This window comes from Leptospiraceae bacterium (assembly GCA_015075105.1).
In the GTDB taxonomy this organism is placed as follows: domain Bacteria; phylum Spirochaetota; class Leptospiria; order Leptospirales; family Leptospiraceae; genus JABWCC01.
The window spans coordinates 1,040,001-1,155,343 of sequence record JABTUZ010000002.1; the positions used below are offsets into that span (position 1 = coordinate 1,040,001).

The following is a 115,343-nucleotide window of genomic DNA, read 5'->3' on the forward strand; positions in this document are numbered from 1 at the left end:
CATTGTAGGGAACGGTGACATTGTAGGGAACGGCGACATTGTAGGGAACGGCGACATTGTAGGGAACGGCGACATTGTAAGGAATGGTGACATTGTAAGGAATGGTGACATTGTAGGGAACGGTGATGTTGTAGGGAACGGTGATGTTGTAAGGAACGATGATATTGTAAGGAACGGTGATGTTGTAGGGAACGGTGATGTTGTAGGGAATGGTGATGTTGTAAGGAACGGTGATGTTGTAAGGAACGGTGATGTTGTAAGGAACGGTGATGTTGTAAGGAACGGTTTGAAACCGTTCCCTACGGGTACGGGTCATAGTTTGTCGGAAATCATTCGCGGATTCAAAACATTTTCATCCAAACGAATAAATGGAACAAAACCGATAGAACAATTCAAATGGCAAAAATCCTATTATGACCGGATCGTACGAAATGAAGTTGAATTGAACCGGATTCGCGAATATATAAAAAACAATACGATGAATTGGGGATTGGACAATGTTATTGTAGGGAACAGTTTTATGGGGGACATATAAATGGAGAAAATTAAATTTGAGAAGATCAATTTTAGAGTTCAGGATTTAATTGAAATTTTGAAAAAATTTCCACAAGACCTACCTGTCTTGACAAGTGGATATGAAACAGGGTTTGAGAATTTTTATAGTCCTAAAATTATCAAAGTTATGCATTTCCCTGAAAATAAATACTGGGATGGAGAATTTCAACCTACAGAAAATGAAGACTCCGAAGGAATAGATGTTGTTGTAATTGAAAGATTGGTAAGGGATAATGTCTGAACCGGTATTTGTGGGTTAATCGGATTTACAGGATTAAATTTTTTCAAAATGAAAAACGAAATTGAAGAGATAATATTGTGCAAAACAAGATTGAAATACCGAAAGTTATTATATGTGAAATTATACTTTAAAAATTCAAAGAGTTATCGATATAAATGAAAGTCCTACTTGATACAAAGGCTACTCGAGTTAGGAATCATTTCTGGTGCGGAAAACGAATTGCGTGGATTGAAGCAAATTACAAAAGAACAGTTTAAATTAATTTTAAAGGAAACGGAAACAAATGAAAGTCTTGTTGTCGATTAAGCCAGAGTTTGCGAGGGTGTAGGAAATTTTGTGTAAAATCCTTTTCCGTTTAAATTTCCATTCTCCCTTCAAAATTTATTGCAAACTGATTAATCGCAGCACCCCAATCCCGGATAGGCATGGTCCATTTTTTTGATGCATTCTGCAGAGCCAGATACAACAGTTTTTTTGCCGCATCATCATTGGGAAATGAAGCCCGGTTTTTGATCACTTTTCGAAGCGTCATATTCAAAGACTCGATTGCATTGGTTGTGTAAATTACTTTTCTGATTTCTGCCGGATAGGCAAGAAAAGGAATTATCTCATTCCATCTGTTTTCCCAGGATTTTGAAATCATCGGATATTTTGAATCCCATTTTTTAGAAAATTCCTGAAGTTTTAATTTTGCTTCCTCAACGTTCACTGCACGATAGATTTTTTTCAAGTCAGATGAAAGCTCTTTTCGATTTTTAAAGGAAACATACTTCAGAGAATTTCTGACCATATGAACGATACAAAGCTGAACTTCGGCATTTGGATAAATAGTTTTAATCGCTTCCGGAAAACCGGTAAGTCCATCAACACAGGCAATCAATATATCCTGCAACCCACGGTTTTTTAGTTCAGTCAGGATTTGGAGCCAGAACTTGGATCCTTCATTTTCTTCAATCCAGAAGCCCAAAACCTCTTTTAAACCGTTCATATTGACGCCGATAGCCATATGAACAGCCTTGTTTTTGACCTGACCATCGTCTCTAATTTTGACCCTCAATGCATCAAGATAAATAATCGGATAGATTGAATCAATAGGTCTGGTCTGCCATTTTACTACTTCTTCGATTACACCATCTGTTACTGTGGAGATCAGATCAGGAGAAACTTCAACCTGATAGATTTCCTGAAGATGAGCCTGGATGTCGCGTGTCGTCATTCCTCGCGCATACATAGAAATTATTTTATCATCAAATCCATTCCAATGGGTCTGGTTTTTCTTGATTATCTTCGGTTCAAATTCGGAATTCCGGTCTCTGGGAACGTCGATTTCCAGGTTTCCAAAATCGCCCTTGATAGTCTTTTTCGAAAAACCATTGCGGGAATTGCCGGCACCATTTTGCCGAGAATGTTTTTCATAACCCAATTCATGGGTCAGTTCCTGCCGCATAGCCTTCTCGACTATAGCTTTGGTTAATTCTTTCAGAAGACCATTTTCACCGATCAATTCTTCAGGATTTTTGTATTCCTTGATCAACTCTTCAAGGAGCTCGTCTTTTCTGGATTTTGTTTTTGCCATATTCTTTACCCTCTTTTATTTTCGGAGTAAAAGATATTTACACAAAATTAATTACACCTTCTTAAAGTCAAGATATGAACGAAACGATGTTATCATTCTTCTATAAGTATATAATCCTTATTGGTTTCGTAGTCTACTCGATAACTCATGGAACTTATTTTTTATTCTTTAAAAATCAGGTTATCTCTGATAAAACTGCTGATTGGGGAAACTTCGGTGACTTCATTGATTGCAGTTGAATATCATTTGCAGGTTAACAATACTATGTATAAAGCTGATGCTGAATGGATACAAATTTTGACTACAATTTGTTCACTCTTCAATCATTTAAATCAGAATTTAATTGAACTAAAAAACTTCGTTCCTGATTCAAAAATACCAGACTACTACAGGTTGAAATATGAAACGATAAATACCCTTCTGAACAAGTTTGGATATGTCCACGAATGGAAATCAGATTGAACATGAAACCCAAATCCTACCAAATCCGAAACAGCACTGCTGAATTTTTAATTTTCACTTCTCAAGCTGGGGAGAGCACAATTGAGGTCATGGTTAAAGATGAAACTGTCTGGCTAACACAGAAAATGATTGCTGCACTTTTTGAAGTAGAGGTGAACACAATCAATTATCATCTTAAAGAAATTTATAAAAGTGGTGAATTGCTCTAAACCGGAACTATTCGAAATTTTCGAATAGTTCAAACTGAAGGCAAAAGAGAGGGAATCGTGACGACTGTGCAAAAACGTTGGGAAATAGTTTTCAGGAAGTTATATACCAGAGAGCATTGGAAATAGAAATGAAATTAGCCGGGATTTCATTCAGAAGAGAATTTGAAATGCCGATTTTTTAACTTGACTTTTGGGGTCAAAAGTGGCTTAATTGAAATGTGGAAGAAATAGAAATAGATTTGGTGGGAGAACTCGGGGCTTCGGAAGCTGGTTCTCCACAAATTCTGACATTGTACATTCCAAGTGTTGATAAATACGGTGCTGATATAGCGAATCAGGATAAATGGGTAGAAGAAGCCGGAATTTTACTTTCCAATATAGGTGGTGGAGTGACTATAAACCCGCCATCAAGAGGTGGATGGAAGTCAAATACCGGTGAAATTATTTGGGATAACACGATTATCCTCTATTCATATATTAAGGCAGAGGATCTGATTCAGAATATAACAAATCTTAAAAAATTTTTGCTCAGACTGGAAAGAGAAACAAACCAAGGTGAGGTTGCCTGTCAATTTGATGGGGTGTTTTATAAAATCATAGATTATGACCAAGAGGTATAGAGTATGAGAATTAAAGTGAATGATTCGAAAAAAGCAACCAAGATTAAGCAAACTACTGTAGAAAAGAAATATTCTCACGAAGAATTTTCCAAGGGAATTGGCGCGAGTGAATTCAGAGAATTAAAAATAGAACATTTAGAACCTCTTACACTTTCAGGAATTTTTCATTCGGCAATAAAAAATCTTAAATCAACTGGAGGCAGACCCGGAAGAATCGGTGATACATATAGAAAGAAGATCCCAATTTCAGATGGCGAGTGGAAAGAGCTTGAGTCCCTTTCGGTTGTGTTGCATAATTTAGGAGTGAATGTTTCTACTGGCCAAGTTGCGGGACTACTCATCGAAAAATCTTTAGAGCAAATCAAGCCTTCTGTTGACGCGATAAATGCAGAGTATAGCCAGTTAGTCCAAGCAGCGGCAAATGCAAAAACCGGAATGGAAGGTTTAGAACCAATAGCCAATATACTCAAAAACGAGTTATTGTATAAAAGATTAGCTGAACTCATTCCGGGTTTAAGTTTATTCAAGGTTGAGAAGCATGTCGCGAAATGAAACCCGATTAAAAAAATTAGAAGATATAGCTAAATCGGAGTGTATTCTTATTAGATATCTGGATCGGATCATAGAAAAAGAATGGAACGGTTTATATTTACGTTTACCTGCTTCAGGAGCTGCAATAGCGATTCGATCTGACCTTACATTACCCCATAAAGTTTGGATTTTAAACGGTTTACCAATAAGAAGTTTAAAGGAGTTATTCAATGAGTATAATCAACCGAGATGTATTTTTGTTATCGCCTAAAAAACCGCTTTTTGACTGGTCAAATAAAATTTTCCCTGATGATCCGATAAAGTTCGACAGGAAACCGTTTGATCACGATGAAGCACATGCCTATTTGATTCCGGAATTGGATAGTCCTAAAGATTTCAAAAAATGGATACAGAAGAATTATCGTCAATTTTTTGAAGAGCAGTTGTTCGGATGGTGTACTGATGAAACTCTCTGGCCAAGGAAACTGACTTTTAAAATGTTTCAGGATTGGTTTGATATTTCTTATCAGTCGATGGTATTTGATACCATCCCTGATGAACCGGTTGAATATGACTGATAATAAACTCGCCGAATCTGAAATCGAAAGCTTTGCAATTGAAACTCTTCAGGGATTGGGCTGGAAGTATGTTCATGGTCTTTCGATTGCACCCGGGGCAGAGGAAGCTCTGAGAGAAAGTTTTTCCGATGTAATTCTTGTTTCACGGCTACGAAAAATTGTATCAAAATTGAATCCTTCTATTCCGCATGACGCACAGGAACAGGCGATTCAAAAAGTGCTACGGATCAATTCTCCGGATATGCTGCACAACAATGAGGAATTTCACAGGCAATTGATTGAGAAGGTGAAGATTCCTTATCAGGAGAACGGATACGAAAGAAGTCATGAAGTGGCTCTGGTTGATTTTGAAAATCCAGAGAATAATGATTTTCTCGTAGTGAATCAATTTACTGTCACCCAGAATAACCAGACAAAGCGTCCGGATGTTTTGCTTTACCGGAAAGATCGTTCTTTCACTCAATAATCCAACGGTTGTAGTGATCACAGACCGCAATGACCTGGACGATCAATTGTTTGAAACATTTGCTTCCTCAAAGCAGTTACTCAGGCAGGAACCTGTTCAGGCAAATGACAGGGATCATCTAAAGGATCTTTTGAAAGTTACGTCAGGCGGAATTGTATTTACAACGATTCAGAAGTTTATGCCGGAAACCGGAAGATCCGAATACGACAAACTTTCAGATAGAACAAATATTGTAGTGATCGCTGATGAAGCACACAGAACCCAATATGGATTTGAAGCAAAGTTCATAGACGAGAAAGATTCAGATACCAAGGAAGTTATCGGAAAGCGTATTGCTTACGGTTTTGCGAAGTATATGAGGGATGCCCTGCCAAACGCGACCTATATCGGATTTACAGGAACTCCGATTGAAAACACTGATGTAAACACTCCGCAGGTTTTTGGAAATTATGTAGATATATATGATATAGCACAATCTGTAAATGATGGTGCAACGGTTAAGATTTATTATGAAAGCCGTCTTGCAAAAGTGAACATTGATCCTGAAGGGAAAAAATTAATCGAAGAGTTTGATAAAGAACTTGAAGAGGAAGAGGATGTAAGGGCGTATCGCGATACGCCCCAACAGGCAAAAGCAAAGTGGACTAAACTTGAAGCAATTATCGGAAGTGAAAACAGGATTAGAAATATTGCAAAAGATATAGTGGCTCATTTTGAATCCAGGCAGGAAGTGTTTTCCGGGAAAGGAATGATTGTAGCCATGAGCCGAAGGATTGCCGTTTTACTTTATCAGGAGATTACAGGGCTTCGACCGGATTGGCACAGTGATGATTTAAAAAAAGGCGTGATCAAAGTAGTTATGACATCAAGCAGTTCTGATGCTTTGGAAATACAGAAATATTATACAACTAAAGGTGATAGAAAAGATTTATCGGAAAGAATGAAAGATCCTTCTGATCCTTTGAAACTTGTGATAGTAAGGGATATGTGGCTTACTGGTTTCGATATTCCGTCACTCCATACTATGTATATTGATAAACCGATGAAAGGGCACAATCTTATGCAGGCTATCGCAAGGGTGAATCGTGTTTTTCAGGATAAACCCGGAGGACTGATTGTCGATTATCTTGGAATCGGGACAGATTTAAAAAAGGCATTGTCTTTTTATTCAGAATCGGGCGGAAAGGGCGACCCTACAAATAATTTAGAAAAAGCAATTGAGCTGATGCTTGAAAAACTGGAAATAGTGAAACAGATGTTTTCAGAACGTGCGTCACGCGATACTAGTCCTGTTCTTAAAGCAGCTTCTTCAGCTAAAATTGTAAAATTTCCTAATTCCCCAAAAGCATACTCCTATTTTGATTACTCACATTTTTTTACTGGAACTACAAGAGAAAAATTGTCCATTATCCTGATGGCAGAAGAGCATATACTCGGGCTGAATGACGGGAAGAACCGTTTTTCCAAAGAAGTGAATTATTTGAGTCAGGCATTTGCTTTGTCTATACCTCATGAAAAAGCAATGGAAATCAAAGAAGAAGTTGCGTTCTTTCAGGCTGTAAGAGCCCGTCTTATTAAATTTGAAAGAACAGGGAATGGTAACGGTAAGTCCGGAATTGAAATTGAAACCACTATTAAACAGATAATTGACAAATCACTGAGTTCAGATAAAGTAATTGATATATTTGATGCTGCTGGAATCAAAAAACCGGAGATTTCGATTTTCTCAGAAGAATTTCTATTAGAGATTAAGGGGATGGAGCATAAGAATCTGGCCCTGGAGCTTTTTAGAAAATTATTGAATGAAGAAATTAAAACTATCACAAGGACAAATCTGGTTCATAGCAGAAAATTACTGGAGATGCTTGAGTCTTCCATTAAGAAGTATCAGAACAATTTACTTACAACAGCAGAAATCATTGAAGAGCTTATTGAGTTGGCAAAGAAAATCAAGGAATCTGATAAAAGAGGCAAAGAACTGAATTTATCGGTTGATGAGCTGGCTTTTTATGATGCACTTGAAGTGAATGACAGTGCTGTTCAGATTTTAGGAAATGATCAGCTTCGAATGATTGCACAGGAAATTGCTGAAAAAGTTAAAGCAAATGCAACAATAGACTGGACGATACGCGAAAGCGCAAGAGCAAAGCTGATGGTTCTTGTGAAAAGAACTCTAAGTAAATATGGTTATCCACCCGATAAACAACAGAAAGCGATTGAGACTGTACTAAAGCAGGCAGAATTGTTGGCAAATAATATTGTAGGAATGTAAGGAACAATTATAATGTAAGGAACGGTTATAATGCAAGGAACGGTTATAATGCAAGGAACAATTATAATGTAAGGAACGGTTATAATGTAAGGAACGGTTATAATGTAAGGAACAATTATAATGTAAGGAACGGTTATAATGCAAGGAACGGTTTGAAACCGTTCCCTACGGCGGGATCTCCACAACCACATACCACTCTCTTCTCAAAGACATATCACAAATCTACAAAGTCGCATTATCTGACGGTAACGAAAACTGGTGAGGGATAAAGATCGAGCAGGGAAATAAGGAGAGGGCTTCGTTTAGAGACAGGATTTTAAAAGAGCTGTCTCGTGATTTGAATAAAAAATTCGGGAAAGGATTTTCTGACCGGAATCTTCGTCACATGCGTAAATTTTATCAAATGTATGATGCACGGGAGATTCATCCGGAACTGAATTGGACTCATTATATACTATTGATGCTGGTTGAGGATTTCGGAGTGCGTTTATCTCTGGAAAAGAAGGCTATCGAGGAATGCTTGACACCAGGTGAATTACGGAAATATATTGATAAAGCAATTTCGCGTCAAACCGGAAAAACAGGTGGTGAAAGTGCAGATGAGTCCCCTCACCTGCCCAACCGCCCAAGTGAGGGACAGGCAATAAAATCAGGGCTAAAACGCCCATTTCTGGGTCTTTACACCTACCGTGTTCTGCAAAATTTTTCTCAAGATTTTGCACACAGTATGCAAAATCTTGATCTCCGATTCAACGTTAAAATGGAGACGTTAGACGACACTGTAAAGCACAAGGTTGGAGCTATTGTTAGAGTCTTGAGGAAGGGCAAAACTTATTCGTTTGAGTCAGGGGCTAATCTAAAGGAGCTTTACACTTACAAAGCTTATCTTGAGAAGGTCGTTGATGGGGATACGTTAGTCGTCAATATCGACTTAGGTTTTCGCATGTTTATTAAGCAGAGGTTGCGGTTGAGAGGATTGGATGCTCCTGAGCTGGGGACGAAACAAGGAGCTACAGCGAAAAAGTTTGTTGAGTCACGACTCAAGGATTTAAAGTTTTTGATTATTAAGACTCACGGGTCGGACAAGTACGACAGGGATCTTGTGGATGTGTTTTATCTGAAAGGTGAGGCTGATGAAGAGGCTGTGATGAAAGGAGGAATTTTTTTGAATAACGAGATGATTGATGAAGGACTGGCTGGGGTTGTTGTCTGAACTGTGATTTTTAGGATTAAAATAATGTTCCCGCAAGGACGCAATTAATTGCGTCCTTACGAAACGTTAGGTGCAGAGCTTTGATGGACTAGCGTTAGGGATGTGTAGGGCTTGGTCGTCCAGCAACACTTTTGCTATTCTACAAAATATTTCTTTACAGGAAAATTTAAAGTGGTGCTGGAGGACGGTAGCGACAGCGAACCCCGTCCCTCACCAGTTTTTCTCGGTAGAATCGTTAACCAAATTGGTAAATCCTAAATCGTCCTTAACGATTTAGTGCAACAGGTATCGTCTAACTCATCTGAAAAATAAAAAGTGGTGAGGAAAAAAATAGAGCAGGGGAATAAGAAGATTTTGAAAAATTTACAAAATCTGTTTTAGAATGCGTTCTTAGTTTGTTAGTCGTTAAGCATCATGTCTTGAGGCTCACTACAAAAAATATCTGTTTTATCATTTGTAAAAGGGTGGATGAACTCTAATCTATGTGAGTGGAGAAATTGTCTATGCCCTCCAGTTTTTTGAATATGCTCTTTTTTTAATCCAGACTCAATAAATTCTAAAAACACAGTTTCGTCTCGTCCATAAATTTTATCTCCTACTACTGGATACCCAAGAGAATGAAGAGTTGCACGAATTTGATGAATCCTGCCGGTTCTCGGGTAGGCAAGCAATTTTGAGATTGTACCTTTTTCTTCAATTTTTTCAAAATGAGTTTCACATCTTTTTGCTTTATCCTCGGTTGCAGTATTCAAAAATATTTTTTTCTTGATAACTTTTGAATTTATATCTTTGGATAAAAAACCAATAGCGGATAAGGCTTCGGGAAATTTTCCATAGACATAGACTATGTAAGTTTTTTTGATTTCTCTGTTTTGAAATAATTTTTGAAGAGCACTCGCAGCCTTAACTGTTTTTCCAAACATTACTATTCCTGAAGTTTCACGATCTATTCGATTAACTAAATATAAATATTTATTATAGTGGCTATTGAGTATTGAAGCAAGATTATTGTTTTTATAACGCCCTGATGGATGTACAGGTAAATTTCCGCTTTTATTAATACCGAGAAAAAATTCATCTTCAAAAACTATTTGATATTTTCCATCTACCTCTCGTTCAATAATTTCAGTAGGAGTAAAAATAATCGTATCGGTTTCATTCAATAGATAAGAGACTTCTCTTGGAATGCCGGACACAGCTATATTTTGATTTTTAATTTCTCTTTGCCATTGCTCATAAGATAGGTAATTGAACTTCTGAGAAAGAAATACATCGAGTCGCTTTCCTGAGTCATTTGGGCCAATCTGATAAGAAAATTGCTCAATCTTGTTCATTTTCTTCAGCAGGTTCTGTTTCTGTTTGAGGAGATTTAGAAGCAAGGTAGCTTTCAAGCGATTTCATTTCATCTACCCTTGAAGGGTAAAACTCACACCCTAAACGGAATAACTTTTCTGTTGACTTTATATTTTTAATTACAGCTCGGTAAGAATTCCTCATATTTTGTGAAAACTGTAAATCAAATATAACAGTAGCCCCATTTGTAAAACTTCGATTCATCATTCTGGTAGGGGAATGCAAAAAACTTATACCATGTGAATTAAGATCAGATACTTCACAGATTTCTTTTGATTCTTGAAATATTCCGGTTTGTATAATTTCTTTTTTAACGGATGTAGCTAAAATATTTATTTCATTGAATGATTTTGTATCTAAACAATTTTCCCCAAAAACCTGAATATACCCCAGTGGAACGTAACCTTTATATTTCATGGGAATGGTGATTTCAGAAATAAATTTATCTTGTAGTTTTGCAATTTTTAGTATTTGTAGATATTCTTCATACGGAAACATATCATTTGGAATAGAATCTTTATCATTTCTGTCTGGAATAAAAATTGGCCTGTCAAAACTCATCATCAATCGAAGACGATTGTCCATTTTGTCGGATAAATAAATATATCCATTCCCAAAAGTTTTTTTTAATTTCACTAAATTAGTCTGCAAGATAGATTCCATATTTTTATCATCAAATTTAAGTGCTTTTAATACATCTGACTGATTTATAATGTTCGTAACAAACACAGAATCAATACTTCCGTCTGGAAGTGAAATTCTTTCATTTCTTCTGACTGCCGGACCAATGATCATCCTATAAGGTTTTAATACTTCAACTCCAGAAACCTCATCTCCACCTACAAATAAAAATTCACCGATAATTAGATGGTTGTTGTGGACAATTGATAATTTTCTTTCTCTTGTGTTGAATGCAATTTTGGGTGAGCGAACAACAAGCCCTTGGGGGCGAAGAGCAATGATTTTAATTGGAAATTCACCGTGGTCAGTTAATATGCTAACGGGAACAATTCCAAATAAAGAATTCACTACTTTATTTATACTTTCCGGGTCTGTCAGCTCTTTTTCCATAAACTAAATGTATATTATAATTTTAATTTTTAAAAATTAAAGTCTTTTTTGTGCGAATTTTATGAAATTTTTGTGACGAGTTGTATGTTGTATTTTCTCAGTAATTTTATTTTACTTTGGCTTTTGTCGTTTTAGTCTATCGTAGCGGATTGTTTTTCTCTTGGAAAGGTAAGCTCCCCCCGCAATCGTGGTTACCGGGGTGGGAACTCCATTCTCGAAGAATCTGCTGGGGAGAATTATGTCCCATTCGGCAAGGTCAAGCACCAACAGAAGAGTAAAAAGAGCGGTCTTTGTGGTACCAAGCCAGTCTGCAAGAATCCCCAATTCAATCCAGTCCTCGTTATTTGGGGTAAAATTCTTCTTCTGCAAATTTTGCCCGACCTCTTGATACGCTTTCTTTACCCTCTCCATCTTCTCAAAAGTCCCCCAAAGAATCACATTTCTGTATCTGTTCAGCAATGCGTGCAAATATTTTCGTCTCGAAAACCCCGTCGTTCTTCTATTGAACTCGTCCATATATTTTGCTGGAACAAGCAAGCTCGATTGGGTTTCTGTAAATTTTTGTGGGTTCATAAATTTCTCCTTAAAGTAAAATTTTCTGCTCTCCTTTATAAGGTAAAAAAAGTTTGCTTTAGAAAAAAAATTTTATCGTTTTTTTAGAAATTTTTTTAACTTTTACAGAAAAAGTCCCAATTCTGTACAAAAGGCGTAATCTCTTGAAATCCCCTAAAACGATGGAGTTCCCATATTTTTGCATAAAAGGTTCACAATTGGTATAAAACATGCACTTTACTTAAAAGAGTGGAGATCCCATATTTTCACACGAAAAGTGCAAAAACTACACTAAACGCGAAATTTCAAAAACTCTACTAAAGCTCAAAACCTCATCCTAAAAGATAAACGTATTTGCAAAGATTCTACCTCCACTATTTCCGACCTCAGACTTCCGTTATCAGTCCTCTGAATTGGAGATCCCATATTTTTGCATAAAAGGTGAACAATTGGTATAAAGCATGCACTTTACTGAAAAAGATGGAGTTCCCACATTTTTGCGTGAAAAGTGAACAATTGGTATAAAACATGCACTTTACTGAAAAGAGTGGAGATCCCACATTTTTGCACGAAAAGTCCCAAAACTGCACCAGAAGTGTAGTTTCCAAATATACAGCAAAAGCAATCAAAATAAACAATTGACTACAAATATATAAGGCTAAAAAAATTACATTTATGAAAAGAATAGTAATACTGAATCCTAAAAGTAAACATGGTCATGCTCAGAAAGTTTTTGAATCTAAGAAAAAAGAGTTAATAAATGATTTGGGTGAGTTTACAATATACTATACTACAGGTCCTAAAGATTGTACTGAAAAAGTCAGAAATGTTTTATTGAAGAAAGAATTCGATCAAATACTCATTGCTGGTGGGGACGGGTCTGTAAATGAAGCTGTAAACGGATATTTTCAAGACGGGAAAGCTATTAAAACTAAAATTCCAATAGGGATCATAAATTTAGGTACAGGTGGGGATTTTATAAAATCTGTTGAAAAAAAATCGAAGGGTTATAAAGAAGCACTTATAAAAAATACCTATAGGATGATCGATTGTGGTGTGACAACCCTCGACAAAACTAAGGATCCAATTTATTTTATAAATATTTCTTCTATAGGGATGGGTGGAGAAGTAAATCGTCAACTGAAAGAATCTTCCTTTCAGATGGGTATAGCCGCTTACTTTTACCACACTTTAAGCGTATTGTATAAGTATGATCCACCAAATTGTAAAATTAAATATAGGTCTCCCGATGGTAAGTGGAATGAATTTGAGTTCGGCTTGACAAATTTATTCGTTTGTAACTCGGAATACAATGGTGGTGGTATGTGGTGGGCTCCAAAAGCAAACTTTGAAGACGGGGTCTTCGATATTGTGCTTGTATCAAAAGTTCCTAAATTAAAACTAGTTGCTACCTCTCACAAGGTATATACAGGCAAGGTAAGCTCTATGCCCGGGGTAAAAGAGTTTCAAGCAACTGAAGTCTTGGTTATACCCGAAAGAACTGTATCTCAAGAGATTGACGGAGAAGTGAGAGAAATTGATTTTCTAAAAAAGCACGATTTTTATTTTAAAATTCTACCAAAATCAATTCCAGTTATAATGTAAATTGGCTGTAACTAAAATTTTACTTTTAAGAAAATAGTCAAAAAATATCAAGGTAGGCGTAATTTGTAAATGAGGGGAATATGAGTAAAAGAATAGAAACAGACTCAATGGGAGAAATCGAAGTTGACTCTTCTAAATATTGGGGAGCACAAACCGAAAGGTCATTACACCATTTTCATATAGGTACAGATAAGTTTCCAAGAGAGATGATAAGGGCCTTGGGTATTTTAAAAAAATCGGCAGCGATCGTAAATTCGGAGCTTGGAATTTTACCCAAAGAGAAATGTGAATTAATTGTGAAAGCTTCTGACGAAGTGATTTCTGGGAAGTTAGACGAGCATTTTCCTTTATCGATTTGGCAGACAGGTTCTGGCACTCAAACCAATATGAACGCGAATGAGGTGATTTCCAATAGAGCAATAGAGATTTCTGGTGGTGTGATGGGAACTAAAAAGCCAATTCATCCAAACGACGATGTAAACAAAGCCCAAAGTTCAAACGATACATTCCCAACAGCAATGCACATTGCAACTGCCGAGCAATTGATGAAGAAACTGATTCCCGCAGTAAAAATTTTAAGAGATACCCTTAAAACTAAATCAGAAAAATTTAAAGATATAATTAAAATTGGAAGAACCCATTTACAAGATGCGACCCCTCTTACCTTAGGTCAGGAATTTTCCGGTTATGTTCAACAACTTACTTATGGAATAAAGAGGATAGAAAAAGTACTTCCTTCTGTTTACAGACTTGCGTTAGGCGGAACTGCTGTCGGTACTGGTTTAAACACCCATCCTGATTTTGCTGTAAAAGCTGCGAAGCAGATCGCAAAAGAAACCGGTCTTGACTTTATAACTGCCGAGAATAAATTTGAAAGTTTAGCTGCACACGATTCTTTAGTGGAGGTTAGTGGAGTACTAAAGACCTTGGCAAGCTCACTTATGAAGATTGCAAACGACATTCGTTGGTTGGCATCTGGGCCTAGATGTGGGATTGGTGAGATTATAATTCCTGAAAACGAGCCCGGCTCATCTATTATGCCTGGCAAGGTAAATCCTACTCAGTCTGAGGCAATGACAATGGTTGCAAGCCAAGTAATAGCCAATGATGTTGCGGTAAACATTGGAGGTGCATCGGGGAATTTTGAATTGAATGTTTTTAAGCCTTTGATAATTTTTAATGTGTTAAATTCTATTCGATTGCTATCAGACTCTTGCGTGTGTTTTGAAGAATTTTGTGCAAGGGGGATAGAGCCTGCTAAAGAAAAAATTGACTACAATTTACACAATTCTTTGATGCTTGTAACTGCGCTAAACCCACATATTGGTTACGACAATGCAGCTAAAATCGCAAAGACTGCTCACAAAGATAATTCTACTCTTTTAGAAGCCGGTAAAAAACTTGGCTTACTCGATGAGAAAAAATTTAATGAGTGGGTTCGTCCCGAAAAAATGATTCAGCCCGGTTTATAAAATTAGGCTTGAGGGAAAACCTTTTTAGGTACTTTTTGTTCTGGAGATTCCCCTTTCCCATTTTTTTAGCTCTTTTTCTCTATCTTCAATTTTCATTTTAGGCTTGAAAATTGTGGACTTAGTTTCATTTTTCTTAAGCGAACTCACTGAAGTATAAAACCCTGTCTCTATCCCTGCGAGGTAGGCTGCACCGAGCACAGTAGTATCTACATTAGCAGGGCGAATCACTTCTTTTCCGAGAATATCAGATTGAAATTGCATGAGGTATGAGTTAGAAGTTGCTCCACCATCTACCCTGAGCATTTTTAGGGGTTTTCCTATATCGTTTTCCATTGCTTTTACAAGGTCATAAGATTGAAGTGCAATAGATTTTAGTGCAGCTCTTGTGATTTGAGCAGGCGTAGTGTCTCTGGATAAACCAAAAATTGCACCTCTAGCATCCATATCCCAGTGTGGAGCACCAAGGCCTGCAAAAGCCGGAACGAACACTAAGTCGTCTTCTGTTTTTAGGGATTGAATAATCTTTTCGGTGTCTTTGGAGTTTTTGAAAAATTTTAAATTATCTCTTAAAAATTGTACTACAGCCCCTCCTATAAATACAGAGCCTTCCAATGCGTAAACAGTGCTTCCATCCGGGCCACAAGCGAGAGTAGTCAAAAGTCCAGATTTAGAAATTTTAAATTCATTTCCGGTATTGAATAATAAAAAACACCCTGTCCCATAAGTATTTTTTGCCTCTCCTACCTCAGTACACAATTGACCAAAAAGTGCACCTTGTTGATCGCCTACAAGTGAAGAAATCGGAATTCCATCAGGGAGGTTTTTCACCCCTTTAGTTTTACCGAATAAAAACTTAGAGTTGTGAGCTTCTGGTAAGATTGTAGATGGGAGATTTAGAATTTTCAGCAAGTCCTTGTCCCATTCTTTTTTTTCAATATTAAAAATTAGAGTTCGGGATGCGTTAGTGTGGTCTGTTTTGTGAGATGTGCATTTCGTCAGTCTGTACAGTAAGTAAGTGTCAATTGTACCAAATAAAATTTCTCCTCTATCTGCTTTTTCTCTTGCGCCTTTTACGTTGTCTAAAATCCACTTGATCTTTGTGCCGCTAAAGTATGCGTCCAAAACAAGCCCTGTTTTATTTCTGAAAGTCTCTTCAAATCCTTGTTTTTTTAATTCCTGACAATAGGAAGAAGTCCTTCTGCACTGCCAAACAATTGCTTTGTGAATTGGTTTTCCTGATTTTTTATCGAATAGTACTGTAGTCTCTCTTTGGTTTGTAATTCCGATTGCGACTGCATTTTGAGGTTTAAGTTTCCCTTTTTTAATTGCAGCCGAGATGAGCTTTTCGGTTTTAGACCAAATTTCTTCTGCGTCGTGCTCTACCCAACTTGGCTTTGGAAAATATTGTTTAAACTCTTCGTAAGCACTTGATATTACTTTCCCTTTTTTATCAAAGCAAAAAGTTCTAATCCCTGTAGTACCTGCATCTATTCCTAAAATATATTCACTCATGTTGTACTCCTATATTAAATAACAATTTCTAATCCTTCATAAGCCATGATAATTTCTAAAGCATTATTTTTGTCGAGCATCTCTTTGTATTTTAAAGCCCTTAAATACACAGCGTCTAACTTATCGTCGTTGTATGAGGGGTCGTGGTGAAACATAACCAATTTTTTTACATTGGCTTTGAGTGCAATATCTGTAGCGATAGATGCCGAGCTATGCCCCCAGTCTATTTTTTGGAGAGATTCTTCAAAAGTATATTGTGTGTCAAAGACTAAAACATCTGCATCTTTAAAAAATTCTAAATAGTCTTCAATGTTTTCCATTTCGTCGATATTGAATTCCGAGTCTGAGGCAAAAATCAACATCTTACCATCTTCTTTGAATTTGTATGCAAAGTTTCCACCGGGATGGCGAACTGCTTTTGTAACACTGGTGATATTTTTACCTATTTCAAAATTTTGACCTTCTTCAATAAAATGAAAAGATTTTGTAGCGCGAAGCCCTTCAAAAGGAACAGGGAAATGGGTAGCCGGGTGTTGGTATTTTAATCTTTCTTCTAAGTTTTGCATCGAGGTATAAATTTCAAACTGATTTCCAGGAATATATAGTGGCACAAAAAAAGGAATTCCTTGGATATGATCCCAATGGGTATGGGTAAATACCCAGTAGGCTCTACCTTGGCCTACAAGAAAACCTTGGGATAGCAATGAGTTTCCGAGTTCTCTAAGTCCAGTGCCACCGTCGATGATGATCAGGTTATCGTCCTTGTCTCGTATCTCAAGACAAGTAGTATTCCCACCATAGGTGTTGATTTGAGAAAATGAGAGTGAATCTAAAAATTTCTGGATATTTCCTTTGCTTTGAATATCTACGGGAGTTGCAATGGATAGAATATTTTCAATTTTTTCTCTAATTAGACTCCCTTTGATAGGAGAAGCAATAGAACCTCTTACACCCCAGAATTTTATACGCATAGTGATAATGAAAAGAAAGTGTTTGCAAGTTTGCAAGCATTTCTATCAATATAATAAAAAAATCTAAAAAAAATGAAATATTTTGTTGAAATAAATAGAATCCGAATTAATATTTAAGAAAGGTGAAAATGTTAAGTACTGATATTAAAATAGAAAACGGGGTTTGTGTGATTTCGGTCAACGGAAATATCAGCATGAAGCATGCAATTCTTTTAAAAGAGTTAATTATTAAACAAGCAGATATCGGATATTTAGACATAATTCTGGACTTTGGAAAAGAAGTGTATTTGGATTCATCTGGAATAGGTGCTATATTTAATTCTCAGAAGTACTTGGCAGAAAGGAATGGAAGCCTGAAAATAAAGAATGTAAGTCAAGACGTTATGACAATTTTACGCATTGCAAACTTAGATAAACATTTAAACATAATCAAATAAAGAAAAAACTCCGATATATTTAAAAATCGGTTTGACAGAAAGTGGCAAAACCTTCTTTTAAACGATTACAGGTATTTTTTTATTGCAGGGGGCTAGATGCAGAAGCAGACCAGATGGAAATATTATATTGACAAAGAATTCCAGAATCATTTTATTTTTGGTTTTTCGGGAATATTGATTATTAACGCACTATTAACTATAGGCATTGTTTGGCTTGTGAAAAGCAATCCATACAGCCTATTGCCTGAGGGTGCTTCGGTTTTGGTTCAGGTTGACGCAGAAAAGGCAGTTGGACTTTCAAAGCAGCCGGACGGGAAGTACGCAATTGATGATGCGGGAACACCATTTTTTCCATTGAAAAGTGGGGCAGACGGAAGACCCTTGCATCAGTACAATGCTTTTGATATTTACCTTACACCGGTAATCTTGATTAGCTTATTGAATATTCTGGTAATAATCGCATACAGCTTATTCTTCTCGCACAGAATGGCAGGTCCTGTTCATAGGATTAAAATGTCTCTCGAGGACTATGTTGCAGGAAAGCAGGTTGGATATATCAAACTTCGTAAAAATGACCATTTTAGTGAATTGGCTGACCTACTGAATAAGGCGTTAAAATTGGAGGAAAAGAAGAAAAATGGGTAAGAAATTATTAAGCCTTTTATTTGGAGTTGTTCTTTTCAGCTTCACTGCATCTGTTTTTTCTCAGGATGCTTTATACGACGTATATGAAAAAATTGAAAAGCTGACTATGAAAGATGTAGATCAATTAGTTCAATTGATGCAAGATAAAGAAATTGTTCCTTCGGCAAAAGCTAGGGCAATCAATAGAGTTGCGGTAATTTATCAACACCAAACCCAAGAAATCGAAAAACAACAAAATCTAATTACTGTTTTGTCAGGGGTGATTGATCAAAACAAAGCAGATAGCCCTACAAGTCCGCAGTACAAGGTTAGAAGCGCGGCATGTCTTGCACTTAGAATTTTTGACCCTTCTACTCACGCAAATGCGGCTATAGAGGCAGCAAAAAAACCTTTATTGGAAGACAATCATTTGGATGTTTTGACTGCTTGTGCACATGCACTTGGCGACTTTAACAGAAACAGCATCCCGGCTACTAAGGCTTTGTTAGAAAGGTTGAGCAAGGATTATACAAAAGAGAACAGAACATCAGAGGATGTAAGGACTGTATCAGTGGTTGTGAACGCCCTTGGCAAGTTAGGCTCCAAGCAATCATTTATCCCTCTTATGAAAGTACTTCAATCGGGGTATCCGGTTTCTGTAAAAAAAGAGGCTCAGATTGCGATAGATCGACTTCGTTGGTGAGATAGGTTTTTAGCGTGAAATATTTTTTAGAGAATCTTTTCTTTTATTTTACGCATTCTTTTCTTTATCGTCTAAGTTTTTCTTTTTATTTTCCGATAATAAATAATAGAAAACTCAGAAATTTCAATAGGCTTTGGTTTTTTTGAGAAGATTGGAGAGTCTTGTTAGGTAGAAATGATTGATCCTGAAATAAAGACAGAAAAAATAGTAACCCAGAATAAAACTTTTTTGATTGACTTAAAAAAAAATCAAGCGGGTTATTATCTAAAAGTTTCAGAATGGTCAAATAGTAAAAAATCATCTATTTTTATTCCTGCGGAGGGAATAGATCGGATGGTGGAGATATTAGAAAGTTATAAAGCACTTATTTTATCGGAAGGTTGAAAGGTGCTTTTTGTGAAAAATAATTATATATAAAGGGTTTATCCAAGGAGTGTTTATGAGTAAAAAAGTATTGTGTTTCTTGTTTTTGATTGCGGTCACTAGTTCTGTTTTTGGACAGCAACCGGCAAATCAACCACCGGCGAATCAGCCGGCAGGGGATAAGCCAAAAGACCCCTTAGATAAAATTGCCCTTGAAGATTTTGAAGAATCAGAAGATTGGAGAGCTAAGTCAACTACTCCACTCGGCGAGACCAAAACTTTAAAAATGATTCAACGTGGTACAATGAAGGATGTTTTTGATGAAAAAACTGTTCCAGATGCACTTGCCAATGAGTCAGAGCAGGAAAAACAAGAGCAAAGAACAAGGATCAATAAGAATCACATATTGGGAATAAAGACCTTTTTTGTAAACAGGGGATTTGACCGGGTAGAAGTTGCTCCTCCACATGAATATATTATAAAAGGGAAGGCTCGTCAGGTTTCTGTATGGGTTCTTGGTAGAAAATATCGCCATACTCTGTACGCAAAATTCAGGGACTACAGAGGAGTTACTCATAACGTAAGGCTTGGTCGATTGGATTTTTTCGGATGGAGAAAATTGACTGCAACGATTCCGGGTTATCTTCCTCAAAGTACTCGATTCGCACTATTGGATAAGAATCTTCATTTTGTATCTCTTTTTGTTACAAGTGATGTTCACGAAATTGGTGGAAATTTTTACTTTTATTTAGATGATCTTGAGGTCCGAGCAGACAAATCCGATGCAAGGTATCCCGGATATGAGATTAAGGACAACTGGTAGAATCCGGTTCAATGAAGAGAAGAGGGTTTCGTATGATAAAACATAAAATTATAAAAAGTATTCTAATGGTTACTGGGTCTCTGCTTATATTGGTAGGATTTGGGTTCGCACAGACAAAGAGAAGTATTCAAACAGCAATCGGAAATGACATTGCAGGAGCAGAATTAAAGGCAGTTACTTTGGAGTCATGGGACAACCCGGCTCCAAGTGCTCCTTATGGTTGGGAAGTATTTACAGACAAGGACGATCCGGCATCTCATGATAAGCCTTACAATCCAAATTTACCTCCTTCACCACAGGCAGCAAGAGAAGTAAAGGTGTTACCGGGTAAGCCTGGAGACGTAAAACAAGCAGACCCTTCTACTTCCAAGGTATTAGGGGTTAAATTTCAATTTACTTACCCTGGCCACAATGAAGTAACTATTCGTCCTCCAAGAGTAGATGAGTACAAGGTGCTTCGTCAGAGAAGCTATCTAGATGAGAACAACAAGCAAAAAATATACCAAATCTATGGGCTTGAACTTCCAGGAATGGCAAAAGCAGTTTCTGTGTGGGTTTGTGGAAGAGGTAATGAATACAATTTAGAGGGTTGGTTTGAAGATTGGAAAGGTGACTCCCATATCTATAAATTCGGCTCTTTAGATTTTATTGGTTGGAGACCTTTATCTATCCATATCCCTGCGGGAGTTCCTCAAGAGGTAAATTCTTATCCACAGGTAAAAACTTTAGTATTCAAACAATTTAAAGTTCGCTCTACACCATTTACAAGTGGTGAGGTTGTGTATCTATTTTTTGATGAGTTGAGAGTTCTTACTGACGTATTTGAAGTTCACTTTGATGGAGCGTCTCTTGATTTTGATGAGGGAGATTGTCAACAAAAGCAAAAACTCGATAAGATGTTAAAAGTAAAAACTGAGAAGAATTGTGGTGAAAATAAAGAAAAGCCGGCTCCTCAGAATAAGCCTTAAAGGTTTAGATTAAAATTAAAATAAAAACCCTCATCTATCCTGAAGTTTGATGGGAAGGCGAGGGTTTTTTCGTTTTCTAATAAGATTTTCTTGTTTACGAAATTGGCAAAAGAAATTATTTTGACCTTAAATCAAATTATTGCTAAATTCTATAGCAATCTCAAAAAATGCAAGATCGTCAAAACCGATTAGCGGACATGAGCTAAGGAGAAACACCCGTGTCAGAAACTGTGGTTACAACCGAGAAACCAGCTAGCGATCTCGATAGACTAACATCTCTATTCAATGAAGAAATTTACCTGAGGGTGGACGCAAGCTCCGGCTCTGTAAGTCCTTCTAAGTTTAAAATTATCGACGATTTGATTGAATTCTTGAAATCAAAATCTAAATTAGAAGAAGCCAAGATAAAAATTGAAGAGCATTTAAAGGATCACCCGGAGAGTATTTTTGCAAAATATTTAACCGGGATGCTTGCACTTCACCAAAATAAAATCGAAGAATCCAACCACCTAAAGAATTTATTGGATCAATTCCGTAATTATAAAAAATGGCCAATCATCGAATACATTGCTGATAATATTTTGCAATTCGGAGACCAGAGAATAGCTCTGAAATTTAAAGCAGAGGCTTTAGAAAATCTAAAGAAAAATAAAGAGCTAAAAGTTGTTCTGGAGAAGTTAGCAAAAACTGACAGGAAAAATCCTGAAATCGCCAAAAAATACGCTCTCTCTATTTTGGAAGAAGATAGAGAAAAGGCAATATTGTATTTGAAGCAGGCAGCAGAGTCATTTGCAAAAGTAAAGGATTTTGACCAAATTGACGAAATTTGGCCGATTCTGATTGAGCATAATTTTACAGACATACCATTTTTTGAGAAGATTGAAAGAATACTCGTAGGTCACAGAGAAAAGACAAGACTTGTAGTGTTGTTGTACCCTTTGGTGGAGCCGTACAAAAAGTTAGAAGACTGGGACAAGACTATCTATCTATTAAAAAAGATCTTAGATTATGAGCCTCAATCTCCTAAGGCAAGAAATGATTTGATTCGTGCGTACAAGACTAAGTATGCCGACCATTCTCTTTTAGAAGATTTCTTGAAGATGAGTGAAATCGGAAATAACAGAAAACCGATTAGTGTTTGTATAACAAATTTTGAGAGAAATATCGTATTCGATACGAATAACTATGTATTGCATAGGAGTTGGGGAGTAGGGAAAATTACTTCTATTAGCAGTACAGGTGATTCTATATTTGTGGATTTCAAAGATAAGAAAGAGCATAAGCTGTCTATTCAAATGGCGATCACAAGTTTGAAACCTCTAAAATCGGATCATATTTTAGTGAAATACTACGAAAATTCAGAAGCTGTAATCAATCTTTTTAATAACGATATTTCTGCGTTCTTTTTGGAACTTCTTACTTCAAACGATAACTCTATGAGTATGGCTGAAGTAAAATCAGAGATCATCGGAAAGTTTCTTAAAAAAACTGAAGATTGGTCGAAATGGTGGAGTAAGGCAAAGTCAACTCTAAAGAAAGAGCCAAAGATAGGTTTTAATCCAAACAAGAAAGATGAAATTTTTTATCGAGACAAACCTATTACACTATCTGAGCAGCTTTCAGAGAGATTCAATAGCCAGACAGAGCCGAATAAGAAGTTGGAAATTGCAATGGAGGCGCTCAAAGATTCGACTGAAGCAGAAGGGGCTCTTGAGTTAATAAACCACTTTTACTACGAAGAAGAAAGTTCTAAAGATACTATGAGAAAAATTGTAGCTTATCTGTTTTTGGAAGAATCTGTGAAAGAATTGGGTGAGGATATTACTCGACTTCAAAAAGAATCTGATATAGCGAGTCTAATTCGAGCCTTGAGTAAGACTGAATTATTGACCTATTCAAAGCAAATTACCAATAGCGAAATTAAAAAAAGTTTTGTGAATCTTATTCATAAATTTCACCCAGAGAATGCAGAAATTTTAATTCGTACTTTGTATGAAGTTCCTGTCAAAATTCACAAGCACGTATTTGGCGTATTGGTCAACGATGGAAAATTTTCAGAGCTTAACAAATTCATAGAAAATATTTTAGATAAATCCAAAGAAAACCCAGAAGTCTTTCTGTGGGTAGCCAAGTCGATATTAACCGACCTTTGGACATACAAAGAAATTCAGGTGAAGTTTTCCGATTTAGTTCTTAGGGTGTTTAGGCTGCTCAAGCCACTTGTTAAGAAAGAAGAAAAAGGCATGAAGTTGAAAAACCTAACAAATGAAATTTTGTTTGGAGACGAGGGAGCAATTGTAAAAAAAGCAATAGAGTCTGGAGATACCGAATATATTAGAAAGCTCTACGCATTGTACAAGGAAGTTCCTTATATAACAGATTCCGAAAAGAAAAAATTTCATGATTTAATCAATGAAATGAAGCCTGATTTTCAATGGGATGAATCCAATTATGATGAAGATGAATTAGACGATGATATTTGGAACACAATTCCGACTAATGGAATTTTAGTTACAAGATTTGCGTTCAACGCCAAGAAAGCAGAGTTCGATCACTTGGTCAATGTAGAAATGGCAGAGAATTCCAGAGATATTGGAGAAGCGCAAGAGAAGGGAGATTTACGGGAAAACGCCGAATACAAGGCTGCAATGGAAAGACAAGTACAACTTCAAGCTGAGATTAAGAAAATTGAGTCTGATCTGAAAAGTGCGATTATTTTAGATATTGCTGGGGTTAGTACGGATAGAATCAATGTGGGTTGCACTGTAAAATTGAAAAATTCCAGTACAGGGGAAGTCCAAGAATACTCTATATTGGGGCCTTGGGATGCAGACACAAATAAAAATATAATTAGTTATTTGTCTCCATTGGGAAAAAGCCTTCTTGGAAAAAGAGTTGGAGACGAGGCAGTTGTAAGTTTTGAAAATCACCAGACAAATTTTTCTGTCTTAGATATAGTTCGCTACTCGACTTAAATTTTACAATAGAGTACTCTAACTATTTGGAAGGAATTCTTACAAGGTCTGTAAACCAATCAGAAAGATTTCCGACTTTATCTGCGACTTGAATTTGAATAAGATAGTGTTTTTTAAATTGTCGCAAGCTTTTTGGAATTTGTATTTTTATAAATTGCCTGTCTAAGTCAAATTCAAACGGGTAGGATTGTCCTTCAAATAGCACAGTCATTTTTCCTATTCCTGAGCCTTTGTCTGAAATAGAATAAAACCTTTCGATAAAATTTTCACCGATTGAATCCTGTGGATTAAAATATCGATGAATCAAATAAGGGTAGTATATTTTGGGTGGAACAATATCTTTCATAACTACAAGAATCCCTGTCCTACTCAATTCAAAAGAAAGCCCGTTTTTTGATGATTTTGTTTTTAACAGATTCAAGATTTTTGTTTCTTTGTCATACAAATAGAGTGATTGCCCTTGGGAGAGGTTTCCTATTTTGAGGGTTGCTTCTGCTTTTCCAAGCCAACTATAATCATAAGCTGTTATTTCATAGCTCTGTCCTTCTGGTAGCAGTCCATCGGTTTGTAAACTTTCTGGAAGAGAATTTAGCTTTTGGATTTTGATTTCTCCTTTTCCGATAATTTTATTTTTTTTGAGGTTTATGATGACATTAGAATCGTCAGACAAAAAAATCTTTGTATCTACTTTTTTGTTTTGAATTGGAGAAGATTCTTTTACAATAACAGAAAATTCTATAGTGCTGGTATTCTTGTTTGAGTCAAAAACAGAAATGTTTAGAAGGATTTTCTCGTTCAAGGGAAAGTCATTTGTGTTGAAGGAGTAATTTTTTTCTTCCCGACCATCGAATAAATTGTAAACGTAGTTAGGTGGGCTAAGAGAAGACCTATTGATGTCGTATAACGCATGCTTTTCTGAAAGCTCTTTATAGGACAGGAAATCTAAATTTTTCGTATAGAGTTCTTTTTCGTTTGCTTTAAGAGTGAATCCAAAAATTCCATTTCGATTGATCGATGAAATTAAATCATAAGCTGTTACCTTGACTTTTACTTTTCCTGAAACAGTTATGGGTGTTTCTGTTTCTTCGATTTCAAATAAATTGTCTTTCTTTTGTGTCGCTTTCAAATAATGCATTTCTCCGTTGTCTGTTTCTATAGATACGAGATTCACAATAGGGTATTGTTTATCTATTTGTGAATAGTTTTTAAAAATCATTGGATTATAGAATCCTTTGGAATCAAAAATTTCAAGATGAAGATGGGCTATGCCTACACCGGTTTCCCCTGTTCTTGCGATCCAATCTTTTTTTTTAAATTGAAATTCATTCGCATTGAGTCTGACAGAAAACTTTTCTTCATTGAGTAATAGCAGTGATTGTCGCAAAAGCTCAAAACCCGATATACTTCCTTTAAAATCATTTAGATGAGCATACCTTGTTTTTAATCTTGTATTGGGAGAATAGGTAATTATCGAAAGACCATAACCGCTTGGCGAATAACTGATAGATTCAACGTATCCTTTAGTAGCAGATAAGAGTTTCAACCCGTTGATTCCATAAGTTTTAAAATCCAAGCCCAGATGAACAGAGGAATTTCTATATTCTGTAAATGTCCCAGAAATTGGAGTTAAATATTCCAAGGGCCATTCAACTTCTTCTAATTGAAATGTATCTAAAGAGTATAGTCGAGTAGCAGAAAAAAAGAGCAATAGAAAAGATAAGAGTAGTCGATGTTTCGATTTTTTATTTTTTAACGTAAAAGAATATTTTAAACAATAGTTGTACATACGCTTCCCTTGTGTTTTTAAATTGGAGATTTTTTTATTATCGGTCTTAAGATTTTATTTCAAAAGTTCTGAATGTATTTCTTGGCTCTTCCCAACGAATACTTGAGTTAGTCACTTTTGATCCGGAGGGGCCTCTTTGCAAAATTTTAAAAAAATCTTCTATAAAGATTTTCTCCCCTTCTACTACAGTTTCTACCTCGCCGCTTGGGAGATTTTGTGTAAAACCTTTCAATCTCGATTCTTGTGCTTTTTGAAGAACAAAGTATCTGAATCCAACTCCCTGAACCTTACCTTCTACAATAATTTTTGCTCTTGCGATTTCTTTTGGCATTGCTTTTGATGTCTCTTAAATGGGAAAGTATCTTCTAAATTCTATAACTTATGTTTTTTTGTCATTCTTCTTTTCTTGTGCGTACTTTACAAGAGAGCCCGGCCGTCCTCCAAAAATCAATGGTATCCCGATTTCTGATGAAAAAAGATTGGTTTATGTGCAAAATTTCAGAAACAATTCTTACGGTCCTACTCTTCATACTATGCTTACAAGACTCGTGAAAGAAGAAATTAATGCAAGAGGCAGGTTTATTCAGACTAGAGATAAGTCTAATGCTCAGTATAGAATTTATGGAGAGATCGCTCACTACCAATTGGTTGGAAATATCGTAGATCAAGCAGGGCAACATATTAGTAGAGAGATGCTTGTGGTTGTTAGACTTGAAATCCAAAAAGCAGGCGGGGAAAAATTGGTCTTGGAGAGAAATGAGATTCCCGGAAGAGTGTATTATTCCGAGCAAATCGGTTTTATGGAAACTGAAGAGCAGGCTCAGACCAGACTTCTAAGAAATCTTGCTATTCGGATTGCAGAGGAAGCTGAGAACGCTTGGTATTTTTCTTTGACTGGAGTCGATGAGGGAGAAAACGAAAAGGAGTCTGGCACAGATACCAAAAAACCCAAATCTCGCTCTAAGAATTCTGAAAGTGAACCAAAACCAGATAAGCTAAAAAATGATAAAAAACCATAATTTGTGAAGAGATGAATATGAAAAAAAATGAAGATACAAAAGAAATTGGTAATTCCAAGCAAGAATTGGCTGATACTTCTATATCGGAAGAGATGAGAATCTTTGAGGATGTACTCAAGAAAAAAGGTTTAAAAATTACTACACAAAGAATGTTGGTTGCAGAGAAAATTTTTTCGGTTCATAGTCATTTCACTGCGGATAGTTTGTTGGATTTATTGAAAGACCGTAGAAGTGAAATTTCTAAGGCTACCATTTATAGAATTATTTCTATAATGGTTGAAGCAAACCTTTTGAGTGAGCACGATTTTGGCAAAGAGTTCAAATTTTACGAGCATATCATAGGTCACGAACACCACGATCATATAATTTGTCTTGAATGCGGAAGGATTGAAGAATTTGTAAGTGAAAAAATAGAAGAGTTGCAGGCTTTGGCGGCAAAAGAGAAAGGGTTTATTATAAAAGGACATCACCTGAATATTTTTGGAGTATGTGCCAATCCAAAAACTTGCTCTCAAAGTAAAAAGTGAACAAGGTTGGAAATAGTTTCGTTTAGATCGAGAAAGTTCTTCTGCTCTTTCTCTAAAGTTGGGTATATTGCTGTTTGAAATAAAAAAAACCGATCCGAATAGTTTTGCAAGAGTCGGCGTATTGAATCTACAGGGAATACAAATTCCTACTCCTATATTTATGCCGGTTGGAACTCGCGGCTCGATTAAAACATTATCTTCGGAAGATATTGAGTCCTTGAATTTGCGTCTAATTCTGGGAAATACTTACCATCTGTATTTGAGACCCGGTACTGAAGTTTTAGAAAAATTCGGTGGATTGAAAAATTTTATGTCCTATAAAAATGCGCTATTGACCGATAGTGGCGGGTTTCAGGTATTTAGCCTACAGGGTCTTGTAAAATTTAAAAATGACGGGGTAGAGTTTCAGTCTCATATTGACGGCTCAAGGCATATTTTCACCCCGGAAAAAGTTATAGATATTCAAAAAATTATCGGATCGGACATAATGATGGTGTTGGATGACTGTCCGGCTTACGGAACTGACACAAAAAGAATTTCTGAATCTTTGGAAAGGACTCATTCTTGGGCAAAAAAATCCATAGAGCACTGGGAAAAGACGAATTCTAACCAGAATTTATTTGGAATTTGCCAAGGTGGAACAATTTCAGAATTTAGGCAAAATTCGCTAAAAAAAATTCAGGATTTGCCGTTTAGCGGCATAGCTTTGGGAGGCTTGTCTGTGGGGGAGCCTCGTGAGGAATTTGTGAGAATTTTATCTGAAATAGCCCCATTTTTGGATAGAAACCGCCCAAGATATTTGATGGGAGTTGGAACTGTGCCGGATATTTTGGATGGAGTAAAAAATGGGATAGACATGTTCGATTGCGTTTTGCCTACCAGAAATGCAAGAAATGCACAAGTTTTTACTTCTACAGGTAAGATTAACCTGAGAAATGAAAAGTATAAATTTTCAGAAAAACCATTGGATTCAAAATGTAATTGCAGAGTTTGTAAAAATTATAGTCTTGGTTATTTGAGGCACCTTCATACTGTAAAAGAAATGCTTGCGTTTTCCCTATCAACTTACCATAATTTATTTTTTATGGAAAATTTTATGGAAAAAGTCCGAATTTCAATAAAAGATGGATATTTTTCAGAAGAATATGCCTATTGGAAAAATTTATATAAAAACTAAAAAATTTGTCGTTGACTTATTCGTCTGGAATAGATGAACATGTATTGGAATAGGGGCACGGCCATTTTTGACTAAGGAGTTATAAAGAAGGTATGGAAATAGCGAGGAGAGAAAATAAAACTATAATCATCTTAGATATCAATGGCGAGATAGATTTGTATAACGCTCCAGAGATAAAAGACGTTATCGCAAAATTGATTGAAGAGCAAAAATACCAAATAATTATTAATTTGGAAAAGGTTTCTTATATCGACTCGTCAGGGATTGGAGCATTGATTTCTAGTCTTTCTAACTTGAAGAAATATCAAGGTGGATTAAAGATTATCAATGTAGCAGGATCTGTTAGGAAAGTTTTCGAATTAACAAAATTGACTTCATTTTTTGAAATATTTGATAATGAAGGTGATGCGGTCGCCGCATTCAAATAAATTCAGTAGAATTTTAGAGGTTATCATGCTCAGACGAATTTTATTTATTCAGGTTTATTTTGTAATCATACCTGTAATATTATTTTTTATTGGTTGCGGTACTCCGCTTCCAATAGCAGAAATGGCAAAGGCAAAACAAGAAATCGCTAGAGCATCTGTTCTTAAAGCAGATGAGTTCGCAAAGACCGAATATGATGAAGCCAGAAAAGGCTTATTCAACGCCCATAATTTTGCAGCGGATGAAAAACCGGATCCGGCAGAAGCAAAAAGTGCAGCAGAATACGCTGTAGCTCGTGCTTATGATGCGATTGAAAAAACTCTACCGAAACTTAGTTCCAAGACAAGAGACGAGGCTTCTCGAGCAATTGATGCTGCCGATGTAGCTTTTGCTGTTCAATTAGCGGCTGATGATTTTAATAAATCGGTAGATTTGCGTAAAGAGGGGGACGGACTTTCACAGGACGGAGAAAAGCAGCTTTTCGACTATCCGAAAGAATCTGACGACGATAAGAAGTTAAACCTTCGACTTAGAGGGTTTGACACTTACGAAAAAGCCTACCGAAAGTATGAAGAGTCAAGAGAATTAGCCGAAAGAGCAAAAAATTTAGCACTTTCTCAAAAACAACAAATGCTTGATTCGATTTCAGATATCGAAGACAATCTTGCCACTGCAGAAAAATATTCTGAAGGAAATGATCCAAGAATTGCCAGAACAAGAGCTTTACTGGATGACGCAAAATCAAATATCAATGACGGAAAGATTAAAGACGGTTACAATAAATTAGAAACTGCAAGAAAAGAATCTCAAGAAATAGTTGCCGCATCGGTTAAATCTTATGCAGCCAAGAAAAAAGAAGAAGCCAAGAATAAAATCGCAGACACAGAAGAAGCTATATCTTCTTTGCCTCAAGATAAGATTTCTGCAAACCCCCAAGCTAAGTCTTCTTTTCAAACTGCAACCGAAAATGTGGAAGCTGCCAAAGAAGCCTTAAAATCTGCGGAAGAATTATATGATCAAGAAAAATATCAAGACTCCATAAAACAAAGCGAAGAGGCTATTCGATTAGCTGATATTGTAGTTGAGCAGAAAGATTCTTTGATGGCTATGTTGAATAAAGCCCCTGCAAATACAAGGTCTGCTGATATTGATGGCGATGATTCGGATAGTTCTGAAAATTCTAAAGCACCAGGCGAGGGTTGGAAAACCTACATAGTCAGGAAAAAGGTTCCTTCTGATTGTTTGTGGAGAATTGCTGGTTACAAAGAGCATTATGGTAATCCAAGACTTTGGACAAGGATATACAAAGCAAACAAAGCTAAGATTAAAAACCCGGATTTGATCTACCCCAAACAGAAATTTGATATTCCTCCAAAAAAGGGATCTTTAAAAAAACCAAAGAAAAGTGTAAATAAACCTGAAGAAAAAAGAGACAAAGATTTAGCGGACACTCCTAAAAATTCTAACGGGGAAGAGTCTGATGATTCTTTAGATTCTTCTTCGGGAGATGAAGAATCTCCTAAAAACAATTAGAGAAATTTTCACTGGATTTTAAAAAAGGGTAATAAGTAGTTTTAATTACCCTTTTTTTTAAAAAAGCAATTGTTCAAAAATCCAATAAAAGTGCCATTTTCTAGCGTTGTAAAAAGCCCTGAAAGGGGTTTTTGCAGTAGCGTCATGAATATATTCCATTCGCTTCAAAAAAAGAAGTTAGGCGACATTAAAATTTTTGCATTTAAATTAATGAGACTTGAAAGACTCGAGTTTTTATATTGATAGTAAATGGCAATTTCTCTGATTTTTTGAATATTTTTATTTCCATGATAGACTTGTTACAGGTGTGCCTTTTTTAAAAAATTCTTAAAAAATTAAATAATATATTGACAAAAATCTGCCATCATTTAATATGCGTTTACGTCCATGACTAACCCAATTTCTTTTGTCCGGAAGAAATTCCAAAATCCGTATAACCTCCCCGGAAGACCGGTAATCACAGGAATAGGCATAGTTTCTCCGATTGGAATTGGCAAAGATATATTCTGGAAAAACCTATTAGCCGGGGAAACTGGATTAGACAAGATCACGCTTTTCGATGTATCGTCATTCTCCCTCAGCAATGCAGCCGAAGTAAAAAATTTTCAACCAGAAAAATATTTCAATGAGCGTCAGTTGAAACACTTTCCCAGAGCAGCACAATTTGCGAGTGTTGCATTCCAATTAGCAAAAGAAGATGCCTCTCTAAATTATTTCGACCCTTACAGAACTGATGTAGTAATCGGGGCATCGCAGATTTCTTTTTTTAACACAAAAGAAGAATCTTATGATGAGATTTTCCAACTCGATGAAGATGCAAGTAGTACAACTTTAAAGACTACAATCCTCACTCCTGCCGGTGTAATTGCAAATTCTATTCAATCCGAGGGCTATGTTTCAACCATAGCATCGGCTTGTTCCGGTGGAATTGACGCTATCGGAATTGCAGCAAAGAGAATTAGAGATAACGAATCTGATTATGTAATTTGTGGTGGGGTAAATACACCCATCACTGAGAATTTTATAAACGCTTTCTTGAAAGCAAAAATGCTCACAAGTAATGAAGAATCTCCAGATACCCATTCCCCCATCCATAAAAAACAAACTAAGCCTTATCTTGGAGAAGGAAGTGTTGTATTTATTGTAGAAGACAGAAAAAAAGCAATAGCAAGAAATGCAAAAATTTACGCTGAGATTGCGAGTTTTTCTAAAGCCATAGAAAATACTAACAGGGCTTTTCAATCTAAGAGTTCTACAAACAAATGGAAAACAAACATACCAAAAACCATTAGAGACAAAATCCCAACGCCCTCAGTAAAAGAAATTGTAGGCAGAGAAATTGAATCCTCTAGCGCATTTCAAATAGCAATAGGAGCAATTTCAATCTACACCGGAATAACCCCACCCACTTGTAATTATTTTTCTGACTCAAAAACAAACCAACACCATTCATACAAAATTAAAAATTTTTTCAAATCCAGAAACTTCGTAGTTCATGGGCACGACTTGTCTGGTGTAAGTACATCTATTTTGCTAAAGGATTTTTAAATGGAAAATTTTGAACTTTATATTATCTGGCTTGTTGTTTTAAACAGCTTTGCGATCCTACTTATACTGCATGCAATTTTTAAAATGCAAAAAAGTATGACTAAATATTCTTATTTAGCATTTTTAGTGTTTAGCATAATCTATATAAATTTGATCTATATAATTCGATTCTTTGTCACAGATTTAGAAATAGCACACACTATTTCAAAATTTATATTTTTCTCTTTTAGTTTGAATTTTATTCTATTCGGAGTTTTTATTTTTCTAATTTTTGGAAAATCCGTAGAACTAAAAAATTTGCGATTCTGGATATTTTGCAGTTTGAATTTTGTTTTTGGAATTGCTGCATTTATTCCCGGCGCTATCATCAGTGGAGTAGTTCAAAATGAAAAAAGCATAAATCCAGTTTATGGAGTCTTATACCCATTTTATATAGTTGGGAATTTTATTTTGGCAACTTATATTTTTACGATAGCGTATATCGCATACAGAAAAGAACAAAATGAAGTCTTGAAATACCAGCTAACAATACTTTTTTTTACAGGGATTGTGGTTTTCTTTTTTGTTGGAGTGATGAACGGAATGGCTCCTGCGATTGAAGAGAATTCGATCTCTTCTTTTATTGACCCTCTTGGATTTTTACTATTTTATATGGGGATGGTGAACATCATTTCAAACGAAAACAATCTTTTTATCAAGAAAGAATTTAATAAATTCATAAAACTTCCTCCTTTCAAGAAATCAGAAAATGTATTTGCTCTTAAACAACTTTTGGTAGAGTTGAACAATATTTTTATAAAAAATCCTGAAATGGTGAAAGCCCATCTAAATTTTATAGGACAAAACTCTGAAGACCTAAATATTTTCTTAGAAAAAAAAGACCCAAAGTTAAAACTTGAAGGAAAGTCAAAAAGTACTATTCCTCCCGGTTGGTATCAGGGAATGCTCGATTCATTTTCAAAACTATATAATGAGAATAGGAGATTGGCATTTTTTTTAATTCGTGCAGAAAACCTTTTAGGAGAAGGATGGATTTCAAAAAAGATTGAGAAATTAAAACTTGCAACCGGACTACCGGAAAAAGACTTTTATATATTTTCAAATTATTCATCTGAAATTCAAAATAATCTAAAGGAAAATAATGAAGCTTTCGGAAGTGAAATACTTTGCTTTTCTGTTTCTCTAAAAAAAATTCTACTCCAAATTCAAAGCTATTCACTCTCCAATCAAATTGTAACTTTTTTAGGTGAATCAGGTACAGGGAAAAGCCTCTTTGCGAAAGCACTGCATTTTTCAAGGAATGGGGGAGAGCTAAAAGAAATTTCTTGTCAGTCGATAACTCGTGAAAAACTCATCAATACTATAAATGAATTTTTGGCTGCAAAGAAAGGAGAAACTCGCACAGGGCTTCTCATCAAACATTTAGATTATTTGGAGCAAGAAAAATTTTTACTACTCGAGCCTATCATAAAAGATTTAGCAGGAAAGAAATTTATATATTTTACCTGCTCCAATGAATTTATCAATAGTATGCACAATATTCCTACAAATATTTTTACAAGAATAAAGGGGCTCACCGTATCCATTCCTCCTATCAGAGAAAGGGCAGAAGATATATTTTTTCAAGTAATTTATTTCTTAAAAAAATATTCTGACAAGTTTGATAAAAAATTTGAAGCTATATCTGTGGAAATGATGCACGCACTTCGAAAGCAAACATGGACAGGAAATTCAGAAGAACTAATTCAAACTATCCAAAGTTTGATTTTGAACGGGCAATCCCCTGTACTTTCCATCACTCCCAAATTTTCAGAAATCACAGAAAATCCTACAGTTGCGGATTTATCTGATCTCACTCCTTTGGAGTTGTCTGAAAGAGAAACTATTTTAAGATACCTTCAATCCAATAAGTACAATAAAAACAGAACAAGGATTGATCTTGGGATCACTATCAACACTTTAAACACTAAGATAGAAAAATATAAAATACATTTTCCTGATTCAAAAATCTAAAGAGAAAATTCATGCTAGTTTAAATAAAAATTATGCTTAATCCTAAAGACTATTTGCAAGCCTCAGTCTTCTCTCCAGAAAATCTTCTTAGAGAAGCAAGAAGACAAAAAAATTTACCTCTTGCCTCTGTGCCTTCTACCTGCCTTCTCGATCCGGATGGAGATATTGTTCAATTTGTATTAAAAACAAATAAAGCAAAATTAGACAAATATTGGGCGTGCTATCATACAAATCTTTATAGAGTCCATTTCGAAGACGAAGTTTTTGGGATTATCGGAAATGCAGTTGGGGCACCTTTTGCAGTTTTACTTGCAGAGCAATGTTTTGCATCCGGATGCAACACATTGATTAGCATAACTTCTGCCGGCATTATCAACCCTACAAAAAATAATTCTAAGTTTATTTTGATTGAATCTTCTTTAAGAGATGAAGGCACCAGCTTTCATTATTTACCTCCTGATAAAGAATCGAAAATACAAGATCATTTGTTAAAAAATTTATTACCTTTAATCGAGAACCAAGAGTTGTCTTTAGAATTAGGAAAAAGCTGGACTACAGATGCACCTTACAGAGAAACAAAATCTGCCATCGACTACGCAAAATCAAAAGGAGTTCATTCTGTGGAAATGGAGTCTTCTGCCTTATACGCTTTTGCTCTAGCCAAGAAAAAGGACGTTATTTGTTTTGCTCACCTTACCAACTCGATGGCACAAAGTGAAATCGACTTTGAAAAAGGTATAGAAAACGGAAGCATTGATTCATTAAATTTAGTCTATCGTACAATTCAAGCACTGAAATAAATCTCTTCATAACAAGGGAAATTTGAAGGTAATAAAAATATACAAAACTTTTGAAACTAAAAAATTTAGACTACCAAAAAAATTTTTAGAAAAAGATATTTGTAACAAGTACTATGAAAAGAGAGAAAAAAAAGTGGATCTAAGTGAGTTTGATTTTGAATTAGACGAGTCTCTAATCGCAAAATATCCAGTAAAAAATAGGGATGAAAGTAGGTTGATGGTTGTCGAAAAAAAAACCGGGAAGATTTCTATTGAGCCGTTTTTTAAAAATATAAAAAATTATTTGAAACCGAATGATCTTTTAGTTTTCAATAATACTAAGGTTAGCAAAAGAAGAGCATTTCTATTAGATGAAAAAAATAAAAAATACGAAGTTTTATTTTTAGAGAAGTTGAAAGATTCAAAGTCTTGGCTTTGCCTGATTAAAAATTTAAAAAAACTACCCCCTCACCTCATTCTAAAATCTATTTCTGGTGATTATAAATTCCAATTTGTTGGCAGAAAAGAAATATACGGAATACTTGAACCTCAGGATTTCATAAATGAGTTTGACTTTGAAAATTTTGGAGAAATTCCTATTCCCCCTTATTTCAAAAGAAATTCCGAAAAATCAGACGAAAAAAGATACCAGACAGTCTTTAGTGAAAACCTTGGGTCGGTTGCAGCGCCCACTGCAGGATTACATTTTTCTAAAGAGCTTTTAGAAGACCTTAAAAAAAAAGGGGTACTTCATACCTCTGTAGAGTTAAAAATCGGTTACGGTACATTTAGCCCGATAATCACAGAACAAATTTTAAATAAAAAACTCCACAAAGAAACTTACTCAATTTCAAAAGAATCTGCCAAAGTTTTCCATTCGATTGATAGAACTAAGCAAAAAATCTGTGCAGTTGGAACTACAACACTTCGAGTTTTAGAAACAGAATTTTTAAAAAATAAAGGCAAATTTACTAATGGAGAAGGAGAGACTGATTTATTTATATTCCCAGAGGACTCTATTCAGTCTATTGATTCACTTGTAACAAATTTTCACTTACCTAAAAGTAGTCTACTACTATTAGTGAGTGCATTTGCCGGAAAAGAATTAATCCTCGAAGCATATAAAAAGGCAATTTCAGAAAAAATGAGGTTTTTTTCTTATGGCGACTCCATGTTGATTTTATAATCTATGATATTTAAATAATCTTTTACAAAATTATTCCTTCACTCCAAGATTCATTTTTTTAATTTCACCTGACTTGAGCGCATCGGCAAATTTTATAAATACTTCAAAATGGGTTTTTTTTTCAATATTTAACAGTATGGATTTATTTTTCCATTCTCCAGACAAAATCTTTTTTTCAACTAAGCTCCATTCTATTTTGTCTTTATCTAAAAAAAATTCCCCTAAGGAATTGATGTTTACAATTATATCACCATTTGTATTCCCGGATACATTTTTTGCATTCGGAATATCTAACTCCATAGACTGGAAATTTTTCGTAAAACTAACGCTTAGCATTACAAAAATCAAAAGTATAAAAATAATATCCATAAAGCTCGTCATGTCTAAAAGACTGATTCCCTGGGACTTTTTAGCTCTTCTTCTCACGAGAAACCCTATACACTATTCCAAAAGACTCAGTCTCTATCTCATCTAACTCACCTTTTAAATATTGATGAAATACCAATGAAGGCACAGCAATCAACAAACCAAAAATTGTAGTAAGGAGAGCCTCGCTAATCCCACCTGCAAAAATTTCAGGACTAGCTTGACCTGTAGCCCTCATTTTTTGAAAAGCAGAATAAATACCAAGAACAGTACCTAGTAGCCCAAGTAGTGTGGCAATCCCGCCGAGGCTTCCCACCCAGTTTATCTTTTTTTCATACGAAAAAATCAAATGCTCAAACTTTTCTTCCCATCTTTTTTCAATGTCTCTTGTATCTTCCAAAATCTTAAAAAATGACCTACCGAATGGTGTTCGTAATTGATCAGTGTTCTCTAGAAATAAATCCTTTTGAATACTGCGAAATTCAAAAAAAAGATGAATCACCAAAGAAAGATTTAAAATAGATACGCATAAAAGTGGGAACATAATACACCCCCCACTCAAAAAAAGTCTAACTATTTCCATATATTTTATCACCATAAAATTTAGATTTTCTTTTTAATACCAAATTTTCATTTTCAACGAATACGAAAAATAAAATCTAGTATTTTCATGCTGAATATTTTACGACTGGGAAAACAATTATTTTCTGAATTAAATAAAAAAGATAAATTTTTTCTTTCGTTTAGCTTTTTGATTCTTATCACCACATTTATTTTAGGAGCACAAAAGATCGGCTTAAAATCAGACTTTCAAGATTATTACAAGGCTTCGGAATTATTTAGAAATTCAAAAGATATTTATCAACTCGAATTATTAAAATCTTTGAAAGAATCCATTAAACCAGAAGATGCTTTTAAAACAGAAAACCTGATTAAACTAGAAAGCCTGAAAAATAGCGTAGGAACGTATATCTATCCCCCAACTTTTGCTTTCTTACTTCTTTCTATATCATGGTTGCCATACACTTTCAGTTCTGCAATTTTTTATATTCTGAATTTTTCCTTTTTACTAATCTCGATGTATTGGATTTTGCAAATCACAAACACCAAAAAGAAATATCTAATTCTTTTTCTTTCTATAATTTTGAGTTTCAGGTATTTAGAAAATCATTTTTATAACAATCAAGTTGCTTTTATTTTACTTGGATTGATATTATATTCTATTCGCACTAAAAACCCATACTCCTCCGGGGCAGCGCTTTCTCTTGCAATTGTAATCAAACTTACGCCAGGAATATTTCTATTATATTTTTTATTTCAAAAAGATTGGAAAAAAATTAGTCTGACAATTTTTTTCTTGGTGCTTTGGGTGCTACTTCCTTTTTTATCAGGGCTTCAATACAATTGGAGCTTACTTACTGATTGGATAGACATGGTGTTGAAAAATTTTCTACAAAACCCAGAGTTTAGAGCTTGGAAAAATAACCAATCTCTCATAGCTACCTTAGCAAAATATTTTCTGCCAAACGGAGACTTGCAAAATCAAACTGAATTTGGAATGCCTTTTATAACTTTATCTCCTAAATTTGTAAAAATTATATTCTACTTTTTCGCATTACTCTTTTTTGGATCGGGGCTGTTAAAATACTATAAATCTAAAGTAAATCTCTCAAACTCTCAAGTTATATCTTTGCTGTTTATACTTTCTGTAATATTTAGTGGAATCAGTTGGATTCATTCATTTGTATTTTTACTATTTCCAATAACGTATGGTTTAGTTAATATTTTAGAAAATACTGTCTCCTTATTTTCTAAAATTCTTTTTTGGATTTCTGTAACCCTACCAATCCTAAGCGGTAGAGTGTTTGTCGGAAATTTCTTGGAAGACCTTTTACTGATGATTTCTGTTTTACTTTATACTTCTACACTTTTGTATATCTCTATCTTGAGTTTTAAAAAAAATGGAAACTAATCTAAAATTCAAACCAAGAGTAGGAATAGATGCAAGACCTTTCGCTTACGGAATGACAGGAAACTCCAGATACTTGCACGAAGTATTAAAAAAATTAATCCATTTTAATTCTCCTTTTGAATACTACCTTTACTCACACAAAGAATTTCATCCGGTATTTGAAGATGTTTATGAAAGTCCACTAATAAAAGTATCTGTTTATGATAAATTCCAGATCCCGGGTTTTCTATGGCTAAATTATATTCTACCCAAGGAATTAAAAGAAGATAGAGTAGATATTTTTTGGGGAACTCTGCAAATGCTCCCTTTCTTCAAAATGAATATACCGGAAGTTGTAAACTACCACGACTTGAATTTTATTTCTGCACCAAATACCATGACGAAAGCAAATTATTTTCAACACAAAATTTTTTCACCAATCACTTTACGTCATGCGGACAAAATTTTTTGCCTTTCTAAAAATACAAAAAATGATATACATCAAAATTTCCCAAGATTCAAAGAGAAGCTGACCGTTATTTATCCGGGGGTCAATCAAAAAACAGAAGGATTGCATGTAAATCCGCCTTACGATAATTTTTTATTTACAATTGGAACTTTAGAGCCAAGAAAAAATCTAAAGACTCTAATTCTTGCTTACATTCAATTAAAAACCGAAAACCCTAACTTCCCTCTAAAACTAATTGTGGCTGGTAGAGTAGGCTGGAAAGAAAAAGAACTGTCCGATAGTTTACTAAAAGGTGAATATGAAAAATTTGGTTTATACTTTTTGCAAAACCCTGATGACGATGTATTGACCTTTTTATACAAAAACTGTTATGCTTTTTTATTTCCTTCTATCCACGAAGGATTTGGTCTTCCACTACTCGAGGCTTTAATAGAAAATAAAATCTGTGTCGCCTCGGACATACCTGTATTCAGAGAAGTGCTAACTGATGAAGATATTTTTGTTGAGCCGCTAAATATCATTAATTGGAAAGAAGCTCTATTGAAAATTGAAAAAGAAAATTTGAACAAAAGGAAAAAAGTCTGGAATAGGGAAGATTGGAGCTGGGATAAATCGGCTAACTCAATTGAGAAAGAATTAAACTCAATCTGGAAAAAGAAAATAGATAGGCTTTCTTTTTAAATCTATATGTGGTTTTTGCTATGAAAATCTCTTTTCAACGAGGTGTTTTCCTCTTTTCGTCGGGTTTGTGTCGTTTTAGTCTGTTGTAGCGGGTTGTTTTTCTCTTGGAAAGGTAAGCTCCCCCCGCAATCGTGGTCACCGGGGTGGGAACTCCATTCTCGAAGAATCGACTGGGGAGAATTATGTCCCATTCGGCAAGGTCAAGCACTAACAGAAGAGTAAAAAGAGCGGTCTTTGTGGTACCAAGCCAGTCTGCAAGAATCCCCAATTCAATCCAGTCATCGTTATTCGGGGTAAAATTCTTCTTCTGCAAATTTTGCCCGACTTCTTGATACGCTTTCTTTACTCTATCCATTTTCTCAAAAGTCCCCCAAAGAATCACATTTCTGTATCTGTTCAGCAATGCGTGCAAATATTTTCGTCTCGAAAAACCCGTCGTTCTTCTATTGAACTCGTCCATATATTTTGCTGGAACAAGCAAGCTCGATTGGGTTTCTGTAAATTTTTGTGGGTTCATAAATTTCTCCTTAAAGTAAAATTTTCTGCTCTCCTTTATAAGGTAAAAAAAGTTTGCTTTAGAAAAAAAATTTTTGCATTTTTTAGAAAATTTTTTTAGCTTTTACAGAAAAAGTCCCAAATCTGCACTAAAGGCGTAATTTCTTGAAATCCCCATAAAAAATGGAGATCCCACATTTTTGCATAAAAGGTTCACAATTGGTATAAAACATGCACTTTACAGAAAAGAGTGGAGATCCCACATTTGTGCACGAAAAGTGCAAAATCTGCACTAAACGCGAAAGCTCAAAACCTCTAACGAAAAAAAATCTACTTGTAAGAAATAGCTGAATTATTTTTACTGATATTGATTCTCAATTTCTTTTTAGGGGCCAAATATGCTTTCTTCCATTCTATCTAAAAAACCATACACTGGGATAATTTCTTTTATTTTAGTTTTATTTACCATGCCTTTGGGTCACTCTGCTATGATTTTAATGGAGAAGGGGTTTGGTCACGAGTACGTCTTTCATGCAGCTATAGCATTAGGACTATTTGGTTTAACATTACTCGTAATCGGGGTGGTGGCAAAAAACAAAACTTTTTCTACCTTTATGGGGCTTTTTTCCGGGTTGTTTGTATGGACTGGTTGGGTTGAGTTTTCTTTTGTTTACTACGCAAAAAGATTCGAGGTAAAAGGACTAATCGAAAACGGAGAAATGGTAACTAAACCGGAATATTTAATTATGCCATCTTCTATTGGATTTCTAGGAGTACTATTTCTAATTTACGTATTAGGAAATAATTCTAACTGTCCATTTTTTATCTGGTTTCAAAAAAGGCTTAGAATTTTTTCAAAGATCAAAGAAATTCCTACAGAAAAAAATCCTGCTGTTGTAACCTTCGCAGAATTTATTGCAATACTTTGGACATTTTATTTACTACTACTTTTTGCTTATGACAAAAACTTTTTTGGTGATAGACATCCTGTCACTTATATAATCGCATTCGGCTCTTTATTCTGGTCATTGTATTTATTCATGCGTCTTATGACATTCAACCAATTTGCATACTCTCTTCGTTATTCAATTCCCACTGTAATTATTTTCTGGAATTTTGTAGAGATATTGGGAAGATGGAATCTGATGAAAGAAATTTGGTTAGAACCAAAGCAATACTCTCTTGAAATGGGTCTATTGCTTTTAATATTTACTTTAGTTACAAGCTATTCTATATTTCTAGGATTCAAACCAAAAAAAAATTTGCAGTGAGTTTTATGTTTTATTCAAAATTTAAAAAACCCTATATCACCTTTTCTCTATTCATTTTATTATTCGGATACCAATCCATAAATAGTCAAAGTGAAACCTTGAAAACCAGTACTACTGAAATTGAAGACAGTAAAAAGAAAATGTATGACCCTGATAAAGCATTGATCATGGCTACACCAGTCTATGGGGGGCTTATAAGCGGAATAGAATTTCCTTATAGATTTCCCTATTTTCAAAACGGAAACTTTACCTCTAAAGATTTCCAATTATTACGAGGAGAAAAAGATCTTCATGGATCAGGAAATGGTGGTGGAGTAGAGCTTGGAATCGTAAAAGGAAACTGGAGTTATGTAACAGTCAATTTTCAATTTGAGAACACACCTTACGAAACAGTAGGAAGTGCTACGAATCATATTGAAAAGACTCGTTCTAGCTTTGTGGGAACTTTAAATTATTTACAATACTCTTGGGAAAACAAGTCCCAGTTTGTACCTACTTTTGGAATAGGCTTCTTTAATGGATTTGTAAATACTACGGTAAAAGATTTTGTAGCTTTTGATCCTTCTCAGAAATCTGTAATCTATTCGAGTTATGTCAATGCATCAAGCCATGTTGTGAATCCTTTTCCAAAATTAGGAATGAAAATAAAGATCCCTGTTCAACATTGGTATGTAGCTCCATTCTATTCTTATTTTTACGAAGAAGTGACAGCTAACGTATCTTACGGTACAGGGAAGGTGCTTTCTCCTGATCCTGCTTTATTCAATCCATTTACCTTTGCAGAAACAATTGGAAATTCATCAAACAATTCTCTTCTATATCCGGGGGAGGCACGCAGTCTAAAAAAATACTATCAAAACGTTGTAGGTGCAAATATATTTTTGGACTTTCACTATTTTATTCAGCTAAGAGCGAATATTTACAGAAATCTAACTAGAAATTTATGGACTGCAAGAGTATTCCTTACATTTTTTTTCCACAAAAATATAGGAATTTCTGCCTATTATGAATACGCAGAGAGAATCACAGGTCACTACAACTACTGGCTTATAGGCCCAACCTTCGCAACCCAGTTTTAATATTTCATATAGTCAAAATATTCTTTTTGACATTTTTTTCTGAAAAATTTGTTATTATTCCGGTGTCTTTTTCTAAACTTTTATTAACAATATCTATAATTTTCTTTTTCTCATGTACGAAAGAAAAAAAGATTTTTCCGGTAGCTATAAAAGGTATTTTAGATATTAGCCAAAAAAGTGAAAAGAAATGGGAGTTTGATCTTGATGGAAACTTGAAGTTAGACGGAGAATGGGAATTTTATTGGAAAGAATTTTTAGAGCCTGTTACACTCTCTAACCCTGACTCAATCACTTCTAATACTAACACACAAAAATTTTCTCCAGATTGGATAAATATTCCATCCGCATGGAATAACCTGCCTGTTCCAAATAGCAACAAAGAAAAAGTTGCTGGCGCTTTCGGTTTTGCAACATACAGACTCAGAATTCTCACTGACTCAGCCCAAGAACTTTCTATAAAGTTTCCTTACATAAACACGTCTTACAGACTTTTCATAAACGGTAAATTTATATCTGAAGTAGGAACTCCATCCGACTCAAAAAATTCTTCCAGTCCAAGTGTTCATTCTGATGTATTTGAAATTCCAATTTCTGAAACAAAGAAAAATGAAATAGAAATACTCATCCATGTTTCAAACTATTTCCACTCAAAAGGCGGGATTCGTAACTCCATACTACTCGGTAAAAATCAAAAAATAAAAAATCTTCATGATAGAAATTTATTTTTTGATTCATTCCTTGCAGGTAGTATATTTATCACAGGTCTTTACCATTTAGGACTGTATTTACTCAGAAGAAAAGAGTCATCCCCGTTGTACTTAGGGATTTTTTGTATCCTGATGAGCTTTCGTACTTTATTAATAAGCGAAAACTACTGGTATGAAATTTTCCCGAATTTTCCTTATGAAGTGGGCATAAAGTTAGAGTACTTAGTTTTTTATTTTGGTCCTGCGATTTTCTTACTTTATATCAATCAAGTTTTTCCTAAAGATGAAATAAAGATTCTATCTAAAATATTAAGAATTTTTTCTTATTCACTCACTATTGTAATGTTAATTACCCCTGTTAGGATTGCCTCCAATACTTTAATTTTTATGGAATCAATGACGTTAGTTGGAATGCTATACGTTATTTATATTATGATTCAAGCAATACGAAATAGACGTGAAGGAGCCAAATCTTTTGCTTTTGGGATTTGTATTATTTTTATTGCTATAATAAATGATATGCTCTATGTAAACCAAATTCTTTCTACGGGTTATTTTGCTCCTTTTGGGGTATTTTTATTTTTTCTTTCACAAGCCTATTTGCTTTCTATTCGTTCATCAAAGGCATTTGACCAAGTGGAAGAACTCACAAACTCATTAGAAAAAAAAGTACTAACTCGAACAAATGAATTACTTCAATCCAAAAAAATTATTGAAACTGAAAAACTCATATCCGAAGAATATCTTAAAAAACTGAAGAAAGACCTCCATGTTGCCAGGAGTATCCAAAGAGCAATTCTCCCGACGAAACCTAAAAACGAAAAATTAAAATTCTATTCAAAATATCTACCTATGTCTGAAGTAGGTGGAGATATTTATCATATAGAAGAAATTCATCCAAATTATATTAGAATATTTATTGCAGATGTCACAGGACATGGAATGCAGGCTGCCTTAATAACGATGTGCGTTCTTGCGGATTATCAACATTTAAAAAATTCACACTTAAGTCCTTCCGAAATCCTTCGTAAAATAAATATCCAATTTTGTGAGAGGTATTCATTCTTATCTACATTTTTTACTTGTATGGCAATGGATATAGACTTAAACTCCAATATCTTGTCTTTCTCTTCAGCGGGACATCCTGCACAATTCAAGTTCTCTTCAGGGAAAATCGAATTATTTGAAAGAACAGGAAGACTAATCGGCTTAGCTAAAGATTCAAATTATACTTTAGTGGAGACCGCATTTCAACCGAATGATAAGCTCTTTTTATTTACTGATGGTTTGTATGAAGAAATTAATTCAGAGCATATAGAATATGGTGAAGATCGACTCATAAAAATTATAGAAGAAAATATTACAAAAGATTTAGATATTATTATAGAAACCACACTTGCAGATTTAGACGACTTTTTGGGTGGTTCCGAAAAAAGAGACGATATTACTTTTATCGGGATCGAATTTTTATAGCACAATATCTGCCTTTTTTGGAGTACAAGTCAATTTCTGCTTCTTAGCAATAAAAATATTTTAAGATTGCATTATTTATAAAAGGCGTACCTGCAAAAAGTCGTTTTTTGAAAAAGCAATTGTTCAAAAAGCCAATAAAAGTGCCATTTTCTAGCGTTGTAAAAAGCCCTGAAAGGGGTTTTTGCAGTAGCGTCATAAAAAATATAAAATAAAGACTTGCATATATCAAGTTATCTTTATATATGGCTATAAGGAAATATTAAAAAATCTTACTCTTTCGATGAAAAGAAGCCTAATCCATGAACTAAAAGCGATTTCTGATGAAACAAGGATCAGAATCCTGCATATCTTGTCTTTTGCCTCTTTTAGTGTAAACGAAATCACTGAAATATTGAGTATGGGTCAATCCAGAGTTTCCAGACACCTGAAGATTATGAATGATGCCGGGATATTAGAATCTATTCGAGAGGGAACTTGGGTGTATTATAAAATCAACGAAAATGTACCTGAAAATAATTTTATTAAAGACCTCTCGAGTTTGATTTTATCGCACAAAGAAGAAATCCCAAAAAGAGAAATTGATGAAAAAAACACGGAAAGGTTGCTAAAAAAAAGAGAAGACAGAAAAACCGGCTATTTCAATAAAATTGGAAAAGATTTAGATAGAGTACAAAGCAAGGTTTTAAATCCAAAAATCTATCGCGAAAAAATACTATCCTTTCTTCCCTCGAAAAATAGAATGATAATAGACCTTGGATGTGGGCCCGGAGGACTATTTCCATATCTTCTAAAAAAAAGCGATCGCGTAACCGGAATTGATTCTTCGGTAAAGATGGTCGATGATGCAAATTCTATTTTCGGAGAAAACAAAAATATCAAAGTAATACACAGCTATTTAGAGAAGCTGCCTATTTCGTCTAACTTCTCGGATGCAGTGGTTGCCTCTATGGTTTTGCACCATGTTTCAAATCCGAAGTTCATCATGGATGAGGCCAACAGAATTTTGAAAACGGGTGGGGTATTTTGTATCATTGACTTAAAAAAACACAATTCAGAGTTTATGAGGGATAGTTTTGCCGATCTCTGGCTTGGATTTGAAGAAAATCTTCTTAGCGAATGGTTGAAGATTTCTGGATTCGATATTAAGAAAATCGAAGAAATTCCAACTCAATCTGAATTTAAAATATTAGCAATCAAAGCAATAAAAAAAGGAGGGCGTAATGTCCACAGCAACAAAAGAACAAACACAAAAGTATAAGGTAAAAGATATCGGTCTTGCAGACTGGGGAAGAGAGGAGATCATCCTAGCAGAAAAGGAAATGCCGGGGCTGATGGCAATTCGAAAAGAATTCAAAGGTAAAAAACCTTTGGCGGGTGCAAGAATCGCAGGATCTCTTCACATGACAATTCAGACAGCAGTTCTAATTGAGACGTTAGTTGAGCTTGGTGCAGAAATCAGATGGGCTTCTTGCAATATTTTTTCAACCCAAGACCATGCAGCGGCAGCCATTGCAAAAGCAGGAATTCCTGTATTTGCATGGAAAGGAGAAACAGAAGAAGAATATTGGTGGTGCACAGAGCAAACGCTTTACTTCGATGGCGGCAAAGGCCCAAATATGATTCTCGACGACGGGGGAGACCTAACGTATCATATTCACACTAAACACCCTGACTTATTAAAAGATATAAGAGGGGTTTCCGAAGAAACTACCACAGGTGTAAACCAACTGATGAAAATGATGGCAAAGGGAGAATTAAAAATCCCTGCAATCAATGTGAACGATTCTGTTACAAAATCAAAATTTGACAACCTCTACGGTTGTAGAGAATCTCTTGCAGACGGAATCAAGCGTGCAACGGACGTTATGCTCGCAGGGAAGCTCTGTATTGTTGCGGGATATGGCGATGTAGGGAAAGGATCGGCAGCCTCCCTAAGAAATTTTGGCGCAAGAGTTATCATAACCGAAATCGATCCGATCTGTGCCCTTCAAGCTGCTATGGAAGGCTATCAAGTCCTTCGCATGGAAGATATTGTTGACAAGGCAGATATAGTTGTGACTGCAACCGGAAACAACGACATAGTAACCCTTGAACACATGAAGGCGATGAAAGATGGAGCAATTCTTTGTAACATTGGTCACTTCGATACAGAAATTCAAATGGCAAGACTAAACTCAATGCCGGGAATTCAAAAGAAAGAAATCAAACCTCAAGTGGATAAATATACTTTTCCTGACGGGAAGTCTATCATTGTACTTGCAGAAGGTCGCTTAGTCAATCTCGGATGCGCTACAGGGCATCCTTCTTTTGTGATGAGTAATTCTTTTTCCAACCAAGTTCTCGCTCAAATTGAGCTGTACAACAATACCGATAAATATCCTGTTGGTGTATATAGACTTCCAAAGCACCTTGATGAAAAAGTGGCTGCATTCCATTTAGAACAAATTGGAGTGAGGCTAACTACACTCACTAAAGAACAAGCAGAATATCTTGGTGTTTCGCTTAACGGCCCTTTTAAACCGGAGCATTATAGATACTAAGTTAAAAGTAGTGACTAATTTTTAGCTAAACAAAGTCACTTCCTATTTTAATTAATCTATATGAAGGTGATGCGTTTTCTCTCACTACTTTTTCTTGCCAATGAATTAGTGAGAGAAACAAATCTTTTCGTGTATATTTTATTATTAAATATTTAGAAAATTTTATAACCGGATTAGATAAGAAAATTAATGCAAATTTTTAATTTGAATAAAGAGAAGTTGAAAATTCCTTCGTTGTTAAATTATAAACACACTCTTAAAGTTGGTTTAAAACAATATGCCACACATCGTTACTGAATACTGTTTTCAATGCGAAGCTACAGTTTGTGCTGCTATCTGTCCGATGGCAGCATTTCGAGAAGGTGAAGATATGCTCTATATTTCTCCTGACGATTGTATAGACTGCGGAAACTGTGTATCCGAATGCCCGACTGGAGCTATCTTCCCTGATTACGACTTGCCTAAAAAATTTCATAGCTATATAGAAATAAACGAAGCAGAGTCTAAAAAATATCCAGTAATAAGTTCTGTAAAAAATAAATACAAAAAGGAAAAAACGGAAGCAAAGCATTCCGCATAACGTACAAAATGAAATATTCTAACCCTAATTCAAAAGAACTGATCACATTACTTACAAAACAGATATTAATTTTAGACGGGGCTATGGGAACCATGATTCAAAGGCATAAGCCCACAGAAGAAGATTTTCGCGGGGATTTACTAAAAAACCATCCCTCGCCTTTAAAAGGGAATAACGACCTATTATCTATCACCCGGCCTAATATTATAGAGTCTATCCACTTAGAGTATCTTCGTGCAGGGGCAAATATAATCGAAACAAATACTTTTAGTGCAAACTCAGTTTCTCAAGCCGATTATAAATTAGAGCATTTAGTAGAAAAAATAAATCGAGATTCCGTAAAGTGTGCTAAAAAGGCAATCGAAAATTTTCGGAATGAAAATTCAACCCAACCTTGTTTTATTGCCGGAGCTATCGGACCGACAAACAGAACTGCGTCGATGTCGCCTGACGTAAACAACCCGGCATTTCGCGCAGTTAGCTTTGATGATCTTGTCGAAGCCTACTATGAACAAGTAAAGCCATTAGTAGAAGAGGGGGTTGATCTGCTTTTACCGGAAACAACTTTTGACACTCTAAACTTGAAAGCCGCAATTTATGCGATAGAAAAATATTTTGAAGAAACAAATACCAGAATTCCTGTGAGTCTATCTGTAACGATAACAGACGCTTCCGGTAGAACTCTTTCCGGTCAAACTTTAGAAGCATTTTATAACTCGATACGTCATGCGAAACCGATAAGTATCGGAATCAACTGTGCACTCGGTGCATCCGAAATGAGACCCTATCTACAAGAGCTTTCCGATAAATGTGAATTCTATGTAAGCTGCTACCCAAACGCAGGGTTGCCTAACGCATTTGGGGGATACGACCAAGGCGCAGAAGAATTCGCAAACTATCTAACTGATTTTGCAAAGCATAGCTGGTTAAATATTGCAGGCGGTTGTTGTGGAACAACTCCAGAACACATTCAAGCGGCTGCCAATGCACTAAAAAATTATTCCCCAAGAGTTCCACCGACTATTTTGCATGAAACAAGGCTATCCGGTCTCGAAGCCTTAAACTTAACTGAAGACAAGGGCTTTATATTGGTTGGAGAGAGAACAAACGTTACCGGATCTCCTAAATTCAAAAAACTCATTTTGGAAGAAAATTTTAATGAAGCCCTATCTGTTGCTGCACAGCAGGTAGAAGCAGGAGCCAATATAATTGATATAAATTTTGATGAGGCGCTTTTGGATGGTGAAGCCTCAATGACTAAATTTTTAAACTTAGTAGCCAGCGAGCCTGAAATTTCCAAAGTACCGATAATGATAGACAGTTCCAAGCCAAGCGTGATATACGCCGGACTAAAATGCTTACAAGGAAAAGGAATAGTTAACTCAATCAGCTTAAAAGAAGGAGAAGAAAAATTTTTAGAAGAAGCAAGAGAAATTAAAAAATTTGGAGCAGCTGTAGTTGTCATGGCTTTTGATGAAAAAGGGCAGGCAGCAACCAAAGAAGAGAAAATTAGAATTTGCACAAGGGCGTATAGACTACTCACCGAAAAATGTGGGTATGAGTCTTGTGATATAATTTTTGACCCAAATATTTTAACCGTAGGAACTGGAATAGAAGAGCATAACAATTATGCAAAAGATTTTATAGAAGCCATCCCTGAAATTAAAAAACTTTGCCCTAATGCAAAAATTAGTGGAGGAGTGAGTAATATTTCTTTTTCTTTCAGAGGGAATAATCCGGTTAGAGAAGCTATGCACACTGCATTTTTGTACCATGCTATAAAATCCGGAATGGATATGGCGATAGTTAACGCCGGGATGCTTGGTGTATATGAAGAAATACCAAAAGACCTACTCGAAAAAGTGGAAGATGTACTACTGAATAGAAAATCTGACTCTACAGAAAAGTTAATCGACTTTGCATCCGGTTTTAAAGGAGAAGAAAAATCCAAAGAAAAAGAAATTCTTTGGAGAAAAGAAAGCGTTGAATCCCGCCTAACGCATTCTCTTGTAAAAGGAATTACTGATTTTATCGACCTAGACACTGAAGAAGCAAGAGCAAAATACAATCGACCGCTTGACGTAATCGAAGGGCCTCTAATGGACGGGATGAAGGTAGTGGGGGAGTTGTTTGGAGCAGGAAAAATGTTTTTGCCTCAAGTAGTAAAAAGTGCAAGAGTAATGAAAAAAGCAGTAGCTTACCTTCTTCCTTTTATGGAAAAAGAAAAATCGGAAGGTGTCGGACGGCCAAAATTTTTAATCGCAACGGTAAAAGGAGACGTGCACGATATTGGAAAAAATATTGTTGGGGTAGTTCTTGCCTGTAATAATTATGAAGTGATTGACTTAGGTGTAATGGTTCCTTCTGAAAAAATTTTAGAAGAAGCAAGAAAGCAAAATGTAAACGCTATCGGAGTCTCAGGCCTTATTACTCCTTCTCTCGATGAGATGGTTCACGTTGCAAAAGAAATGAAAAGAGAAAACTTTTCCATCCCACTTTTCATTGGTGGAGCTACTACAAGTCCAATCCATACAGCAGTAAAAATTGCAGAAGAGTATTCGCCTGTTGTGCATGTACTCGATGCATCGAGAGTTGTAGAAGTAGTCAATAATTTACTAAATCCAGATACAAAAAAATCTTTTATAGAAACAGTGGCTCAAGATCAAGAAAAGATTCGTAAGGACTACTACGACAAAAAAATAGATAGAAAACTACTTAGTATAACAGATGCAAGAAAAAATGGAGTAAAAACAGATTGGACAAATGCTGATATTCCAACTCCATCGTTTACAGGTTTAAAAATATTTGAAGATATACCACTTTCTGTTCTAAGAGACTACATAGACTGGTCTCCTTTTTTTCATGCTTGGGAATTGAAGGGGCACTATCCCGATATTTTATCTGATGAAAAATTTGGACGACAGGCGAAAGAGTTATTTGAAAATGCACAAACTCTTCTCGATACTATTATCAAAAATAAAATATATTCTGCAAAAGCAATTGTGGGAATGTACCCTGTCAATTCTGTAGGAGATGATATAGAAGTTTATGAAGATTTATCGAGAAATAAAACAATCGCAACATTCCACACTCTTCGTCAACAAATGATTAAACCAGAAGGTCAATTCAATAATTCACTTTCTGATTATATTGCTCCTAAAAACTCTAATCGAATTGATTATCTCGGTTGCTTTGCTGTAAGCGCCGGATTTGGAGTAGAAGAATTTGCAGATAGCTTCAAGAAAAAATTAGACGACTACAACGCTATCTTAGCAAAAGCGTTAGGCGACAGACTTGCTGAGTCTTTAGCAGAATATATGCACAAAGTTATCCGAGATGAGTGGGGTTATGGAAAAGAAGAAAATCTAACCAAAGAAGACCTCATTAGAGATAAGTACAGAGGGATCCGACCCGCAGCGGGCTACCCTGCATCCCCGGATCATACAGAAAAAAGAATTCTCTTCAATTTACTCCAAGCAGAAAAAAACGTAGGGATAAAACTATCTGAAAATTTTGCAATGATCCCTCCAAGTTCTGTGAGTGGACTATATTTTTCTCATCCTGAGTCAAAATATTTTGCAATCGGTAAGGTTGGAAAAGATCAGATTGAAGACTATGCAAAAAGAAAAAATATGAGTGTAGTGGAAGTCGAAAAATGGCTCGCACCACAAATCGACTACAAGTAAAATTCTTTACAAGTAATTTGAATTTAGAAAAAATAGAATTATTGGAGAATAATTTATGGTAACTGTAAAAACAAACCTATTTACCGCAGCAAAGATCGCACAAGAATTAGGTGTTTCTGACACAAAAGGAAAAAAATCATCAAAGAATTAAATATAGAGCCTGCCGAAAAAAAGGGAGTTTGTAATTACTATTCCAAAGATGTGATTGCTAAAGTAAAAAAAGCAATTGCATAGTTCGACTCATTGTTCGGAAAAATTTTACAAAACAGAATAATTCAAATCTCTTTTCAATCGTTAAAAAATATTCTAAATATTTTTCCAGATATTGATAATAAACTTTTCTTTTTAAAAAAGTGAATCTTAGTATTGATAGTATCTGTTCTGAATGTAATTTCAGAATAAAGGGGAGCAATAACGTAATTTTCATACAAATTCGGATATTGTTTACTTTCGTCCACAACTCCATTTTTAAAGGCTTCCAATACTTTAGTAATGATTCGCTTTTCCTCCCTCGACAGTAAGTCCTCGTATTCTTTTATAAGGATCAGTAAAAATCCACCAACGCCATTCGAGATCAATTTTGGCTCTACCTCTAAATAACCATCCTCTTTCATCTTTACGATTATTTCATTCAATAAATGAGGGTAGGGGCTATCCTCAAGATGAATGTACTTTTGATCTGTGATTACACTTGAATGCCTTTGAAAATATGCCCCTTCACAATAGTACAATAACTTAGAAAGTTCAACCCTCCCTCTTCCTTGAGAAGACTTTTTTAAAATAAAAGAAATGACAGATGACAATTTTTCAGAAGACATAAAATTAACCTATGATAATTACAAACAAAATCCCCAATATTCCTTATTCAAGATACGACAAAATTCAAAACTTTCTAAGAAAAAAAAGAAGGGAAATTCTTATTTTTTTGGAACATAGTTCTTGTATCACTGCCGGAATCAATTATAAAATCGAAAACCTATTAGTCAAAGAGGATTTTTTAAAAGAAAAAAAAATAGATCTATTTTTTTTAAAAAGAGGAGGGGACTTTACGGCTCACGAAAAAGGGCAGCTAGTAATTTATCCGCATATCGACCTAAAGAAAAGGAATTTACACATTACAAATTTTCTAAAAGTTTTTATAGACTCCATTCAAGTTGCAATTTTTCAAACTTGGAAACTACAAACTGTTTACAATGAAGCTGACCCCGGTTTATACATCCAAGAAAACCCAAAAAAAAAGATAGTATCTATTGGGGTTAGTTTCAAATCTTTTTTTACAAGTTTTGGTGCTGCAATAAATATCCAAAATAATTTAGAAATTTTTTCCTATATCAATCCTTGCGGAAAAGACAGCAAAGATATAGTTTCAATCAAAAGTCTTGGTTTGGATTACCAGAAAGAAAATGCTTTAATCAAAAATTTTACCGAAAAGTTCTTGCAGAAAATAGAAGAAAGACATTGGTTGAGCTAATGAGTTTAAAAGTAGAAACTTTTCCTGTGTACCCACTCGGTTGCAATTGCTCCATTGTTTATGACGAATCGGACAAAGAAGCAATCGTAATAGACCCTGGAGGGGAAGAGTTAAAAATTCTAGATTTTTTAAAAAATAATAATTTAAAACTAATGTACATCATCCACACTCACGCACACTTTGATCACTGTCTCGCTACAAACGCAGTGTATGATTCTCACACTGATACAAAAGTTTGTCTTCATAAAGAAGATCTTCCTTTATACCAAAATTTGCCCACTCAATGCCAAAGATTTGGATTTCAGTACAATCAAAAAATTAAAACTATTGATAAATTTTTAGAAGACGAAGACGAAATTCGTTTTGGGAATAACAATTCTATGAAAATCTTACATACACCGGGACATAGCCCGGGATCAGTATGTTTTCAAATTGAAACTCTAAAAGAATCTATATTATTTTCAGGAGATACACTTTTTTCAGGAAGCATAGGTCGAACCGATCTCTGGGGTGGCGATTATGATACAATTATTAAGTCTATAAAAACAAGAATCCTACCACTCGAAGACTCTACAAGAGTCATCCCCGGTCACGGAGAATTTACACAAATCTATCGTGAAAAAAAATCCAATCCTTTTTTAATATAATTTTATTTTTCACAATCTTACGGGAGGACTATGAGTAAAGTTTATTTAACAACAATTTTTTTATTTCTAATTAATTTAGGAGTGTATTTTCAAGCATATAAAATATACAAGAAAACATCGAATGATCTTTTTACGGCGAAAAATTACACTACCCAACTAAAAAAATTTATACCTAATTTAGATTGTAATAGAAATATTAATTTGTATCTTACTTTACCAGAAATATTTGATAGAAAAAACTTTGACGCAGCTTTTTTAGCAAAATACGCTCTTTCTCCTTGTGAAATAAACTATAAAGAAAATGGTATGGTTCAAATAGACCAAAAGGGATTGTATATTATGAATTCTCTTCACACAAATTTTACCGAATCAAAGAAAAAGTTTAAATTATTACAAGACAATTCTGAATTTATTCTATTTGAAGTAGAGTGATGTATGATGATTTCTTTTATAATTAAAATAATTTTTTCTAATTTACTCCTATTCCCCTTACTCGGATTGATTTTTTTTAATTTTATTGAGCCAAACTCTATCGCTTTGTTTAGAGTTTGTTCAGTAATCGTCGTTTTTATTTTTAACTTATTTTTAATATTTCTTTTCAAGGATAAATTTACAAATCAAAACGACTTCAAAAATTTTAAATTTTTTCTGATAGTTTTTTTAATTTCAAGTGTATTCTTCTTCTTTAGAGTTTTAGTAATCGAGCCTTGCGGTGGTTGGGATGCATGGGCAATGTGGAATGCAAAAGCAAAAGATTTTACGAATTTATTTTTAAATGAGAAGCCATACAAAATGTTTAAAGAAACATGGGCTCACCCGGGCTACCCCACACTTATCCCTTTACAAATTGCATTTCTTTCTGTCAATATTGGCTTTTTTACTGAGTATGTATCCTATTTTCTGAACTATACATATCTAATTTTATTTTTCTTGATGATGATGGACATTTATTCTTCTTCTAAAAATAAAAATGGAGTAGTGAATTATATTTTTGTAATTCCTTTTTCTTTAATATTTCTAATTCACCAATCTTCTGATTTATATGCGGACTATTTTCTGTCAATTCTTTATACTTTTATTTTTTATTTGTATTTTAAGAACAAAGAAAATTTGAACTCGCTGAATTTAACCATAATATTTTTTTTAAGTAGTTGTTTATTTTTAATTAAGAACGAAGGAGCTTTTTTATTTTTATCTATTTTATTTTTTTTACTTCTTAACCATAAAATAAACTTCTTAAAATTCAGCTTTCCTGCTTTAATAGGTATTATTCTGCCATTAAGTTTATTTTTATATTATAAAATAAATTCCCCTGAATTCAACCCAGTCCCGATTACAATTGACCATCTCAAAAACTCTCTTACTGATTTTCAAAGATATAAAAATGTATTATTTGCCTTAATTTTTTTTCACGGTGTTGTAATGTATTTCACAATAACAATTCTAATATATCATTTTAGAAAAATGAAAATTCACTTCTTAAACTATCTTTTTCCATTACTAATCGTACATATTATTTATAATGGAATTTTCCTTGTTACGTCCTCCGACTAAATGTGGCACATTCAAACTGCCTACATTAGATTGAATTTGCATTTAGTCCCCGCATTTTTTTTAATTTCACTTTATCTTGCCGGAGAAAACGAATTAACCGATTAGGAAGCCCGCCAGAATGCCCATCACCATCTCTATGAAGTGACGCTATAGAGACTGCCAATAATTGATTTTTATATATCCCGTATTTTGCAAAGTTTTTTCTTAATTTTGCACACAGTGTGCAAAATTTGAATCTCAAATTTTTATTTTAGAATAAATACGTTAGGCGACAACGTGTTACTTTTTCAATAAATTATAAGGACTTATCTCAAATCAATGTCTTTTTCTTAAAATATAAAAAAAATTTCTAAAAACTGGTAATTTTTATAAAAAAAACCAATCTTTTTTCCCTTATATATAGTGCACCTGCAAAAAATATTTCCTAGCGTACACATTCAAATAGACTATTTTCACCTAAATAATTATTGATCCGTTTTTCACTCAATTGTATATATTCACTATTTACGTCATAACCTATATAGTGACGATGATTTTTAATCGAAGACAAACAAGTCGTTCCACTGCCGCAAAATGGATCTAAAACAATGTCATCCTTATAGGAATACAATTGAATTAGTCTATTAGGAAGTTCTTCAGGAAATGGTGCCGGGTGCCCAATACTTTTAGCCGACACAGACGGGAAAGTCCAAACGCTTTTAGTCCACTCTAAAAATTCTTTGTCGTTAATTGTGTTTATCTTTTTTATTTTTTTGTCATTAATTCTTGAGTAAGACCCCTTACAAAAAATAAGAATATATTCATGCACGTCTCGTAAACATGGATTACTTGCAGACATCCAACTCCCCCAAGCTGTTGAGGTGCCAGCACTACTTGCCTTATTCCATATAATTTCTCCTCTCATTAAGTATCCAATTTCTAACATATCGCTAATAAGGTACGAATGAAGTGGGATATATGGCTTTCTACCTATATTTGCAATATTGATACAAGCTCTACCACCTATCACTAGTTTTTTATACGTTTCAAAAAAAACATTTTTTAATAAATTTCTATATTCATCCAAAGATAAATCATCGTCGTATTCTTTTTGAACATTGTAGGGAGGAGAGGTTACCATTAAGTGAACACTATTGTTTGGTAATTCGTCCATATTCTCACTAGATTTACAAAATATCTTGTTTAAAGCTTGTTCAGAAATTGTATTCTCTAAATAATCAAGATTTTTCTTATCATCTATTTTATTTTTGTATAACTTACTATTATAAAATTTTGATGAGTCGTGCCCAATTCTACCGGGTGCACCAAACGAACTTGTAATTGTTCTTTTTCTGACTACTTTTGCCATTTATTCATCCATCTTAAATAAATGTCGTAGTCGAGTTTTTCTTTTTCCCAATAGACAGTTATACACTTAGTATTTTGATGCTGCAATAATTCAATTAAAGCTTTTTTTGATAATTCAATTCCACGAGGGTTTGTTCCTTTTTTTGGAAGTTTCAAATACTGTTTGGCTCCCATTCTTTTCAATATTTCTTTTTGTACTCTTAATGGTATAAAATATAACCCCCCGGGATGATCTGTACTTTTTCTTTTCCACTTAATCAAAGCTAGTATTAAGTCGCAGGTAGGTTGGTAATTATCCAAATACTCTTTTGCTTTTTTTGAGTCAACAGTCCATAAAACCTTGATTCCAGTTAAACCAGTTATTGTTTTTATAGATATTGGCTTTTTTAAAACTTTGACATCTATCTCACTTTCTGTAATTGGGATTTCTGTTTCAATTTCTTCTTTTCCATAAATAGTCATAAGTAATGAAATAATTATTCGCTCTCTAATAGAACCAACTTCCATTCCTACTCTTCCGGCTCTTGAAGACTCTAGCTCGGCAACTTGAAACATGACTGATAGTTTTTCTTTAACTTTCTGTATTATTTTTGGATCTTCAAAATACTCATCTATATATTTTAAACTCATACCTTATCCTTCAAGTGCTAAAATTTAAGTCAAATTAAAAATTGTATATTTCAATTCTCTTTTCCCCATTTTCTCCGCCTCACAAATATTCTACTCCAATCGCAGTTATATCGTCTTGCTTTTCTGTGCTACCTAAAAATTCATCTAAGCTATTTAAACTTTTTTTCAATATTTTTCCAATATTAAAATTTTTATTTTGTTCGACTACAGAAAGTAGAGAATTTTCTCCAAACTCTTACTTGTGCGCACAATTGAAAACGCCCTTGCGCATTAGAAATGCAACTGAACGAGTTTTTTCAAACACCTATTCCGGAAAATTCGGAATCGATATTGAGCGAATATTCTCCTGAATCAATTCTTGCTTCCAGGCGACTGCGAATGCCCGATAGAGTTCCGATCAACGTTTTGAATTGCAATGATTTTGAACGCACTCGCGCAACGATCTGCCCAAACTGTGTAGCAGAAAATGAGTTTCCAAAAATTGCCTTTGCTTCATTGGTCAGAACAATGCAATCAACCTGAGAACGTTTTTCCAAATGAAATTCATTTGCTTCTAATTCTTTGACAGCAAAGCTTTGCTTTTCTGCAGAGGTGTAATTTGCTTGAACCGAATTTGTGATTGAATCGATTTTTGAGCGAATTTTGGATTTCAGAATTTCCTTAACTTCCGACTCGCTGATAATTCCGAGTTGAAATTTTTCAGCGTCGGATAACTCAATAGGTCTTCCATCAGCATTCAGTGTAAGCATTCCGGATGCCTCTCTTTTAAACGGAAAAAATTCTCCAATATGACATTGCAAGCCAAGCTTATACGATTGAATCTGATATCGACTAAACTCAGATTCGTTTATCGTCTGAAATTTGATTCCTTGATTATTGTAACAATAGATAGTCTTCATGGATTAAACTCTCCCCCTGCGATATAAATATATGTTCCTAATTGATTTGAGCGTACTGATTTCCCGACTTGCGGAGTTCCATGAGCGCCATCATCGACGAAATCAGTTACTATAAACCCAGGGCCTGAATTTGGTTGATTTGTTCCGACAAAGTAAGAGAATGGTCCGCCGAGATTATCAGCTGCGCGATCTGCAAGAGAGACATTAAATCCTTGAAATTGAAACGGCAATAGAATTCCAGATTGGTATGCACTCGCAAGAGTCGTTTCCGGTTTTAGTTTTCGAATTTGCGCTGTCGTGCTTGCATTTGCGTCTGATGTCCGTATCCGGTGAGGATAAATTTTGATTGTTCCTGGTGCGCTTGTGTCGCTTGTCGAATCGTAATCTATTGTAATCGTTCGATTGATTGCATCAAAATCTATAATACGATAGTCGCTACCGCTAAACGAACAAACTAAATTCAGACTCGTCCAGTTTGCAGATAAAATCGAATCACCAAAATCAATAGAATCGTGATAGCGAACCATCCAATTCAATAGCTCGATAAGTGGATCGTTTACGTCTGTATTTTTTGAACCTGATGTATCAAGTTGAATGGTCGTCGGATTTCCGGGTGTGAATCCTGTATAGTCGATTGCGTCTGACGCACCGAAAAATAAAGTCTGACTCCGTAGTTCAGGAACAAGTGTAGCCCAGTTTGCCTGCAATAATGTCGCTGTTTTCGAATCGGCAGGATGAAGTCTCGATATGCAGAGATTTGGGAAACTTGCAGACGGAGGGCACAGCGATGGGTGCTTTGGGTAGTGGAAAAGTTCACCGACAAGCTTAACACTTCTTTTGACCTTGGTAATTTCGTTTGTTATTGATTGAATTTGTTCTGACTTTACTTCTCGAAAAACACGCAAATCATTCCCAAGAGTTATTGTTCCCGATGCAACACTAATTTCGCGGAGCGGAACATCTTTAGGATCTAGAGAACCTTGTCGTGCAAGAACCTCATAATCATTATCTAACCAGATAACAGGCCCATCTGAAGGGATGTTGTCTGGGCTCGTGAATTCGGTTTCGGAGAATTTATGACGAACAATAATTTTTGAAGATGCGTTATCCGGCACAGATATTCCGGATAAAACAGGCACTTCGATTCTTTTCCCGTCAGGATCATACGCAATTGTAATTTCCGGTAAATCGATCTTTGCGGATCCGGAGCCGATAGCAACAACCCCACCTTTATGGATTCCCGTTCCAAGGAGATCCTTGTCTCTTTTGATTAATTCCTGAGCTTTTTTTTCCTGCTCATTTTTCCAATCTTCAGGAAAAACCCTTTTACCGGTTTCTGGAAATTGAATTCCTGCAAGTGTTTCCATGCTTCACCTCTATTTTTTGTGAAGCAAATTTGTGCGTTAGTAGATGTAGAGTTCTCTTTTTTTATCGGCTCTACGCGAGTTAAATTTTCCGGTTAAGGTTCCGCCCATTACAAATGGCAGAAACTCACCTTTGTCTTCCCATATTTCAAAAACATTTCCACCTGTGTTCATTTTTTCAAGCGTTTTTATTAAAACATTCCGATCAAAATTATCCGGAAGAGATGGAATCATTAATCGATAACGGAAGAGAATGTATTTTCTCGTCATCATAGGAGAATTTACCATTCCTCCAATACGGAAATGTTCGATTCCTGCTTCAGAAGAACGATAAATTGAAAAATATTGTATCTCATTTGAATCAACATTTGCGAGAATTTGAATCGATTTTAATTTCGCCGAAACAGCAGGTACGGTTTTCCGGGAAATTTCTTTAAGAAGCAGTCGGGACTTGAATTGATCGTCACTTTCTCCTGGTAGTTTGGATAATTCCAGCTCAATTCCCCATTCTGCAAGTCCTTGGGAATCCGAGCTGTCGAGCCAGATTTGTCTGTACAACCAACTGATTTTTTCTGAGCGATTATTTAGTATGGATAAAATTGATTTCAGTCCACGATACCAAAGTGATGTGATCCCCTTGTCACGTATTGTATGCCTTTGATTTTTCCAAACCCAGTGATCGAATTTGAATAAGTAGCGGTCAGGCATATACTTCTCCAATGATTGCGTAACCTGATGCTGGTTCAGCTATTGAGCCGGCAGGTACATCCACATTTCCGGGAGGAACAAATTCAACTTCGATACAATTTGGAAGCGATAGATAAAGAGCCTTTAGATTTGCATCGATGAAATCCTGACCTTCAACAAGAGAGAGAAAATATCCTTCGCTAATTTCATCCAAAATACTTTGAGAAGGAATTTTATCGGAAGAACTGAACTTGACATGAACGATCTTGTCAACCTGAGTGGTGTTCAAGTTCTCCACGGACACATGAGCGACTCCTCCGGGATCATTTTCTTCAAGTAAAAAATGATCTTCGATTTCGGCAATTTGTACAGACGTTAATGATCCTGAAGCTCCCTGAACAAGAATTTTTACTTCTCCATTCGTACCAAGAGTTTTAGCGCTTTTAAAAATCGCTCTTTTTACATAGGTAAATTTTTCGGCTTCTGAAACATACCAGTCCGGAGTCCACATAGCAGATATTGAATCGTGAATTTTGATTCTCGACCTGACGAAAGAAATTGATTCCCTGAATTGTCCTGTCTGAACCGGATCAGGGTTTGGGTTTGTAATATAATCAATCCCATCGGGAGGCGAATCAATTAAAACGATTGAATCCTGCACTACATTTCCAACTGGTCCTGTCAGAAGACATTCAACGTCCGCTTCAATAGTAAATTTTCCATTGATATCTGCGGAGACATTGGCGGGCAAAATAAAAGAATCCAGAATACGAAAACGAATTCTGGTTTCTTCAGCGCCATCCGTTGAAACAACAAGACCTTGTGGAATTTCAATATCCTGAATTGGTTGAATTGAAGAGCCAATCCTGCAACGGATAACACTTGGTAGTTCTGGTTTCCATTTCATTCCTCGCCGAATCAAATGTTCCTGCAAATCTTCTTCCTCTGCTGTATGTGGATGAATCGCTTTTTGTATTGATACAAGATTAATATCTACGAAAAGATAGAGTGCGTTTCTGATTGCACGAATGAGAGTGGAGATTTTTGACAAAGGACTGAATGCAAAATTTTTGAATACGCTGGAGTTTTTGATTTCAGTCATCATCTCAGTTTCAATTTGGGTTTTGGTTACATTCAGATTCATAATTACCTCATGATATAATTTTTCAGGGTCTGACCAGACTTTAAACGGAAATTCAACGATAGCCGTTTTTCACTCGTTAGTTCAACATCAATTGAATCAGGATCAATCAGAGGATTGAGTGCGAGGATTCTCTCGGCATCGCGGACTCTGTATCTGTCATCCGATTCATCGGAATTGGTAGCGAGTCTTTGTTTGCTGTAAATTCCCGGGTAATCTATATCATCCGCTACTCCCAGTTCGAGAGATTCCATAACTTGATAAAGAACGCATTGCATGATATCCGGTTCTGTCGCCAGATCATTTGAACCTGAATCCAGGAATAAATCATATAACTCAGTTGGATCATTGGCTAAATCCATCAGGTTCCTCCTTTCGGCGGGCCGGAAACCGATGGACCAATTGGCGAGTCCGTATAATCTGTAAGGTGCGAACTAAGTCCGACAGACCCAGGTGTTCCTTCGAAAGCAGTAACTTCTTGTTTTGCCTTGACGTTTCCCGTAGTTTTAATGTCGCCTAACGTCTGCTCTATATTGCCATTTTTTATAGTAAACTTTTTTCCTTTGAGGTCAAGTTCGACTCCCAACGAATCAAATTTCCAGGTAATCGCCCCATTGTTATGGCTAACTAAGATTTCTGTCTGATTCATTTTCACCGAGTGGATTTTTGAGGCTTTAAACTCAATTTCATCGTATTCATCCACTTCAACTAACGTATATTTTTCGGGACTATTATCCCGCGAGATAATTACACATTTGGATCCTACAAGAGGCTTTCCTTTGAAAAACCATGTTACATCGTGCTTAACTTCGTTTCTTACTTTTACCTTGCATGAATTTTGAGATACCGACAAAATTGTTCCGGATAACGGGTAGTGCATCGGATGACCGATCTTCCACGCTTTGACAATTGCCGAGATAATGTCTCTTGCTTTTTCCATCAACTTCGAATCAACCTCCCTTCCTGTTTTTGAGGCGGAGATTCCGGTTTCTTTTTTGGCTCTTCATAAAAATATCCCGGAAAAATTTCTTGCCTGTATTTTGCATTTCCTCCATCGAAGTTTTTTATGATCTTATTCACAAAAGTTTTCGCGCTTCTTGACGTATCCTCCAAGTCTAGAATTTCTATTATCTGGGAATGTTGGACAGATGGAAACCCAAATGTAGTAAATTTTCCGTTAAACCCGGAACCGCATTGTTCCGCAAATAGTTCTTTTGCTCTCGAAGTTGCCTGCTTCTTATCCAACCCGTCGATCTCGTAATACTTTTTTTCTCCCTTGATTCCGAACTGCCCAGAGTATTGAGTTCCTGTTTTGGGATTTTCACCCCTGACGATAATTATGAAATCTTTTTTCAAGCGCGGGATCAAACTATCCTCAATGATATTGTATTTGAATTGAAAAACTGGAATATCTTTCGAAGATCCACTTTCTGTTCCTGACGCGGCTTTGGATTTTGTAACCTTTTTATCTTTCTCTTGAGTGAATGCATTTCGTTTTACAAAAGCTTTCTGAACGCACAATTTCCAGTCTCGGAAAAATACATCGAGTCCATATTTTGCGCTTAGTTCCCATAGTGCAAATCGACCGCTTTTGTTCGCGCAATTATTGATTGAAATCGTCTTTGGCGCTTCTGGGTCGATCTTTAGTGTAATATCTTTTTTGATTTTAGAATGAAGGCAATCCTGCAGAAATCCTGCTAGTGGGTGATTATTATAATTTCTCTTCATTGTTTGAAGCTGACAATAGTGCATAGGGTCTACGCATTTGATTTCAAACGGAATCGTTGGACTTACCTCCCTGACATATCCCGAAAATTCAGGGAAAAGTCCGTACTGTGTATAGCCGGCTTTCCAGGTCACTTTATCATCCGGCTTTATATCGTCTTTTTTCAAATTCTTGTATTTAGGAAGTTTAACGACTAACGTATCTGTAGGAATTTCACGCGAGGTTTCAAGAATCACTTCGCGAACGATGGGAATTTTGAATTCCCCGATTTTCAATTCCTGATCCAAGAGCAACATTACTTCAACCTCTTTTCGCAGGCGACCAAGTCTGCTTTCGATACAAGTGCCGGAATAAAATATTCTACTCCTATATTTTCATAGGGTTGAGCGTTCAGGTTTTCCTCTCTCAATAGTCCGGCAAAATGTTCTGTTAGATAATAGAGAAGAGAAATGGACTCAAAAGTATCGCCTTCTTCTGCAATGTGAAAAGTCGGCTCTGTCGGAATATCCGGAATGTTTAACCGGTTACCGGCTACAAGATTTTCCCAATCCTTGATATGAGGATTGTTATCCCTGATTACAGGATAGAGTTCCCACTTATTATATAGCTTGGCAGAAATTCTCTGCAGGGTATCATTTTCCCGAATCGTATAGATCACAAAGAATCTCCCGTAGAATCAGAGCCAGCTTTGTCGAGAGCGTAATCTTCTTCGTCTGAAAGTGCCGTCAGGATGATTGGCTGGTTATATTGTATTCCGCTGTCCGGAAGCTCAAATGTTTTCAGAACAATATTTTTGATTTTTAATGCGTTAAGTCTATCGTTAATAACAGGCAGAGAAGTTTGTTCGATCCAAAGCGATCTCAGTTCTTTGAGTTTTGACAGCATGGATTGCAAAAGCGGAAGCGAAAAACTGTATGTCGCCGCAAGCAGGGTAAATTCTATTCTCACCTGCCAGTCATCAAACCCGGACATCTCTTTAATTGTGCCTTTACGTCCATTGATCTTGGTAACTGTAATAATCTTTTCCTGACGAAGACTGATTTTTGTCGCCGAGGGGAACTCATATCCGAACAGCTCGTCTCCGAGCGTTAGGCGATCTGTGTCCCCAACCAGAAATTCTGGCGATATATATCCTGCGGGGGCTGCGGCAGGCATTATGCGCTTACCTCTTCGTATTTTTCAATCTCTGCGAATAACGCATCCCCGATAATTTCCAGAAGATTTCTTTTGGCATCGGATGAGGAACTCATGTTTACCTGCCCGATGAGATTTGCAATGGACAATGTGATTCCTTTAGAAGACTTTCCCATTCCCGGAATTGAATTTTCTTCTTCGTCGGAATATTTCGGAATTATGGGAGATTTGGTTTGCAGATTTTGGTTGAATCTCTGCATGATCGGATTTGAATTCACTGGTTCAGAATCCATTCCGCCAACGATTGTTCTTATAATTGACCGACCCGAACTTGTCAGAGAAGACAGAGGCCCTTCATCTGCATCTGAATGCGGAAGAAGTTTTCCAATCGTATTTTCAAAAACTCCGGAGACGGTTTCCTTGAGCGCTGTCGCTTTTTCTGCGATTCCATTTTGAATTGTATCAATCAATGCCGATCCTGTATCTTTTACATTCGTCCAAACATCCGAAAGCCCTCCGGCTACATCGCTCATCATCGAACCTAAAAGAGATTTTCTTCTTCTGATCCCATCAACGAAAGTTTCAACAAATGCAGAACCCGATCCGGACAGGTTGGACAACGGTCCTTCATCCGCGTCCGAATGGGGAAGAAATCTTCCGATAGCTCCGAGTAAATCGATGACCGATTCTTTCAGAAAACTCACTCCTGAAACAATCCCTCCGGCAAATGTCTTTACAAATTTATTGCCGGACGTTTTCGCCAAATCTTCCAGAAAGTTAAATCCTATCCTGATACCGTTATACAACAAAGTTCCAATCATCGCAAACGGACTGACCATTCCAAGTAGAAATATATAGATCAGATTTTTTCCCCAATCCGGCAAAAAACTCCATGCGTTAGCTACATCGCCCGGAATCGAAGTCAGAAAGTTTTTTATCATATCCCAGTTTTTAATGATTAACAAAGGAAGCCAGATAAATGACCAGAGAGGAAGAAGAATCAATCCTATAATCCCTCTCATCCAGTCCGGCATTCCAGACCACCAGCCTTTTATCTTATCCCAATTTGCTATGAGTAGCGAGATTGCTACAATTGCGGCAGCAACTCCCAGAACAATCCATCCGAATGGATTTGATACAAGTCCGATATTGACAGCAATCATGAATGCACTAAACGCACCTTTTAACAAAAGCATTCCGCCTAACGCAACTCCTGCTATTGTTGCTATCTGTAAAAATGTTCCGATAAAGGATGCTATTTTTGGATTGGCTGCCATCAAATCATTCAGGCCTTCAAGTAATTTTACAGTCAGACCAACGACACTACTGAGCGGACCTGTTTCAATCGCCTTACCGACACGATCCTGAAATACACGCCATCCCTCTGATGCACGGTTTAGGAGCATAGGTAAACTATTCAGACGTTCTTGTTCCATTTTTGTAATGAATGAAAAATCCCTGTTTTTCGTTGCATTCTGGAATTGTAAGATATTCTCTTTGAGTTGTCCTGTTACTGGAACCAAAGCTTGAACTGCTTTTAATCCTTCCTCCGAAAATGCCTCGTTTAAAATCTTGGAATTTCTTGTCAGATCTCCTCCCATTTTCTTATTGATTTCATCAATCATATCTGGAACAGATTTCAGTTTGCCCTTTGCGTCAAATGCAGAAAGTCCAAGTTTTTGCATTCCCTCGACCGACTTCGATAAAAAGGCACGCAAGGAAGTTCCTGCAGTACCGGGAACCATCGTATTCAAGAGAGTTCCTAAGACTGCTGACTGCTCCTCAAGTGAAATATTCATACTCGCGGCTGTTGAACCTAAAGAGGTCATTGCCTGTTCAATTGTTGCACCATCCGCTCTGAATATATTGGAAGCCATTGCAATATTATTCGCTATGATTTTTCCAAACATGATATTATCAAATTTCTTATCCTTATCCAGAATTGGATCCATTCCTTCCGAATAGATTTTCTTAAACTGGTGATAGGTCATGCCGAAGAGCTTACTCATCTGCTCAAAATTTCCTTTTGTGGCAAGAGCTGCGCTTGCCACCGATTCCGTGAACCCGGATAAGGAAGCCGAATCCAGATCAGATATTGCAGATTTTATATCATAGACACCCGTTAGGATTGCTTCCTTAGTAAGACCGGTTCTGATCGACAGACGATAGGCGCTTTCGGTAATTCCATCCACATCAACCTGTGTCAATCCAAGCGATCGAATGTCTGCTTCGAGTTGAGAAGTCTGCATCCTCGCATTCAGAAAAGATGCGGTTAAGAATCCTGCGGCCAGTCCGACGGATAGAATGGCGCCTCCGGCTTTCATCTGGCTGAGAGCTTTGTCCATTTTGATCACATCTTCGTGAGTATCTCCTAACGTCTTACGGAATTTGTCCCATTTGTCGTTGATTTCCGACAGCTTGGACGTAGCGAGGTCTTTCAGCGATAAAACTACACCTAATTCAAAAACGCCTTCCATTCTATTCTCCGTTAAATGCCTTCACTATCGCTCTGGCGAAGGTGAGCATCTGCACATGTTGGATGTACTCAACCTCTGCGGCCAAAGTTTCAACCAACTCATCCATCTTCTCGTAACTGGAAAGATCATCCTGTTGCAGGGCTGGGTATTCGATGATCCTTCCAGGGAAATAGTGCCGAAGCAAAACTTCGAGTGCTCCATGTCCTTTTACGAGAGACTGATATTTCAGCCCTATAGCTTTTTTGCCGAGGTCTCCTGTGTTACTGCACTCAACTCTGCGATTTTATTTCCAAGCGGGATGTAAAGCCCGGGAGCTTCCTTGTCCACCCAGGATTGCACCACATCAATGGATGGATAAAGTAAACATGAGCCGACAAGAAACTGCATCGAGTCTGACTGCTTTTGTTTTTTTGCTCTCTCCAAAACATCGTCGAGAAGAGCCCGGCTTGGAAGCCTGACAATCACCTTCTTGTCGCCGGTTGTAATCAGGTGGATGCCTCCACGATTCTCAAATTCTTTTTTCAACACTCCAATTGATTCTTTGTGTTGTTCGAGAAAATCGTCGTTGATATCCGCATACGGTTGTGGAAGTTTATCGAAAGCGCTTTTCAGCGTTTCGTTTGATGCTATAATCGGATTGATATTCATTTTGCCTCCTTAAACAAATGCCAATATCGGAATTGACAGTAACTGCATTTCGAGCGGAACTTCAACAGCTCCGGACGACCCATTCTTGAAATCAGCGTTGTATTTGCTGATCATTGTCAGTGGTGCCGTATAGGTAAAATCCGGTCTTCCCTGGGCAGAAATTCTTCCCACCAACGGACAAGGAGGAAGTTTTTCCAATAGCCCTCCAAATGGGATAGCCAGTGTTACTAACTTTTCCATTTCCTCGAAGTTAATCGAGACCTTGAGATTTCGTTTGTAATTTTTTCGTGTGTACCCGACGATCTCTCCCGATTTTCCATACGTTAGTTCCACTTCGCAAGCATGGTCAAAACCAAAGCTCGAAAAGTTCACCATGTCATATCCGAATATTTTCAAACTCAATCCGGAAAAACTATAATTCTCTAATACTACTTCACCTGGCATATATCCTCCTTACCTATTTCGCAACTGCGAAGCTTGTTTCCCATTCAATCGCGGTTATTCTGTCTTTGATGAACATTTTCAGTTTTGCCTTCAGGATTTTGTCGTTCTTGAAAGTGTTGTCCGGATCGAGTTTTATTTCGTGACCGGAAATTTCCGCTCTACCCTGGGCTTCCATCTCCTCCGAGATTTTACTGTCGATGGTTGCTTTGAGAAAATCCAATCCTCCAGAACCGGAATTGGCTTCTGTGTCCTGACCCAGAAACGGCAAAGACTCGCGGTATAAAATACGATGCATTTTATCTGCGCGTCTCCTTTCGGGAATCTCCTTGAAGTCAGAATCGGGAGCCGATTTGATTTTGTCTTTTGCGATATAGACCCCTTCAAAATCAGGATAGATTTTTAGGACAGTCAGACCGCTGTCGTGCATCGCGTCCATATAGTCCTGATAGCCAGTCTTCCAATGCCTGATCGTTGCAAAAGTCAATGACCTCATTTCCATTACATAACCTGCGGATACGTTAGGCGGAGCAGATGCGAGCTTTGCTGTCAGAAATGTCGCGGCGTTTCTCCATTCACCGATTATTTCCAATTGATCGTTAACGGCAGAATATCCTCCGAATGCCTCGATACCTCCGGGAATATATTTTCCTTCCGCAGTAACGATACAAACCCGGTCATGAAAGAACGGGTCCCACTCATCGAGCAGTCCCTGGTAATACTGAGCCTCTGTTTGTCCGGTTGCGATTGTCTGTCCTTCCAGAATTATATATGTCGGAAGTTTTTTCGCGACTCTCATCTCTTCGAGTATTTGAGCACAGGAAACTGCAACGGATCGAACAAGCCCTCCGACAAGATGAATGGAATACAATCTGTATTCTTCCATCAATGCTTCGATTGCCGTGAGCTTGGAAGACACCGAAGCGGAGGGACCGGTAATTGCAAATGTAAAAGTATCTCCTGTTTTAAACGTATTGGCAGGGGTGGAACTGTTTACAAAAGTTGTGCTTACTCCAACGTCCAGAGAAATTGCCGATCCTGATGCCGGTGTAATGAGAGGTGATCCGAATGTTTCGCCTCCATCGGTTGACTTACGATACTCGGCAGTCTGGTGAGCCCCGTCTTTTGTGATTTTTAAAATCACAGTTCTTGAACCTGTCGGAGTTCCGGATATTGTCGGAAGTGCTACCTCTCCGATATTTCCGGCTCCCTTGACCGGAGTTGCTATCGACCCTGCGGTATCGTTTACTGGTCGGACACACAAAACAGGAACAGGCTTTTGTCCCCGCGCCTGGTCAAACTCCTCGTAATACTGTTTAAGAGAATCGAGCAGAGCGCCTTTCACGAAAAGGTTCTTAGCCTGATTGTAATTCGACATGAGATAAATCTGATTCGCATTACCTCCCTCGGCTTCTCCGACCTTTGCATGAATCCGGTCATACTTGAACTCGCTGAAATTGATTCCCCCGTCTTTGTGATAGGTGATTACATCAGGTGTTGCCATTATTCAGTCCTCCTTTATTTTTCCTGGAACTAAATCCGGTTGACGATGAGTCTACAGTTTCGTCTGACGCACTCGTAATATCAGCCGGAGTATTTGTCTTTGGAGTTTCCTTTTTAATCGGAGTTCCATCGGGATGGGTCCCTGCAAATTCTCTGAATGCGTTGTTTAGATTTTCTTCAGTTGCATCTGAATCCGCCTCCATTCTCAGGTGTTCGATAAATCCTGCCGAAAGAGCCGGCCTGATTTTATGTTTTGCGATAAATTCCTTAACTTTCATTTTTCCTCCGTTATATTGTTTGCACTTCCACCGGTTCGATAGCTTCTGTTTGTGCGTTAGTCAAACTCAGGTTTTCTTCTATTTCGTGAAGACCGTCTGAAAAAACGATCTCTGCATAAATCTTGTATAATCCGAGTTCTCCCGCAGGATCGGACACGATAGCACATCGTCCCGGGTAAATCTCTATTGTATTCTTTTGGTCTCCCAAAATTCTTTGGTGAGTCGCAAGATACAAAAGAGTCTGATCGATTACTCCGATATCACCTGGCTGAATTAAAGGTTCGCTTCCGGTTTTGCCGGGTGCGGATATTACATCCAGTTCCGGCTCGCCTAACCAGAAATTCAAAGTATAGCGATACTCCATTTTGAAGTGTTGTTTTAACTTTCGAATGTATCTGTCGCTTCCGGAAATTCTGTCGGACAATCTGATAACCTTTCTCTTGTTTGGAACCGGACTCACAGGAAGATATTTAACGATACAGAACGGAATGAGTTCCTGAAACCTGTCCGTTGGTGGATCAATCTCTAAAAACCTTTCGGGAGAAACCAGAGATGTTCCGCCTAACGCAATTCCTGCGACTAAGTTTTTCAGATAATCAATATGAATTTTTCTCACTTGAAAATCTCCTTCAAAGCGTTCGACCAGTTCTCTTTCATCTGATTGAAACTATCGTCCATCGCAGGACGAAAATACGGTCTTGCAGGAATTCCCTTCGCCTCATAGCCAAACTCATGAGCGCGGGCATAAGGACTCATAGTACCGACTTCGTAGATTCCAAGGCTGTGCTTGATTACTTCAAACGAACTCGATAGATCGCCTTCTCCGATAAGTATCAAATTGCTTTTCTTCTCTTTCGCTTTTACTTTGAGAGTTTCTTCTTTTAGAGAAGGCCAATCCGATTTGTATTTCTGTCGTCTGATTCCAACTTCAACATTTCGTTGCAGTAGTGCGGCATTTCTTCCTGTAGCTCTCTCGACGCTTGAACCAAAATTCCCGACAGCTTTTTTCAGCATAGGACCAAACGAATCTGTAATTTCAAGACCACTCATCTGAGATGCACCCGATTTCCTTTTGCAGGCTGATACACTTCAAACTCGATGATCCAATAACCGTCGATTCTATCTACAGGCTGAATCCGTTTAATGAGCCACTCCTCATCTGAATTCCATGGTTCGTCCTCTAATATTTCCCGTTTTATGATCCTGCATTCCTGATTGATTTCGGTTTCGTGATCTTCGAGACCGTCAAACTGCAAAAGAATGATTGCAGAATATCCTTGCGATTCTCCCGAATCTCTCTTTTCTGACGACTCTTCATTTATCCAATAAGCGCGAACGGATTTTAACGGCGTAAAATTCTTCTTTTTGAGTGCGTTCAGATTTCCGCTCAGAGAATCCGGCTTCAAAAACGTAATATCTGAGTTCAGATATTTTTCAAAACCGGATTTGATTTGAGAGGATGCGCTCATCATTCAACCCCCGGATAAACAGATGCATTTTTCCCAGCCAGGGTTTTATATGCCTTGTCCCGAAACACTTTAGCTTTTTCTCCTCGCTCTTCTACACTGAATTTTTTGTAACGCCTGCTTTCTCCTCCCTGACCGCCGACCTGAATTTGTTCTGCGTCAAGGCTCTCCTGAAAACCGAACTCTTCGACAATATCTGCTTTGACTAAAAGCACTTCTGCAGAAAGAAACTGGGACGTAGGATTTGACTCCGGATATGTAAATCCCCATTCAATGATCTGATCCTTTGCTCTCTCTGCCGACGAATCGAGGAATCTCTCCCAGATGGTTTTTCCATCCGAGAGAGGTCTTGAATCGTCCATGTCCAGAACGTAAGGCTTTACAGAAACAAGCTCTTTTAAGTCAACAAGGGGATTCAGCATGTTGTTCCTATGCGTGCTTGGATTTCAGATGACACGCCTGGTCGAATAATTTTCCGAAGCCGGCATAAACGCTTATAGCAGTCTCGTTGAATTGCTGATTGATGACTTTATCGACTTCGATGATCGAAGAATTTTTCTCTTCGTAATATACCATCATGGAATCTTTTTCGTAAGTGAACCAGTCCCAGTTGGTCATTGCGTCGTGAGTTCTCCACAAAATGTTGAAGAAGTTTCTGATCTCTCCGGTCTTGACAAATTCTTCCTGCAGATTCAGACTTTGCAGAGCCTTGAAATTGGTTTCATCGGCAAGCATATCGAGTAGAGTTTGCTTGGACAAAACAAAGTGAGTCCATTTGTGACCCTTCGGTTTCTGCTTGATGAGTATATCCAGAAGGTCTGAATATTTCGGCGTTGTAGTTACTGTCGTTGAAGCTGGAGCTTCCGATCCGGTATTCCCATCTCCTTCAATTGCAACCTTCAATCCGAGTTGCGCCATGTCCTGGCTCATATTGTATCCGATTCTTTGCAAGAGAATCGAAAGAATATTCACTCTCACTCGCCTTTGAGCTTCGTAGCTGATCTCGATATCAGTTCCGAACTTCTGCAATTTAACAGAACCTTCTTTTGTCTTGATGGTAGATTTTGTAAGCCTCGAACCCTCCACAGATTTTTTCATCTTTGCATTTTCTTTTGTGAAATCAAGGGCGATCTGATCTATATTCGCACCAGTTACAATTTCTTTAGTTGCGTAAAGGTCTTCGACTCTCAATTCTCCTGCATCATAATTCATCCCAAGCTGAATCTGGTCGGATATATAGGCAGGGACAAGAATCTTTGAATTCGGAGTCCTGAAAAAATCTTCCAGCATTACCCGTCCGGAATTTATATCGATTCCTGCGGATAAAAATTGCCGCTCAATTGGAGACAATTTTCCGGCGTCCGATTCTTTCGGATCAAAACCTGCCTCCAGTTCCTTTTTTTCGACATACTCTGAAAACGAAAGATTTTCCTCGTTGGCATGTTTGTACATTTCCTTGTCGAGTTTAATTTCTTTCAGGTCGGCTTTTCTGATTTTCAGATTCTGTTTTGTGGCCACAGCCACTCCGACTGCAAGATTTAGTTTCTGGCAATTCCCGAATGAACCGTCATACAGATACTGTCCAAGGACAGAAATATCCATGTGAAATCCCGTAAGCTTGACCGCCAGGGCAGTTACGGCTAACGCTACGAAAGCAACTAACACATATTTTAACTTCATACTTTTTCTCCTTTGATAAACCGGACGAGTTTTTTAGTTGTGTCCTGTGAGATTACGATGACCAACGTTCCGGCAGTATTTACTTTCACTTTCCCGCTTGCATCACTGGATAGAATTCTTCGCCCATATCCGGGATCCGCACCTGAATACTCGAATTCAAATACTCCGTCGATTTTCATTCCTCCGATTTTGTCAGAGTCAATAGATGCTATCTGTCCTTGTATTTCATCTCCGTTGCCACCAACCGACATTGTCATTTCGTTTGTTACATTGCAGACTTTCCCCACATCGGCTGCTACGAGTCCGCCATGATTCATCGCCGCAATCAGCGGCTCTTTGATTCCGTCCCAACCGACGGTAAATGGATCTGATATTCCCATTTTGTATTCTCCTTATTTCCTTACTGTTATGTAATCATCCGGTTTTCCGGATGAAAGACCTGTTTCGCCTGACGCTCTTGTAATATCCGATGAACCACACTGGTTGCACTTAACCGGAAATTTATCTTCGAGCTTTGCTCCATATTCCTGACACAGAGCTTTCGATTGTTCTAAGTTCGCATTCTGGATCATGGAAACCATTGCAGGCGATTCTTTCCCGTTCACGAAAACACGGTAGGCTTTGAGAGCCGCTTCACGATATCCCTGCAAAATTTTCTTTGGTTCATCGAGAAGTCCTGAAAGTTCAGATACTTTTTTCTCGAAATCAAATCCGTCCGGAAATTCCCCAAGAGCAAATAAGGTAGCTAATTTTTTTAGATTACCTTCCGCCGAAGTTTTCTCAGTTTTCAATCCGGCAATCTGTTTCTCCATCGACTGTAACACAGAAACCATTTGATCCGGATTCAATTCCACTTCTGTATCAGTCTCTTTGAACCCGAGTGAAGCCACTGCAACGCCAAGCACCTTCAGTAATGCTGTTTTAATTTTCAAACTATCCTCCTTTGGTTTTTCTTCTGCCCCAGTATCGCCTGACGCACTTTGCGACAAGTCTGCTTCTCCGGAAAATTCTTTGTCTTCCTGAAAGTTTTCTTCCCGCGTTTCACTTTCTTTATCAAAAATAATTCCGTTATTTTGGTTTGCGAAAAGTTTCTTCGCGTTCGGGTCTGCCCCGGCATATACGACAGAGACCTCGGGGACTGAAAGAATTTTCGTGACTACAAATCTTACGATGGAACCTTCCAACTCCTGTCCGAGAAACCAGTAGAATCCATCCAAATCCGGATGGGATTTTTCCCAGAGAAAATGAATTCCGGCAGAAACCGAATCCAGAACCGGAGGGTCTGCCTGCAATCGCTTGATCACATCATCCGCGAAATCATAGTAGAGACGGAAAAGTCCATCTATCCCTTCAAGACCTTTGGAATTTGTCCACTCAGGATTGGAAATCGTTCCAATCGAATCTTCGATCGAAGTAAAATGATTGCGAAAAACCTTTGTTGAAAATAGAGATAGAGCCGATTTCAGAACATTGTCTTTTGTGAAATCAAGATAATAATCCGAAATATACGTTTTAGATAGAATCCGGAACAGGAACTCCTCATACCGTAAACCGGATGGAGTGATTTTATTTGCAGGAGATGACTGAACAGCCGGAGCAGTTTCCAAGTTCTGTCCTTTTATTTGAATTGGTTGTGGAATGAACGAACCGCAAGCGCGAAGACCCACAAATGCCTTGCCGGAAGTGTGAACCTTGACTCCACACTCAAGACTCGCCCAGCCGGACGAATCGAAATTCAACTTTCTTTTGGTCATCTCTTTATTCATCCGGGAACTCTATCTCTACTTCGAGATTCTTATAATTTTGAATTCTGAGAATCGCTTCCTGCAATTCCCGGATTCTATCTATCATCTGAAGATCATCGTTCAATTCAGGATTTTCCGATCTGCTTACGAGATCACCAATCGGTTGCTCGATGTATCCTTCCGATTTGGGCTTTTTAATTCGTAGCGAGCGGATTTCTCGGATGCCGTAACGATTGAATTTAACTGTCATGCTAATAGTTTTAGCACAGTCTCAAATCAGTCGCAAGGGCGAAGTAATCGCTAAATAGCTCAACTTGCCGAACGATTTTTTACAATTGGTTGGAGTGGAAAAAATAGAGGTTTTGCGGATTATTTTTTTACTGCGTAGTAGAGTTCTTTGACCTGATCGCGAACAGATTCAGGAATGTTTTCCAAAGGATATTCGCCTTTGACGATTTTTTGAACCTGCCAAAGCCAAGACTTATGAGATAATTTGTAGTCTTCTTCATTAATCCATTTTGTCATGGCGTAAATTGCCTGAACATATTCAGGCAGGAGAAATGAATATTCTTCTTCCTGAAGAGAATAGACCATACCAAAGACCTCTATCGTATCCAGGTCTTCATCGTCTGCGATCACATCGGCAATGATTCGTTTGATTATTTCTGCACGGGTCATCATAATATCTCAAGCCATTCTTCAACTTTAGTCTTTTGCGGGTCAAGCTGAAAAAAAGTTGATATCTTGTTTGAATCCGGGTCAACTGTAACCAGCCCATTGTATTTTTTTGAATAGAAACCAAATCGTTTGTCATTGTAACGATAATAGGCAAACACACGATCAAAAGATTGTAGTATATCCTCGCTCATTTTGACGTATTCTGAACTGTCGTTTGCTCCAAATTCGGCTCCATGTTTTCCGAATTTCCTGTCAATCGTTGCTGTATCCCATACCGTAGTATTTCTTAAAGCGTCAATACGATTCAGCAACTCTTGAGGAGTGAGATTTTGGAGTTCGCTGTATCTCTGGGATGTTTTCCATTTTGGATCAGTAAGGTCCGCATTACTTGTATCAAGTGTTCCACTAAAAAATCCCCCTCCGGCTTTCTCAATCTTTGTTTCAAAACTCGCTACTACAATCGTCCGGCATCTCGGATGATAGGGAGGGAGTTGATTTTTCAGAACGCCGTTTTTTCCGACAAGGTCTTTTGTCGGGAGAGAGTCGTGTTTGTCAAAATTCAGGAGGGGATTTTTGAATTTGTCCGTCCAGAATTTAGGGTCGGCAGGATATTCCGATGTAAAATCTTCGATAAAATTTACAGCAGTTTCGATCTCAACAATCCTGCCATTCATGATCCGGCAGGTCAAGGAAGTTTTCTGGTCTAAAATCGCGATGATTTCCAGATGTTCGATTCCAATTTCTTTCAGGCGATAAACCCGTGAAAAATTTCTTGTCCGGAGAATTTGCCCCCGGACGATAAAGTCCATCTTCTGAATCAACTCTCCATCCAGATTTAAACCAGAGCCAAGAAGTTCTTCTTTCAGGCGATTGATCGCTCCTTGAGTGTTTCCTGTATTCAATGCTTCCTCAACAGCTTGAGTAAATGCGTCTTTGTGATTGGAAAAAGTATTTCCGATATCGAATTTGTAAGCAGTCTGGAAAAATTTCAGAACGTCTTTATTTGCCGGAAGTTTTTCTGCATCAGATTCCTCCTGAAAACTTTGTCCAACGTCCCAGGATTCGCTTAAAACTTCCCTGAAACTACTTTTCATTGCATCTGGAAAATTTTCCCCGAGTTCCGTCTGAATCAGATCGATGATGAGTTCGACTGCATTATCTTTGTCGAGATGTTTAGAAACCTCTTTTAACGTGGAATAAACTCTGGTTTTGTAATCGTTGAAAAAATTCTTAACAAAATTCTCTTCAAGAGTGTTGTAAATTTTCTCCTCATCGGGCGAAATGGCTCCGAGTTTTACGAAATCGCCTAACTTACAGCAATGTTCTGTTTCTGTGAGCGCTTTTTTTTTTCGAAATCGACGTTTATCAGATTTTTCAGGTCGGATTCCGGATTTTCATCCGGATTATGTCGTTTCGGTTGTCCGTCACTTTTCTCATGCCCGAAATCTTTTTCGTAATAGTGTTCATTTGTGTTCATGGAAGGGAAGTAAGGGTAAGACAGCCGACCGGCTACAATTTGGCTTAAAATCGATTTTAACGCGTTTTGTGAATTTTGAATTTTTGTCGCGCTTTCATAACCGAGTTCCTGCGCTCCGGTATCAGGATCAATGATCCCGGAAGCGATTTTTTTTAGCACATTATCGATTTTTAAGCTGTCTGATCGGTTGCGGGATTCATCAGCCTGTGCCTCTGCCAGCGGATCCAGTGACAAATTGGATTTCCAGACTCCTTTTACCTGACCAAATTTATATCCTTTCAACCTGAGATGAAGCGTTAGTGCTTTCTCTAAAAAGCGTTTTGCCGGATGCCTGATGTTTTGGGCTTTCAATTGAAACAGTCTTCCTGCAATTTTTGCATAAGACTCAGTTACAGAATAGGATCTTCCGAGAATAAACAAATCAGTGTCTATGCCGGAGGCAATCTGCTCTTCCTGATAACGGGCAATGTCGGAAAATCCGCCGGACTTGTCCGATGCCACAGAATGATGCTCGATTTTTGTACCGTCGAAAGCGGCCATAAACCCGGAGCCGGAATTTTTTTCGAATCCCTCTTTCGCCTCTTTCAAAAATTTTCTATTTTCTTTTTCAATATCTGCGTTCGGTGTGCCGGGTTTTGGGGCCGGCTTCTTGAAGAGCGCTACGATAAATCCGAGAAGCCCCCATTTATTGATGTGCTTGTCAACATTCTCTCCCGTTTTGTGCTGGGACAAAACCCATTTCAAAGCAGAAATAAAAGGAGGAATTCCGTATGGAGATTCTTCTGAATTTTCTATTGCCTCGTAGGAATATATTTCAGGATTTAAAGTGGCGTATGTTCCATTTTTCGTTTTCTGCATCGGTACAAATTTAAAACGATCTACAATATTTGTTTTGGAATCAATGGGCTGCTTTTCAAAAACCACATTTTTCACAGGGATCAAACGAATCTCTTCCACTTCCGAAAGGTCGAGATTCGGCACGGCCTCCGCAGAGAGCGCACCTGTTATAGCAGTTTGTCGGATTAACCGGTTCAGAATTCCCGGATGTAAATCAAACCATGAATCAATTTCGTTTTGGAGATTTACTTTTGCTTTATCGTCCACTCCGGAAAAGTCCCACGTAAGGCCAGTATTTCCGATTGAGATAACTCGCTTTAACGCCTGACTTAAATCAGGTGTAATGAGTACAAGTTTTTCGATTGTATCCAGCATCTCGACGGGATAGTCAGGATATACTTTATTTGTAAAATTCAAAATCTCTTGTTTTTGCTCAACGAATGGTTTCAGAACGGATGCGAACTCAATAAATGAACTTGAATCCGAAGAAGAATCTGCTTTAAAAAAACTCTTGATTTTTTCAATAATTCCCATATCAATAAACCGGCAATGTGCCTGCCCCTCCGATTCCTCCACTCAGTTCATAGGCAAGGCGCATACTGTTCAATGCCATCCCGAAGTGGTTTTCAACTTTCTTTTTGAATGAATATTTTGGTCTGCCGAATTCATCCTCGCCTCTTTCCCGAATCAGCATCTTCAAATGATATTCGAATTCTTCCATAAGAACCAGATCAGGCCCGTCCAGACGGGATTTGTCTGGAAAAATAAAAAGTCCGTTTTTAATCGCATCGACTGTATCCTGAAGGCTTTCGTCCCGATTGATATTCAGCACTTCGATTTCATCTTCCGAGTTCAGGACATCTTCTTCTTTCAGGGAATATTTTTTGGAAAAATACTGAATCTTGATCTGTTCGGGAAATATCTTTGCAAGCCGGACGCTCCAACTTTTATTCGGCATCGCGTCAACGATTCCCTGATAAACGGCAAAACGAATGATTGAGCGATGAATAGAATCGTCATCCAATACGCTGAACTTTGCAAGACCGATGATTCGTATTCTTGCGTCAGTTGTAGGCTCGCCGAAAACCATGTGAACCGTATCCCCCTGGTCGGCTCCCATGTAACTATAGGACTGGGAAATATCATACAAACCATGATCTCCCTTTTGCGAGTCAATGACAGATTGAGTGACAGGCTTTTCTTCATCCGTGCTGTATGGCCAGCCAATCACGGATATGTAGAGATTTTTTCTTTTGATATGTGAATTTGCGTTTTTCCAGAGTTGATAAATTTCAGTCGGAGTTTTGTAATTCAAAAACATCTGAGAAATTTGAACACCTGTATTTTTATGCTTTCTCTTCGCCACATATTCGCCTTTCTGATTGTTCAAAGGCTTATGGCATTTCTCGCAGGCGTAAAAATATTCCACCTCTTTCGTTTTATTTTTCTTTCCGAAAACTTTTTCAGGATCTTCGAGAAATCTGTTTACCAAGTCATTCCAGTGATTGCAACTATCGCATTTGATCAGATAGAAATTCTGATCTGAGTCCATAAACTCTGCATGGATTCCGAAATCCTCAATGGACGGCTGAGACCCTGCCATGTCTTTGGCAAAATTGGAGTGCAAAAGCCTGTCTGAAATAAATCCTGAATTTTCAGGGTTTTGTTCATCGACCTCATCCCGAATCGTTATGTCTGCGTCAAAGGATTTCACATCTTTGAGATTTGTGGTTCCGTTAAAGCTGAAAAGTGACTTCCCGATATTTTTAATCCGGACGTTATTTACCTCGGATTCTTCAGTGACCATTTTCTGGAAATAGGGAGAATGCTTGATAATTGGATCCCAGCGATATTGCACAAAAGCTTTCATTGATTCTCTATCCGGGAAATAAAATCCCCCATTCAGATTTTTTCCATTCGTGAGCCAGAGAGCGCGTCCTATCATCCAGGTTGAGAAACCAATCTGCGCAGCTTTCATCGCTATCAGTTTTTTTGAATTGGAAAATTTGCGAGTCATGGAGCGAAAGCATTCATGACCTTTGAATGAATACGGCTCGTATTTCCCGTTTGACCGGATTTGAATTTTGGTAGTGAGAAATTCTTCGAGGGTAGTTTTGTCATATTCACGGTCGCCAGCCTCTTTGAATTTTAGTAGAAATTCCTGTTCGGTAGCTGCAGAAATCATTTCACCACCTTTCCTTCTACCTGTTTTGGTTTCGATATTATATCAAATCTTGCAGTCAGTTTGCGCTGAATTTCAGGCCATGCGGTTTTTATTGCTTTCCGGACAGATGGAATTTCATTCAATACTTCAAGCAAAATCTCTGCAGACTGCATCGGAGAAAATCCGGACTCTTCATCCTTTTCCAGTTTAAGCTGAAACTCGCTGATAGCCTTGAATGCGTATAGCATTCCTTCGAGGGTTTTTGCTTCTACAATTGCTTTACCAGACTCGTCAACAATCTGGTTGTATGCGGCGTTGATTAAGGTATCTGTCTTCGCAAAAATTTTTGATCTTTGTGTAGAGGCCTGATCGATAATTCTTTTTCTGGCAGCATTGTCTACAGCCTTCCGCTTATCTTCCCATACTTCGCCGAGAGCATCCGGTTTTTCTGCCCAGTTGCGTATCGTGTTGGCAGTAATTTTCGGAAAGTCGGATTTTAAAATTCCTTCTATTTGCTCAGGATTATTTCCGAGCAGAAACAAATTGAATGCGCGATTGATTACCGATTGGTTATACATTTTTCTCCACAAACAAAAGACTATGAGAGTCCGGGCCGATCATTTTAATCAGATCATCGCTTGGATATAAAATGCAGCTCCCGTCATGATCTTTGTATTTTGAGCGGGCATTTCCATAAGGGTCATGCACAAAGGCTCCGAGAGTATTTCCGTTTTCATCTATCCGAAATCCAACGATGCAGATAATATGCCCCTTTGCTCCAGGTAAATAATTGGAAATATTGATACCGGTAACAACGGGTATTCCATTAAGAACATTCTCCCTGACTTTATTCCAGACATCCAGAGTTTTGAAATAATCGACTCTTTTTTCAAGTCCCCATTTCTCAAGATACTCATTCAGAATTCTTTTATGCACATCCCAGTCATATCTTGTTTCTCCTTTTTTCAGCTTACTCATCACGATTGCATAATAGGCGCGATCATTGATATCGTAACTAACGTCCATAAAAGTATCCCAAATCCAGTTCCAGAAATATTTCATCGACTCAATGAAACATTGCGAGGAAAACTCTGGGTTTCCTTTCGTGTCATAGTTGTCCCTCTGAGTGGAATACTCCGGCATTTTTGGAATCAGAAAATCCTGGTATCTCAACATACGTCAGACACCTTCAACCGGAAGTTTTCCTACTCCGAATATTGTTTTCAAAACACCCTGCCTGACGAGAATCATCAGTATAATGAGAACAAGAATTATAACTACCGATACGACAAGAAAGATCACCATGTTGGCGGATTTGTTTGCATATTCAGCTTTCTCGTCAGAGCAGGTTTGCAGTTTATCTCTGAGAGTCTGATTTTCTTTTTGGATGGAAGCGGAATTTTTCCCTTGCTCCAAAATTGTGGACTTACAGGAATCCAATTCGGAGAGAATCCATTTCTTTTCGGTTGAATCGGGTAACTTGTTTATTGCTCCGGATTTTACCGCTTCAATTCTTTCTGCCGTCGTTTTTCCAAGGTCAACATTGCGAACATTGGTCGAAGCGCATCCGAGAACCAAAGCAAAGAATAGTGCGATTGAAATTTTCATAGCTCACGGCTCCTTGTATTTAAATCCCCGCTGTTTTTTGCGATGGATTGGATTTTCTCCAAAAGATCATCTTTCGCCTGAATTCTTGTCCGCTTAACGGACGATTCATTGATACGCTTTCCGAGATATAGTCCTCCCTGGCCGAGAGCCGCAATCGCCAGAATATTCATGAGAGACAATTCTTCAGGAAGAATCTGAATATCGATGAACACAAAATAAATAACGCATGAAACAAACAGGAAAAATAAAATCCATGTCCTGAAAGTTGTGTCGGAAAATTTTCCGGTTTTGTCGTCAGTCCAAATCCAATTTATAAATCTCATCCTACCTCCTTGATCTCAACGTTGTCCGAGTTTTTTAAATCCCGCAGGGTTTGCAGACTCTTCACTAATTTTTCAAAAATTGCTTTCTTCGGTAGAATAACGCGAAGCTTCATATCGTTATCTTGGGCGATTTGTGAAAAGATATTACCGATTGAAGAAAGGGATTTTGAATTTATTGCGCGGACATCGACGAGTTCAAAAGACAATTTTCGGTTTGCAAACGGGAAAGAAGAGACAAGCTTTTTGAACAGAAGCAACATATCCTCCAGATCCTCATCCTCCCTTGGCCGCAACGTATCAGAAAATCCAATTGACAAACCCAGCGAGTCTATATAAATTCTTGCAGGATGTTCCAGGATTTTCTCTACCAGCTCGATTAACTCTTTGTTTTTTTCGAGATAACTCTCGATTTTGTCGATATGAGTTCTCTGAGCATCAATCGTAGTTTGCAAGGTCTCGATAACCCCGCGCAGCTTTTTAACTTCTGCAAGAAGTTCCGATGCCGTGGGCTCAATTGCCGGTTTTTGGAAAAATTTCCAGATATACTTAAAAGAATCTTTGATCTCGTTTGCGAATTTTAATATAACAGAAAAGAATAATACAAACCCCAATGCAATTAGCGACGGCAGCCCCATTTCAAATAGTTTATCTTCCATAACCCTTCCTAAAAAATGCCGGATGCTTCCATCCGGCGAGTAACGCACAAATTCGCTTCCGAATCTGATACATCAATTTTACAGGAGGTAATTGGAATTCACAAGGGCGAACGAAACTTAAGTAAGTGCAATTTGCCGAAAGATTTTTCTGGTTTGATTAAGCGGGTCTTAATTTTACGGATTATTCAATTTCACGCAATTTTCTCTGACGGGCAAGAAATGAATCCAGATCGGATTTCAAAAATACTTTCCTTCTGGAATTGTATGAGATTTCATAAATTTTTCCGTCAGCAACATAACTGTAAAGAGTTCTGCGCTTCACTTTCAGATATTCAGCAGCCTGGTCGGGCCGCATAATCTCGCGCGAATCTTTTGGAAGAATAATTTCCTCTGCCGGAATCAAAGGTTTACCCCCAGACATTAGTGATGGCTGGACAACTCTTAATAGAGAACCGTTTTTTGTGTAACCCTTGATAGACATTTCTTTGCGTTAGACGCAAAGCTTTTTATTTTGTCAAGGATTTTTTATTCTTTCGTTAAATTCCTAAGAGTTGTTTCTTTTTTTGTGTAAATTCTTCCTCAGTTAAAATTCCTCGCTCTTTTAAGCTTGCTAATTTTTCAATTTGTGATGCGATATTATCTGTTGAGTCCGATGGGATGTTCTGAAATTGCATCCACCGAGTACAAATAATATTGAACAACTTGTCGATTAATTCTTTCTTAGGCATGTTCATGGCCGGAAAACAATCCGATTTATTTCCTGCAGAGAGTAATAAAATGTCTCCCAATGCACCAGTGCGTTCAACTCCAGTCACATCTTTAAAATAATTTTGCTGAAAGCTTACAGCTTTTTTAATGATAACTCGATCTTCAGTTACCAAAACAAAAAATTCTCCCCGACTTCCTATTTGATCAATAAAACATGTGGCGATGAATTTCTCTTTAAGTGGATCGAAAGAGGAATATTCTTTTATTTTATCAAAAATATTTTTTGGAATATCGCTTTGATCATCAGCAAAATAGTAAGTTGAACCCATAATCTGTTTAAATGTCTGTTTCATGACTATTTCCTCGCTGAGCCATATATTAATGTCCCTAATGTAACTCCAACCTCAGCCATAGGCCGATCCCGTAAGTTTGGGTCAGAATAGGTTTTGTCTATTTCACGGCAAATTTTGAGGGCTTCTGTTGCATCGTCTCTTTTCAAAAAAAGATAAACTAAGTCCAGGCAGGCGATATTCTGCTCAGTTATCGAAGCAATGATCCAATCATGTCCGTTGCCCTTTTTCAATTTGTTTACTCTTATCATTAATTCTTTTTGAGATTCCAGCTTTTCAGATTCAGGCTCATTTGGTTGGGTCGGTCTTTCACTGGCTTCCTCCGTGGAATCTTTCGTAACAAAATCTCCTTTTACTTCTTTTTTTGAGCCTCCTGAGAAAATGGCGATAAAAACAATCAGTATGAATCCCGAAACTATTGCCTGAAGATAATAGAAAAGAAACTTCTTTTGACCGCTCAAAATGGTCGATTTTGCAATTGCGTAAAATCCGATAAACGGTGCTAAATATTTTATTACTTCCTCTGCATCCAGCTTTTGTTTCATAACATCTCTCCCTTTTTCAAATTCTGCCGGTCTTTCAAAAATCGACAAGCCTATTTCTTTTTAAAGCAAAGTTAAATGGGAGACATAACTTTGCGGAAAAAAAGAGAAAACAGCGAGTTTTTTTTCTTGTCGTACAAAAGAAATGTCTCTCCTCTTGATATACTATACAAAAATAAGGTAAGCGAATGTTGCCGGAAAAAGTGCGAAAAATGAGAGTACTGGAAGTCCTTGTCCATACTATCGAAATGTACAAAGAAGAAGACATCTCGCTTGAATTTTTAGACGAGTGTGTTGAGGAAATTGAAAGTATTTATTCACATTTTTAGAATCAGCCGGGGTTGCCCCCGGTTTTTTCTTTTAGCTTACATCATAGGCAGAATAGTGAGACATGCATGTCCCGCAAATGTTAGGCCTTTTTAGTCCTGCGGCCTCCCAACATTCTTGATCATCCATACGCTCGCTATCAATTACCGTTTCCGATTTCGAGACTTCATTGCATAAAGATTTGCCCGTTTCATAGTAGAAAGTTAGCTCCCCATTTTTTGATCTGCCCTTAAGCTCAAAAATATGGGATACTAGACTATCCTCTAATTTCCTGAATTTAAATCTCAACTTTTTAGAATCCCGATATTGGATTTCTTTATCATATTCTTCATTTAGATTTTTCATGAAAATCCTCCATTGTATTAGCTATAACGATGAAGCTCGAATTTTCAGTTGGAAATTCAAAACTACATCGTTATATATTTAGTAGCTGTAGCAAATTTCTATTGAAATTCTTGAAGAGAATTTCACTTACCCAGAATATCGCGGATGACGATTTTTAGCTTCTCGCGCTCCGAGTGGGAAAGGTTCAAAATCTTGTCGAAAAGCTCCTTAACCTGCGGATTCTTTTTAGCCTCTCTGGTATATTGCATCCCTTCATTCAACGCGGCAAGCCTTTCCTCAACACTCCCGGCCTCCATACTCCCTTCGCCGGTCAAGAGCCAGTTCGCGTTGACTTTATGTTTAAACTGGATAGCTAATGCCAGCGGTTTATCAAAGCTACGTTTATCGCTTAAATACTGAGATATTGCGGATTGAGTAATACCTAAGGTTTCCGCAAATTCGGACTGATTAAGTCCCGATTTCTCAATTACGCTTTTTAATCTATTTCCTTGTGGCATAAAAAAATATCACAATGTTATAAAAAATTTGCTTGCAAAATATCACATTGTTATATATGGTCATTTCTGTTGAGGTTTCCTCATCACTCGCTAATTACAAGGATAGCGATAATGTCAAGAAAGAAAAGGAGAAAATGCTTATGTCACCAATAGCTATACGGAGAAAGATCGAGGATTTCTATGGAACTCTAACCAAGTTTTCAGATGAATTCGACCTGAACTATTCTCAGCTTTCGGATACGATCCACAATAGACGACGGGATAAAAAATGCGTATCTGCACTTAACAAAATTGGGATAGTTCTTCCCAGAAGAGACTCAAAACGGGTAGCCGCATGAGAGATATAACAGAACGAGAAGATCTGATCATAACTTCGAGCTGCAATCAATCTCTTAAAGCTCCTAAAAAATCCGCGCTCCCATTGGATGTCAGACAAAACGCAAAGCGGGAATTGATCTATAGATACGAGTCTCTCACCACTTGCGCCGAGAAGGCGGGTTTGAACTATCGGGTTCTAATCGAGACGTTAGGGGGAAGAAGTAACAATCAGAAGATCCTCCAATTTCTTATGAAAGAGGGACTGTATTACCCTGAAATTGACACCTCCCGGAAAAAATCGAGGAAAGTCGCATGACTAAGAATCCTTCTTTACAAGCTTCAGAATCGCTTGGTTTTTGGGCTTCACTTTGGGCAGTTGTAAAAGGCTTTCGAGTCCCCTCTTTGAAAAAATTTCAACAGGATTATTCAACACCATCACAGATAGGGGCAATATCTTCTTTCCTAAATCGCCAAAATACTGATGATTTTCATCAGCTTCAACTAGATTTAGAAAACCGGATATTAAAGTGCAGGCGACAGCTTCTAAATAAACAAGGTCTCCCAAAACCTCGGAAGAGCAAATCCCGCAGTAATTCCCGGGTCGTGAAACAAAGTCTTGCCCGCAGTGAGGGCAACCTACAATGACCGGCCATTTACAGTTTGTACAAAAAAGAATGCCGGGTTCGTTCTCAACCATGGAGAATTCCATGATATGTGAGCATTGCATGTTTGGACATATTGCAAACTTGGAATTTTCCACAGTTCTATATTCACGAAATCAAATTACAAGGCAATCACAAAACAGGAGGTCCGTATGAAGTGCAACCATCCGGAATTGACCCCAAGGGAATACGTGGCAGAACTCATTGAGATGATTGCAGGGGATTATGGGTTCACTAGGCTCGACCGTTTGATGAATCCCAGAATCGAAAAAATTCTCACGAGGCTTGCTATCATGGACCTGTTCATGATGGAAACGGAAAAGGAAAACGAGTTTTGCGAATGGGTAAAACGAAATTTAGCAATCGACAAAAAGGAGAACGCAAATGGCTAACACGAAAAAAGAGGACAGGGTTTCTCACAACTTCGCGGTTATTCACTACAGAACACTCCGTGAAGACGGATTGAATTACAATAGAATATTCGATATTTGCTGGAAGCGGATACCGGAAGCGCTGACCAAAAAACTGAACTGCATAGAGCTTATAGAATATATCAACCTGCATATTTTACCGAAGGTTGTATCCGAACAAAAGGCTCTTCAATCTGCTCCTTCCGCAAGACCCTATTCAAGGGAATCGGCAAGAAAATCCACCCTAGAGGTTTTCGCATGAATTTATTGTCAGCACAGCAACCAGCATTTGGGGAGACAGCTCCCCCGATTTTTTCCAAACGGAGAACAGTCAGAAATTTCTTGAGCGTCAGCATGGGGATGTATTTGGAACCAAAACCCTGCTGCAGAAAAACAGGCGTTACTCGCTACCAGTTCGGTCTTTGCAAAGCTTGTCTTTTGGAGAGATTTAAACCTCTCAGAAAGATCATAGACGAGGTCAGGGGATGAGAATTGTTAATTCAAATTATTATCTTTTGGGGCTTGCTGCACATTTATTTCAAAAAGCTCTCGCACGTTTGAAGCCACAGTCGCCTCAATGGTGTTGGCTACAAGACACGAAGTTCTTCCAGCCTTCATTAATCTCAAACAAAAAAGACGAAAATTGGCAAGCTGGATCAATAGGCTCTTTCGAATATCAAGAGGACCGGTTTTTATGATTTCCCAGCTTCTTTCAATTTTGTATTTGTTTGCATTTTTCATAAACAGATACAAAGCCTGCAATTCATTATCATCAATATCAGTAAAATCATCAGAAGATACCGGAAAATTCAGATCTTCAAGACAATTCTTTTGGAACGCATCAAAGAGCAATCGGAGCGATGAAATTGGCTTTGATACTATAATTATCTTATCCATTTTTCAAATATTCACCACACTCACTCATTCGTCAATTCTCAAACCGGAGGTTATGTAATGTCCCAAAACAGTATACCAGAAGAAGTTCTGAAGAAAATAGAACTAATTCGAAGAAATCTACTTTTGTCACCAATTCCAGCCGAGAAGACACTTGTTATCGCACTTGCTCAAGCGTTTGTCTTTATTGAAAAAAAAGGGCTGAACGATGAGTGGGTTAAATTCAATTCAATCACTCCTGAAAATCCTCCAACTACAGGAGAAAAATCATGAATTCCGACAAAGAGGTTGACGTTCTGTTTTTAAAATCAATCCAAAACGTCAACCTGTCAGGGAAAACTCTCCCCGAAAAACTCAGATTTTTGATGTGGGGAAAACCGCGAAAAACAATTTCGGCGTTATCAAATAAATATTCTCTATCAAAAGAAATATTTTCCAAAGTTATCAAAGGGATCAAAAAATCCAAGCGCATAGAATCGATTTTGCAGGATGAGTGGGGTTTATCTCTATCAGAAATCAGGGAGATTATCCTTGAACATATTCAAAGACTGGAATCAGGAAATCCAATTTCAGACGAGGAGTTGTATGTCTGGCGAAATATTCATACATCCAAGATGAATGGAATGGAGCCGGAATTTGGAATTCAGATGCTAAAGCACTTGGACGGATTAAGTAGCGGAGGAGCCGGAATTATTTTCGCGCCACTCTATTACATACGTAAGCAGAAACGGGATTGGTATTACCGAAACCGCAAGAGGTCTGTCGCATGACGTATCTAAAGGTATTGTATTATTTCCTGAAATATCCGGACAGGTTTTGGCTGGCCATGGATTTGTCCCGAATGAGCGGAATTGAACTTCGCTCGGTTTACCGGGCAATCGGGAAATTGAAAGAGCACCATCTTATATGCGATCATTCCAAGCTGTATTATCTGAATGCGGAAATCATATCTCATCTTTACGGAAAAAAAACAGAGCTTCGGAAAAAACTGGAAAACGGTTCTACGGTCGAAGCATTCAAAATCATCTACAAAAAATACGATTTGGAACTTCTTCTGGCGAAGCACTTTATCGCAGATCCACACGGGGAGTGGACAGCCTCAGAGCTATCTTTACTTTACGGCAGACCGAACTCAACGGTTCAGTCAGCTCTGGAAAAAATGCAAATCTTACAAATCATCAAGGAGGACAGGACAGAACACGAAACCAACAGAACAAACCCGATAAACTATCGTCTCGATGCGATTCTATCGGCTAATCTTTCATCGAAAAAAAACTATTTAATGGAACGAATACAGGAGATGGAAAATGTCTGAAAAAAATGTAAATGTAATATCGCCTTATGAACCGCGAAAAGATTTAGCGATTGATTCGCCGGAAGAGAGGAAATTCCGTGCAGGAGAGCTGATGCTCCGGCTGAAAAACTCGATGACTGAAATGGTTGTGGCTCTCAGGGAAATCCGGGACCGACAGCTATTCAAGGAAATGAATTATGCCAGCTTTCAGGATTTTATCGAGCTTGGATTTCCTCTGAAACCATATCTCGCAGAAAAAATGCTTCTCATTGCCGACAAGTTCGGAACGGGCGATCAGATTCTGGCACTTGCACAAAGCAGCACGGATGAAATGTTTCGTCTCGCAAATCAGGGCATATCTGATAATATCGACGAGGAAGGAATTGTCACTCTCAAAGACGGAACCAAGCAACACATTAAAGAATTGATTTCTGATTTAAAAAAGGAAAACAAACAACTGAAAAACAGACTCACCAAAAAAGAAGAACTCATCCAGAAACAAAGCGAAGAGATTCAAAAATCAAATACGATCATTGAGGAGATTTCGCACAAGACCGGACTGACCGAAGAAGAGATTCAGGCGATAGCGCAGAAGAAAGAAGCTCTTGGAATGATTGACCGAGCGATTGCAGAGGTAACGAAATTTGTCTCTCAGATAAACAGCCATGTCCCAAGACATTTGAATTCGGAAAAGCCGGAAGAAAACACGGAGATTATCGCAAGGATTTCAACTCTCTATGAGGTTCTGAAAATTTCCGAAGCCAACCTGAACAAAACCTGGGAAACGGAGATCTTCGAGTTCAGTCAGAACAAGAGCGTAGCGTGAAACAGAAGGAGACTCGAATGAAAACATTGGATGCATCCGTTATGAATCGTCTTTTTTCGGAATATGAAAATTCTTTTTTGAAAAAAGACAAAAAAGCAAAAGGGATAATTCTGGATGAATTCGAGTCTCTTTTCAACGCAGACAGGGGAGTGTTTTACAGAGCGTGGAAAAAATACTGCAAAGAGAGATCGATTCTGACCGCGTGCAATATTAAGCGAACGAAGAAATCCAGATTATCTCCGGAACGTCAGGCGAAACGCAAAGAAGAACTTCTCAATCTTGCGGCTACCAAGGAGCATTTCAGAGGAACTCCGACCGAAATTACTTCGAAGATTATCAATCCTGAACAATACACGGAAATTGGAGGTTTGTCAACCTCTCAGAAAAATAGACTTCTCCGAGCCGAAGGAATCTCCACACCCATGATGGCTCAGAGAAAACCTTCCACTTCGTGGGTCTGCGAATATTCGAATCAACTCTTTATGGTAGACGCCTCACCGATGGAAGCAATTTTTTTGAATTTCGACAATGAATTGAAATACGATAAGGAAATCAATTTCAAGGACAAGCACGTAAGTGAGATTCTCGTCCAGAAGAAACTCAGGAAAGTGTGGGTTTATTATCTCGTCGATATTTATTCACGAGCGTATCTCGTATATGCGGTTGCAGATTTGCCATCAGGCGAAAATTCAAAGTATCTCGGAGAGAATACAATCGGCTGGCGTAAAGCTTTCACGTATGCGTTCTTGCCGAAAAACTCCCGGATTCCCATGGAAGGCGTCCCTGATGGAGTTTACTCCGATCAGGGTTCTGGTTTAATTTCTAATGACTCAAAAAGTTTTCTGACAACACTCAATCCGGAAATGTGGATTGAAACTCATGTCGCAAAACATCCCTGGGCGAAAGGTCCGGTGGAGTCGAGAATCGGAGCGTGGAAAAGAACGATTGAAAAATTTTTCACGAGAGAGCTTGTAAAGAATTTCGATGATCTTCAACAGAGAATAGAGGATTTTGTTGTCTGGGATAACGAGCGGAAAGGATTTTTTCAGAAATGGATTTCCGGGACGAAAGATCATCCGATAAGGAAAGTCTCACAGAAAAATATCGACGATGCTACAGTCACACTGATAGACAGAATCGTAAACACTTATCAGTGCGTTAGTATCGAAGGAAGAAAATATTATATACCGGATGATGTTCCGGTCGGAGCCAAAGTTGACATCTATCGCAGAGGAGATCAAATTTATGCGCAGCTTCCTGATAATACAATCTCAGTTCTTGATCCGGCAGGACCTGTTTCTCATGGAATCGGATACAAGTCATTAGACGGAAGGGGAATCAAACTTTCCGAGAGACTGCAAAACGTTGAGGAAGTTAAAACAAGAGCCAAGAGCGCCGGAAAAAATCTCACATTCGACAACATCCGTCCGGAATCAACTCCCAATATCGGATTCATCCCTGCAAGAGGAGAAAAAATCGAGACTCACTCGGTTCTTCCCCCTGATAGTTTTGCAACTGCAAAGGATGCTCTGAATTATTTTACCAACGAAACCGGGATCACTCGGGAAGAATCCACAGATATATTTAACGACCTTGAAGGATACTTTAAAGTCTGCGAAAAGAAATTCGGAAAAATTCCGAGCGATTACGTGATAGAGATCGTGAATCACTACGCGAAGCTGACGGGCACGGAAGGCTAAAGTTTACTATGCGAAAAGAACAAACAAAAATACAGGAGCTATAAAATGCAAACAGAGGAAAAATTTATCAAAACAGAAAATGCCGGCAGGATCATGGACGCATCTTCGCAAGCAGTAGAAAAGAACGGATGGCTGGTTGTAATGGGACAACCGGGAACAGGCAAGTCCACCATTTACCAGGAGCTTATCAGGTTCTGGAAGAGCTATCCGAATAAATTTATTTTGATCGAAACGAAATCCTTCAAGCTCGTACAAACCAGGACAAACATTCTCATGAAGAGAATCATCAAGGCAATTAACCCGGATGAGCACGCGCCCGGCGATATTGAAACACGATACGAGAAATTCTCAGGAATTGTCTTATCGATGCGTATAGTAGAAAAAAGAAAGTGATTCTGCTTTTTGATGAGGCTCAGGATTTGAACACAGTTACTTTCCGCGAGCTGAAAAAACTCCATGAACTGAACGGTATGGGAAAGAAAAATCTTTTTTCGATAATCATGTTTGCAAAAAGCACAGTCGGCTTTGAGTCGGTTTTTAACAATCGGGAACTTGGACACAGGATCTGGGTGGAAAGCATGAAGCAGACCAAACCGAAGGAAATATTTCAGATCGCAGAAGAATGCTTTGAGCTAAAATTCAAAGACACGAAGGACGGTAATCAAGCGAAGTCCAAATTCCTGGAAGTGATCGATGGATACCCGGTTACAATAGAACATATTGCAGGGCTACTCTACAGGATTCCCGGCTTTGACGGAAATGTTACCGTGGAAGCAATGCGGAAGTCTTCCTTCCTTAAACATAAAATCGATATGGAATATTACAAGATAACCCAAAGAGAAATCCGGGATTATCTGAAAGCAAAAGGTACACCTGTATCGCTCGGTGCGATTAACAACACTCTCAATGGAGTTAAATCAGACGAACGGGTCGAATCCAGCCTGAGAGAAATAATCGCTCAAAAACAGGAAGCGTTAGGTGAAACCCCTTACATGAGAAAGTCGGCTTAATTTTTAGGCAAAAAAGGAGAGAAAATGGAGCAGAAAATTACAAACGAATCGGAAAAGAAAGAAGCTCTGAAAAGGCTTGTTGACCTCAACGGAGAGTTGAAAAAGAAGAACGGGGATATTTCCAAAATTCAGGAAGAGATTAAAACTTTTGAAAGCCAGATAACGGCTGTTCAGGGAAAAATTGCGGAAGCAAAAAACAGAATTTCTGTTCTGAAAAAGGAAAATCAGGATGAGACAAAAAAATTCCAGAAGGAAGTGGATGAGTTAAAATCTGCGATTGCAGATTACGAAATCTCCACTGCCCTGGATGCGGCGTAAGGAGGTAACGAATGCCAGCAAAAAAGAAAAAAGCAGTTAAGAAAACAGTCCGGAAGACTTTAAGGAGAAAACCCAACAAAGTCCCTCCGGCAAAAATTCACAAAACAACTTCAGGAGGAATAGCAGTGGATATTCCGAATGATATGGAGGCAAAATGAAAAAGAAGACAGACGAAACGTTAGTCGATCTTCCGACCAATGTTTACAAAGATCGCGCTGATCTCACCATGGCTGTTGCGAGCCTCGGAGAGACCAAACGCGAAAGGGACAGAATCAAGAGCGAAACCGACGACCAAATCAGCAAGCTCCAAACAGCCCTCGCAGAACAGTTGAAACCCTTCGACGCAAAAATCCAGCACATTACTGCCGGGATTACTCATTTTGTGGCGAAGCATAAATCGGATTTGTTTTCAGATTCGGAGAGAACCTGCAAACTTACATCCGGTGTTTTGCAACTGCGGACAATTCCTGAAAGCGTCAAAACAAAAACCTCGGCAAAGTTCATCGAAAAAATTCTGACTGAAAACGGACTTTTGGAAAGTTTCAATAAATTTCTCACGAAACTTTCCGGCCTTTTCATAAGAGTCAAACTTGAACTGAACAAGGAACAAATTCTTGCCGATAAGCAAGGTGCAAAGAAAAAAATCGGGATCGAATTTAATAAAGAGTCTGAACGGCTCTACATTAAACCAGGCGAGACCGATGCGGAAATCGAGTCTGAAATGGAAGAGGCCGCATAATGGTTTCTCCAACAGATATAACATTCTTCAACCTGCCCTCCAAAGTGGAGGGCTTTCTTGCTTCCATCGGCCGTAAATACTACCGCGATGTCCGCAAAGAAAGAAACGCCCTGAACGAATTTATGCTACAGAGAGTTCAGCCCAAAGAAGTTTTCGAACTGGTGAAAAAACTGGTCGCTGTCCGAAATCACCAAAACAACCAGAAAGACAAATTCTGGATTGGTGCGACAGAAAACATCTACGGAGCTCTCGCGTATAAAAATCAGATCGAAACCGTTTACGATTCGTTATTCGCTGAAGAAATAAAAAAGGAAGCAGAGAAAGCCGCAAAAAACTGGGAGACTTTTTTAACCTGGGCAAAAAAATCTCTTCCTCCCACGACCGCAAACGAACTCAGCTCGCTTAAAATTAAAACTTTGCTCTTACACGATCTGGATGACAATAACAAGACAATAGTAACAAATGAAATTTTAGTCTATTCCTGCAACGACACCCTATGGCGCTTCATAGAAGCTTATTTTTTCGACTCCGGTTGGAAAGTCGGGAGGGTGGTATGAACAAAATTAAATTTTCTCATACATATATGAAACTTTTCGAATATGACGAAATACCGGTTAAAGAAGCTCAACTTTTAGAAGTTCTAAATATTGAATTAGAAAAACTTTCTGGATATTTCATAACATACGATACTATTTTTTGGGATGAAGGAGAAATGCATCCAGATTTATATCCTTTGCCAGAAAAAGGAGATTATTTGCTATTGATATTTGAAAAAATCTCTGCTCCAAACAGAGATATTTTTACTACACTTCGACGTTATACGCAAGAGAAAGAAAAATATTATAGAGATTCGATTGGAAAAGTTTTCGATGTAGTGATTCAGAAAGGCATCCATGACAAATAACGCATCCATTTTGTCACTGGAAGACAGGGTCAATCTGTACAGACAGGCATTTCCGAAATTTGCAGAACTTCGAATCTTTAACGGGCGAATCGACAGTGGCTGGATTCTCGGAAACGATTACAGAAACACTTCCGGCTACTATGGAGCCTATCCTAACGCTTATCTGAAACGAGTTATGGCAATGTTCCCGGATAAAAACAAAATTCTTCACCTGTTCAGCGGAAAGCTTCCTGCAGGAAATTATGAACGCTTTGATTGCAATGAACTCTCAGGAGCAGAACATATCGGAGACGCTCATCAATTGGAGGAACTTCTCGGAAGTGAACGCTACGATCTGATTCTCGCAGATACTCCATATTCCATTGAAGACGCAGAACATTACGGCACTTCGATGATCAAGCGAAACACAGTCCTTGCCGAATGCCGCAAAATATTGGAACCCGGAGGACATCTGGTCTGGCTCGACCAGGTCTGCCCTCAATACTCAAAGGAAAACTGAAAATGGTGCGCATGGATACCGATTCACATATCCACTAATCGCCGATGCCGTGCAAGCTACTGGTTCGAGAAGGTATAAGATGGATGCAACAAGAAAATTACTTCTGAGACAACGGCTGGATGATCCGGAATATATGGATAAGGCCGTCCATTCAATCGAACAGAATATGGCAGAGGTAGTATCTGATAAAAAATTAACAAGAATCTCAGAAACACTGAGAGCAAAAAGTACTGAAAATGAATTAATCGGAGAGGAACAGAAAATGGAAGAAATGACTTCAGGAATAGAGCAACTTAAGGCAATCCCCCAATTGATAAATGACCTTCGGGAAGAAAATCAAAAACTACCAATACCTCGACGACGGAACCAGATACCCGGATTCAGTGCTATGTTTTCCCAGCGAATGGGAGGCAAACATGCACCCCACTCAAAAGCCTGTTTCACTATTCTGCTTTCTCGTTCAGCTATACTCCAACCCTGGCGACACCATTCTCGACAACTGCATGGGCCATGGAACAACCGGAGTGGCCGCAGTCCAACATCAAAGAAATTTTATCGGCATCGAAAAAGACCCTGAGTATTTCAACCGTGCAAAGGCAAGAATCGAAGCTGAGGAATCTAAAGCTGAAAGGTCGGCAGCGGAGGTAGTATAGAATGATATTGCTTACAAGAAGAGAAGTTATAGAAGCATGGAAAGAAAACAAGTCTAATTGGGATCATTACACTTGCCCATTTTGCAGAAATATTATGACAAAACTTTCTGATAGCGAATATAAATGCACAAACTCTTTTTGTTACGGTGATAACGTTGTAATAAAATTAGATCCTTCATCGGAGGATGTGGAGTGAGTTTAACTCTTCACAAAAGAATATGGGCTTTAAAAAATAAGGCTGGGATAGAAGAAGAAAATTTCCGATTATTTTTACAATCCGTAACTGGAAAATCTTCTACAAAACTTCTTTCAGAACTTGAGCAGAAAAATTTCATCAGAGCAATTTTAAAAATTCATCCTCACCTAAAAAAGAAAGCTAGCAAGTCCGAATTACGAACCCCGGAAAAATATCCTTCGATGGGAAAAAGAGAAGAGAGTCTCGGCTTCTTCGCTTTCATTACTCTGGATCAGCTTAAATATATTCATGATTTAGTTTCTATAATCAACCAGAAACATCTTTACAAATTCACAGAGAACACACTTCCAAAAAGAATGTATGGGAAAGAAGCGAGCAAGTTAAAACGCTGGGAGGCGGTTGCTGTAATTGAAGCTCTTAAAAGGATTTCTCGCAGAGAATTAAAGGAGAAAACTGAAAATAGATGAATCCTTTTTCTGATTATTTCAGCTTTTCAGAACAAAGAAAGACATTAATCGTTTCTTGTTATTCGTCAATATTCTTATAAAAAAACTCTAAAAAGTGCCATTTCCCTTTGATTTTCCCGAATATTTCCGAAATTTCAGTAGCAGATTTAATGCGTTGATTCTATTTCAGTAGTGCGGGGGAGTAAACTCTGTATTGAATGAATTGAATTGCTCAAATAGACCATCGGTAAATAATAATAATTTGTCTCCCGGGAAAAAATTTTCCTCTTTTTCCATATAGATTGAATTATTACGAAGACCGGGTAAATTCCCAGTTTTGGATAGAGTAACTATCTCGCTTTGCTTTATCAATATTTGAGTCGGATGTCCGGCTGACGCATAACGTATCGTGTTATTTATTTTGTCAATATCCACAAGAAAGCACGTAAAAAAATAATTCAGATTTATATATTTGCTTATAAAAATATTATTCATCACATTTAAAAGCATAGAAGGGGAATCAAAATTTTCTTTTAGTGCTTTGTATTCACTGATTATAAGCATTGTAATCATAGCAGCCTGAACTCCATGGCCTGTAGCATCTGCGATCAAAATTCTTATTTTTCCATTCTCCATCTGAGAAATATCAAATAAATCTCCACCTACCACTTCCATCGGAATATACATAGTTTCGATTTGATAAGAGTCAATTTTTTTGATATGAACAGACATTAGTTTGTTTTGAATTCTACTCGCAAAATTCAAATCTTGTCGGATGAGTTTCAGAGAATTTTTTAATTCATTCGTTCTCTCTTCTACAAGTATTTCCAGTTCATTGGAAAGTTTTTCTGACAAATTATAGGCACGTTGATTTTTCACTGCAATTATCACAGCTTGAAAAAGTAGAAAAATTGTTAAACCGAAAGGAGCAATCAGACGATCAAAGCCTCTGATAAACTGCAAATCATACAGAATATCATGGGCTGTACTTCCCAAAACGACCATAATACCGATAAGCATAAATAACCCTGTCTTACTTTTTTTCTCTTTTAATGCGAGAAATACGACTGATAAAATCCAAACAATACTAAAAAATACAATGCCAAAAAAAATATTTCTAATTGTTTGATGAATCAACGAACTAAGCGGGATTACTAAATTTATAACAAAAAGTAAATAGCTCGGATATAAAATAATTTTTTTGTATGTTTGTAGTTTTTTGGGTTCAAACAGTGCTTGAATATATAAAACAAAAACCGCCGCAGTCGAAAAAAGACAAACCTCGAAAGTATATTGAAGAACATAAAAAGCCTTTTTATTATAAAAATACCATTGTAATATATTTTCGTCTATCAAATACCAGAAAGCAGTGATAATACAAAATACGCCAAACCATAAAGAAGGCAAATCTCTTCTTCTTATAAAAAATAAAATCAGATGATACAAACCTATCATTAATAATGAGCCTTGCAATAAACCTACAAATGCAATTCTAATCGAGGTATCTCTTAAAATTGTTTCAGCTTTCCCGAATTTCACAATAGCACCGGGCCCGCCATAATAGTGGTGGTAATTGGAAACTTGAAATGTTACAAACACCGTCTTTTCTGGCTTGAAAAATGCAGCAATAGGTCTTCTTTGGGGCCAACTATTTTCTTTACTCGTGCCAATGACCCCACTCATCTCGCTAACTCCAATTTCTTGTCCTGAAGAATTCCAAACTTTTAATTGATAAGCAGTGCTCGCTCTTTTTACATAAACGGAGTAATAGTCGTAGCTATTCAATAAATTATCCGGAAAGATAATTTTTATTCGGTGAATTCTATTTCCCATTGGAGTATCTTCATTTGATTTTGGTAAACGATTCCAGATATTTGGAAGCACAACGTATTTGCTAAAAGAATTTTCAGGTCGAATGAGAACCTTTGACTCATACTCCCATTCTCCGGCAAGTTCAATAGGGTTTGACCAATCCGTAGAGTATTGGTTTAAATCTAAAACTCCTTTTATTACTGGTAAGTTTTTAGTTGCTAGAATCTCTATGGATAATAAAAATAAGGGAACCCAAATAAAAGAAATTAGCCTCATAAAAAATCTATAACTTGTATAATGTTTCTAAAAGTAAATACAATTATTGTACCACCGGGAAAAACAGAATGTAATCTTTCCCTAAAAACATTTCTCTCGAAACTAATTGCTTCAAGCCAATCATCCAATACCAAATAAAAATTGACTTTTATAAAGCTGTATTTTTTCAATTTCCAAGCAGTCTAAAAAGCACAAAATGAAAAATTATACTCTAAAAACTTGGGAGTTTTTTTCTAACCTTGGGGTCGCAAAGTCACTACCTCCAATTTTTATCAAAAAAATTATTCTTACAAACCAACTTTTAGTTTTAACTTTTTGGATCTCTGTGTTTTGTTTAGTGATTTATATTTCAGTCGGGTGCTTATTTTTCGCAAGTTTATGCCTTGTCCCACTATTCATTTCAATCTTGGGATTATTTTTAAACTTCAAAAAAAGATTCACTGAAAGCCGTTTAGGAACTCTTGTTTTTTTCCTTGGATATCTGTTCCTTCTTTCATCTATTGGAGGGAAGGAGTCCCATTTTCATTTTTTGCTTTTGCCTTTAATTGTATTCAATATACAAATTTTTCAATTAGACGAGAAGTGGAAAATGGTTTTCGGAATTCTACTTTCAATTATTGTATATATCGGGTTAGAAATAACAAAGTATTCTTTACTGATTCATCTTCGTCCCCAACAAGATTTGATTTTTCTTATCCGCCATTTGATGCTTTTTTCTTCAATCTTTATTCTGATATTTGTTCTACTGTCCACAACTCAGGCGAGCACAAGAATTGAGATAGAGCTTATGTCTAATAAAGAATTGCTAAACGAAGTAATAACGGGATCATCCGGAGTTTTCTTTCAGTATGAATTAAAAAAAGACGGTAAAAGAGTTTTAAATTTTATAAGCGAAAAAATCTTTCAGCTAATGGAAATTACCCCGAATGAAGTTCAAAAAGATCTACACTCAATTTACAAAATAGTCTTACCGGAATTTAAAGAAAATGTCAAAAAAGAATTTTTACATTCTTTTAAAAATTTTTGTAATAGCGAACTGGAATTTAAAATACAAACTAAAAGTGGGAATGTAAAATGGATCGAGGTCAAAGCCAATATCCAAAAAAGTACAATCAAAGATGGTCGTGTACTATGGAATGGATCATTCCACGATATTACGCAAAGAAAAATCAGTGAGGATATTTTCCACGTAACTACAAATGAACTTATCAACTTTAAAAGAGCAGTGGATGAGCACTGCTTGGTTTCTATAACCGATGTAAACGGAAAAATTTTATACGTAAACTCAAGACTTTGCCAAATATCCGAATACACGGAACAAGACCTAATTGGAAAAAGCCATAGTGTAGTAAATTCCTACTATCACCCAAAAGAATTTTGGAAAGAAATGTGGGATACGATTAAAGGTAAAAATATTTGGAGGGGTGTAATTAGAAATAAAACTAAAACCGGAAAATTCTACTGGGTAAATGCTACAATTTTCCCCTTACTCGATCAAAACGATAAACCCTATAGATTTGTAGCAATTAGAACAGATATAACAAATTTGAAAAAAAGTGAAGAAAAACAAAAAGAATTAAACACCTCAGTGAATCTAATCAATGAGAAACTACTTTCAGCTTTAGAAAAAGCAGATGAGGCAAATAGAGCAAAAAATTTATTTGTTTCTTCTGTTTCTCACGAACTTAGAACTCCACTAAATGCAATCATTGGTTTTTCTGAGCTTTTAAAAAATGATAAAAAAGATATAGAAAGCCAAAAAAAATATATTGAGCTAACTAACCAAAGTGCAAAACATTTACTAGGACTTATCAATGAGATACTCGAATTTTCAAGCATAGAAGCAAAAAAATTTGAAATAGTAAAAGAAGAAATAGACTTGTCAAAGTTACTTTCAGAGATTTCAGAAAGTTTTCTTTTGCAAACGAAAGAAAAAAACTTACAATTTATTTCATCTTTTGCTGAAAGTATTCCAGAATTTTTAATTGGAGACACAAAGAGACTCAAACAAGTTTTTATTAACCTACTTGGGAATGCGGTCAAATTTACTCATTTCGGAAAAATTGAATTCATAGCAGAAGATAAAAATCAAAACGTACAAAATAGAGATTTAGTTATTTTGAAATTTATCGTAAAAGATACAGGGATGGGAATTTCCAAAGAAGGACTTAAGAAAATTTTTGAGCCATTTCATAGAGAAACAATTAATCGAATTGAAGGAACAGGTTTAGGTCTTTCTCTCTCTAAAAAAATTGTAAATGCGTTTGGCTCTGAGCTACACGTTGAAAGCGAAATTGGTAAAGGTTCTAACTTTTGGTTTGAGCTTTCTTTACCAATAGTTCACAAAAAAGACTCAAACCTCCAAGCAATTGTAAAAGAACAAAAAAACTATTCTGGAAATCTCGCCTTAATTGTGGACGATGTAGAATTAAATCGAATTCTGTTAAATGAAGTTTTAACTGGTATAGGCTTTCAAACAGATGAAGCATCGAATGGGAAAGAGGCTTTGGAAATTTTAAAAACCAAAAGACCAGATATAATTTTAATGGACGTAGTAATGCCTGTTCTTGATGGAATTGAAACTATTAAAATACTAAAAAATAATCCTGACTTAAAAACAATTCCTACTATTGCAGTAACCGCATCCGGTTTCGAGGGGAAAAGAGAAGAATTAATATCTTACGGCTTCGATGAATACCTATTAAAACCGATGAAGCTTGCAGACCTATTTCAAAAATTAGAAAACCTATTGTAAAAAAGTAATAAACAAAAAAACTCTAATCCTTAGGTAAAATTTTTAATAAGCCTTCTTCCAAAGTCTCGTAATCAGTATCTTGCTTTTTGTCTTGCAAGTACAAGTCTAATTTCTTTAGACCAAATTGGCCAAATTCATTTTTTAGCCATTTTTTAATTTGTGAAATAGTTTCTTTCTCGTGGGATTTTCTTGGTCGTATTTCTTTTATAAAATTTAGTAAATTCTCTATTCCGGCTTTTTTTGTTGCGCTTGTTAAAAATATTTTCGGAATCTTTTTTTCTCCATAAATATCTTTTAAAAAATCTAAAGAGTGCTCTAAGGTGTACAAACTCGATTTTGCAAGCTCGTCTTCATCACACTTATTTATAATAAATGCATCTGGAACTTCCATAATCCCACTTTTCATAAACTGGATCTGATCCCCCCCAAGTGGTTGCAGTATTAAAAAAGAAAAATCAGAAATATTAGAAACCTCAATTTCGTTTTGACCTATCCCTACAGTTTCAATAATCACATAATCATAAAAAAACTTAAGTAGCCTAACTACGTGGTAAGTGTATGGGTTTATCCCACCCATATCTAACTCACTTGGTTGTGAACGAAAAAATATTCTATTTTCTCTTGCAGGGATTGCAACTCGAATCCTGTCTCCAAGAATAGAGCCTCCACTGATATGGCTCGAAGGATCAATGGCAACTATCGCAACTTTTTTATTTGGAAGATTTTTCAGAAACTCTTCACATAACGCACCGATTAAAGATGACTTTCCCGCACCCGGTGTCCCGGTAAATCCAATTGTAATAGAATTTTTGTCATTTAAACCTACCAGAGATAGCTTAGAAAAAATGTATTTTCTATATTCAAAAGAATCTTTTCTTTCGAGAATACTGATAAGCCTCGCTATAGAAAACTTGCTTCCTTCTTTTGCTTCTCCAATCAGAGAAAAAATTTCTTGAAAATCTTCAGAGTCTAAAGTCACTTAACTTTAAATAATCAAATCTACGATCTTATTCATTATCTGCATAAGATCAAAATCTTTTGGAGTAAAAATTTCTTTTATGCCGTCCTTTCTCAAAGAATCAAAATCAGACTCTGGGATAATCCCTCCCATCACTACAGGGATTTTTCCTTCTGCTTTATAATGCCTCAACTCATCAATAATTTGTTTTGCAATCTCTTTATGAGATCCGGAAAGAATAGACAGCCCAATCACATCGGCATTTTCTTCTACTGCGCTTTGAACAATTTCTTCGGGCGTTAGGCGAATTCCTGAATAAATCACGTCAAACCCTGCGTGCTTTGCAGATATCGCTATCATCTCTGCACCATTGGAGTGACCATCGAGCCCTGGCTTTCCTACTACAATCTTTGGTCTATGTCCCTTAGTCTTTTGGAAATTAGAAACTTTTTCTCTGACCATTTCTACATTTGTATTTTCAAGACTCAATCTTTGACCCTCCACACCTGTAGGAGGTTGGTACACTCCGAATACTTTTCTAAGTACATCTGCCCACTCTCCTGTAGTAATCCTTGCCTTAGCACACTCAATAGATGCTTCCATCATGTTTTTATTTTCTCTTGCAGACTTTTCTAGATTATCCAAAGCCTCTTTTGCTTTTTTTTCGTCTCTTTCCGTTTTAGTTTTTTTTAGTAAGTTTAAAGTAATTTCAGCAGAAGCAGAGTCCACTTTAAAAATCCCACCATCAGAATCTGTGACTAAGGGTGAGGGGATTCCATCATTCCATTTATTTTTTCCGACTATGATTTGCTCACCGGCATTGATCTTGGACAATCTATCTGATTGAGATTTTACAAGACCTGATTTCATGTAACCTTTTTCAACTGCCTTGACCGCTCCACCCATTTCTAAAATCTTTTCTATTTCTTTGTAGGCTTCTTCTTTTAGGGACTTTACCTTGCTTTCAATAACTTTCGAGCCTTCAAAAATATCCGGGTATTCCAATAGATCGGTTTCGTAAGCCATAACTTGTTGGAGTCTTAAAGACCACTGTTGATCCCAAGGGCGTGGAAGCGATAGGGCTTCATTCCATGCGGGTAGTTGCAAAGCCCGACAACGAGAATCTCTGCTTAAAGTTACTCCCAGAGTTTCGAGTAAAATTCTCCATGCGTTATTCTCCGGCTGCTCTTCCGTTAATCCAAGTGAATTTACCTGAACACCATATCTGAAAATTCTAAACTTTGGGTTTTTTACTTTGTACCTGTCTCTTGTAATCTCATCCCACATTTCTCTAAACGCACGCATCTTGCACATTTCTTCTACAAACTTAATTCCTGCGTTTACAAAAAAAGAAATCCTACCCACACACCTTTCAAACTCTTCATCTGTAAAGCATCCCCTTTCTTTTATAGCATCTAAAATAGCAATAGCATTCGCCAAAGCAAAAGCCAATTCTTGAACAGGGCTTGCACCTGCTTCTTGAAGATGGTAAGAACAAATATTAGAAGGATTCCACTTGGGAATATTTTTCAGGCAATACTCATACATATCTACGATGATTCTAATAGACTCATTCGGTGGGAAAATATACGTCCCTCTTGCAAGGTACTCTTTGATTATATCGTTTTGGGTAGTTCCTTCTAATTTTTCCAATGGGGTTCCTGTTTCTTCTGCAAGTGCAATATACAATGACAATAACCACATAGATGTGCCATTGATGGTCATAGAAGTGTTCATCTCTCCAAGCGGAATACCCTCAAATAAAATACGAAAATCATCAATAGAGTTGATTGGAACTCCAACTTTTCCTATTTCCGGCTTGGAAATAGGGTGATCCGAGCTGTAACCACACTGAGTTGGCAAATCAAAGGCAATGGATAAGCCAGTTTGACCCTTGGCTAAGTTTTTTCTATATAACTCGTTTGAGGCTTTTGCGTTAGTATGCCCTGCATAAGTTCTAAATATCCAAGGCTTGTCTCTTACCTCATCGTTTTTATCGTTGTATATTTTGTGTGCCTGATTTTTTTCCATTTTTTGTCCTTTCAAAAGCAAAGATTAAAAACTTAACAGATAATTTCATCTAAATTTTTACTTTTGCTCTATAAATGCCGATTTTATAATAGAGACCAAACAAAAACTTGGAACATAATTTATGAAAGCCTTGTTTTTTTTGGGGTAGTTAAAAAAATCAGCCGGTAAGCGCTAAAATTAAAATGAATTTAGAAAGAAATACAAGAGAAAATCCTTTCAAAATTTTATCTTCCATACTGGCTTTATCCGTTATTGTTTTTATTTTTTTTACGTTAAAAGGAGATCCAAGTAACCCTGAAACATTTCAACACCTTTCTAATTTAAAGTCTGTTACCGAAGAAGGGTCTTTATTTTCTGCAACTGAACCAATCCCAATTTATACTCTATCTATAGTAAAAAAAATATTCAGAGCAAATTACATTCCTATTTTTCGTACCATTTCAGTTTTTTTCTTTGCAATCTTTCTACACCTTTCTATGAAATTATTCGTCAAGGATAAATGGAACTTAAATCATTATATCATACTTTATCTCGTTGCATTTTTGCCTTATATCAATTCTATTCCAGAAAAATATTTTGGAGAGTTAGTCTCTGCAATTGTTTTGATTTCAATTTTTCTAACTTTTAAAATGGAATCTATTCTTGATATCATTTTATTTGTACTTCTTACCCTCTTAGCTTTTTTCTCCAACTTTATGACTTTTCTTTTTGGATATTCCGGTTTTGTAATCAAAGCCTCAATCCTCGGAGCAAGAAGAACAAAGGTTACTGTATTCTATAAAAGAAAAAATATACCTAAATTAATTCTACTCGTTTATCTATCATTGTTTTTTTTAATATTGCTCACTCTCGGGGTGTTCGATTTTTTTGGAAAACATTCCTTTCATTTTATATTCCATTCATTTTTAGATCACTTACTTAGTTTTGGTATTTCACTTGGCATTGTATATGTCGGTCAATTTTTACTAAAGTCCGAAAAAGAATTAAACTCACCTGTAAGCACAGGAATACTCATAATTCTAATCGCAGTTTCAGGGATATACAACTTCAAAAAAGAAGGCTTCAATTTAAGTGAGTTGAACTTGCAAAAAAATGAAATCCATTCTCTAAAAATGAGAGGGGTTATTTCAAAAGCTGACCAAGTTTACTCAGACAAATTTCTTGCCGACTTCGCCTACTTTTATTCTAAGGAAAAATTAAAATACCACAACCTTGAAGAAATGAAAGCAAATGATTTCCTTGTTGTCAATGGGATATGGACAAGCGACAGAAACCAGATAGGAAAACTTTTTCATTCCAATAAACCTTTGTTTTATCCTTTAAGCTCTACCTCTGTTCTAATGAGAAAAGAGCTCATAGAAAAAATTCTACAATCAAAAGAAGAGCTTCCATTCAAAGGAAAATTACAAAAAGTTTTAAACGAGTTTGAAAAACGAACTCCCTTTGATAATTTTAAATTTTCACTCTATTCTATTTTTAATACAAAGTAGAAAAACACAATCTATGAAAGTGCCCGACAATCTGCTAAATTTCAAGAAATTCAGAAAATTATCACAAGCACAATCTTACGGCGATGCGTTAGGTGCAAATGGAAAGCAATTTGATGTAAAATACTGGAGTGAAATCTATGGTAGTGGGGAAGATGTTGACGGAACTTTCAATGCAAAAGAGCACGCTCTCTATCTAAAATCCATTCTCAAATTATTTGATATTCCTGTAAGATCATTGGCTGACTTTGGTTTCGGGAAAGGTTTCTTACTGCAAAGAATGATTCAAGCCTTCCAACCCGGAAGAGTATTTGCATTAGACACATCTAAGGAAATGGTAGAAAGATTAAAAAATTCTAAATGGATTCACACTACAAATATTGCGGTAAATTGCGGCACGATTCAATCCATAAACACTGAAATTATGAAATACGCTCCTTATGACCTAGGGATTTTTAACTCTGTTTTACAATACATCAAAAATGAAGATATAGAAATTGTTTTAGAAAAAATTTCCAAGATAACAAAATACCTGTATTTTAGCGTGCCAACAAAAAACGACTACACCCGAATGAAAAAAGAAATCTATTTTGAGGATCCTTACGCTTTCGCAAGAACAAAAAATTTCTATATGAAAAAAATTTCTAAATTCTTCACTATTGTTTCATACAACTTACTTGAAAGCAAAGTCAATATCTCAGACAGCAATTTCAACGATGAGATATTTCGATTTTAAATTTCAAAATTCTTTAATTTTCCAAGTCTGAACTTTTTTTGAATTTTTTCATTTGCTTCTTTTAATTTAGATTTATCCAAAACTACTTCTACGCCATTCTCTAACTCTATCTTGATTAAATTATTTTCAGAATTCTGAATCATTTTCTCCATAGAAATTAAATCTCTTGGCTTTTGTTCGTTGACACTTACAACGATCTTCATAGTCGTATAGTGATACCCATTATTGGAATCATCAGGCAGTACTTGGGTTAATAAAATAATTTTCCCTGATTTTTCATTTTTGTGAATCCTATGATAATCATACAAATACAATAATTTTTTATCAATTCTTGATCTCCAATTATTTCCCCATTCTTGCAAAAGAAATTCAGACAACTCAAGAAAGATAAATCCATTTTGAATCGTATATAAAGGTTTTTTTCCTTGCGAATTGGAATAGGGAATCTGAACAGAATTGTAAGGAAAAGGCTTTAATGGCAATGACACAATAAGCTCTTTTTTATCTCTGAGTATTTTTACGGGGATAGACCTTCCAAGTCGATTTCCAAATTCTTCACCTGTGTGAGCTATAAACGACAAAGACTGCTTCCCATAAAAAGGATGCTCAAAAAATCCTTTGGAATCAATTTTGAATTCTCCAAACTCCAAGATCACATCATTTATCTTTAAATTATTCCAAGCACCAGAGTAGGGGAATAGTTCTGCAACAAGAACACCGGATTTTTCTTTCTTCAATCCAAAATATTCTCTTGTTGCGTTATCAACTATCGGACGAAAACGAAACCCTTTAAAAGGAAATATTGTTTTTTGTGCTAAATTTTTCCCGCGAAGAAATTGACGCACCACAAGACCCGGTATTCCTTTCCCACTATTCTTACTCCCCGAAAACTCAGATACAATCCCAATAATTTTACTGTTGTGAATAATCAGCTCACCACTTCCGTCTAACTTCTCATTAGAATTAATTTCAAGTTGAGGTAGCTCTGTATTTCCCATGGAGTATGGTTCTATATCCATCCCTAGTATTTGTCCTCTTGCAGCTTGTATCACTCCCGAATTGTCCAACTGGCAAAATGTAGCCGAAACGTTCAAGGAAGAAATATTCTCAAAATCTATCGGCTTCAAATCATTAAAAAAATCTTTATCTTCTACTTCCAGCAAAGTCAAGTTAGACTCGTAGTCTATTTTTACGGGCTTTGCCTTAAAATAACTATAAGAAGAATATTTCTTCACTTCGATTAAAGTATAGTCAGAGATATAATTTGTAAGAACAATGATTTGTCCTTTTCCTATTACAGTACCTATAGCCCCTATAGTCTTGGGAGGCTTAGGTTGCCAAGGAGCCAAAAAATTATTTCTTTGGTAAGTCACTTTCACTTGAACGACACTTCTTTTTAAATTGTCCCGAAACGAGTCAGCGACTAAAGTATTAGAAATAGTAAAAACAAAAATAAATAGAATTTTATAAATCATAGCTTAATCTTCCAAATTATATACTTTACGAATCTGCGTATTTGCTTCTTCGACTTCTTTCTTGTTCAAAATAAGAGGAGTCTCAATATCTCTAAACTGAATTCTGATAAATTTATCGGTTGTAGATTGACATATATTTTTTAAATCAGAAATATTTTTAATGAGTTTCCCGTTTACAGATTCTACGATCATATTCACAAAATAATCGGATGAACTATTAATCGGATGAGATAATTTTCTGTAGAGGACTACATCGCTTTCTACATCTCTATTCATATCGTCGTCTAAAAAATAAAAAAATCTATAGTGTAGTTGACTTCCTCCTTGCGTGTCTCCATTTTTGCTCCAAGCACTCAAAAGATTTCGAGATACATTTTGAAATACAAGTCCCCCCAGAACAAAATAATCAACAGAGTCCTCGTATGAATTTCTCATAAAATCAAAATCCACCATACGTTTTGCAGGGAAGCGAACGTTATGCTCCTTCCCATCTCTGAAAAACTTAAAAGAAATCATTTCACCGGAATGTTTATTGTCCACTACCTCAACAAAATCCACTCTGGAATCATGGTCCAACATTACAGTTCCATTATTGCCTATGGGCAGTTTATCAATTTCCAAAAGAAAGTCTCCCTTCTTTAGAAAATTTTCTGCGCTACCCCCTTTGAAAACTTTTGTAACAAACACTCCGGTATAATTATCAGGTATTTTTTTATAAGCTCTAAGCGCACTACTGTAAGAATTAATTGTTCTCACTCCAAGCTCTACATACCCGTCATACTTCCCGTCTTTCACATCTTCTAAAAAATATTTTATTACTGTAGTAGGAATTAAATAACCGATATTTTCTCCCTTAGACGCAACTTGAAAAGCCACACCAACCACTTTATTGTCTTGAATCGCAGGACCTCCAGAATTTCCGGGATTTATCGCAGCATCCACTTGAATAACTAAATGGCTGTCAATCTCAGAATGGGAGTAGGTGGACTGATCTTTTCTGGATACGATCCCCCGACTGACAGAAATTTTATCACCTCCCATGGGATAACCAACCACAATGATAGGCGAGTTAAGCTCAGGGATAGGACCGAATTCAAAAATATGCTCGTCTTCATAAAATTTAGAATCCTTTGCTTGAAGAATTGCGAGATCACAATCATGCCCGATATACTTCACATCTACCTCATACCATTCTGTCTGATTGTACCTTTGCACTTGGATAAATTTCCCGTTAGACACAACGTGTGCGTTTGTAAGAATTTGATTATTCCCGATTAAAAACCCCGTCCCTGTGCTTCCCTTGGGAGGCTCTCTTAGCCATGGAGAGTAAAAGTCCAATCCTTGAGAATATACCCTGATTTGAACTACCCCTTTACGGATTTCTTCAAAATCTGACTTAGTTTGCGTAAAAATATTACCCGAAAAAAATACTTGTATAAAAACGAATATCCAAAAATGCGATACAAACCGATATTCTCTATGAAATAAATTATTAAAATTCAATTTATTCTCCTGTAAATTCAAAGATATTTTTGACAAATTAAAAAACCATTTAAAAAATGTCGATTATAGTTATTGGAGAACCGAAAAGTTTGATTTATATTTTTCTTGCAATCTGTGTGATTTTCGTAAGCACCATGGTAATAATGAGAAGACCTCTGACTTCCGCAAAATTCACATTTACAATATTTGCAAGTTTTCTATCTCTCTGGAATATCAACGAAAGTTTGTCCTTATTGCTTTCAGATGAAGGAAAATACTTTTCTCAATCTAAAGACATTTTAGAAATACTCACATTTTTTTTCTTGGCTCTGTTTTCACTCAATTTTCCTTTTTACAGAAGAAGAGATACTGTGCCCTCCTACTATATCTCTTTGCTTTTGGGAATCGGACTTACGCTGATATTTTTTACTATTTATCAAAATTTCAGTAAAAGTCAACCTATCGAAAAAGAAGCCAAATCTATCTTGACAAATGCATATCTATGCGCTTCGTTCCTTTTTGTAATAGCAATATCTTTTTTCAAAATCAACAAATCATTTCAAAGACTTAAAAGTTTTTTTATACATATCCTCATTCTTTTTGTATCAATACTCGTATTCATAAACCTATTTGATTCTTTTTTCCCCGGATACTTCTTCGATAAACACAACAGTGGGTTAAAAGTATCGGTAGTAAATGTATTTTTCTTTTCCACAGTATTTTACTTTTTAGTCTATTTCAAATTCTGGGAATTCTATCCCGGAATATTCAGCGTTTTCTATTCACGAGAGTTTTCTACAAAAATCATGGAAAGAATAGCATCTGCTACACCGGAAGGAGCTAAATTTTTAAAAGACGAACTCTGGAAAGCAAACCTCGATGAAGGCTGGAACAACTTCATCGACAACTTTTGGTTCAATATTATAATTGATGAAACATTAGACAACGCAGTAGAGCATGGTGGAAGAAGAATAATGGACGATATTACTGTGCAAGTCTATCAAACAAAGAGCTTTCTCGATTTCTATATAGTTGACCGAGGAAAAGGATTTGATCCTACCAGTGTCCCAAACCCTGCAAGAGAAGATAGAAAGTCCATCCCTTCAGGAAGAGGTATCCACATAATGAAAAAACTATTCAATGTGCGTTGGAATTTTCTTGGAAACGGAATACGTGTTAGAATAAAAAAAGACGATAAAATCGAACTCGATTAGTGCCCTTCAAATTCACATAACGCATATACGCTTATATTGGACTCAGATTCAATTTTCTTAACCCCACCAAGGTCAGGCAAATTAATAATTACTGCAGCCTCATGCACTTTCCCACCTAATTTCTGAATTAGTTTAACAGCAGCGCCTAACGTCCCACCTGTAGCGATCAGATCATCCATCAAAAGTACATTATCACCTTCCACAACTGCATCTTTATGAATCTCGACTTGATCTGTCCCATACTCCAAGGCATACTCTTCTGCAATAGTTTCTGCCGGGAGTTTCCCTTTTTTTCTAATAGGAACAAACCCAACACCCAATTGAAATGCTACAGCAGCCGCAGGTATAAAACCTCTCGCTTCTATTCCTGCCACTTTTGTGATTCCCTTATTCTGGTATCTTGCGACGAAACTACCTATTATTAGGCGAAGTCCTTCCGGATCAATGAGTAGAGAAGTAATGTCTCTAAACATTACTCCAGGCTTTGGCCAATCAGGTATAGTTCTGATTTTAGATTTTACTATGGACATAATTTTTTCCAATCCTTGGGGTGTTTCCTAAAAGTTTATTTATTCAATCTTTGTCAAGAAGAAAGTCTGAAACAAAATTTGTAGGATTGAAGGATTGACAAGATATGAAGTATTATTAAAACACTTGGCACAAGCTAAAAATTATATAGTGACTTATGACTTTCCAATAGGTTTGCTTATTAATTTTTGAGCGATTAGTCTGCAATTCAAAAAAATCATAGTTCAGACATTAAATTCTATAAGGCTTCCAGCTTCGTTAAGATTGTAAAGGAATTGAAAAACCATTGACAAAAAGAAATAAAAGGCGATAATGATGAAAAAGGTGTTCAGTGATTTCTTAGATGAAATAGTTTGAGAAAAAAGAAAAGCCTAAGAAGCCATTGAAGAAAAAACTTGCCTACTTTGCCTAATCTCTTTCTATAGCTTGAATAATTAAAATAAACTTAGATACTTATGACAAAAACGGAAACAAAACAGTTTCAATACGAAATACAAAGCTATCAGGAGGACTGTGTTACAAACATTGTAAGTCTTTTTGAAAGTCTTCGCCAAAAAGTGAATTTTGGTGAGGTATTGACAGCACACCACAAAAAGAACAAATACAATTTTCCTGTTCAAGACACCAAAAACATAGACATAATGATGGAAACGGGAACGGGTAAAACGTTCACGTTTATAAAAACCATTTTTGAACTGAGTAAGCATTTCGGCTACAAAAAGTTTATCGTTCTTATTCCGACAGTCCCAATCCGAGAAGGAACAAAAACAAACTTAGAGGACACCAAAAACTACTTTAAAAGTTTTTACGCCAACGAGAAAGAAAAGGAAATTGAAACCTTTGTTTACGAAGGTGGAAACATTTCAGCCGTTAGACAATTTATCGGGACTTCTCATTTATCGGTTTTGGTAATGACTCCAAGTTCGTTTAACAGTCGTGACAATATCTTAAACCGACCGTTAGAAAAAGACATTAACACGCCTGAATTATTCGTAAGCAATCAGGAACCGCCAAAAACCTATTTGGAATGTTTGAAACGACTGAATCCAATTGTGATAATGGACGAGCCACACCGTTTTGAAGGCAATGCATTTAAAACCTACTTTGACGGTTTTGAAAATTACTTTTTGCGTTTTGGGGCAACATACCCAAAAAAGAAAGACAGTTTAGTACTTTCAAACGTGGCGTATGTGTTGGACAGCATTTCGTCTTTCAGACAAAGTTTGGTGAAGAAAATTGTAGTTTACACGCAAGACGTAGTTGAAAACACAGATACACTCATTGGCATTGAAAACAAAAAAGCCATTGTAAGCACATTAACCAACGGAATTATTGCAAGACGAGAATTAGGCGTTGGTTCGGTTTTCAACGGTAAGAGCATAAAGAAAATAAACAAAGACACCATTGTTTTAGCGGACGACACGATTGAAAAGGTGGACTATTCCTTATCAGACGAATCACTGCGGGCAATGATTAAGGAAGCAATCAAAATTCATTTTGAAAAGGAAAAAGGACTGTTTGAACAAGGAGTAAAAGCACTCACCTTGTTTTTTATTGAAAGTGACACTAATTTATTTCGTGGCGACAATCCTAAAATCAAAAACATATTTGAAGAAGAATACAAAAAGCAATACACAGAAATTATAGGGGCGAAAAATATTTCGCCCAATTATTTAAAATATTTACAAAACGACTTTGACAGCGACAACCTTTTGCAAGTTCACAAAGGCTATTTTTCAGGCGACAAAGGAAATGCTGACGAAAAAGTAAAAGCAGGAGTTGACGAAATTCTGAAAGACAAAAAGAAACTACTTTCTTTTGAAAGCCCTACACGTTTCATTTTCTCCATTTGGGCATTGCAGGAAGGTTGGGACAACCCGAATGTGTTTACCATTTGCAAATTATCCAATCAAGGAAGTGAAATATCTAAGCTGCAACAGATTGGTAGAGGTTTACGAATTTGCGTAAATCAAAACTTACAGCGTAACACACTTAAAAATCTGAATGACGACCAAGAGCATTTTTGGAAAATCAATAACCTTGATGTAGTTGTTTCCAGTAAAGAGCAGGGCTTTGTTGAAGCCATACAAAACGAGATTTTAAGCAACTCATTCCTGATTGCTGAAACCTTTACAGAGCAAGAACTCATTAAGACACTTAAAGAAAAATCGGGCTTTGATGATGATACAATAGTTACTTTGGTTGATGATATTTTGAAAGAAAAGAAAATGATTGTTCGAAAGGCAATTGTTGACGGACAAAAGATTTATGAAAAATCACCTGAGTTCTCTGCGATTTTGAAAGAACAAAATTTGCCCGAAGAACAAGCAAAAGCTATTGAAAGCTTGTTTGCTACTGATACAAATACTTATGTTCAGAAAGCTGAGAAGAAAAAAGAAAAAAAGAAAGTATTCATAAAACCAACACACCTGCAAGAGTTTCAAAATTTGTGGAACACAATCAATAAAAACGCTTTCTATGTATTAGAAACTTTGACCGCAGAACAAGAAAGCCAATTGATACAGAATATTAAAACACAAATTGAAGCCGTAAACATTGAAGAAATTTTATTGCAAACTATGCGGGCAGAACTCAATGTAAATAAATTAGATAAAGATGATGCGGTTACAAGAGAACTAAAAGATACCGTTTCATACAAAAGCAAAGTAGATTATTTGGAGTTAGTTCGCACTTTATCCAACAACACCAAAACTCCTCTTTCCTTTGTGGTAAAAGTGTTCAATGCTTTGAATGATGATTTCAAAACGAAAATGCTTTGCAACAATCCTGAACAGGCACAAAGAGAAATTTCCGAAATAATCAACAAGAACTTAATTGCAATGCTCAAAGCTAACATTAAGTATGACGGTATTTCGACAGGCTCAATATCCGGAACAGGTTTACCAAATGTATTCAAAACTGATGTTTCGACCGGCTCAACACAGGGCAAAACATACTTAGACACAGGAAGCGTTGGGAAATTCCAAAAGGATATTGCAAACGATTTTTCTCTGAAAACCAAATGGGTATTTGAAGAAGTGATTGAATATGATAGTGATTTTGAATTGGAAATTGTGGAGCAAGACCCCGATATTGACAGCATTGAAATATTCGGGAAACTTCCACGACTGAAAATCAAAACACCATTGGGAGATTACAATCCCGATTTTTGCTATGCTATCAAAAGCACAGAAGGCAACAAAATATTCCTTGTAGTGGAAGCCAAAGGTTACAAATCGTCAACTGCAATTCCAGTAGATGAAAAAGGCAAGATTGATTTTGCCAAAAAATATTTTGAGGCATTAGGTGAACACTACAGTCTTCGACAGGCTCAGACCAGCGAAAACATAAAAATTTCATTTAAAGAACGTATCAATAAAACGCAATTGGCGGCATTGATAAAGTCTGAACTATGATTTTAGTGATTAAATGATTTACTATGATTAAGCAAGAATACAAATATGAAGATGTGCATTTTGCTCAAGCAATAATCTACTTGAAAGCATACAATTTAGAAATCGGTTTACTGATAATCTTTGGCGAAAACAGCTTAAATTTCAAGAGACTAACAAATAAGAAATTCAATTCAGAAATCACACAATCACATAAATCAAAAAGATCATAGTTCAGACGAATGGAACAAAATATTATCATATACAATACAGACGATGGTAAAGCAAAAGTTGTTTTATATGCAAAGGATGGTTCTGTATGGATGAGTCAGAATCAACTGGCTGAACTTTTTGCCACCTCCGTACCCAATATTAGTATGCACATATCTAACATACTGAAAGAAGGTGAGTTACAGGCAAATTCAGTTGTTAAGGATTACTTAACAACTGCCTCTGATGGCAAACAATATAAGGTTACATTTTACTCCTTAGAAATGATTCTTGCCATAGGTTTCAGGGTACGAAGCAAAAGGGGAACACAGTTCAGGATATGGGCCAATCAAAACCTTAAAGAGTATATGATTAAAGGGTTTGTGATGGATGACGAGCGTTTGAAAAATCCCGATGGCAGACCCGATTATTTTGATGAATTACTGGAAAGAATTCGGGAGATTAGAGCTTCCGAAAAAAGATTTTATCAGAAAGTAAGAGATTTGCTTTCGCTAAGCAGCGACTACGATGCCACAGACAAAGCGACTCAAATGTTCTTTGCAGAAACACAAAACAAACTGCTCTTTGCCGTAACTCATAAAACAGCTGCCGAATTAATAGCCTCAAGAGCAGATGCTAGTGCGCCCAACATGGCCCTTACTTCCTGGCAGGGTAATAAAGTTAGAAAACAGGATATTATCATTGCTAAAAACTATCTCAAGAAAGATGAAATAGACACCCTAAATAGATTAACCATTATCTTTTTGGAGACCGCAGAACTTCGGGTAAAAGAAAGAAAGGATATCACTCTGGATTTTTGGAGAGATAATGTAAATAAGATATTAGAGCTGAACGACAAAGAGGTTTTGAAAAATGTTGGCTCGGTATCCAGCAAAGAAATGGAGAAACAGGTGAAGCTCATCTATGAAGAGTTTGACCAAAAAAGAAAAACTTTTGAAGCCCAACAATCCGATTTAGACGACTTAAAAAATATTGAAGAGAAAATAAAGAGGAAAAAATGAGCAAAGAACTATTTATAAAAGTAGGATTTACGGTTATGGGAACAGAAACCGACAAACTACCACAATTCAATAGTTTAAGAGAATTGCAGGATTTTATCAGGGCAAATAATCTAGATGACCCCGAAACGCTCGAAAATCATAGTAATCCCTTAATCAAAAAAATCATAGTACAGACACTTTTGACCTTACCCGTTGACGAAAAAGTAAACGGCTACGGGCTAAACTTTGTAGGTAGAAATTTTGCCAGGGCAAAATACGCGCAAAAAACCGAAAAAGAATTACGCCTGAATCGTTCGTTGAGC

At 36.8% G+C, this 115,343-nt stretch carries 121 protein-coding genes and 6 pseudogenes (2 of these 127 cut by a window edge); 68 read left to right on the plus strand and 59 right to left on the minus strand.

Features of this window, described 5'->3' with window-relative positions; genetic code table 11:
* Together HS129_14715 and HS129_14720 are read left to right on the plus strand one after the other, a co-directional pair.
* Positions 1–535, plus strand: the 3' portion of a protein-coding gene (locus HS129_14715; protein MBE7413289.1) for a transposase. 29 nt of this gene lie to the left of the window's left edge; the window shows 535 of its 564 coding nt (coding positions 30–564); the start codon falls outside the window, past its left edge; it ends in the stop codon at positions 533–535.
* Positions 536–796, plus strand: coding sequence for a hypothetical protein (locus HS129_14720; GenBank protein ID MBE7413290.1), 261 nt, complete (start codon positions 536–538; stop codon positions 794–796).
* A 355-nt stretch (positions 797–1,151) separates the two neighbouring features.
* Here the strand turns inward: HS129_14720 and HS129_14725 are convergent, their stop codons facing one another.
* On the minus strand, positions 1,152–2,372 hold the full coding sequence (locus tag HS129_14725) for an IS256 family transposase (GenBank protein ID MBE7413291.1): 1,221 nt from the start codon (positions 2,370–2,372) through the stop codon (positions 1,152–1,154).
* A 464-nt stretch (positions 2,373–2,836) separates the two neighbouring features.
* Between HS129_14725 and HS129_14730 the strand changes: the two genes are divergently transcribed.
* The 8 genes and pseudogenes from HS129_14730 to HS129_14765 all read left to right on the plus strand — a co-directional run bounded on the left by HS129_14730 (position 2,837) and on the right by HS129_14765 (position 8,723).
* A complete protein-coding gene (locus tag HS129_14730) occupies positions 2,837–3,043 on the plus strand; it encodes a hypothetical protein (protein ID MBE7413292.1) in 207 nt (68 codons plus the stop codon).
* A gap of 77 nt (positions 3,044–3,120) precedes the next feature.
* A pseudogene (locus HS129_14735) lies at positions 3,121–3,222 on the plus strand (GxxExxY protein).
* A gap of 39 nt (positions 3,223–3,261) precedes the next feature.
* Complete coding sequence (locus tag HS129_14740) at positions 3,262–3,663, plus strand: hypothetical protein (GenBank protein ID MBE7413293.1); 402 nt, start codon at positions 3,262–3,264, stop codon at positions 3,661–3,663.
* Positions 3,664–3,678: 15 nt separating this feature from the next.
* Entirely contained in the window at positions 3,679–4,215 is a 537-nt protein-coding gene (locus tag HS129_14745) for a hypothetical protein (protein MBE7413294.1), read from the plus strand.
* Positions 4,202–4,465 (plus strand): hypothetical protein, encoded by a 264-nt coding sequence (locus HS129_14750; protein ID MBE7413295.1) that lies wholly within the window; start codon positions 4,202–4,204, stop codon positions 4,463–4,465. The genes HS129_14745 and HS129_14750 overlap by 14 nt, the downstream gene beginning before the upstream one ends.
* On the plus strand, positions 4,425–4,772 hold the full coding sequence (locus HS129_14755; protein MBE7413296.1) for a hypothetical protein: 348 nt from the start codon (positions 4,425–4,427) through the stop codon (positions 4,770–4,772). The genes HS129_14750 and HS129_14755 overlap by 41 nt, the downstream gene beginning before the upstream one ends.
* Positions 4,765–7,510: pseudogene (locus tag HS129_14760) on the plus strand (HsdR family type I site-specific deoxyribonuclease). Before HS129_14755 ends, HS129_14760 begins: the two are co-directional and overlap by 8 nt.
* 175 nt (positions 7,511–7,685) lie before the next feature.
* Positions 7,686–8,723 (plus strand): annotated as a pseudogene (locus HS129_14765) (thermonuclease family protein).
* A gap of 398 nt (positions 8,724–9,121) precedes the next feature.
* Here HS129_14765 and HS129_14770 read toward each other — a convergent pair.
* The 3 genes from HS129_14770 to HS129_14780 form a co-directional block, all read right to left on the minus strand.
* The gene (locus HS129_14770; GenBank protein MBE7413297.1) at positions 9,122–10,057 is read right to left on the minus strand and encodes an RluA family pseudouridine synthase; all 936 of its coding nucleotides are present in this window, start codon (positions 10,055–10,057) and stop codon (positions 9,122–9,124) included.
* The gene (locus HS129_14775; GenBank protein ID MBE7413298.1) at positions 10,044–11,147 is read right to left on the minus strand and encodes a PilZ domain-containing protein; all 1,104 of its coding nucleotides are present in this window, start codon (positions 11,145–11,147) and stop codon (positions 10,044–10,046) included. The genes HS129_14770 and HS129_14775 overlap by 14 nt, the downstream gene beginning before the upstream one ends.
* Before the next feature lie 111 nt (positions 11,148–11,258).
* The gene (locus HS129_14780; GenBank protein ID MBE7413299.1) at positions 11,259–11,720 is read right to left on the minus strand and encodes a DUF1564 family protein; all 462 of its coding nucleotides are present in this window, start codon (positions 11,718–11,720) and stop codon (positions 11,259–11,261) included.
* A 654-nt stretch (positions 11,721–12,374) separates the two neighbouring features.
* Here HS129_14780 and HS129_14785 point away from each other — a divergent pair.
* Together HS129_14785 and fumC are read left to right on the plus strand one after the other, a co-directional pair.
* Positions 12,375–13,304, plus strand: coding sequence for a YegS/Rv2252/BmrU family lipid kinase (locus HS129_14785; GenBank protein MBE7413300.1), 930 nt, complete (start codon positions 12,375–12,377; stop codon positions 13,302–13,304).
* Between the two features lie 80 nt (positions 13,305–13,384).
* The gene (gene fumC / locus HS129_14790; protein MBE7413301.1) at positions 13,385–14,776 is read left to right on the plus strand and encodes a class II fumarate hydratase; all 1,392 of its coding nucleotides are present in this window, start codon (positions 13,385–13,387) and stop codon (positions 14,774–14,776) included.
* A 24-nt stretch (positions 14,777–14,800) separates the two neighbouring features.
* On the opposite strand, the gene glpK is transcribed toward fumC, so the two are convergent.
* Positions 14,801–16,288, minus strand: coding sequence for a glycerol kinase GlpK (glpK, locus tag HS129_14795; protein ID MBE7413302.1), 1,488 nt, complete (start codon positions 16,286–16,288; stop codon positions 14,801–14,803).
* A 14-nt stretch (positions 16,289–16,302) separates the two neighbouring features.
* On the minus strand, positions 16,303–17,259 hold the full coding sequence (locus tag HS129_14800) for an MBL fold metallo-hydrolase (protein ID MBE7413303.1): 957 nt from the start codon (positions 17,257–17,259) through the stop codon (positions 16,303–16,305).
* Between the two features lie 122 nt (positions 17,260–17,381).
* Between HS129_14800 and HS129_14805 the strand changes: the two genes are divergently transcribed.
* The 7 genes from HS129_14805 to greA all read left to right on the plus strand — a co-directional run bounded on the left by HS129_14805 (position 17,382) and on the right by greA (position 24,152).
* A complete protein-coding gene (locus HS129_14805; GenBank protein MBE7413304.1) occupies positions 17,382–17,696 on the plus strand; it encodes an STAS domain-containing protein in 315 nt (104 codons plus the stop codon).
* A 96-nt stretch (positions 17,697–17,792) separates the two neighbouring features.
* Positions 17,793–18,341, plus strand: a complete 549-nt coding sequence (locus HS129_14810) for a methyl-accepting chemotaxis protein (protein ID MBE7413305.1) — start codon at positions 17,793–17,795, stop codon at positions 18,339–18,341.
* Positions 18,334–19,023 (plus strand): hypothetical protein, encoded by a 690-nt coding sequence (locus HS129_14815; protein MBE7413306.1) that lies wholly within the window; start codon positions 18,334–18,336, stop codon positions 19,021–19,023. Before HS129_14810 ends, HS129_14815 begins: the two co-directional genes overlap by 8 nt.
* Positions 19,024–19,200: 177 nt before the next feature.
* Positions 19,201–19,407, plus strand: coding sequence for a DNA-binding protein (locus tag HS129_14820; GenBank protein ID MBE7413307.1), 207 nt, complete (start codon positions 19,201–19,203; stop codon positions 19,405–19,407).
* Positions 19,408–19,462: 55 nt separating this feature from the next.
* Positions 19,463–20,209 carry an endoflagellar filament sheath protein gene (locus HS129_14825; protein MBE7413308.1) on the plus strand — a complete coding sequence of 249 codons (747 nt, stop codon included), beginning with the start codon at positions 19,463–19,465 and terminating at the stop codon, positions 20,207–20,209.
* Between the two features lie 11 nt (positions 20,210–20,220).
* Complete coding sequence (locus HS129_14830) at positions 20,221–21,177, plus strand: endoflagellar filament sheath protein (GenBank protein ID MBE7413309.1); 957 nt, start codon at positions 20,221–20,223, stop codon at positions 21,175–21,177.
* A 218-nt stretch (positions 21,178–21,395) separates the two neighbouring features.
* On the plus strand, positions 21,396–24,152 hold the full coding sequence (gene greA, locus HS129_14835) for a transcription elongation factor GreA (protein ID MBE7413310.1): 2,757 nt from the start codon (positions 21,396–21,398) through the stop codon (positions 24,150–24,152).
* A gap of 22 nt (positions 24,153–24,174) precedes the next feature.
* Here greA and HS129_14840 read toward each other — a convergent pair whose 3' ends face one another.
* Positions 24,175–25,938 carry a hypothetical protein gene (locus tag HS129_14840; protein ID MBE7413311.1) on the minus strand — a complete coding sequence of 588 codons (1,764 nt, stop codon included), beginning with the start codon at positions 25,936–25,938 and terminating at the stop codon, positions 24,175–24,177.
* A 46-nt stretch (positions 25,939–25,984) separates the two neighbouring features.
* Positions 25,985–26,269: an acylphosphatase gene (locus tag HS129_14845; protein ID MBE7413312.1), complete on the minus strand. Its 285-nt coding sequence runs from the start codon at positions 26,267–26,269 to the stop codon at positions 25,985–25,987.
* A gap of 19 nt (positions 26,270–26,288) precedes the next feature.
* On the opposite strand from HS129_14845, the gene HS129_14850 reads away from it, so the two are divergent.
* The 9 genes from HS129_14850 to queA all read left to right on the plus strand — a co-directional run bounded on the left by HS129_14850 (position 26,289) and on the right by queA (position 36,146).
* A complete protein-coding gene (locus tag HS129_14850; protein MBE7413313.1) occupies positions 26,289–26,957 on the plus strand; it encodes a hypothetical protein in 669 nt (222 codons plus the stop codon).
* Positions 26,958–26,974: 17 nt separating this feature from the next.
* Positions 26,975–27,484, plus strand: coding sequence for a transcriptional repressor (locus HS129_14855; protein MBE7413314.1), 510 nt, complete (start codon positions 26,975–26,977; stop codon positions 27,482–27,484).
* A gap of 67 nt (positions 27,485–27,551) precedes the next feature.
* A complete protein-coding gene (tgt, locus tag HS129_14860; GenBank protein ID MBE7413315.1) occupies positions 27,552–28,661 on the plus strand; it encodes a tRNA guanosine(34) transglycosylase Tgt in 1,110 nt (369 codons plus the stop codon).
* A gap of 92 nt (positions 28,662–28,753) precedes the next feature.
* Complete coding sequence (locus tag HS129_14865) at positions 28,754–29,089, plus strand: STAS domain-containing protein (protein MBE7413316.1); 336 nt, start codon at positions 28,754–28,756, stop codon at positions 29,087–29,089.
* 25 nt (positions 29,090–29,114) lie between these two features.
* On the plus strand, positions 29,115–30,620 hold the full coding sequence (locus HS129_14870) for a lipoprotein LipL71 (GenBank protein ID MBE7413317.1): 1,506 nt from the start codon (positions 29,115–29,117) through the stop codon (positions 30,618–30,620).
* Between the two features lie 387 nt (positions 30,621–31,007).
* Positions 31,008–32,168: a hypothetical protein gene (locus tag HS129_14875; GenBank protein MBE7413318.1), complete on the plus strand. Its 1,161-nt coding sequence runs from the start codon at positions 31,008–31,010 to the stop codon at positions 32,166–32,168.
* Positions 32,169–34,181, plus strand: coding sequence for a sigma 54-interacting transcriptional regulator (locus HS129_14880; GenBank protein MBE7413319.1), 2,013 nt, complete (start codon positions 32,169–32,171; stop codon positions 34,179–34,181).
* 32 nt (positions 34,182–34,213) lie between these two features.
* Complete coding sequence (locus HS129_14885) at positions 34,214–34,981, plus strand: nucleoside phosphorylase (protein MBE7413320.1); 768 nt, start codon at positions 34,214–34,216, stop codon at positions 34,979–34,981.
* A gap of 133 nt (positions 34,982–35,114) precedes the next feature.
* Positions 35,115–36,146, plus strand: coding sequence for a tRNA preQ1(34) S-adenosylmethionine ribosyltransferase-isomerase QueA (queA, locus tag HS129_14890; protein ID MBE7413321.1), 1,032 nt, complete (start codon positions 35,115–35,117; stop codon positions 36,144–36,146).
* Between the two features lie 30 nt (positions 36,147–36,176).
* Here the strand turns inward: queA and HS129_14895 are convergent, their stop codons facing one another.
* Positions 36,177–36,572 carry a biopolymer transporter ExbD gene (locus HS129_14895; protein ID MBE7413322.1) on the minus strand — a complete coding sequence of 132 codons (396 nt, stop codon included), beginning with the start codon at positions 36,570–36,572 and terminating at the stop codon, positions 36,177–36,179.
* Positions 36,556–37,056 (minus strand): MotA/TolQ/ExbB proton channel family protein, encoded by a 501-nt coding sequence (locus HS129_14900; GenBank protein ID MBE7413323.1) that lies wholly within the window; start codon positions 37,054–37,056, stop codon positions 36,556–36,558. The genes HS129_14895 and HS129_14900 overlap by 17 nt, the downstream gene beginning before the upstream one ends.
* A gap of 126 nt (positions 37,057–37,182) precedes the next feature.
* Between HS129_14900 and HS129_14905 the strand changes: the two genes are divergently transcribed.
* Both HS129_14905 and HS129_14910 read left to right on the plus strand, forming a co-directional pair.
* On the plus strand, positions 37,183–38,484 hold the full coding sequence (locus tag HS129_14905; protein MBE7413324.1) for a DUF2029 domain-containing protein: 1,302 nt from the start codon (positions 37,183–37,185) through the stop codon (positions 38,482–38,484).
* A complete protein-coding gene (locus HS129_14910) occupies positions 38,474–39,613 on the plus strand; it encodes a glycosyltransferase family 4 protein (protein MBE7413325.1) in 1,140 nt (379 codons plus the stop codon). Before HS129_14905 ends, HS129_14910 begins: the two co-directional genes overlap by 11 nt.
* A 34-nt stretch (positions 39,614–39,647) precedes the next feature.
* Here the strand turns inward: HS129_14910 and HS129_14915 are convergent, their stop codons facing one another.
* Positions 39,648–40,130, minus strand: a complete 483-nt coding sequence (locus HS129_14915) for a DUF1564 family protein (GenBank protein ID MBE7413326.1) — start codon at positions 40,128–40,130, stop codon at positions 39,648–39,650.
* A 376-nt stretch (positions 40,131–40,506) separates the two neighbouring features.
* Here HS129_14915 and HS129_14920 point away from each other — a divergent pair, with 376 nt between their 5' ends.
* From HS129_14920 to metH, 7 genes are all read left to right on the plus strand, one after another.
* Positions 40,507–41,379, plus strand: a complete 873-nt coding sequence (locus HS129_14920) for a hypothetical protein (GenBank protein ID MBE7413327.1) — start codon at positions 40,507–40,509, stop codon at positions 41,377–41,379.
* Positions 41,380–41,384: 5 nt separating this feature from the next.
* On the plus strand, positions 41,385–42,458 hold the full coding sequence (locus tag HS129_14925; GenBank protein ID MBE7413328.1) for a hypothetical protein: 1,074 nt from the start codon (positions 41,385–41,387) through the stop codon (positions 42,456–42,458).
* Positions 42,459–42,484: 26 nt separating this feature from the next.
* Positions 42,485–44,638 (plus strand): SpoIIE family protein phosphatase, encoded by a 2,154-nt coding sequence (locus HS129_14930; protein MBE7413329.1) that lies wholly within the window; start codon positions 42,485–42,487, stop codon positions 44,636–44,638.
* A 280-nt stretch (positions 44,639–44,918) separates the two neighbouring features.
* Complete coding sequence (locus tag HS129_14935; GenBank protein MBE7413330.1) at positions 44,919–45,896, plus strand: metalloregulator ArsR/SmtB family transcription factor; 978 nt, start codon at positions 44,919–44,921, stop codon at positions 45,894–45,896.
* Positions 45,859–47,178: an adenosylhomocysteinase gene (locus HS129_14940; GenBank protein MBE7413331.1), complete on the plus strand. Its 1,320-nt coding sequence runs from the start codon at positions 45,859–45,861 to the stop codon at positions 47,176–47,178. Before HS129_14935 ends, HS129_14940 begins: the two co-directional genes overlap by 38 nt.
* A 277-nt stretch (positions 47,179–47,455) precedes the next feature.
* Entirely contained in the window at positions 47,456–47,758 is a 303-nt protein-coding gene (locus tag HS129_14945) for a 4Fe-4S dicluster domain-containing protein (protein MBE7413332.1), read from the plus strand.
* On the plus strand, positions 47,755–51,444 hold the full coding sequence (gene metH / locus HS129_14950; protein MBE7413333.1) for a methionine synthase: 3,690 nt from the start codon (positions 47,755–47,757) through the stop codon (positions 51,442–51,444). The genes HS129_14945 and metH overlap by 4 nt, the downstream gene beginning before the upstream one ends.
* A gap of 287 nt (positions 51,445–51,731) precedes the next feature.
* Here metH and HS129_14955 read toward each other — a convergent pair whose 3' ends face one another.
* Positions 51,732–52,262 carry a DUF4065 domain-containing protein gene (locus tag HS129_14955; GenBank protein ID MBE7413334.1) on the minus strand — a complete coding sequence of 177 codons (531 nt, stop codon included), beginning with the start codon at positions 52,260–52,262 and terminating at the stop codon, positions 51,732–51,734.
* Between the two features lie 11 nt (positions 52,263–52,273).
* Between HS129_14955 and lipB the strand changes: the two genes are divergently transcribed.
* Genes lipB through HS129_14975 form a run of 4 tightly spaced genes read left to right on the plus strand, consistent with a single transcriptional unit; the run spans position 52,274 to position 55,116 of the window.
* Positions 52,274–52,915, plus strand: a complete 642-nt coding sequence (gene lipB, locus HS129_14960) for a lipoyl(octanoyl) transferase LipB (GenBank protein MBE7413335.1) — start codon at positions 52,274–52,276, stop codon at positions 52,913–52,915.
* Positions 52,915–53,562 carry an MBL fold metallo-hydrolase gene (locus HS129_14965; GenBank protein MBE7413336.1) on the plus strand — a complete coding sequence of 216 codons (648 nt, stop codon included), beginning with the start codon at positions 52,915–52,917 and terminating at the stop codon, positions 53,560–53,562. The genes lipB and HS129_14965 overlap by 1 nt, the downstream gene beginning before the upstream one ends.
* 30 nt (positions 53,563–53,592) lie before the next feature.
* Positions 53,593–53,994 (plus strand): hypothetical protein, encoded by a 402-nt coding sequence (locus HS129_14970; protein ID MBE7413337.1) that lies wholly within the window; start codon positions 53,593–53,595, stop codon positions 53,992–53,994.
* Positions 53,995–53,997: 3 nt separating this feature from the next.
* Positions 53,998–55,116 carry a hypothetical protein gene (locus tag HS129_14975; GenBank protein ID MBE7413338.1) on the plus strand — a complete coding sequence of 373 codons (1,119 nt, stop codon included), beginning with the start codon at positions 53,998–54,000 and terminating at the stop codon, positions 55,114–55,116.
* Between the two features lie 424 nt (positions 55,117–55,540).
* Here the strand turns inward: HS129_14975 and HS129_14980 are convergent, their stop codons facing one another.
* The 39 genes and pseudogenes from HS129_14980 to HS129_15170 form a co-directional block, all read right to left on the minus strand.
* A complete protein-coding gene (locus HS129_14980) occupies positions 55,541–56,464 on the minus strand; it encodes a site-specific DNA-methyltransferase (GenBank protein MBE7413339.1) in 924 nt (307 codons plus the stop codon).
* The gene (locus tag HS129_14985; protein MBE7413340.1) at positions 56,452–57,093 is read right to left on the minus strand and encodes a ThaI family type II restriction endonuclease; all 642 of its coding nucleotides are present in this window, start codon (positions 57,091–57,093) and stop codon (positions 56,452–56,454) included. The genes HS129_14980 and HS129_14985 overlap by 13 nt, the downstream gene beginning before the upstream one ends.
* 296 nt (positions 57,094–57,389) lie before the next feature.
* Positions 57,390–57,992, minus strand: coding sequence for a hypothetical protein (locus HS129_14990; protein ID MBE7413341.1), 603 nt, complete (start codon positions 57,990–57,992; stop codon positions 57,390–57,392).
* Entirely contained in the window at positions 57,989–59,359 is a 1,371-nt protein-coding gene (locus HS129_14995) for a hypothetical protein (GenBank protein ID MBE7413342.1), read from the minus strand. Before HS129_14995 ends, HS129_14990 begins: the two co-directional genes overlap by 4 nt.
* Positions 59,360–59,395: 36 nt before the next feature.
* Positions 59,396–60,064, minus strand: coding sequence for a hypothetical protein (locus HS129_15000; GenBank protein MBE7413343.1), 669 nt, complete (start codon positions 60,062–60,064; stop codon positions 59,396–59,398).
* Positions 60,057–61,187, minus strand: coding sequence for a baseplate J/gp47 family protein (locus HS129_15005; GenBank protein MBE7413344.1), 1,131 nt, complete (start codon positions 61,185–61,187; stop codon positions 60,057–60,059). Before HS129_15005 ends, HS129_15000 begins: the two co-directional genes overlap by 8 nt.
* A 2-nt stretch (positions 61,188–61,189) precedes the next feature.
* A complete protein-coding gene (locus tag HS129_15010) occupies positions 61,190–61,549 on the minus strand; it encodes a hypothetical protein (protein ID MBE7413345.1) in 360 nt (119 codons plus the stop codon).
* Positions 61,546–62,124, minus strand: a complete 579-nt coding sequence (locus tag HS129_15015) for a hypothetical protein (protein MBE7413346.1) — start codon at positions 62,122–62,124, stop codon at positions 61,546–61,548. The genes HS129_15010 and HS129_15015 overlap by 4 nt, the downstream gene beginning before the upstream one ends.
* Entirely contained in the window at positions 62,124–63,206 is a 1,083-nt protein-coding gene (locus tag HS129_15020) for a hypothetical protein (GenBank protein MBE7413347.1), read from the minus strand. Before HS129_15020 ends, HS129_15015 begins: the two co-directional genes overlap by 1 nt.
* Positions 63,206–63,568: a LysM peptidoglycan-binding domain-containing protein gene (locus HS129_15025; GenBank protein MBE7413348.1), complete on the minus strand. Its 363-nt coding sequence runs from the start codon at positions 63,566–63,568 to the stop codon at positions 63,206–63,208. Before HS129_15025 ends, HS129_15020 begins: the two co-directional genes overlap by 1 nt.
* The gene (locus HS129_15030) at positions 63,565–64,065 is read right to left on the minus strand and encodes a hypothetical protein (protein ID MBE7413349.1); all 501 of its coding nucleotides are present in this window, start codon (positions 64,063–64,065) and stop codon (positions 63,565–63,567) included. The genes HS129_15025 and HS129_15030 overlap by 4 nt, the downstream gene beginning before the upstream one ends.
* Complete coding sequence (locus HS129_15035; protein MBE7413350.1) at positions 64,065–66,521, minus strand: phage tail tape measure protein; 2,457 nt, start codon at positions 66,519–66,521, stop codon at positions 64,065–64,067. The genes HS129_15030 and HS129_15035 overlap by 1 nt, the downstream gene beginning before the upstream one ends.
* A 1-nt stretch (position 66,522) precedes the next feature.
* Positions 66,523–66,705: a hypothetical protein gene (locus tag HS129_15040; GenBank protein MBE7413351.1), complete on the minus strand. Its 183-nt coding sequence runs from the start codon at positions 66,703–66,705 to the stop codon at positions 66,523–66,525.
* Positions 66,706–66,752: 47 nt separating this feature from the next.
* Positions 66,753–67,163: a hypothetical protein gene (locus HS129_15045; GenBank protein MBE7413352.1), complete on the minus strand. Its 411-nt coding sequence runs from the start codon at positions 67,161–67,163 to the stop codon at positions 66,753–66,755.
* Between the two features lie 15 nt (positions 67,164–67,178).
* A complete protein-coding gene (locus tag HS129_15050) occupies positions 67,179–67,613 on the minus strand; it encodes a hypothetical protein (GenBank protein ID MBE7413353.1) in 435 nt (144 codons plus the stop codon).
* A gap of 13 nt (positions 67,614–67,626) precedes the next feature.
* Complete coding sequence (locus HS129_15055) at positions 67,627–69,114, minus strand: hypothetical protein (GenBank protein MBE7413354.1); 1,488 nt, start codon at positions 69,112–69,114, stop codon at positions 67,627–67,629.
* The gene (locus HS129_15060) at positions 69,101–69,391 is read right to left on the minus strand and encodes a hypothetical protein (protein ID MBE7413355.1); all 291 of its coding nucleotides are present in this window, start codon (positions 69,389–69,391) and stop codon (positions 69,101–69,103) included. Before HS129_15060 ends, HS129_15055 begins: the two co-directional genes overlap by 14 nt.
* Before the next feature lie 10 nt (positions 69,392–69,401).
* Positions 69,402–70,007 carry a hypothetical protein gene (locus HS129_15065; protein MBE7413356.1) on the minus strand — a complete coding sequence of 202 codons (606 nt, stop codon included), beginning with the start codon at positions 70,005–70,007 and terminating at the stop codon, positions 69,402–69,404.
* Entirely contained in the window at positions 70,004–70,441 is a 438-nt protein-coding gene (locus HS129_15070; protein MBE7413357.1) for a phage virion morphogenesis protein, read from the minus strand. The genes HS129_15065 and HS129_15070 overlap by 4 nt, the downstream gene beginning before the upstream one ends.
* Complete coding sequence (locus HS129_15075) at positions 70,438–70,860, minus strand: hypothetical protein (GenBank protein ID MBE7413358.1); 423 nt, start codon at positions 70,858–70,860, stop codon at positions 70,438–70,440. The genes HS129_15070 and HS129_15075 overlap by 4 nt, the downstream gene beginning before the upstream one ends.
* The gene (locus HS129_15080; protein ID MBE7413359.1) at positions 70,860–71,279 is read right to left on the minus strand and encodes a hypothetical protein; all 420 of its coding nucleotides are present in this window, start codon (positions 71,277–71,279) and stop codon (positions 70,860–70,862) included. The genes HS129_15075 and HS129_15080 overlap by 1 nt, the downstream gene beginning before the upstream one ends.
* 7 nt (positions 71,280–71,286) lie before the next feature.
* On the minus strand, positions 71,287–72,537 hold the full coding sequence (locus HS129_15085) for a phage capsid protein (protein ID MBE7413360.1): 1,251 nt from the start codon (positions 72,535–72,537) through the stop codon (positions 71,287–71,289).
* Positions 72,534–72,917 carry a hypothetical protein gene (locus HS129_15090; protein ID MBE7413361.1) on the minus strand — a complete coding sequence of 128 codons (384 nt, stop codon included), beginning with the start codon at positions 72,915–72,917 and terminating at the stop codon, positions 72,534–72,536. Before HS129_15090 ends, HS129_15085 begins: the two co-directional genes overlap by 4 nt.
* Positions 72,918–72,929: 12 nt before the next feature.
* Entirely contained in the window at positions 72,930–74,303 is a 1,374-nt protein-coding gene (locus tag HS129_15095; protein MBE7413362.1) for a hypothetical protein, read from the minus strand.
* Positions 74,296–74,532, minus strand: a complete 237-nt coding sequence (locus HS129_15100; GenBank protein ID MBE7413363.1) for a hypothetical protein — start codon at positions 74,530–74,532, stop codon at positions 74,296–74,298. Before HS129_15100 ends, HS129_15095 begins: the two co-directional genes overlap by 8 nt.
* A 119-nt stretch (positions 74,533–74,651) precedes the next feature.
* Positions 74,652–74,963 (minus strand): hypothetical protein, encoded by a 312-nt coding sequence (locus HS129_15105; protein ID MBE7413364.1) that lies wholly within the window; start codon positions 74,961–74,963, stop codon positions 74,652–74,654.
* On the minus strand, positions 74,960–76,054 hold the full coding sequence (locus tag HS129_15110; protein MBE7413365.1) for a hypothetical protein: 1,095 nt from the start codon (positions 76,052–76,054) through the stop codon (positions 74,960–74,962). Before HS129_15110 ends, HS129_15105 begins: the two co-directional genes overlap by 4 nt.
* A gap of 212 nt (positions 76,055–76,266) precedes the next feature.
* A complete protein-coding gene (locus tag HS129_15115) occupies positions 76,267–77,808 on the minus strand; it encodes a hypothetical protein (GenBank protein MBE7413366.1) in 1,542 nt (513 codons plus the stop codon).
* A gap of 1 nt (position 77,809) precedes the next feature.
* Positions 77,810–79,459 (minus strand): phage terminase large subunit family protein, encoded by a 1,650-nt coding sequence (locus HS129_15120; GenBank protein ID MBE7413367.1) that lies wholly within the window; start codon positions 79,457–79,459, stop codon positions 77,810–77,812.
* On the minus strand, positions 79,456–80,016 hold the full coding sequence (locus HS129_15125; GenBank protein MBE7413368.1) for a hypothetical protein: 561 nt from the start codon (positions 80,014–80,016) through the stop codon (positions 79,456–79,458). Before HS129_15125 ends, HS129_15120 begins: the two co-directional genes overlap by 4 nt.
* Complete coding sequence (locus HS129_15130) at positions 80,009–80,614, minus strand: C39 family peptidase (GenBank protein ID MBE7413369.1); 606 nt, start codon at positions 80,612–80,614, stop codon at positions 80,009–80,011. Before HS129_15130 ends, HS129_15125 begins: the two co-directional genes overlap by 8 nt.
* 3 nt (positions 80,615–80,617) lie before the next feature.
* On the minus strand, positions 80,618–81,046 hold the full coding sequence (locus HS129_15135; GenBank protein MBE7413370.1) for a hypothetical protein: 429 nt from the start codon (positions 81,044–81,046) through the stop codon (positions 80,618–80,620).
* A 101-nt stretch (positions 81,047–81,147) separates the two neighbouring features.
* Positions 81,148–81,360, minus strand: a pseudogene (locus HS129_15140) (hypothetical protein).
* 5 nt (positions 81,361–81,365) lie between these two features.
* On the minus strand, positions 81,366–82,025 hold the full coding sequence (locus HS129_15145) for a hypothetical protein (protein MBE7413371.1): 660 nt from the start codon (positions 82,023–82,025) through the stop codon (positions 81,366–81,368).
* A 181-nt stretch (positions 82,026–82,206) separates the two neighbouring features.
* Complete coding sequence (locus HS129_15150; protein ID MBE7413372.1) at positions 82,207–82,506, minus strand: helix-turn-helix domain-containing protein; 300 nt, start codon at positions 82,504–82,506, stop codon at positions 82,207–82,209.
* A gap of 55 nt (positions 82,507–82,561) precedes the next feature.
* Positions 82,562–82,759, minus strand: a complete 198-nt coding sequence (locus HS129_15155; GenBank protein ID MBE7413373.1) for an SHOCT domain-containing protein — start codon at positions 82,757–82,759, stop codon at positions 82,562–82,564.
* Positions 82,760–83,088: 329 nt separating this feature from the next.
* On the minus strand, positions 83,089–83,628 hold the full coding sequence (locus HS129_15160) for a hypothetical protein (protein ID MBE7413374.1): 540 nt from the start codon (positions 83,626–83,628) through the stop codon (positions 83,089–83,091).
* A 357-nt stretch (positions 83,629–83,985) separates the two neighbouring features.
* Entirely contained in the window at positions 83,986–84,297 is a 312-nt protein-coding gene (locus tag HS129_15165) for a hypothetical protein (protein MBE7413375.1), read from the minus strand.
* A 122-nt stretch (positions 84,298–84,419) separates the two neighbouring features.
* Positions 84,420–84,794: a helix-turn-helix transcriptional regulator gene (locus HS129_15170; GenBank protein MBE7413376.1), complete on the minus strand. Its 375-nt coding sequence runs from the start codon at positions 84,792–84,794 to the stop codon at positions 84,420–84,422.
* 140 nt (positions 84,795–84,934) lie between these two features.
* Here HS129_15170 and HS129_15175 point away from each other — a divergent pair, with 140 nt between their 5' ends.
* Positions 84,935–85,132, plus strand: a complete 198-nt coding sequence (locus tag HS129_15175) for a hypothetical protein (GenBank protein MBE7413377.1) — start codon at positions 84,935–84,937, stop codon at positions 85,130–85,132.
* Between the two features lie 296 nt (positions 85,133–85,428).
* Here the strand turns inward: HS129_15175 and HS129_15180 are convergent, their stop codons facing one another.
* Positions 85,429–85,809, minus strand: a complete 381-nt coding sequence (locus HS129_15180; GenBank protein ID MBE7413378.1) for a hypothetical protein — start codon at positions 85,807–85,809, stop codon at positions 85,429–85,431.
* 117 nt (positions 85,810–85,926) lie between these two features.
* Here HS129_15180 and HS129_15185 point away from each other — a divergent pair, with 117 nt between their 5' ends.
* Positions 85,927–86,166 (plus strand): hypothetical protein, encoded by a 240-nt coding sequence (locus HS129_15185; GenBank protein ID MBE7413379.1) that lies wholly within the window; start codon positions 85,927–85,929, stop codon positions 86,164–86,166.
* A complete protein-coding gene (locus HS129_15190) occupies positions 86,159–86,446 on the plus strand; it encodes a hypothetical protein (protein MBE7413380.1) in 288 nt (95 codons plus the stop codon). Before HS129_15185 ends, HS129_15190 begins: the two co-directional genes overlap by 8 nt.
* Positions 86,447–86,679: 233 nt before the next feature.
* Here the strand turns inward: HS129_15190 and HS129_15195 are convergent, their stop codons facing one another.
* Positions 86,680–87,081 carry a hypothetical protein gene (locus tag HS129_15195; GenBank protein MBE7413381.1) on the minus strand — a complete coding sequence of 134 codons (402 nt, stop codon included), beginning with the start codon at positions 87,079–87,081 and terminating at the stop codon, positions 86,680–86,682.
* Positions 87,082–87,138: 57 nt separating this feature from the next.
* Here HS129_15195 and HS129_15200 point away from each other — a divergent pair, with 57 nt between their 5' ends.
* The 16 genes and pseudogenes from HS129_15200 (at position 87,139) to HS129_15275 (ending at position 95,684) form a co-directional block, all read left to right on the plus strand.
* Positions 87,139–87,351, plus strand: a complete 213-nt coding sequence (locus tag HS129_15200) for a hypothetical protein (protein MBE7413382.1) — start codon at positions 87,139–87,141, stop codon at positions 87,349–87,351.
* Positions 87,348–87,848: a hypothetical protein gene (locus tag HS129_15205; protein ID MBE7413383.1), complete on the plus strand. Its 501-nt coding sequence runs from the start codon at positions 87,348–87,350 to the stop codon at positions 87,846–87,848. The genes HS129_15200 and HS129_15205 overlap by 4 nt, the downstream gene beginning before the upstream one ends.
* Entirely contained in the window at positions 87,845–88,393 is a 549-nt protein-coding gene (locus HS129_15210; protein ID MBE7413384.1) for a hypothetical protein, read from the plus strand. The genes HS129_15205 and HS129_15210 overlap by 4 nt, the downstream gene beginning before the upstream one ends.
* Positions 88,386–89,198 (plus strand): hypothetical protein, encoded by an 813-nt coding sequence (locus tag HS129_15215; protein MBE7413385.1) that lies wholly within the window; start codon positions 88,386–88,388, stop codon positions 89,196–89,198. Before HS129_15210 ends, HS129_15215 begins: the two co-directional genes overlap by 8 nt.
* Before the next feature lie 17 nt (positions 89,199–89,215).
* On the plus strand, positions 89,216–90,898 hold the full coding sequence (locus HS129_15220) for a hypothetical protein (GenBank protein MBE7413386.1): 1,683 nt from the start codon (positions 89,216–89,218) through the stop codon (positions 90,896–90,898).
* 45 nt (positions 90,899–90,943) lie between these two features.
* Positions 90,944–91,291 (plus strand): hypothetical protein, encoded by a 348-nt coding sequence (locus HS129_15225; GenBank protein ID MBE7413387.1) that lies wholly within the window; start codon positions 90,944–90,946, stop codon positions 91,289–91,291.
* Positions 91,292–91,476: 185 nt separating this feature from the next.
* Positions 91,477–91,908: a hypothetical protein gene (locus HS129_15230; protein ID MBE7413388.1), complete on the plus strand. Its 432-nt coding sequence runs from the start codon at positions 91,477–91,479 to the stop codon at positions 91,906–91,908.
* A gap of 24 nt (positions 91,909–91,932) precedes the next feature.
* On the plus strand, positions 91,933–92,226 hold the full coding sequence (locus tag HS129_15235; GenBank protein MBE7413389.1) for a hypothetical protein: 294 nt from the start codon (positions 91,933–91,935) through the stop codon (positions 92,224–92,226).
* 11 nt (positions 92,227–92,237) lie between these two features.
* A complete protein-coding gene (locus tag HS129_15240) occupies positions 92,238–92,384 on the plus strand; it encodes a hypothetical protein (protein MBE7413390.1) in 147 nt (48 codons plus the stop codon).
* Positions 92,381–92,965 carry a host-nuclease inhibitor Gam family protein gene (locus HS129_15245; protein ID MBE7413391.1) on the plus strand — a complete coding sequence of 195 codons (585 nt, stop codon included), beginning with the start codon at positions 92,381–92,383 and terminating at the stop codon, positions 92,963–92,965. Before HS129_15240 ends, HS129_15245 begins: the two co-directional genes overlap by 4 nt.
* Positions 92,965–93,522 (plus strand): hypothetical protein, encoded by a 558-nt coding sequence (locus HS129_15250; protein ID MBE7413392.1) that lies wholly within the window; start codon positions 92,965–92,967, stop codon positions 93,520–93,522. The genes HS129_15245 and HS129_15250 overlap by 1 nt, the downstream gene beginning before the upstream one ends.
* The gene (locus HS129_15255) at positions 93,519–93,869 is read left to right on the plus strand and encodes a hypothetical protein (protein MBE7413393.1); all 351 of its coding nucleotides are present in this window, start codon (positions 93,519–93,521) and stop codon (positions 93,867–93,869) included. Before HS129_15250 ends, HS129_15255 begins: the two co-directional genes overlap by 4 nt.
* Positions 93,859–94,446, plus strand: a pseudogene (locus tag HS129_15260) (hypothetical protein). The gene HS129_15255 and the pseudogene HS129_15260 overlap by 11 nt, the downstream one beginning before the upstream one ends.
* Positions 94,447–94,685: 239 nt before the next feature.
* A complete protein-coding gene (locus tag HS129_15265; protein ID MBE7413394.1) occupies positions 94,686–95,021 on the plus strand; it encodes a site-specific DNA-methyltransferase in 336 nt (111 codons plus the stop codon).
* Position 95,022: 1 nt separating this feature from the next.
* The gene (locus tag HS129_15270; protein MBE7413395.1) at positions 95,023–95,217 is read left to right on the plus strand and encodes a hypothetical protein; all 195 of its coding nucleotides are present in this window, start codon (positions 95,023–95,025) and stop codon (positions 95,215–95,217) included.
* Complete coding sequence (locus HS129_15275; GenBank protein ID MBE7413396.1) at positions 95,214–95,684, plus strand: DUF1018 domain-containing protein; 471 nt, start codon at positions 95,214–95,216, stop codon at positions 95,682–95,684. The genes HS129_15270 and HS129_15275 overlap by 4 nt, the downstream gene beginning before the upstream one ends.
* A 165-nt stretch (positions 95,685–95,849) precedes the next feature.
* Here HS129_15275 and HS129_15280 read toward each other — a convergent pair whose 3' ends face one another.
* Positions 95,850–97,751, minus strand: a complete 1,902-nt coding sequence (locus tag HS129_15280; GenBank protein MBE7413397.1) for a SpoIIE family protein phosphatase — start codon at positions 97,749–97,751, stop codon at positions 95,850–95,852.
* A 196-nt stretch (positions 97,752–97,947) separates the two neighbouring features.
* On the opposite strand from HS129_15280, the gene HS129_15285 reads away from it, so the two are divergent.
* On the plus strand, positions 97,948–100,506 hold the full coding sequence (locus HS129_15285; protein ID MBE7413398.1) for a response regulator: 2,559 nt from the start codon (positions 97,948–97,950) through the stop codon (positions 100,504–100,506).
* 22 nt (positions 100,507–100,528) lie between these two features.
* On the opposite strand, the gene HS129_15290 is transcribed toward HS129_15285, so the two are convergent.
* Both HS129_15290 and HS129_15295 read right to left on the minus strand, forming a co-directional pair.
* Positions 100,529–101,485, minus strand: a complete 957-nt coding sequence (locus HS129_15290; GenBank protein ID MBE7413399.1) for a protein kinase — start codon at positions 101,483–101,485, stop codon at positions 100,529–100,531.
* Positions 101,486–101,491: 6 nt separating this feature from the next.
* Positions 101,492–103,495 (minus strand): protein meaA, encoded by a 2,004-nt coding sequence (locus HS129_15295; GenBank protein ID MBE7413400.1) that lies wholly within the window; start codon positions 103,493–103,495, stop codon positions 101,492–101,494.
* Positions 103,496–103,677: 182 nt separating this feature from the next.
* On the opposite strand from HS129_15295, the gene HS129_15300 reads away from it, so the two are divergent.
* Both HS129_15300 and HS129_15305 read left to right on the plus strand, forming a co-directional pair.
* Positions 103,678–104,985 (plus strand): hypothetical protein, encoded by a 1,308-nt coding sequence (locus HS129_15300; GenBank protein MBE7413401.1) that lies wholly within the window; start codon positions 103,678–103,680, stop codon positions 104,983–104,985.
* A 13-nt stretch (positions 104,986–104,998) separates the two neighbouring features.
* On the plus strand, positions 104,999–105,718 hold the full coding sequence (locus tag HS129_15305; protein ID MBE7413402.1) for a class I SAM-dependent methyltransferase: 720 nt from the start codon (positions 104,999–105,001) through the stop codon (positions 105,716–105,718).
* On the opposite strand, the gene HS129_15310 is transcribed toward HS129_15305, so the two are convergent.
* Positions 105,715–107,193, minus strand: a complete 1,479-nt coding sequence (locus HS129_15310) for a serine protease (GenBank protein ID MBE7413403.1) — start codon at positions 107,191–107,193, stop codon at positions 105,715–105,717. The two genes, HS129_15305 and HS129_15310, sit on opposite strands and share 4 nt — an antisense overlap.
* 3 nt (positions 107,194–107,196) lie before the next feature.
* The gene (locus HS129_15315; protein MBE7413404.1) at positions 107,197–108,696 is read right to left on the minus strand and encodes a trypsin-like peptidase domain-containing protein; all 1,500 of its coding nucleotides are present in this window, start codon (positions 108,694–108,696) and stop codon (positions 107,197–107,199) included.
* 89 nt (positions 108,697–108,785) lie between these two features.
* On the opposite strand from HS129_15315, the gene HS129_15320 reads away from it, so the two are divergent.
* A complete protein-coding gene (locus HS129_15320) occupies positions 108,786–109,889 on the plus strand; it encodes an ATP-binding protein (protein MBE7413405.1) in 1,104 nt (367 codons plus the stop codon).
* On the opposite strand, the gene HS129_15325 is transcribed toward HS129_15320, so the two are convergent.
* Positions 109,886–110,419 carry an adenine phosphoribosyltransferase gene (locus tag HS129_15325; protein MBE7413406.1) on the minus strand — a complete coding sequence of 178 codons (534 nt, stop codon included), beginning with the start codon at positions 110,417–110,419 and terminating at the stop codon, positions 109,886–109,888. The genes HS129_15320 and HS129_15325 overlap by 4 nt on opposite strands.
* Positions 110,420–110,872: 453 nt before the next feature.
* On the opposite strand from HS129_15325, the gene HS129_15330 reads away from it, so the two are divergent.
* The 4 genes and pseudogenes from HS129_15330 to HS129_15345 all read left to right on the plus strand — a co-directional run.
* Complete coding sequence (locus HS129_15330) at positions 110,873–113,833, plus strand: DEAD/DEAH box helicase family protein (GenBank protein ID MBE7413407.1); 2,961 nt, start codon at positions 110,873–110,875, stop codon at positions 113,831–113,833.
* Between the two features lie 41 nt (positions 113,834–113,874).
* Positions 113,875–114,042 (plus strand): annotated as a pseudogene (locus HS129_15335) (GxxExxY protein).
* Positions 114,043–114,051: 9 nt separating this feature from the next.
* Positions 114,052–115,041 (plus strand): virulence RhuM family protein, encoded by a 990-nt coding sequence (locus HS129_15340; protein ID MBE7413408.1) that lies wholly within the window; start codon positions 114,052–114,054, stop codon positions 115,039–115,041.
* Positions 115,038–115,343, plus strand: the 5' end (the start) of a protein-coding gene (locus HS129_15345) for a site-specific DNA-methyltransferase (GenBank protein ID MBE7413409.1). It continues 1,638 nt past the right edge of the window; the window shows 306 of its 1,944 coding nt (coding positions 1–306); the start codon lies at positions 115,038–115,040; the stop codon falls past the right edge of the window. Before HS129_15340 ends, HS129_15345 begins: the two co-directional genes overlap by 4 nt.

Bases quoted from the DNA above. Each gene is read 5' to 3' on its own strand.
- HS129_14720 (MBE7413290.1), top strand. From the start codon at position 536: ATGGAGAAAATTAAATTTGAGAAGATCAATTTTAGAGTTCAGGATTTA.
- HS129_14725 (MBE7413291.1), bottom strand. From the start codon at position 2,372: ATGGCAAAAACAAAATCCAGAAAAGACGAGCTCCTTGAAGAGTTGATC.
- HS129_14730 (MBE7413292.1), top strand. From the start codon at position 2,837: ATGAAACCCAAATCCTACCAAATCCGAAACAGCACTGCTGAATTTTTA.
- HS129_14750 (MBE7413295.1), top strand. From the start codon at position 4,202: ATGTCGCGAAATGAAACCCGATTAAAAAAATTAGAAGATATAGCTAAA.
- HS129_14755 (MBE7413296.1), top strand. From the start codon at position 4,425: ATGAGTATAATCAACCGAGATGTATTTTTGTTATCGCCTAAAAAACCG.
- HS129_14770 (MBE7413297.1), bottom strand. From the start codon at position 10,057: ATGAACAAGATTGAGCAATTTTCTTATCAGATTGGCCCAAATGACTCA.
- HS129_14775 (MBE7413298.1), bottom strand. From the start codon at position 11,147: ATGGAAAAAGAGCTGACAGACCCGGAAAGTATAAATAAAGTAGTGAAT.
- HS129_14780 (MBE7413299.1), bottom strand. From the start codon at position 11,720: ATGAACCCACAAAAATTTACAGAAACCCAATCGAGCTTGCTTGTTCCA.
- HS129_14785 (MBE7413300.1), top strand. From the start codon at position 12,375: ATGAAAAGAATAGTAATACTGAATCCTAAAAGTAAACATGGTCATGCT.
- fumC (MBE7413301.1), top strand. From the start codon at position 13,385: ATGAGTAAAAGAATAGAAACAGACTCAATGGGAGAAATCGAAGTTGAC.
- glpK (MBE7413302.1), bottom strand. From the start codon at position 16,288: ATGAGTGAATATATTTTAGGAATAGATGCAGGTACTACAGGGATTAGA.
- HS129_14800 (MBE7413303.1), bottom strand. From the start codon at position 17,259: ATGCGTATAAAATTCTGGGGTGTAAGAGGTTCTATTGCTTCTCCTATC.
- HS129_14810 (MBE7413305.1), top strand. From the start codon at position 17,793: ATGCAGAAGCAGACCAGATGGAAATATTATATTGACAAAGAATTCCAG.
- HS129_14815 (MBE7413306.1), top strand. From the start codon at position 18,334: ATGGGTAAGAAATTATTAAGCCTTTTATTTGGAGTTGTTCTTTTCAGC.
- HS129_14825 (MBE7413308.1), top strand. From the start codon at position 19,463: ATGAGTAAAAAAGTATTGTGTTTCTTGTTTTTGATTGCGGTCACTAGT.
- HS129_14830 (MBE7413309.1), top strand. From the start codon at position 20,221: ATGAAGAGAAGAGGGTTTCGTATGATAAAACATAAAATTATAAAAAGT.
- HS129_14840 (MBE7413311.1), bottom strand. From the start codon at position 25,938: ATGTACAACTATTGTTTAAAATATTCTTTTACGTTAAAAAATAAAAAA.
- HS129_14845 (MBE7413312.1), bottom strand. From the start codon at position 26,269: ATGCCAAAAGAAATCGCAAGAGCAAAAATTATTGTAGAAGGTAAGGTT.
- HS129_14850 (MBE7413313.1), top strand. From the start codon at position 26,289: ATGGGAAAGTATCTTCTAAATTCTATAACTTATGTTTTTTTGTCATTC.
- HS129_14855 (MBE7413314.1), top strand. From the start codon at position 26,975: ATGAAAAAAAATGAAGATACAAAAGAAATTGGTAATTCCAAGCAAGAA.
- HS129_14865 (MBE7413316.1), top strand. From the start codon at position 28,754: ATGGAAATAGCGAGGAGAGAAAATAAAACTATAATCATCTTAGATATC.
- HS129_14870 (MBE7413317.1), top strand. From the start codon at position 29,115: ATGCTCAGACGAATTTTATTTATTCAGGTTTATTTTGTAATCATACCT.
- HS129_14875 (MBE7413318.1), top strand. From the start codon at position 31,008: ATGACTAACCCAATTTCTTTTGTCCGGAAGAAATTCCAAAATCCGTAT.
- HS129_14880 (MBE7413319.1), top strand. From the start codon at position 32,169: ATGGAAAATTTTGAACTTTATATTATCTGGCTTGTTGTTTTAAACAGC.
- HS129_14885 (MBE7413320.1), top strand. From the start codon at position 34,214: ATGCTTAATCCTAAAGACTATTTGCAAGCCTCAGTCTTCTCTCCAGAA.
- HS129_14900 (MBE7413323.1), bottom strand. From the start codon at position 37,056: ATGTTCCCACTTTTATGCGTATCTATTTTAAATCTTTCTTTGGTGATT.
- HS129_14905 (MBE7413324.1), top strand. From the start codon at position 37,183: ATGCTGAATATTTTACGACTGGGAAAACAATTATTTTCTGAATTAAAT.
- HS129_14910 (MBE7413325.1), top strand. From the start codon at position 38,474: ATGGAAACTAATCTAAAATTCAAACCAAGAGTAGGAATAGATGCAAGA.
- HS129_14915 (MBE7413326.1), bottom strand. From the start codon at position 40,130: ATGAACCCACAAAAATTTACAGAAACCCAATCGAGCTTGCTTGTTCCA.
- HS129_14920 (MBE7413327.1), top strand. From the start codon at position 40,507: ATGCTTTCTTCCATTCTATCTAAAAAACCATACACTGGGATAATTTCT.
- HS129_14925 (MBE7413328.1), top strand. From the start codon at position 41,385: ATGTTTTATTCAAAATTTAAAAAACCCTATATCACCTTTTCTCTATTC.
- HS129_14935 (MBE7413330.1), top strand. From the start codon at position 44,919: ATGAAAAGAAGCCTAATCCATGAACTAAAAGCGATTTCTGATGAAACA.
- HS129_14940 (MBE7413331.1), top strand. From the start codon at position 45,859: ATGTCCACAGCAACAAAAGAACAAACACAAAAGTATAAGGTAAAAGAT.
- HS129_14945 (MBE7413332.1), top strand. From the start codon at position 47,456: ATGCCACACATCGTTACTGAATACTGTTTTCAATGCGAAGCTACAGTT.
- HS129_14955 (MBE7413334.1), bottom strand. From the start codon at position 52,262: ATGTCTTCTGAAAAATTGTCATCTGTCATTTCTTTTATTTTAAAAAAG.
- lipB (MBE7413335.1), top strand. From the start codon at position 52,274: ATGATAATTACAAACAAAATCCCCAATATTCCTTATTCAAGATACGAC.
- HS129_14965 (MBE7413336.1), top strand. From the start codon at position 52,915: ATGAGTTTAAAAGTAGAAACTTTTCCTGTGTACCCACTCGGTTGCAAT.
- HS129_14970 (MBE7413337.1), top strand. From the start codon at position 53,593: ATGAGTAAAGTTTATTTAACAACAATTTTTTTATTTCTAATTAATTTA.
- HS129_14975 (MBE7413338.1), top strand. From the start codon at position 53,998: ATGATGATTTCTTTTATAATTAAAATAATTTTTTCTAATTTACTCCTA.
- HS129_14980 (MBE7413339.1), bottom strand. From the start codon at position 56,464: ATGGCAAAAGTAGTCAGAAAAAGAACAATTACAAGTTCGTTTGGTGCA.
- HS129_14985 (MBE7413340.1), bottom strand. From the start codon at position 57,093: ATGAGTTTAAAATATATAGATGAGTATTTTGAAGATCCAAAAATAATA.
- HS129_14990 (MBE7413341.1), bottom strand. From the start codon at position 57,992: ATGAAGACTATCTATTGTTACAATAATCAAGGAATCAAATTTCAGACG.
- HS129_14995 (MBE7413342.1), bottom strand. From the start codon at position 59,359: ATGGAAACACTTGCAGGAATTCAATTTCCAGAAACCGGTAAAAGGGTT.
- HS129_15000 (MBE7413343.1), bottom strand. From the start codon at position 60,064: ATGCCTGACCGCTACTTATTCAAATTCGATCACTGGGTTTGGAAAAAT.
- HS129_15005 (MBE7413344.1), bottom strand. From the start codon at position 61,187: ATGAATCTGAATGTAACCAAAACCCAAATTGAAACTGAGATGATGACT.
- HS129_15015 (MBE7413346.1), bottom strand. From the start codon at position 62,124: ATGGAAAAAGCAAGAGACATTATCTCGGCAATTGTCAAAGCGTGGAAG.
- HS129_15020 (MBE7413347.1), bottom strand. From the start codon at position 63,206: ATGTTGCTCTTGGATCAGGAATTGAAAATCGGGGAATTCAAAATTCCC.
- HS129_15030 (MBE7413349.1), bottom strand. From the start codon at position 64,065: ATGCCTGCCGCAGCCCCCGCAGGATATATATCGCCAGAATTTCTGGTT.
- HS129_15035 (MBE7413350.1), bottom strand. From the start codon at position 66,521: ATGGAAGGCGTTTTTGAATTAGGTGTAGTTTTATCGCTGAAAGACCTC.
- HS129_15050 (MBE7413353.1), bottom strand. From the start codon at position 67,613: ATGCCAGGTGAAGTAGTATTAGAGAATTATAGTTTTTCCGGATTGAGT.
- HS129_15055 (MBE7413354.1), bottom strand. From the start codon at position 69,114: ATGGCAACACCTGATGTAATCACCTATCACAAAGACGGGGGAATCAAT.
- HS129_15060 (MBE7413355.1), bottom strand. From the start codon at position 69,391: ATGAAAGTTAAGGAATTTATCGCAAAACATAAAATCAGGCCGGCTCTT.
- HS129_15070 (MBE7413357.1), bottom strand. From the start codon at position 70,441: ATGAGTGGTCTTGAAATTACAGATTCGTTTGGTCCTATGCTGAAAAAA.
- HS129_15075 (MBE7413358.1), bottom strand. From the start codon at position 70,860: ATGAGCGCATCCTCTCAAATCAAATCCGGTTTTGAAAAATATCTGAAC.
- HS129_15080 (MBE7413359.1), bottom strand. From the start codon at position 71,279: ATGCTGAATCCCCTTGTTGACTTAAAAGAGCTTGTTTCTGTAAAGCCT.
- HS129_15085 (MBE7413360.1), bottom strand. From the start codon at position 72,537: ATGAAGTTAAAATATGTGTTAGTTGCTTTCGTAGCGTTAGCCGTAACT.
- HS129_15090 (MBE7413361.1), bottom strand. From the start codon at position 72,917: ATGGGAATATCAGATCCATTTACCGTCGGTTGGGACGGAATCAAAGAG.
- HS129_15095 (MBE7413362.1), bottom strand. From the start codon at position 74,303: ATGAATAAAGAGATGACCAAAAGAAAGTTGAATTTCGATTCGTCCGGC.
- HS129_15100 (MBE7413363.1), bottom strand. From the start codon at position 74,532: ATGACAGTTAAATTCAATCGTTACGGCATCCGAGAAATCCGCTCGCTA.
- HS129_15105 (MBE7413364.1), bottom strand. From the start codon at position 74,963: ATGATGACCCGTGCAGAAATAATCAAACGAATCATTGCCGATGTGATC.
- HS129_15110 (MBE7413365.1), bottom strand. From the start codon at position 76,054: ATGAAAAGTAGTTTCAGGGAAGTTTTAAGCGAATCCTGGGACGTTGGA.
- HS129_15115 (MBE7413366.1), bottom strand. From the start codon at position 77,808: ATGGGAATTATTGAAAAAATCAAGAGTTTTTTTAAAGCAGATTCTTCT.
- HS129_15120 (MBE7413367.1), bottom strand. From the start codon at position 79,459: ATGATTTCTGCAGCTACCGAACAGGAATTTCTACTAAAATTCAAAGAG.
- HS129_15125 (MBE7413368.1), bottom strand. From the start codon at position 80,016: ATGTATAACCAATCGGTAATCAATCGCGCATTCAATTTGTTTCTGCTC.
- HS129_15130 (MBE7413369.1), bottom strand. From the start codon at position 80,614: ATGTTGAGATACCAGGATTTTCTGATTCCAAAAATGCCGGAGTATTCC.
- HS129_15135 (MBE7413370.1), bottom strand. From the start codon at position 81,046: ATGAAAATTTCAATCGCACTATTCTTTGCTTTGGTTCTCGGATGCGCT.
- HS129_15145 (MBE7413371.1), bottom strand. From the start codon at position 82,025: ATGGAAGATAAACTATTTGAAATGGGGCTGCCGTCGCTAATTGCATTG.
- HS129_15150 (MBE7413372.1), bottom strand. From the start codon at position 82,506: ATGTCTATCAAGGGTTACACAAAAAACGGTTCTCTATTAAGAGTTGTC.
- HS129_15155 (MBE7413373.1), bottom strand. From the start codon at position 82,759: ATGAACATGCCTAAGAAAGAATTAATCGACAAGTTGTTCAATATTATT.
- HS129_15160 (MBE7413374.1), bottom strand. From the start codon at position 83,628: ATGAAACAAAAGCTGGATGCAGAGGAAGTAATAAAATATTTAGCACCG.
- HS129_15165 (MBE7413375.1), bottom strand. From the start codon at position 84,297: ATGAAAAATCTAAATGAAGAATATGATAAAGAAATCCAATATCGGGAT.
- HS129_15170 (MBE7413376.1), bottom strand. From the start codon at position 84,794: ATGCCACAAGGAAATAGATTAAAAAGCGTAATTGAGAAATCGGGACTT.
- HS129_15175 (MBE7413377.1), top strand. From the start codon at position 84,935: ATGTCACCAATAGCTATACGGAGAAAGATCGAGGATTTCTATGGAACT.
- HS129_15180 (MBE7413378.1), bottom strand. From the start codon at position 85,809: ATGGTTGAGAACGAACCCGGCATTCTTTTTTGTACAAACTGTAAATGG.
- HS129_15185 (MBE7413379.1), top strand. From the start codon at position 85,927: ATGAAGTGCAACCATCCGGAATTGACCCCAAGGGAATACGTGGCAGAA.
- HS129_15190 (MBE7413380.1), top strand. From the start codon at position 86,159: ATGGCTAACACGAAAAAAGAGGACAGGGTTTCTCACAACTTCGCGGTT.
- HS129_15195 (MBE7413381.1), bottom strand. From the start codon at position 87,081: ATGGATAAGATAATTATAGTATCAAAGCCAATTTCATCGCTCCGATTG.
- HS129_15200 (MBE7413382.1), top strand. From the start codon at position 87,139: ATGTCCCAAAACAGTATACCAGAAGAAGTTCTGAAGAAAATAGAACTA.
- HS129_15205 (MBE7413383.1), top strand. From the start codon at position 87,348: ATGAATTCCGACAAAGAGGTTGACGTTCTGTTTTTAAAATCAATCCAA.
- HS129_15210 (MBE7413384.1), top strand. From the start codon at position 87,845: ATGACGTATCTAAAGGTATTGTATTATTTCCTGAAATATCCGGACAGG.
- HS129_15215 (MBE7413385.1), top strand. From the start codon at position 88,386: ATGTCTGAAAAAAATGTAAATGTAATATCGCCTTATGAACCGCGAAAA.
- HS129_15220 (MBE7413386.1), top strand. From the start codon at position 89,216: ATGAAAACATTGGATGCATCCGTTATGAATCGTCTTTTTTCGGAATAT.
- HS129_15225 (MBE7413387.1), top strand. From the start codon at position 90,944: ATGCAAACAGAGGAAAAATTTATCAAAACAGAAAATGCCGGCAGGATC.
- HS129_15230 (MBE7413388.1), top strand. From the start codon at position 91,477: ATGAAGCAGACCAAACCGAAGGAAATATTTCAGATCGCAGAAGAATGC.
- HS129_15235 (MBE7413389.1), top strand. From the start codon at position 91,933: ATGGAGCAGAAAATTACAAACGAATCGGAAAAGAAAGAAGCTCTGAAA.
- HS129_15240 (MBE7413390.1), top strand. From the start codon at position 92,238: ATGCCAGCAAAAAAGAAAAAAGCAGTTAAGAAAACAGTCCGGAAGACT.
- HS129_15245 (MBE7413391.1), top strand. From the start codon at position 92,381: ATGAAAAAGAAGACAGACGAAACGTTAGTCGATCTTCCGACCAATGTT.
- HS129_15250 (MBE7413392.1), top strand. From the start codon at position 92,965: ATGGTTTCTCCAACAGATATAACATTCTTCAACCTGCCCTCCAAAGTG.
- HS129_15255 (MBE7413393.1), top strand. From the start codon at position 93,519: ATGAACAAAATTAAATTTTCTCATACATATATGAAACTTTTCGAATAT.
- HS129_15265 (MBE7413394.1), top strand. From the start codon at position 94,686: ATGACCTTCGGGAAGAAAATCAAAAACTACCAATACCTCGACGACGGA.
- HS129_15270 (MBE7413395.1), top strand. From the start codon at position 95,023: ATGATATTGCTTACAAGAAGAGAAGTTATAGAAGCATGGAAAGAAAAC.
- HS129_15280 (MBE7413397.1), bottom strand. From the start codon at position 97,751: ATGAGGCTAATTTCTTTTATTTGGGTTCCCTTATTTTTATTATCCATA.
- HS129_15285 (MBE7413398.1), top strand. From the start codon at position 97,948: ATGAAAAATTATACTCTAAAAACTTGGGAGTTTTTTTCTAACCTTGGG.
- HS129_15295 (MBE7413400.1), bottom strand. From the start codon at position 103,495: ATGGAAAAAAATCAGGCACACAAAATATACAACGATAAAAACGATGAG.
- HS129_15300 (MBE7413401.1), top strand. From the start codon at position 103,678: ATGAATTTAGAAAGAAATACAAGAGAAAATCCTTTCAAAATTTTATCT.
- HS129_15305 (MBE7413402.1), top strand. From the start codon at position 104,999: ATGAAAGTGCCCGACAATCTGCTAAATTTCAAGAAATTCAGAAAATTA.
- HS129_15310 (MBE7413403.1), bottom strand. From the start codon at position 107,193: ATGATTTATAAAATTCTATTTATTTTTGTTTTTACTATTTCTAATACT.
- HS129_15325 (MBE7413406.1), bottom strand. From the start codon at position 110,419: ATGTCCATAGTAAAATCTAAAATCAGAACTATACCTGATTGGCCAAAG.
- HS129_15330 (MBE7413407.1), top strand. From the start codon at position 110,873: ATGACAAAAACGGAAACAAAACAGTTTCAATACGAAATACAAAGCTAT.
- HS129_15340 (MBE7413408.1), top strand. From the start codon at position 114,052: ATGGAACAAAATATTATCATATACAATACAGACGATGGTAAAGCAAAA.